This window comes from Nocardia sp. NPDC088792 (assembly GCF_044750615.1).
Taxonomy (GTDB): domain Bacteria; phylum Actinomycetota; class Actinomycetes; order Mycobacteriales; family Mycobacteriaceae; genus Nocardia.
Window position 1 is genome coordinate 687395 of sequence record NZ_JBIVKC010000002.1, and the last position, 114340, is coordinate 801734.

Below are 114340 nucleotides of genomic sequence, written 5' to 3' on the forward strand. Positions count from 1 at the left end.
TACGCGGATATCGTGCTCCCGGCCACCATGCAGCCCGAGCATCTGGATGTGATCGCCGCCTACGGGAACATGTACCTGGTCTGGAACGAGCCCGCCGTGCCGCCGCCCGGCGAATGCCTGTCCACCACCGAGACTTTCCGCCGCCTGGCCGGTCGCATGGGCCTGACCGAACCGGCGCTGTTCGACTCCGACGAGGAGCTGGCCCGGCAACTGCTGAAGGGCTACGACGTGGAACGCCTGCGGGCCGAAGGCTTCCTGAAGGTCCCGGTCAAATCGGTCCCCGTGGGCAAGCTGCAGTTCATCTCACGCCGCGCCGCCCAGGCCGGGCACGATCCACTGGCGGGCTACAACCCGCCCGCCGATCCGGGCGACGGCCTGGTGCTGATCTCGGCCGCCTCGCACTACTTCCTGAACACGACCTTCGGCGCCAACCCCGAACTACGCCGCCGCGCAGGCGATCCGCGTGTCACCCTGCACCCGGACGACGCGGCCGCGCGCAGCATCGAGACGGGAGACCCGATCACCGTCTCGAACGAACGCGGCTCGTTCACCGCCATCGCCGAGGTCTCGGATATGGTCCGCCCCGGCGTGGCCGCGACCCCGAAGGGCCGCTGGGCCAAGCTATCCGGCGGCGCCACCGTGAATGCCACCATCGCCGAACGGGATTCGGACTTCGGCGGCGGTGCCGTCTTCCACGACAACCGTGTGCAGATCACCCGGACGCCGGCGGCCGGCTGACCCCGCTCAGCCGGCGGCTTGGACCGGGCGGCGATTCTTGGTGCCGTACCGGGCTCGTCCCTGGGTGGGAGTGACGGTTTCGAGCAGCGCCGGAGGCTCGTTCTTCAGGTGCTGCTGCAGGATCTGACCGGCCATCGGGGCGATGATCGGCGCTGCCATGATCAGGCCGCGCTTGTCGAACAGCGTGAAAAGCCAGACCAGGATGCGGCCGGCCGGGCGGACCAGCAGGTCGACAATGCCGGGGCGGTCGAAGTGACCGAGCTTGCGCATCCATTTCGGCAGGGTCGCAATGGAAGCGAAGGACAGGATGCGGGCGCCGAGGGCGTAGGTCACGCCCGCGCCGTGCTTGGGGGAGGTGAACAGCATCTGCCGCATACCCGCTTCGGCGCGTTCCGAGGTGCACAGGCGCGCACGGACATTCGCGTAGTACTCGCGTACGCCCTCGCGGGTGAGCGGCACCTCCTCCGGCTTGCAGGTCTGCAGTTCGGCGGCGATGCGGCACTCCTGCCAGTAGCGCGTCTCCTCCTCCGGGGTCAGGCCCGGCCCGAACATCTCGTAGGCCTTGAGCACGGACTGCCAGCCGGTGATGTGGATCCAGAGCTGGGTCTCGGGGCTGTTGGCGCTGTAGCGCTGACCGCTGATGGGTTCGATGCCGGTGGACTTGGCATGAATCGCCATCAGGTGTTCGGAGGCTTCGATCGCCGTCTTGCTGTCGCCGATCGCGACGATCAGGAAGTACGCGAAGGTCATGTCCAGCCGGTCCCGGGGATCGGTGTGGATCTTGCCGGTGTCGGCGACCGCCGCGGTCAGGAACGGGTCGAAGAACTCCAGGGCGACCGCGCGCTGGAATCCGATCACGGCGGTGGGTGAGGTCCAGACCTTCCAACTCGGCGAGTCCGGGCCGAAGAAGCCCAGATCGGTGCGTCGAAGCGTGGTCGGATCGAAGCTCATGTGCGCTCCTTCAGCGGGCTGCCCTGCGAATACAACGCAACCGTAGCAATTACTGCGGGCTAATACAACGGTGCCGTAGGATTTGTTCGGACAGGATCCCGACCACGCCGTCACGAATGACAGAATGAGGTCGATGAAGGTGAGCAAACCCGGCACCGACCGGCCACGCAGGCGCTACGCCCCACGCCTGCCACCCGAGCAACGCCGGGCGCAATTGCTCGACGCCGCCTTCACCGTGCTGGAGCGCGCGGAACTGCACGAACTCAGTATGGAAGCCGTCGCCGCCGAGGCGGGCGTCGGCAAGCCCGTGCTCTACACCGTCTTCAAGACCCGCGCCGAACTGGTCGAAGCCCTGCTCGAACGGGAACGCGAACGCGCCCTCGATCAGGTCGCCGACACCCTCCCCACCGATCTGCTCGGCGCGGACCCGGTGGTCGCCGCCTCCGCGACGGTGAAGGCGTTCGTCGATGTGGCCCTGCGCGATCCGACCCGCTGGCGCCTCATCCTCGCCGGCCCGGGCAGCGCACCCGACGAATACCGCGAAGCCATCCGCAGCTCCCGCGCCGGCGTCTTCGACCAGGCCGAAGCGCTGGTCCGCGTCGGCCTGATCGCCGACCCCCGCTGGTCCGCAATGGATTCCGCCCTCCTCACCAACTCCCTGCTGACCATCGCCGAAATGCTCGGCCGCCTCGCCGTCAGCGACCCGGACACCTATCCGCGCGAACGCATCGAGGGTTTCGTGCAGTCCATCGTCCAGCTGCTCGTCGGTCAGCCGGCGAGCTAGCTCGCACCTCGATCCCGGTACGCGGCGACCCGGCTGCGGGTGGCGCAGCGCGGACCGCAAAAGCGTTGCGGCTGACGGCGGCCGGTATCGATGAAGAAACGCTCGCAATCCGGTGCGTCGCATTGCCCCCAGGCGCAGCGGCCACTCAGCCAGAGGCCGAAGGCGAGAGCCGCGGTGGACAGTAGCCAGTAGGTGCGATCGGCGTCCGGCGGCGGCTCGGAGTGCATGGACCATGGGCGGCCCGGCAGCTGTACGAGCAGCGGGTACGCAGGGTAGCGCCGCAGCAATGTATCGACAATCTGGTCATCGAGGCGCGCGCCGAGGTTTCCCGCCATCCGAAGGCTCGCGGGATCGCGGCGCGGTCGATGGAAATCTTCCGGCGCTGCGATCTGGAAAAGGAGATCCGTGCGGCCGGGCTGCCTCCTGAGCACGTCGCGTTCTTCCGCGGGCGGACACTCGATGATCCGGATTATGTCCGGACGCAACCCGCTTCGCCGGACGAGGCCGAATACACGCCCTCCCCCGGCTTGATCTGCTCGCAGGACGCCCTCGAACGAGTGCTCTCCGAACGGGTCGGGACGCACTTGCGGCGCGGGGTGCGGCTGCTGTCGTTCCGGCCGGAAGGCCCGGACATCGTTGCGACGCTGTCGGATACACACGCCGGCACCGAGTTCGAATTGCGGGCGCGGTGGCTGGTCGGGTGCGACGGTGCGCGCAGTACCGTGCGCGCGGGCAGCGGGATCGGGATGAGCGGGCCGGTCGCGCTCGGGGAGTTTCTCAGCGTGCGCTTCGAGGCGCCGCTGGGGCCGGTGGTCGCGGATCGGGCCAGTGCCTCGTATTTCCTGGTGCGCGGCGGCGGATTCATGGCCGTCGACAATGACCGGTGGTGGATTTATCAACATCCGCTGGGGTCCGGGGACCGGGCCGCGGAACTCGATGCGGTACAGCTCATCCGGTCCGGTGCCGGGATCGCCGAGCTCGAGGTCACCGTGCACGACACCCTCACCTGGCGGATGGACGCGCAACTCGCGGACGCCTACCGCCGCGGCCGGGTGCTGCTGGCCGGGGATGCGGCGCATACCGTGCCGCCGACCGGTGGGCACGGCATGAATGTCGGGATCGGTGATGCCGACAATCTGGCGTGGAAACTGGCCGCCGTACTGAGCGGCCGGGCGGGCGAATCACTGCTCGACAGCTACGAATCCGAGCGCCGGCCGCTCGCGCGGCAGGTCATCGATATCGCGAGCGACAATGCCCGGCGGGACTACCGGATCGACGATCAGCTCCTGCTCAGTGCGAACTATGCCGCCACGCCGCCGCTCACGCCCGATGGTTACCGGCCGTCGTTCGCAGTGGGTGCGCGGCTGCCGCATGCCTGGTCGGCCGACGGCAACTCGACTCTCGACCTGGTCGGCGTGCGGCCTGCCGCGCTCGCCGCATCACGATTGCCGCGCGAGCTCGCTGCCGCCTGTGGGTCGTCGCCGGACGCCGTTGTGGTGGTGCGACCGGACGGCCATATCGATTCGGTCGAGGATCCGGCCTCGGCCTGACCGGCGGGTCGTTGCCCGTTTCCCACCTGTTGGATGATCGTTTGACCTGGTGGTCAGCTGTTTCGTATCGTCATGTGATCGGCGATTCGTTGGAATCCGGTGTAATTCCGGAACGGTCGCGCCACTGTGAGCATCCGCGTGGATGTGAGTCAGACACCGGGCCGCCGTGTTGATACCGGCTCTGGGGACGCGAAATCCCCTGAAAGCAAGGAGTTCTCGTGGCCACTTCCTACGTTCCTCGTTCCGGCCTCGGCGCGGGCGCGCTGTCCCTGCCGACCACGGCCATGTGGTTGATCGGCACCACTGTGCTGGCACTGCTCGCCATCTACTTCATCGGCATCGATCAGGGCGCCGTCTCGGTGTTCGGCAGTGATATGCACGTGCACGAGTTCGTCCATGACGGACGGCATTTCCTCGGATTCCCCTGCCACTAGTCACGGGAATCGAGTACCCACAATGGAAAAACGGATCATCGGCCGGGGCGTCCTGCTGGGCGCGCTCGGCGGACTCTTCGCGTTCATCTTCGCCCGGATCATGGCCGAGCCCATCATCGATCGGGCCATCGACTACGAATCCGGCCGCGACGACGCCCAGATGGCGCTGGACAAGGCCGCCGGGCTGCCCATGCCCGATATGGGACCCGACATCTTCACCCGCGGCCAGCAGCAGAACATCGGTCTCGGGTTCGGTGTGATCGTGTTCGGCATGGCCATGGGCGCGCTGTTCGCGGTCGTCTACTACCTGGCCATGACCCGCTCGGGCAGGACCACCCCGCGCAATCTCGCGCTGCTGGTGTCGGGCGGCATGTTCCTGGCGTTCTATGCGGTGCCGTTCCTGAAGTACCCGGCCAACCCGCCGTCGATCGGGCATCCGGACACCATCAAGGAACGCACCGGGCTGTACGTGCTCATGATCGTGATCAGCACGGTGGCGCTGTTCGCGGCCATCTGGCTGGGCCGCAGACTGGCCGCGCGACTGGGCAATTGGACCGCGACCATCGCTTCGGGCCTGTCCTTCGTGGTGGTCATGAGCATTGTGATGCTGGTGCTACCGTCGCTCGGACATCTGTCGGCGAACAAGTCGTTCGGCGACTTCGACACGGAAACGCCGCAGCCGCTGAAGGATGCGGCGGGGACCATCGTCTACCCGGGCTTCCCGGCGGACGATCTGTTCCACTTCCGGCTGTACTCCTTCATCGCGCAGGCGATTCTCTGGGCCGTCATCGGCGTCGGGTTCGCCTGGCTCGCACCACGATTGCTCGGTGAGCGCGCCGTCACCGCCCCGGAACAGTCCACCGCGGCGGCATGAGCGCGGTCACCCGCCTCACCCTGGTGACGCATGCGTTCACCGATGCCGTGCAGGCCGCCCGCTTCCCGGCCGATGAACCGCTGAACCCGCTGGGGTTGCGGTCGGTCGAGACGTCGGGCGGACTGTCCGGCGAGGCTGCCGGCGTGTGCTACGCGCCGGAGGCCCGCACCGCGCAGACCGCCGACGCGCTCGGGCTCTCCGGCACCGCCGAGGAAGCCTTGCGCGACTTGGATTGTGGCAGCTGGGCGGGGCGGTCGATGGATGCCATCGCACCCGATCAGCTGATGGCCTGGCTCACCGATCCGGGCTTCCGCGGGCACGGCGGCGAGGCCATCACCGATCTCATCGAACGAGTGAGCTTGTGGCTCAACGGTGTAGCGGGTCAGGGTGACCGCGTCATCGCAATCACCCATCCAGCGATCGTGCGTGCGGCGATTCTGTGCACCTTGCAGGCTCCCGCGGAATCGTTCTGGCGCATCGATATTCCACCGTTGACTGCGACGACGCTGCATCACCGGCAGCCCGCTTGGACGCTGCGTTCCACCGCGCACGCACTGACCGAATGAGTCAGGCCAGAACCTGGTCATGGGCGGCAATGAAGTTCAGGAAGCGCGGAATCACCTGATCCGGATTCGCCCACAGCACATCGTGTCCGATGCCCGGGTAGATCTCGATATCCACGGCCGGAATGTGCTTCCGGATCTTGTCCGGCACCACCGCGAGGTCATTGGCCACGGTTTCGGCGCCGAAGAGCACCAGCATCGGCGCGGTGATGGTGGCCAGTTGTTCGTCGGTGAGCGGCTTCTCCCACGGCATGCCCGGCCGGAACTTCAAGCACGCCATGACCATTTCGAACTCCTCGTCGCTGAGTTCGATACTGGGGTTCAGCCACTTGTTGAACTTCCGCATCCGGTCCGGAGTGGGCCGGAGACCCGCGGCCAGGAACTTGATCAGTAGGCTCCACCGCGGTTTGGCGAAAGTGCCTCCGCCCGGCTCGAACATGGTCAGGCTCGCCAGCCGCTCCGGATACGTGGCCGCGGTCATGATGGAGATCCAGGAGCCGACCGAGTTTCCGGCCAGATGGACACGCTCGAGGCCGAGCCCATCCAGCACTTCGACCAGCCATTTCGCCACATCCAGCCCGTCACGCAGCGGTGCCGTCTGCTCGCAGCGCCCCGGCCAGCCCATGACATCCGGTGTGTAGACCACGCGGTCGCGGGCCAGGTCTGCGATGAATCGCAGCCAGATCTGGCCATTGCCGGGCATACCCGGCAGCAGCACGATCGGCGTGCCCTCCCCCGTTCCCGATTTGCGCACCGGTGTTGTCCCGTAGGAGGTTTCGACAACGGTCCGAGTCGACGGGATCGGCCATTCCGCGGCCGCGCCGTCGTAACGACGCAGGAAGGTTTCCTTCGCTTGGTCACTGGTGAATCGCCCGATCTTCGGCATGGGCCTCCCCTTCATCAGTTTTTACGGTATGCCCGTATCACTTATCGCGGTACGAACATATCACGTATGCGGTACGCACGTACCATCTACGCTGAAGCGTTCGCGAACCGAAGGGAAAGGCGGCAACACCCGTGCCGAAGCTGGTCGACCACGAAGTGCGGCGACGCGAGATCACCGCGGCCGTGCGCCGCGTCATCGTCGGCGGTGGGCTGGAGGCCGTCACCTTCCAGTCGGTGGCTGCCGAGGCCGGGATCTCGGTTCGGCTGGTGCAGTACTACTTCGGCACGAAGAAGGAGTTCCTGCTCGCCACCCACCGCTCGGTCATGGATGCTGCCGGGGTGCGCTTCCTGCAGCGCTGGACGTCGCTGGGCGAGAATCCCGAGCCGCGCGCGGCCATCCGCGCCGTCCTGAACGAAGTCCTCCCCCTCGACGACCGACGCACCGAGGAAGCCGTTGTGCTCGGCGCATTCAATACCGCGGCCATCACCGGACTGGGGATCACGTCCGAGGAAACCCTCGCGGCGCCACGCGCTCTCGTCATGCTGGTGGCCCAGCAGCTGAAGCGGACGCCCGAGGCCACCGCGACGCCGGACCTGGATGCCGAACTCATCGGCGCCGCGGTCGGTGGCATAGCCCAGGGCACACTCGCCGGCTACTGCACTCGCGAGGGGGCGGTCGAATTGCTCGACCACCTCCTCGACCGGGTCATGGGGACTCAGCCCTCCGGGTAGAACAGGAAAAGCGTGCAGCCCGTAGCGGATTGGGGAATGTGCGAGGACCCCGCGGATCGTTCGGGCTATTCCGTGACCGGGCGGTCCAGGCGGAAGAAGTGACTGCGCCGGGTGGTGCCGTCCCGGCGGACCAGGGTGTCCTGCCGGACACCGAGATCCGTGGCGCCGAGCTTCCGGATGGCCGCGGCCGAACGGGCATTGCGCTCATCGGTGCGGAGCTGAACCCACTGCACTCCCTGCGCGAACAGCTCGCGCAGGAGTACCTTCTTCGCCCGCGCATTGACGCCCGTCCCCCACACCGCCGGATCGAACTGTGTGGCGCCGATTTCCACGCCGTCGGGTGCGGATCGGTCGTACATGATCGACGTGGTGCCGACGATGCGCTCGCCGCTGCGGACGGTGAACGTCAGCCGCTGAAGGTCGCCCAGTTTGGCCCTTATCCCCGCATCCAATTCCTCGGCGTCGCGGGGAATCTCGCGTGGAATGTGTTCCCACACGCGCTCATCGCGGATCGCTTCGAACAGTCCCTGCGCATCGGCGGAGCTGTACTCGCGCAGGGACACCGCGCCGTCCTCGAGACGGGCCGCGGGTAGGGAGATAGGCCAGATCACAAGCGACATCATGGCACCCGAGCGCTGATCGGGCGGTAGCCGGAGAGTTCGGATTGCCAGCCGCCCTCGCCGTGGGTGAGGTTCGTCAGTTGCTGCTGGGCGGTGTGGACGTGTCGTACGGGGATGGCGCCGAGGAGCAGGCCGGTGGCGGAGTCCGTCGTGGTGTTCCGGATGTCGGCGCCCAGGGCCGCCAAGGCGGCGGCGACCTGGGCGAGTGCCGCTGTAGGCGTGGAGATTTCGAAGTCATGGCAGGGTTCTAGCAGCTGGGTTCCGGCCGCTCGCAGGGCGCGGTCGAGCACCAGCGGGGTGAGGGTGCGGAAGTCCGCCGCCGTGCTGAGGGGGCCGACGAATCCGCTATGGGTGAGGGTGACGGCGCAGTCGGTGATCTCCCAGCCGCGCGGGCCGTGCCGGAGCCGGGCGCGGACCGACTGCTCGATGGCGTCGTGGAAGGCGCGCGGCAGGGCGCCGAGTTCGGTCTCGTAGTGGAAGCGCACGCCCGCACCGGCGGGGAGGGCGCGACGCGCAGGCCGATGGTGGCCCAGTAGCCGTTCGGGCTCGGCGCGCGGAAGCCCATTTCCTCGACGGCCGTGCCGGTTCCGCTGACGCGTTCGAGGCAGATCGGTTCGCTGTCCCGGAATTCGGCGTCGATGCCGAACTCCTCGCCGAGGGTGGCGGCGATGATCTGCTTCTGCACCTCGCCGTAGAGCAGGATCGAGGTGGCGCCGCCGGGTTCGGTGCGCACGTGCAGCAGCGGGTCCTGCTCGGTCAGCAATTGCAGCGCTCGATGCAGATCGGCGTCGCGCCCGGTGCGGGCCCGGACCTCGGTGCGCAGGATGGGTGGCGAAAAGTGCTCGGGTGCAGTGGAATCGGTGCCGGCGAGCCGGTCGCCGACCCGGATGTCCGCAGGACCGGTGATCATCCCGATATTGCCGGCGGTCAGCTCCTCGGCATCTGTGCCGCCGATGACCCGCAGCGAGGTGATCCGTCCTCGGTAGCGGTGTGGCGTCCCATCGTGCTCGCGACGTTCCAGAGTCACCTGCCCACGGGCGGCGAGGCTGCCGGAAAACAGCCGCAGATAAGCCGTTTTCGCCCCGGACGGCGAGCGTTCGAGCGCGAACACGGTGCCGTGCGGTGACTCCGGATCGGCGGCGTCCGGATCCGGGGGCAGCAGTTCGGTGATCCCGTCCAGCAGTGCGGCAATGCCTTCGCCGGACCGGGCCGAGCCGAAGTAGACCGGGCACAGCTGCGCGTCGGCGGTCTGCTCGGCCAGCATGCGCGCGAGTTCGCCGTCGGTGAGCGGGGGCCCGTCCACCACCCGGCTCAGTACCCGGTCATCGACTTCGGCGAGCCGTTCGGCGATGGCGTCGCCGAAGCCCGGGGTCCGCAGGGTGCGCGGAACAGCTTGCGCCGCAGGCGTTCCGATCCCGTGCACGTCCGTCATGGCGAGCACGTTCGGCGTGAGCCGCCGCCGGATATCGGCGAGCAGCTCCTCGGTGCGCGCACCCCGCCGATCGATCTTGTTGACGAAGATCAGGGTCGGCACACGCATGGCGCGCAAGGTCCGCGACAGCAACCGGGTGTGTGGTTGCACGCCTTCGACGGCAGATATCACCAGCACCGCGGCATCGAGCACGCCGAGCGCGCGTTCGACCTCGGCCACGAAATCGGCGTGACCGGGCGTATCGATGACATTGACCTGCCGGCCTCGGTGCGTGAACGAGACGACAGCGGAGCGCACGGTGATACCGCGCCGGCGTTCGATGGCCGAGGTATCGGTGCGGATGGTCCCGGCGTCGACGCTGCCGAGCGTGTGAATGACGCCGGTATCGAACAGCAGACGCTCGGTCAGGCTGGTTTTACCTGCGTCGACATGGGCGAGAATCCCGATATTGAGGGTGCGGAGCGGGTGCATGGATGCCGAAGTCCTCGAAAGTCACAGTCCGGTGGGAGGGCTGAGGTGTTTCGAAGAATCGGCGCATCGCAACTCCTGGTCGGCATCGGCACGGTCCTCGGCAGCATGGTTTCCCGGCCGCCGAGGCGCAACCGATTTTCGGCGCCGGGCCGCTACCGCGGGGAGTCGATGGCTTCGAGGAGGCGGCGGGCCTGGTAGTCGGCGCCGAGCTGATTGGGGTGGAAGGGGACGGCGAGGCCGACCGGGTCGCCGGAGTACGGGACCAGGCCCTCCACCCAGCGGGTGCCGACCGGCCGGCAGGCGTCGTGGCCGGCGCTGCCGTCGTAGGTGTCGACCAGCTGGATGCCGGTTCGGGCGGCGACGCGGGTGAGCATGTGGTCGATTTCGAGAAGCTTCTGCCCCAGCCAGATTGCGTCGGCCTCGGAGATGGGGATCTGCGGGAAGCAGCCGCCGTCGGTGCCGATGCCCTCGAAGTAGTCGAGCAGCAGGATGCGGGCGTGCGGCGCCCGTTCGCGAATGCCGGCGATGGTGGCGGCGACCTTGGGTGCGGCGGCGGCGATCTTCTGCGACATGAGGTCGACGCCGTGCACGACGTTCTTCTCCAGGCAGGGGCTGACGGCCGGATCGATGGTGAGGCAGTCGGTGACGGTGGCGGCCAGATCGGCGTCATTGCCGCCGATTCCGAGGGTGACCAGATCGGTCGACGGGGTGAGCCGGTCGAACTGCGGCGGATTGACGCCGACCGGGCTGGACTGCGGGTTCAGCATGTTCACCGTGGTGGCGCCGCCGCAGGTGGCGTCGCGGAAGACCGGGACGGACAGGGCCGCCGCGACCTGTTTGGCGTAGTCGTGGCTGCTCTGCACGCAGCCGAACGGGGTGGAGGCGGTGGTGATCTGGCTCAGGGTGGCGTCGGCGGCCCACGAATCGCCCAGGGCGACATACTCGTTCACCGTGGGCGGGGTGTCGGCCGGATCGGCCTGAGCGGCTCCGGCGGGTACGGCCGCGGCCAGCGCGGCGGTCAAGAGTGCGCGTGCGATCTTCATGCGTGGTCTCCCCGGGATCGGCCCGGCATTCCGCGCCGGGCCGTGTTCAGCGCCGAAAACCTAACAGGTAGTAGGTGAATTTGCGCGCCGAACCGGGAAACAGCTACCGACCATTAACTTTGCTCGGCCGACGCCAGACCCTGGATCGACTCGACCCGCTCGTAACCGAGCAGCACATCGTGCGCGACCTCGCCGTCGGCTACTGAGACCCGGCTGAAAACCGGCGGATAACCGCGCGCCATGATCGTGTACCTGCCTTCGACCAGATCGGGCACGCTGTAGCGGCCCGCATGGTCGGTGCGGGTGGTGGCGACCAGATCGCCGCCCTCGTCCAGCACGGTGATCTGGGCGTCGGGGATCGCGAGACCGTCCTCGTTGCAGGCCACCCCGGCCAGCACCGCGCGCTGGCTCAATTCGATGTCGTGGCGCAGCATTCCGCTGTCGGGCACGGTAAGGGTGATGGCGCTCGGCCGCATGTGCGCGGCGGTCGCGACCAGCGTGTAGGTGCCCGCCAGCACGCCGCGGCAGGAGAACACGCCGTCGGCGGTGGTGACCGCCGACCCGACCACATCGCCGTAGGCATCGGTCAGGGTGACCGTCGCATCCCCCAGCGGCACACCACGTCCCGCCGAGCGCACCACCCCCGACACCTCGCCGGAACCCGACAGCGCGACATCCAGCTCCTGCGGGCGACGGCCGACCGCGAGGCTGACGGCCGCGGGCTGATAGCCGTGTGCCGACACGATGAGCACATACCCGCCCGCGCGCGGCACGCCGATGATGTAGCCGCCGTCGGGTTCGGCGATCGCGCGCGAAACCTGGCGTCCGCGTTGATCGATGAGGGTCAGCACCGCATCGGGCACCGACTGGCCGTCCTCACGGTGAATGAGACCGGACACGAACAATCCGGGCGGCTCGATGATCCGCAGCTCCTCGGCGTCCGCCACCGGTTCCGGCTCGGCCTCCTCGATCGCCTCTTCGGGGGCGGACGGCGGACCGTCCTGCAGCGGAATCTCTTTCATGAACATGAGCACCACGGCGGCCAGCACCGACACTCCCGCGGCCACCGCGAACACGATGCTCATGGAATGCGTGAAGCCGGTCAGGATGGGTTCGCGCAGCTGCTCGGGGAGCGAGGAGATCACGCTGGTATTGCTCTGGATCAGCCCCAGCTGCGCGGGCGAGAGACCCGGCGGCAACTGCCCGCCGAAGGCGTCGAGGATCTTGTGCGGCAGCAGGTTGAACAGAATGGTCAGGAAGATCGCGACGCCGAGCGTGCCGCCCATCTGCCGGAAGAACGTTGCCGCCGCGGTTGACACGCCCATATCGGCGCGCGGTCCGGCGTTCTGCGCCGCGATGATCAGCGTCTGCATGCATCCGCCGAGCCCCAAACCGATGACGCCGCAGTACAACAGCGGCTGCCACAGCGGAGTCTCCAAGCGCACCAGCGCGAACAGCAACGCACCCGCGGCGATGATGGCCGAGCCGAGCACCGGGAATACCTTGTACCGCCCGGTGGACTTGGTGATCCAGCCCGCGACCTGCGCACCCACCATGATGCCCAGCACCAGCGGCAGCATGAAAAGCCCGGCCTTGGTGGGCGAATACCCGCGTATCACCTGGAAGTACAGCGGCACCAGCACGATTGCGCCGAACATGGCGACACCGACGATGAAGCCGCCCAGAATCGAGATGCTGAAGGTGCCACTCCGGAACAGCCGCAGCGGAATCAGCGCGGAGTCCTTCATGAGGAACTCGACAATGAGGAACAGCACCATTCCGGCCGCGGCAATGCCGTAACAGAGCAGCGCGCGATGCGACTGCCAACCCCATTCCCGGCCCTGCTGGGCAATGACGAGCAGCGGCACGGTCGCAATGGTGAGCGCGAGTGCGCCGGGCCAATCGGTGCGGTGCGGCTGTCTTTGGAAGGGCACGTTCAGGACTCGGGCCACCACGATCAGTGCGAGCACGCCGATGGGCACGTTCACCAGGAATACCCAGCGCCAGCCGGCCAGATGGAAGATGTGGTCGGCATTGGAGAAGAAGCCGCCCAGCACCGGCCCGAGCACGGTGGCAATGCCGAACACCATCATGAAATAGCCCTGGTATCTGACTCTTTCACGGGGCGGCACGATATCGCCGATAATGGTGAAGGCCAGCGACATGAGCCCGCCCGCGCCGATGCCCTGGAAGGCCCGGAATCCCGCGAGCTGGTACATGGAGGTGGCGAAGGTGCAGGCCACCGAGCCGATCACGAAGATGCCGATGGCAATGAGATAAAAGGGTTTTCGGCCGTAGATGTCGGCGAGCTTGCCGTACAGCGGCGTGCTGATGGTGGCGGTGATCAGATACGCGGTGGTGGCCCAGGCCTGCTTGTCGAAGCCGTGCAGGCTGTTGGCGATGCGCACGATCGCGACGCTCACGATGTTCTGGTCCAGTGCGGCCAGGAATACGCCGAGCAGTAGACCGGACAGCACCGTCATGATCTGCCGGTGCGACAGTGTCGTTTCCGTCGCGGGAGCCGGCGCGGGCGGAACCCGCACCGGTTGAGCGATCGGCGCATGAGTGGTGGTATTCGTCATGTTTGGGGCCCTTGTCGGAATTCGGCTGTCCGTAGGTGCGGTGCTACTCGAAAAGACCTCGCCATGAAGCAATTCGGGCAGCTTACCCCCGCCTATCCAGGACCCCTGCGGCAGGTGGTGGTTACGCCTCCACTTGTGCGTAGAGCGGAATACCGGTGTGGAAGAAGCGAATGAGCCGGCCGATACGCACGCAATGGTCGGCACAGCGCTCGTAGTGATGCGCGAGCAGCGCGATATCGATGGCCATGGCGGGCCCGTGATCCCAGCCGTCATCGGCCGCTATCTCGAGCAATTGCACCCGCAGCCGGTCCAGGTTCTCGTCGCGCGGGATCAGCACCCGGTCGCGCGGCGGATTCTGTGCGGCAATGACTCTCACCGAATGGTCGACCAGATGTATCACGGCATCCGCGATCTCCGACAGCAGTGCGATGACATGCTGCGGCGCAACCGGATTCGGGTAGCGGCGCACCACGACATCGGCGACGCGGCTGAGCGCGCCGCTCACCGCGAGCAGATCGTCGGCAATCTGCATGGCGGTGACCACGTGCCGTAGGTCCCGGGCCACCGGCGCTTCCAGGGCGAGCAGAATGACCGAGCGGTCCTCACACTTGGCGTGCTCGACCTGAACCTGCTCCTCGAGCGCGAACACCTCGTAGGCAGCGGTGAGATCGGCGCCTGTCAGCGCCGCCGCGCCGCGCTCGGCCGCCTCCTGCGTCAGGCGCGCCATATGCGCCAACTCATCGGTCAACGCCATGAGCTCGATGGAGAATTTCGTCCGCACTCGCATATCTTGGCCGCCCGCCCGCATACCTGCACAATATCGTGGGAAAACCTTTCGGCCCGAAAGGCTCTCGGTTATTTTCGGTAAATACAAACCAACCGGCACGATAATTGCGGTGGAGCGCCCGGTGCGTCGCCCCGGCAAACACTTCGCGGTAACCGACACTGGGGCGGTGGCAGACTCCGAATCCCCTGCCGAGCAGCCCGGGCAGCAACCGGACAACAGCGGCGCGACCACCGCCGATACCGCGCCATCCGATAGCGGAACCACAGCACCGGGTACTCACATGCCCGCGTGGCTACCGCGCGCCATGGTGCTGGCGCTCGCCCTGGTCGGCGTGTTCGAGCTGGCGAATTGGGCCGCGTCGCGGCTGATCGGCATCGCCGTGATGATGACCGTCGCCTTCTTCGTCTCCCTCGCCATGGAGCCGGCCGTCGACGTATTGGCCGCAAGGGGACTGAACCGCGGGCTCGCCGTCACCTTCGTCTTCGTGCTCGTGTTCGCCTGCACGGCAGGGTTCATCGCCACCCTCGGCGTGCTGCTGGTGGAGACCGTGTCCAATGTGGTCGGCGAACTCCCCCGGCTGCTGGACGAACTCATCAGCTGGATCAACCACACCTTCCACAAGGACCTCACCCTGGATCAGCTGCGCGACAGGCTGTTCAAGGATTCCGACATCATCAACTCGTACGCCGGGAAGGCGGCCGGCAATGTGTGGGGACTGTCCAGCACCGTGCTCGGCGGGCTCGCCAAGTTCGTCACCATCGCGCTGTTCAGCGTGTACATGACCGCCGACGGGCCGAAACTGCGGCGCGCCCTGTGCTCGGTACTGCCACCCGCCAAACAGGGCGCGGTGCTGCACGCCTGGGACCTGGCCATCGAGAAGACCGGCGGATATCTGTACTCACGGGCGCTGCTGGCGGTCATCTCCTCCGTCGCGCACTGGGCTTTCCTTGCGCTGCTGGGCATTCCGAACGCGCTCGCGCTGGGCGTCTGGTTCGGCGTGGTGGCGAGCTTCGTGCCGACCATCGGAACCTATATAGCCGGCATCCTGCCGATCCTGGTGGCGCTCACCGTCCGGCCCATCGACGCGGTCTGGATCATCATCTTCGTGGTGGTCTACCAGTGGATCCAGGACTACGTCCTGCAACCGCGCATCACCGCCCGCACCGTGGACGTGAACCCCGCGGTGGCCCTGCTCTCCGTCATCGTGGGCGGCGCGCTGCTCGGCGCGGTGGGCGCGCTGCTGGCCATCCCGGCCACCGCCACCGTGCAGGCCTTCCTCGGCGAGTACGTGAAGCGGTACCGGGTGGCCGAGGACCCGCGCATCGAGCGCGCGGGAACCCGCAAGAAGGACAAGAAGACTCCCGCCGCGAAGCCCTGACCCCGCTCAGGCCGGCGCCGGCTCCTTCACCTCCGGCCGGGCCCGCACCGTGCCCAGGATCGAACCCAGAATGACCAGCGGGAAGCCGATCGCCATGCCCGCGCTCAGCGGCTCGTGTAGCAGGGTGACGCCGATCAGCAGCGCCACAGCGGGATTGATGTAGGTGAACACGGTGGCGCGGGACGGGCCGACCTCGCTGATGAGCGCGAAGAACACCACGAAGGCCAGCGCCGTGCACACCAGACCGAGGCCAACCACCGACCAGGTCGGCGCGGCGGGATAGTGAGCCGGCATGCGCCACAGCGTGAACGGCGCGTAGATGACCGCCGCGAAGATGAGCGAAGCGGCCGCCACACCGATCGGCGGCAGATCACCGAGCTTGCGGCCGATCAGGATCGCGCCCACGGCGTACCCGAGCACGCTGACGCCGATGGCCGCCAGCGCTCCGACATCCGACATGTCGACGTCCAGGCCGACCAGCGCGGCCACCCCGCCGAAACCCACCAGCAGCCCGAGGATCCGGCGGCGGTCCAGGCGCTCGTGCCCGAGGCGGGTGACGATGAGGATGGTGACCAGCGGTACCGCCGCGATGAGCAGGCCGACGGTGGAGCTCGTCAGCTTGGTCTCCGCGTGCCCGATGAGCAGCCACGGACCCGTGACCTCGACGAGGGTATAGAGCAGTACCCAGCGCCAGCGGCGCAGCGCGGGTAGCAGGCCCTTGGTGTACAAGGCGACCGGCAGCAGCACCAGCGCACCGAGGAAGGTGCGGCCGAAGGCCACCACCACCGGATCGAAGTCCCGCACCGCGACCCGGATCATGGCGTACGGGATACCCCAGATGACGCCCATGGCCAGGAACAACAGCCAGCCACGCTTACTCACAGCCCACTCCCGATCGCTCCGGGTAATTCATCCCAGCATTCATTCCGACGCTTCGGAGGATAAGCCACGGCACCGACACGGCGGCATGGGCAAAAACGGACAGAACTGCCCGGTCGGGCATCCGAACCCCGCGCGTCCCCGAAGAACTGTCCGACGCCCCCGGAGCACCCGTCCGGTGCGTTCGATCGACCCGATGAAGGAGACAGTCCTTGCGCGAGTTGCGTATTCACGCGTGCGCCCTGCTGGCCGCGGTCCTGCTCCCGCTCTGCGCCGCCCCGGCGGCGGCCGCACCCGGATCGGCAGCGGGCACCCTCGAACCCGCGATCGACTGCGCGGCGGGACCGGACCGGCCGAATCCGGTTGTGCTGCTGGGCGGTTTCGGCGGGGTCGGGGATATCGGCGCGACGCTGGAGAAACAGCTGGCCGGCATCACCGCGGGCATTCGCGCGGCGGGCGGGTGCCCGCTCATCTTCGGGTACGGGATCATCGGGCCGGTGCACGCGGCGGCGCCCGTGCCGGAATCGGCGCGGCAGGTGGGGGCATTCGTCGACAAGGTGCTGGCGGCTACCGGCGCGGCCCGGGTCGATATCGTCGCGCACTCGTCGGGGGCGCTGGTGGCCGACTATTACGTCAAACTGCTGCACGGGGATTCGCAGGTGCGGCGCATGGTGCAGCTCGCGCCGGTCACCCGGGGGACCACCGGGGCGACGCTGGTCGCGGGGCTGGATATCCCGGGTGTACCGGGCGGCCCGGCCGAGCTCATTCAGGATGTGGCGAACCCCTTGCGCGACACGGTTTTCGCGGGAATGCGGGGTGCGCTGGACTGCCTGGCCGGATCCGAGGTGACGCGCGAGGTGCTCGCGGGCGGGGTCACGCGGCCCGGTGTGCGGTACGCGGTGCTCGCGACCCGGGGCGATCAGGTGCTCACACCGCCCGGAACGGCGTCGTTCATCGAGGAGCCGGGCGTGCTGAACGAGTTCTTCGAGGACAGGTATCCGGCGGCGGGCGTGGCGGGTCACGCCACCTTGCCGATGCAACCCGATGCCGACCACTGGGTGCTCGACCAGCTGTTTTCCAAGTAATTTCCCGTCGGGCAATTTTTCCTACCGGGAAATCTTGCCCACTGGGCACGTTTCACGCATACTTGAGCCATGCCGGACGAACAATCACTCAGCCTCCGCGAACGCAAGAAGCTCGACACCCGTCGCGCCCTCAGCGACGCGGCGCTGGAGCTGATGTTCGAACGCGGGCTGGAGAACGTGGTCCGCGAGGACATCGCGGCCCGCGCCGGGGTCTCGGTCCGCACCTTCAACAACTACTTCTCCAGCAAGTACGAGGCCCTCGTCTACCGGCAGGTGGAGCGCTTCCACACCAGCAGCCGACTGCTGCGTGAGCGGCCGGCCGGCGAGCCGCTGTGGACGGCGCTCACCGCGGCTGTTCTCCGCCCCCTCGAAGACGACGGTGCGGGCGGGCCCCTACCGACACCCGAACAGCTCGTCGAGGTGCGCAAACTGCTTGCCTCACAGGACATTCCACTCTTGCTCCTGCGCGGCGTCATGGACGAACTGATCGCCGCCATCGCCGAACGCACCGGCACCGATCCCGAACACGACCTGTACCCACGGCTGGCGGCGGGAGCGGTCGTCGCCGCTTTCCAGGCCGCCGTCGATACCTATGTCCGGACGGATCCGGCCATCACAGTCGTCTCCCTGCTTCGGGAAGCCCTGACCGCCTTGGCGGCCGGGCTGCCCGATCCCTCGGCACAGCACCGACGCTAAGGCCGATCACCGCATAACCCTCGCTCCCGAGAGGTGTATTTGTCATGCCCGAAAACATCTATGACGTAGTCATTTCCGGCGCCGGACCCAATGGGCTCATGCTCGCCTGCGAACTGAAACTAGCCGGAATTCGGCCGGTGGTGCTGGACGCTCTCCCGGAACCCAGCCGCGAACCCAAGGCCAACGGCCTGCTCGGCGAGGTGGTCCGGCTGCTCGACATGCGCGGTCTCTACACCGAACTCACCGGGAACACCGGCGCGCCGGAACCCATACCGATGTACATCTTCGGCGCATTTCCACTGAAACTCACTGCTGTGCAACCGAATCCGATTCGCATACTGCCGATTCCACAACCCGATCTGGTGCGGCGCATGGTGCAGCACGCGATGAACCTCGGAGTCGAGATCCGATGGGGCAACGCCCTCACCGATTTTCAGCACACTCCCGACGGGGTGACCATCCGAGTGGCAGGACCCGACGGACCGTATGCCCTGGATGCCCGCTACCTGGTCGGCGCGGACGGTGGAAAGAGCGTGGTCCGCAAGCAAACCGGCATCGACTTCCCCGGCTACACCAGCACCGCGCACATCACCCGTGTCGGACACGCCGAGATCCCCGACCACATGCGCACTCCCGACGGCGGCATCGATATCCCCGGAGTCGGGAGGTTCCCCCTGGGGCATACCCGGCTCGAGAACGGCCTGTTCGTCTATGCCGCAATCCATCCCGGACAACCGCCCCTGATCGGCGTCAGTGAACACGACGGCGGCGACACCATCGACGACGACGCACCGATGAGCTTCGAGGAACTGCGCTCGGCCGTCGAACGCGTGCTCGGCACCACGCTCCCGATGAAACCCCCCACCGGCCCCGGCCCGTTCGCCCTGCGCCGCACCGTCGGCCAGAACACCCGGGTGGCCGAGCACTACCGGTCGGGCAATGTGCTACTGCTCGGCGACGCCGCGCACGTGCACTCCGCCATGGGCGGGCCCGGACTCAACCTGGGCCTGCAGGACGCGGTCAACCTCGGCTGGAAACTCGCCGCGACCCTGAACGGCTGGGCGCCCGAAGGCCTGCTCGACACCTACGAATCCGAACGGCACCCCCTCGCCGAACGGGTTGTCATGCATTCACTCGGCCAGTCGGCGCTCGTCGGCCCCGGACCGGAAATCACCGCACTACGAGCGCTTTTCGGTGAGCTTCTCGAACTCCCGGCCGTCCAATCCCACATCGCAAACCTGATGGCCGGCTCCGATACTCGCTACGACATCGGCGACAGCCACCCACTCTCGGGCCACCTGATGCCGGAGCTGTCCGCCGGAATCGACGGCAGCACAGTACGAATCGCCGAGCTCATGCACCAGGCGCGCCCGCTGCTCATCGACTACGGCATGAACCCGAAGATCGCCGAAACCGCCGCGGGCTGGTCCGACCGCGTCCGCCTCGTCACGGCGACCTCCTCCACTCCCCCGGCGGCCGCCCTGCTGATCCGGCCGGACGGCTACATCGCCTGGGCCGCGGACGATTTCACCGAAACCACCGCGATCGGCCTGCATACGGCCCTGACCCGCTGGTTCGGTCAGTCGAACCATTCGGGATCACCGGCCGCGATGAGCCTGCGCAGCACCGTCGGATCCTGAAGCGCCTCCTGCAATACGATCCCGAGCCGCCGTAGCGCTTCCGCGTCCTCCCCATACGCGACGAACGTTCCGGCCTCGGGATCGAATTTCACCACCTCGGCCGCCGCGGGCCCCTCCGTGCTCACCGCTGCCCGGGCCACCCCGGCCCACCCGTAACCATTGCCGTCATAACCGAATTCGGCGAAGACGGCCTCGGTCGCGAGCATGTGATTATCCGAGAGCAGCAGACAGAAGTGTCCCGGTTTGTGGTCGTATTCGAAGAACACCAACGGGGCGAAGGTCTCGCGATCAGTCACAAGCCGAACTTACAAGCCGGCACCGACAGGCCGCGGCGAAGAAACCGGGATCGAGCGGTTCAGCAACTAGAGTCCCGCAGCATGTCGACTTCGGATGCTGAAGCTGTTGCCGGGGCTGTCGATGAGTCGTCGGCCGAGGTAGGGCGGGCTGCACGGAAACTGGCGCCCCGGTCTGCGCTGGGACAGTGGGAGGCCGGGGCGGACCGGGAAGATCCCATCTCGATTCTGGAGCGACAGGCGAGCACACGCGTGCCGGAGTTGGTTCCCATCCGGTACGCGCGGATGGCGGCGGGACGGTTTCCGTTCTATCGCGGGGCGCCGGCCATCATGGCGGCGGACCTTGCCGCCGGGGCGAATACCGGGCTGACGGTGCAGCTGTGCGGGGATGCGCATCTGTCGAACTTCGGGCTGTTCGCTTCGCCGGAGCGGGCGCTGGTGTTCGATGTGAACGACTTCGACGAGACATTGCCTGGGCCGTTCGAGTGGGATGTGAAGCGGCTGGCCGCGAGTGTGGCGGTGGCGGCGCAGGCCAATGGGTTCACCGACGAGGAGGCGCGGCAGGCGGCGGTCGCTTCGGCGACCGCGTATCGGGAGTCCATGACGCGGCTGGCCGAGCTCGGCGAGACCGATGTCTGGTACGAGATGGTCGATGCCACGCAGGTGGAACAGTTGCTGCGGCCGGAGGATCGGAAGCTGGCGACCAAGGTCATCACCAAGGCGCGGAATCGCACCAGCATGCAGGCACTGGACAAGCTGACCGAACCCGGGCCCGGTGGCGAGCCGCGCATCAAACAAGATCCGCCGCTGGTGCTTCCGGTGCCGGACTGGGAGCAGTTCTCGCTGGACTCGGTGCTCTCCGACTATCGGGCCACGCTGCCCGAGGAACGGCGGGTGCTGCTCGATCGGTACCGGCTGCGCGATCTGGCCATGAAGGTCGTCGGCGTGGGGAGTGTGGGGACGCGGTGCTTCATTGCGCTGCTGTCCGGGCGTACTACCGGCGATCCACTGTTCCTCCAGGTCAAGCAGGCCGAGAATTCGGTGCTGGCGCAACATCTCCGGTCCAGCGTGTTCAAGCATCAAGGGCATCGGGTGGTGCACGGGCAGCGGCTCACGCAGTCCGCGGGCGATATCTTCCTGGGCTGGGCGACCGGGCCGGACGGGCTGTTCTACTACTGGCGGCAGCTGCGAGATATGAAGGGCTCCTTGACGATCGAGGACATGACGGCGGCACAGCTGCAGCAGTACGCGGGACTGTGCGGGCTCACGCTGGCGCGCGGGCACGCGCGGTCGGGTGATCGGGTCGCCATTGCCGCGTATCTGGGCAGCGGTGACGTATTCGACAAGGCCATGGGTGAATTCGCGCTCGCCTACGCCGCGCAGACGGTGGCGGATCACGAACGACTGCTGGAGGCCATCGATCTGGGGCGCGTGCAGGCCGGTGAAGCAGACGGAAAGGGTCAGGACAACTGACAAATGTCCCGATCCGGACGTGTTTTAACCGAATAGCAACTTCTCAGCATTCTCTTAAGCTCGAGGCTTAGCGTCCCCTCACATGCGCTCAGTGCTGGATGGCAAACCAGGAGAGAACTTTCGGGTCGAGCAGATAGGACTCCTGGGCCGGCAGCGGCGGCGACTGCTCGAAATGGGACTGATCCCCGGCGCGCCGATCACCGTCGCCGCCATCGGCGCCTTCGGCGGGCGCATCGTGCGACTCGGCGAGGCCCGCATCGCCCTCGACGCGGCCACGGCCCGCGCCATCACCGTCGCCGCGGAGTCGGCGCATGAGTGAAGCCTGCTGCGGCACTCCGGGTTCCGGCGCCGCGAACTCCGGCGCCGACCTACTGCACACGAGCGGCACCGTGGTGCTGGTCGGCAATCCGAACGTCGGTAAATCCACGCTGTTCAACGCCGCCACCGGAGCGCGACAGCGGGTCGGCAACTGGCCCGGGACCACCGTCGAAGTCTCCGACGGCCCCTGGCGGCTCGGCCCCGGCCGCACCGTGCGGGTACTCGACCTGCCCGGCACCCAGAGCCTGCTGCCCGCCGCACCCGACGAGGCCGTCACCCGCGACGCCCTGCTCACCGCGGACACCGCGGACCGCCCGGACGTGGTGGTCGCCGTCGTCGATGCGGCCAATCTCGCGCGCAGCCTCTACCTGCTGTCACAGGTGCTGGAAACCGGTCTGCCCATCGTGGTCGCCATGACCATGACCGATGTCGCGGCCGGGCGCGGCACCGCCATCGACACCGACCGGCTCGCCGCGGCCCTGGGGGTACCCGTGGTGCCGGTGGTCGCGCGGGGCGGCACGGGCCTACCGGCCCTGGCGCGGGCCGTGGACTCCGCGCTCACCGAGCGGTCGGCCTCGGAACCACCATGTCTGGGCGTGGACATCGACGCAGCCGTTGCCGCCCTCACGCCGCAGCTACCGGACCGCTACCCGACCCGCTGGCTCGCAACCGCGCTCCTCGCGGGCGAGGTGCCGCCCGAGATACCGGACGAACTATCGACTGCCGCGCGGAAGGCCTTGCAACAGGCCGTCTCCCACGCGGACGGCAACGCCGCTGCCGGTTCGCTGTCGGATACCGAGGACGCGGAGCTGCTCATCGCGGAGCGGCGGTATGCGTGGGCACACGAAATGCTCGAGGCAGCGGTCGAGGGCGGCCCCGCGCGAATCACGCTGAGCGACAGGGTGGATCGAGTCGTGACGCACCGATGGCTCGGGGTGCCGATCTTCCTCGCGGTCATGTGGCTGGTGTTCCAGCTGACCACCACGGTGGCCAAACCGCTGCAGGATGCGCTGGGCGGCTTCATCACCGGACCGGTCGCCGACGGGGCGGCCAACTTCCTGAACGATATCGGCGCACCCGAACCACTGGTCGGGCTCGTGCACGACGGGCTGATCAACGGCGTCGGCCAGGTGCTGAGCTTCGTACCGCTCATGCTCATCATGTTCATACTGCTTGCGCTGCTGGAGGATTCGGGTTACATGGCGCGCGCCGCCTTCGTGGCCGATCGGCTCATGCGCGCCATGGGACTACCCGGACGTGCGGTACTGCCGCTCATCGTGGGCTTCGGCTGCAATGTGCCCGCCATCTCCGGCACCCGCATCCTGTCCAACCCCCGGCACCGCATACTCACCGCCCTGCTCATCCCGTTCACCAGCTGCAATGCCCGCCTCGTGGTCTACGTGCTGCTCGCCGGGGTGTTCTTCGGCAGCGGCGCCGGCACCGTCGTCTTCGCCATGTACCTGTCGTCGATCCTGCTGGTCATGGGACTGGGATTCCTGTTGCGCCGCAGCGTGTTCCGGGATATGGCCACCGAACCCCTGGTGCTGGACCTGCCGCCCTACCGCCGGCCGAGCCTGCGGGTGCTGGGCATGCACACCTGGCAGAAGATGCGCGGGTTCCTGACCACCGCGAGCGGCATCATCGTCGCCACCGTCACCGCCGTATGGCTGCTGTCCTCGATTCCGCTGGGCGGCGGGACCTTCGGGCACGTGGAACCGGGCAACAGCGCGCTCGGCGCGGCCTCCTCCGCGGTCGCGCCGATCTTCGCTCCCGCCGGATTCGACGACTGGCATGCGGGGGCGGCCCTCATCAGCGGCTTCGTAGCGAAAGAGGCTGTGGTTGCCACCATTTCGCAGTCCTACAGCATGGATGATCCCGGCGGCGGTGCGGCCTCACCCTCGCTCTCGGAGGCCCTGCATGCCACCTTCGAACACTCCTCGGGCGGACATCCGATCCCGGCCGTCCTCGCCTTCATGATGTTCCTGCTCGCCTACACACCGTGCATGACGACCCTTGCGGTACTGCGCACCACGGTCGGCACCCGGATCACCCTGTGGAGCGTGGCGCTGCAATTGAGCGTCGCCTGGGTCCTCGCCGTCGCCGTCTTCCAGATCGGCAGGATCTTCTGGTGAGCGCCCCGCAGAGCCCGCTGCGCCGCATCCTCGCCGAGATCACCGCCGCCCAGGGCAACCTCAATCTGGACGAGATCGCCCGCCGCATCGGAATCTCCCGCGACGAAGCCGACGCCATGATCGATTACTGGGTCCGCAAGGGCCGGCTGTCCATCGAACAGATCACCTCCGGCTGCCCCACCGGAGGCTGCGGCAGCTGCGCCGACAGCCAGTGCGGAACCAAGTCCACCGGACCGGTATTACTGGCCATCGGGTTGACAAAACAACAGATACGGGCATAAAACAACATAAGTCAACATTGGAGTTGGAGGTTCGGATGTACGCCGAGGAGCGGCAGCAGGCCATCGCCGCACTGATCGCGCACCGTGGACGGGTATCGGTCGCGGAAGTGTCCGAACAGTTCGACGTGACCACCGAGACCGTGCGCCGCGACCTCGCCGTACTCGACCGCATGGGGCTGGTCCGGCGCGTACACGGCGGCGCGGTACCGGCCGCCGCGCTCACCGCCATCGAACTCGGCACCAGCGAACGCGAGCACAGCCGCGCGGCGGAGAAGGACCGCATCGCCAAGGCGGCCCTGGCCTTCCTGCCACCCGCCGGCGGCAGCGTCCTCTTCGACGCGGGCACCACCACCGCACGGATCGCCGCACAACTGCCCGCGGACCGGGAACTCGTCGCCATCACCAATTCCATGCCCATCGCGGTGCGGCTCAGCGGATACGCGGGGGTGCGGCTGCATCTGCTGGGCGGGCGGGTACGCGGGGTCACCCAGGCGGCGGTCGGCGCGGATACCCTGCGCACACTCGGCGATCTGCGGGTGGATGTCGCGTTCATCGGAACCAATGCGCTCACCGTCGGGCACGGGCTTTCCACCCCCGATCCGGATGAGGCAGCGGTCAAACGGGCCATGGTGGCCAGCGCGCATCGGGTGGTCGTGGTCGCCGATTCCAGCAAGGTCGGGCGCGAGGATCTGGTGCGGTTCGCGGCCATCGCCGATATCGATGTGCTGGTCAGCGATGACGAGCTGCTGCCCGCCGTGCGAAACGAACTGTCCGAGTTCGGGATCGAAGTGGTGACGGCATGATCGTCACGCTCACCGCCAATCCGAGCATCGATCACACGGTGTCGCTAGCGGAACCGCTGCGGCGCGGAGACTTGCAGCGGGCGCGGGCGGCCACCTCGTATCCCGGCGGTAAGGGCGTCAACGTATCGCGGGTGATCGCCGCGGCCGGGGCCGAGACCGTCGCGGTCCTGCCGGGCAGCGCGGGCGATCCGTTGCTGCGCGCGCTCACCGGCACCGGGCTCGACTATCGCGCCGTGCCGTGCGGCGGCCCGGCCCGCACCAATCTGACCCTCACCGAATCCGACGGCACCACAACGAAAATCAACGAGCCGGGCACGCCGCTCACCGAAGCCGAGCGAAACGACCTGGCCGACACGCTCATCGAGCTCGCGGGCGCTGCGGCGGACTGGGTGGTGCTCTCCGGGTCGCTGCCGCCGCTGGTGCCCGTCGACTGGTATGTGGAGCTGCTGCGGCGGCTGCGTGGGACGCGGGTCGCCGTCGATACCTCCGACGCACCGCTGGCGGCGGTGGCGGCGCAGCTGGATTCCATTGCACCGCAATTGCTCAAGCCGAATGCCGAGGAGCTGGCGCAGCTCACCGGGGGCGACCCGGCGGAACTGCATGATCCGACCGCCGCGGCGCGGGCCGGCGCGGCCTTGGTGGAGCGCGGCGTCGACGCGGTGCTCGCCACGCTCGGCGCGGCGGGCGCGGTGCTGGTCACCGCCGAAGGAGCCTGGCACGCCACCGCACCCGCCATTACCGCGCGAAGCACCGTCGGCGCGGGCGATTCCGCCCTGGCGGGATACCTGCTCGCCGATTCGACCGGCGCCGCACCGGAAGACCGCTTGCGGCGGGCCGTCGCCTACGGCAGTGCCGCCGCCGCGCTGCCCGGGACCGGGCTGCCCGGTCCGCACCACACCGACCCGGGCGCCGTGACCGTCACGGCCCTCGACTTCCAGCCCCACCACTGAAGGACCCGCGATGACCGACCGGATCATCATCACCGACCTCGTCACCCTCGACGCCGACCTGGGCGCCGACAGCACGGAAGTGATCGCGGCCCTCGCCCAGCGCCTCGCCCGCACCGGCCGCGCCACCGACCCCACCGCCGTGCGGGACGCCGCCCTGGCCCGCGAATCCCAGTCGGCCACCGGCCTACCCGGCGGCATCGCCATCCCGCACTGCCGGGCCGCAGCCATCACCACTCCCTCCCTGGTCTTCGCCCGCCTCTCCCCCAAAGTCGCCTTCGGCGCACCCGACGGCCCCGCCGATCTCGTGTTCCTGATCGCCGCCCCCGAAGGTGCGGGCGCCGAACACATGAAGCTCCTCTCGTCCCTGGCCCGCGCTCTCGTCAAACCCGAATTCCTCGCCACCCTCCGCGCGGCCGCGACCCCGGACGAGATCGTCACGCTGGTCGACGGTGTGATCAACCCCGAGCCCGAGCCGGCCGTCTCCACCGAACAGGCCGCACAGCAGGCGAATTCACCCGCCACCCCCGACTCTCGTTCGAACGCGGCATCGACAGAATCCGCTGCCGGAACGACGGCGGCTTCTTCGACAGGCACGATCCGCTCGACACCACCACCGGATGCCGGTGCCACAGCGACCGACCCGGCGGGCGGCGGCGCGGCGCAACGCAGCATCGTGGCGGTGACCGCTTGCCCGACCGGGATTGCGCACACCTATATGGCGGCGGATTCGCTGGTCGCGGCGGGGGAACGGGCCGGGGTGCGGGTTCAGGTGGAGACACAAGGGTCCAGTGGGAGTGCGCCTTTAGGGGCGAGCGATATTGCCGAGGCTGTTGCGGTCATCTTCGCTACCGATGTCGGGGTGAAGGGGCGGGAGCGGTTCGCGGGGAAGCCGGTCATCGAGTCCGGGGTGAAGCGGGCCATCAATGAGCCCGATGTCATGGTTCGGGAGGCGCTGGCGGCCGGCACTGATCCGCACGCCGCGGTGGTGTCCGGTGCGGCGCGGAGCGAAAGTGGCGCTGCGGCAGCGGATTCCGGGGCGCTCGGGTGGGGGACGCGATTGCGGCAGATTCTGCTGACCGGCGTGAGCTACATGATTCCGTTCGTGGCGGCGGGCGGGTTGCTCATTGCGCTCGGGTTCCTGCTGGGCGGGTATCAGATCTCCGGTAATGCCAAGAACATCGTGCTCGACAACTCGCTGACCGATCTGCCGGCGGGCGGACTGGGCACCTATCTGGGCGCGGTGTTGTTCCAGATCGGTTCGCTGGCCTTCAGTTTCCTGGTTCCGGCCTTGGCCGGGTACATCGCTTACGCGATTGCCGATCGGCCGGGCCTGGCGCCCGGCTTCACCGCCGGTGCGGTGGCGGTCTTCGTCGGCGCGGGCTTCCTCGGAGGTCTGGTGGGCGGTCTGATCGCCGGGTTCGCGGCGCTGTGGATCGCGAAACTGTCCATCCCGCAATGGGCTCGGGGACTCATGCCGGTGGTGGTGATTCCGCTGTTCGCCTCGCTGGTGGTCGGCGCGATCATGTTCATCGTGCTGGGGAAGCCGCTGGCGGCGGTCACCAGCGGGCTCACGCACTGGCTCAACAGCCTGTCCGGCACCTCCGCCATCGCGCTCGGCATCATCCTCGGCCTCATGATGTGCTTCGACCTGGGCGGGCCGGTCAACAAGGCCGCCTACTCGTTCGCGGTCGCGGGCCTCGATGTGAACGATGCCGCATCGCTGAAGATCATGGCGGCGGTGATGGCGGCCGGTATGGTGCCGCCGCTGGCCATGGCGCTCTCGACCGCCCTGCGGCCCAAGCTCTTCACCACCGCCGAACGCGAGAACGGCAAGGCCGCATGGCTGCTCGGCGCCTCCTTCATCTCCGAGGGCGCGATCCCGTTCGCGGCGGCCGACCCACTGCGGGTGATCCCATCCATGATGGCGGGCGGCGCGGTGACCGGCGCACTGGTCATGGCCACCGGCACCACCCTGAGCGCACCGCACGGCGGCATCTTCGTCTTCTTCGCCGTCGGCGGCCTGGCCGGGTTCCTGCTCGCACTGGCCGCGGGCACCGTGGTCGGCGCGGCCTGCGTCACCGCCGCCAAACAACTCCGCAAACCCCGCGCCGGCGCCGCCTCCCCCGCGGCCCTGGCCACCGTGTAATCGCCCTGGCCACCGTGTAATCGCCCGTCCCACAAAAGGAGTCAGCATCATGCCCAGCACCACCGTCGAAGTCGGTTCGGCCGTCGGCCTGCACGCCCGCCCCGCGGCCCTCATCGCCGAAACCGCCAAGGCCGCAGGCGTTCCCGTCACCCTCGCCCTGGTCGGCGGCGCACCGGTGGACGCCGGCTCCGCACTCATGATCATGACCCTGGGCGCGGCAAAGGGCGCCGCGGTCGTCGTCAGCAGCGATGATCAGCCCACCGTCGACAAGATCGCCGCACTGGTCGCCGCAGACCTCGACGCCTGATCCGAACCCCGCACTCCGCCGACGCCGAATCCGCCGGCGGAGCGAACAGCTCGCGCGGCGCGAAGATTACGGCTGGGTGCGCAGAATGACGCCGCGCAGGTAGGCCGCCTGCCCGGCGTGCTGTAGGTCGTCGGAGATCACGCTGACCAGCCGCACCCCCAGCGTGACCGGCGGATCCCAGCGGGTATCGACGATCCGCGTCAGATCCTGATCGGCCAGCGTCTCGATATACCGCAGCGACTGCTCGTGAACCGCGTCGTAATAGCCGGTCAGCAGTTCCGCGGACGCCTGCACCACCGCCACGTCATCGGCGCTGTCCCCATACCCGGTGGCCCGCTTGCCGACCGGCAGCCCGAACCGCTCGTACCAGCCGTCCGCCGTCCACACCTGTTCCAGCCCCGCCACATCGGCCACATGATCGTCCTGCACCCGCGTCAGATGCCAGACCAGCCAGGAAATCGAGTTGGCCCCCGGATCCACCCGGAACCCCAGCTCCTTCTCCCCCAGACCGTCGACCGCCTCGTGCACGACCTCCCGGATCCGCCCGAACGCATCCAGCAGCACACCGGCACTACTCATCGTCGAATCTCCGTTCCCACGTAGGTATCTCGCACCGTACTCCGCTCCCCCGACAGCGTTCACGCGGCGCGGATCTCCGGCGCCCCCGCCGCGCGCCGCCGTAGACTCGGCGCATGCGGATCGCGATCATCGGAGGACACGGGCAGATCGCCTTGCAGCTCACCCGGCTGCTCAGCGCACACGGGGATGCGGTGCAGGCCGTCATCCGGAACCCGGCGCATGCCGGGGATGTCGAGGCGGCGGGCGGGCAACCGGTCGTGCTGGACCTCGAACGGCAGGGCGCCGACGCGCTCACGCCCGTACTGGCCGGGGTCGACGCGGTGGTGTTCGCCGCGGGCGCGGGGCCGGGCAGCGGGCCCGAGCGGAAGTACAGCGTCGACCGGGACGGGTCGGTACTGCTCGCGGATGCGGCGGAGAAGGCCGGGGTCCGGCGGTTCCTGCAGATCTCGACCATGGGCGCGGGCAAACCGGCGGCCGGCGGGGACGAATCGTGGATCGCCTACATCGATGCGAAGACGCAGGCGGAGAACGATCTCCGGGCCCGCGACCTGGACTGGACCATCCTGCGGCCGGGCAGTCTCAGCAATGAGCCCGCGGGCGGGCTGGTCCGGCTGGCGACGAGCGTTCCGGGCGGCAGCATCCCCCGCGCCGATGTGGCTGCGGTCCTGGCCGAACTGCTCATTACCGGCAGTGCCGCGCGGCAGGTGCTCGAACTCATCCGCGGCGATACGCCTGTCGCGGAGGCCGTTCGGGCCCTCGCAAGCTGAGCGGTCACTGCCCAGCGAGTGAGTCGGTCGCCTCGCGACCGGCTCGGCCGACCCGATCCAGGAAGTCGGCCAGCAGGTCCAGTTCCTCGGGCGTGTAATCGGCGCACAGCTCGTCCACGGCGGTGTTCATGACCGACAACAGGCCGTACATCTCGCCGAGGCGGTTCGGCAGCGAGCGGATGGTGACCGCGCGGCGGTCGACGCCGTCACGTTCGCGCACGATCCAGCCCGCGCGTTCCAATCGATCCAGTACCCCGGTCAGGGTGGCGGGATGCAGGCCGGCGCGGCGGGCCAGCGTCGTGGTGCCGATCGGGCCTTCGCTGTCGATCACATCCAGGCAGTCCAGATCCACGTCCTTGAGGGCGAGACGGGTGCCCACCTGCCGGTTGAGCAGGGCGAGTTGGCTGCGGACATCGCGGAGTGACCCCTTGACGCGCGTCACCTTCCGGCGATGGTGACCGGGATCACCATCATTTACTACGGAACTCATATCATCTCCAACTCGAAACAAATAATATGACTCTCATATCTTATGAGAGGTTGACTATGTTCGTAATCATCGGAGCCACCGGAATCGTCGGACGTACCACTGTTTCCCTGCTGCACGCCGCCGGCGCGGACGTCACCGCCGTCACCCGCACTCCCGCAACAGCACAACTGCCCGCCGGAGTCCGGGTGGTCGAGGGCGACCCGGCTGCACCCCGTATCCCGGACCAGATCTGGCGCAATGCCGAAGCAGTCCTGCTCAGTTCACGTGGAATCACGGCCTCGGCGGGCGAAATCCTCACTGCCGCAGCCGAACACGGGGTGCAGCGCGTGGTGGTGGTCTCCGCGGCCACCGTGGCCCATCCGGTCGGCGAACCCCGCTTCATCGAAGGCTTCGCGCGACTCGAGGCCGCCGCCGAATCCTCCGGACTGGCGTGGACCGCCTTGCGCTGCGCGGACTTCGACGCCAACAACCTCGCCTGGATCCCACAGCTGCGCGCGGGAGATGTGGTGCGCGGCGCATACGGCACAGCCGCCACCTCCCCTATCCACGAGCGCGATATCGCCGAGGTCGCCGTGCGCGCACTCACCGGCGACGAGCACGAGGGCAGGCGGTACGTCCTCACCGGGCCGGAGTCCCTCACTCAATACGACAAGGTCCGCATCCTCGGCGAGACCCTCGGCCGGACCCTGACCTTCGCCGAGGTCGCGCCCGAGCAGGTCCGGGCGGCCATGCTCGTCCAGGGCCTGCCCGAGGAAGTTCCGGCGCGGCTGCTCGGCTCGCTCACCGACTACGCGCGCACCCCCGGCCCGACCACGGACACCGTGCGACAGCTGCTCGGCCGCCCGGCGCTCGACTTCGCGACATGGGCCGCCGAGCGCGCCGCGGCGTTCGGGTAACCGCAACCCCTCCCCGCGTGCAAGCATGAATGCTTGCTGCGACGGAAGGACGCAAAGGTGCGGGTGCTTGTCACGGGGGCGGGCGGATACCTCGGACGGGCTGTGGTGTCCGAACTCGCGGCGGCCGGCCACGAACCGGTCGCCATGACCCATACGCCGGGCCGCGAGGTCCCCGGCGCGACGGAAACCCGGATCGCCGAACTGACCGACGCCGACGCGGTACGACAGGCCGTCGCGGGCGCCGATACGGTGATCCACCTCGCGGGACTCACCCGCGTCCGCGAATCGCTCACCGACCCGATGCGGTTCTTCCGCGTCAATACGGGCGGCACCATCACCCTCCTCGACGCCATGGCCGCCGCCGGAGTGCCGCGAATGGTGTTCTCCTCCACGTGTTCCGTGTACGGCTCACCGGAACGGCAACCCATGACCGAGGACCTGCCGGACGCCCCACCGCACCCGTACGCGAGCAGCAAACTCGCCGCCGAACTGGCGGTCGCCGCGCAGGCGCAGAGCGGGGCGCTCGGCGCCATCGTGCTGCGCCTGCCGAATCTCGCCGGCGGCGACGACCGCGACCCGACCCGGCTCATCCCCCGCGCGCTGGACGCCGCCGTCCACCAGACCGACCTCGGCGTCCACGGCGACGGCACCGCGGTGCGCGACTACCTGCACCTGCGCGACGCCGCCACGGCCTTCGTCGCCTGCGTCGACTACGAACCCGCCGTCGGCACCTGCACCCGCTACAACATCGGAAGCGGCCGCGGCACCAGCGTTCTCGACGTGGTCGCGGCCGTCGAACGGGTTACCGGCCTGCGCGTCTCCGTGGAACACAAACCGGCCGTCACCGAATCCCCCAGCCTCATCAACGATTCCACCCGATTCCGCACCGAACTCGGCTGGATCCCCCGTCGCTCCGATATCGCCACCATTATTCGCGACACCTGGGCCGCCGCCGCGGCCGAGCACCGGAGGCAGCACTGACCATGCGGTCGGCCGGGCCGGTCGGAGGTGCGCCCCGGCCCGTCGCGATCCGCCCGGCCGGGCGCTGGCCTCAGCTAGTCGCGGCGTGCGTTGCGGGCTGTACCACGGTGGGCCACAACGGTTGTGGGGTCCTCCGGCCAGGCGTGTTTGGGATAGCGACCACGGAGGTCGGCGCGAACCTGAGGCCAGCCATTACGCCAGAAGGAGGCGAGGTCGGCCGTTACCGCCACCGGGCGCCGTGCGGGTGAGAGCAGGTGCAGCAGCAGGGAGACGCGACCGTCGGCCAGCCGGGGCGGGTCGATCCAGCCGAAGATCTCCTGCACCTTGACCGCGAGGACCGGTGGGTCGGCGGCGTAGTCGATACGAATCCTGCTGCCGGAGGGGACTTCCAGGCGTTCCGGGGCGAGGTCGTCGAAGCGGGCGGCCGCCGGCCACGGGAGCAGGCGGCGTAACGCCTGGCCGGCGTCGATCCGCTCGAGGTCGGCGCGGCGGCGGGCGGTCGCCAGCTCCGGACCCAGCCAGGCGTCGGCCGTGTCGAGCAGCGTCTCGTCATCGACCGCGGGCCAGGGCGCACCGAGAGTGCGATGCAGGAAATCGAGGCGCTGCCGGAGTGACACGGCATCCTCGTTCCAGCGCAGGATGCCGAGACCGCTCTCCCGCAGTCCGCGGCGCAGCGCGGCCGCCAGCAGTTCCGTATCCGGTTCCCGCAGCGGCTTTTCCGATAGGACGATCGCGCCGAGCCGCTCCACGCGGCGCGCGATCACCTCGCCATCGACCCAGTCCACCTCGTCGGCCACCCGCACCAGGCTCGGCGCCGCTCGCCGCGCCAACTCCTCATCCGCTATGGCGGCCAATCGAATTCGCCCCTCCGAACGGCCCGGATCCCGGCCCGCCACCGCGACCGCCAGCCACTCGGCATCCCCGAGACCGGACCCGGGCTGCAAGGTCACCGCCGTCCCGCCCGCCATCAGATAACTGGCCGACCCCACCGCCCGCCGCCTCGCGAGCCGCTCCGGATAGGCCAGCGCCGCAATCAGTGCCGGATCATCGCCACGCGAAGATGCCGGATCATCGCCACGCGAAACAGACTTCGCACCGGCGTTTCCCGCAGCCGGACGACCGCCTTCGCGCAACACACTCTCGACCAGGCGGGTGAGGCGGTCGGATTCGCGCTTCCAGCGGGCGGGGCGATCATTGCGGAGCATGCGGAGGGCGACGACGAGATCGGTGCCGGGAGCAAGGGTGTCGTCGTCGAGCAGGGCGACCGTTTCGGCGGCGGCGCGCGGGCTGATGGCGGCAGCACCGTCGAGCAGGGCGCGGGCCAGACGTGGGTGCAGGCCGAGGGTGGCCATGTGGCGGCCACGGTCGGTGATCGCGCCGGAGGCGTCGAGAGCCCCCAGCGCACGGAGGACTTCCAGGCCCGCGGCCAGGCCGCCCGCCGGTGGGGCGTCCCACCAACTGAGGCCGGAACCGTCAGCGGTTCCCCAACAGGCGAGTTCGAGCGCCAGGCGGGTCAGATCGGCCGTGCGGATCTCCGGCTCCGGATAGGCGGGCAAGGTCGCCTGCTCGTACTCGGGCCAGCACCGCCAGGCCCGGCCGGGCGCCTCGCGGCCCGCACGACCGGCGCGCTGCTCGGCCACCGCCTGCGAAACCCGCACGGTGGCAAGGCCGGACAGGCCACGACGATGATCGATCCGCGGCACCCGAGACAAACCCGAATCCACCACCGACCGCACACCGGGCACGGTCAAACTGGATTCGGCCACGGCCGTGGACAACACCACGCGCCGCCGGGCCCCCGGCCGCAGCGCCGCGTCCTGAGCGGCGGCGGCCAAGCGCCCGTGCAGCGGCAGCACATCCACCCCATCCAGGCCGGACAGCAGATCCGCGGTCCGCCGGATCTCGGCGGCGCCCGGCAGGAAGACGAGAATGTCACCATCACTGTCCGCCAAGGCCATTCGCGTGGTCCGCGCCACCTGCGCCTCGATCCGCTCGCGCGGCAAGGGCGGAACATAGGACATGGCAACGGGATACGCCCGCCCCTCGACGGTCAGCACCGGCGCGGCAGGGCCGCCACCCGGCCTGCCCGCAGCAACGCCACCCCGCACCTCGGACAAGTCACCGCCCGGCAACGCGGAAGGATCACCTGGAAGCGCAGAGGAATCACCGGCCGACAGCGAAGCAGAATCGCCGCCGAGCAGCGCTGAAAGGCGGTCTGCCGCAACAGTTGCCGAGGTGGCCAGTACGCGTAGCTCCGGGCGCAGTCCTGCCCGTGCGTCCAGTAGGAGCGCGAGCAGCAGGTCGGCGTCGAGGTGGCGCTCGTGGCATTCGTCGAGGACGACCACGTCGACTCCGGATAGCTCCGGGTCCTGTTGCAGGCGCCGCACCAGCAGGCCCGAGGTGACGACCTCGATGCGGGTATCGGCGCCGACCTTGCGATCGCCGCGTACCGAATAGCCGACGGTGGCGCCGACCTGCTCGCCGAGCAGTGCCGCCATGCGCGCGGCCGCAGCCCGCGCCGCCAATCGCCGCGGTTCCGCGACCACCACCCGGCCCGGAGTGCTCGCGGCCAGGGCCAGCGGGACCAGTGTCGTCTTACCGGTTCCCGGGGGCGCGACGAGCACGGCGGTACCCCGCGCGGACAGGGTCCCGACGATTTCGCCGAGCGCCGCACGCACGGGGAGGTCGGGCAACTCGGGCAGCTTCATTGCCGACCAGTGTTCCATTGCCGGCCGACGCGTCATGCGCCCACTCCGCGGCGCCGGCGCGCACTGTCAGAGCAGCGTGATCGGGTCCGCCGCATCGCCGACCGTGGCGATCAGGGCCGGACGGTTGCCGGCCCGCACCGTCAGCTGGGCGCCGACGGCCTTCAGTCGTTCCACTACCGAGGCCGGGTCCGGGTGTACCGCTTCGAGCGAAAGCAGTGGCACGACGGGAAGTTCGCCGGAGGGATGGTCGGTGTCGCCCCAGTCGATGATCGCGGGGACCACCCGGGTCCGCTCCGCACCGACCGGGAAGGTCAACCGCCACTCCAGGATTCGCCCATCCGGTGTGGTCCGGGACAGATCCGAGACAGCACCGGGGTCGTATCCGGCTGCCCGCGACTCCGCCACCGCGGCATCGATATCCGTGACACGGACCAGCCAGGCCACCAGCCGGGCCTCGGTCAGATCGTCGATCCCGAACGGGCGCGGCAGTTCCGGCTCGGGCTGCTCCGGATCGGGTCCGATGATCTCCAGGTACGCGCCGTTTCCGAGGCCCAGCAGATAGTTCCGGGTCCCGCGGCCGGTATGCCGACCACCGGCGACCGGCTCGACCCCCACCAGGCGCGCAACCTCCGCGACGGTGCCCGCCAGATCCGGTGTCGCCAAAACCACATGATCGAGTTCGCTCACACCACAGCACAGTAGGGACGGCAACGCTGTCGCAGAACCGTTCCGCTCACAACGATCCGGACGGGACCACCCGCTCGCCCGTGGGAGCCAAGTCCGTTCGCACCTTGTGCAACAGCTGTCCGGCGCGTGCCCGGTGCACCACCGCCTGCCGGGTGTCGCCGAGTTCCTCCGCGAGATCGGCCAGGATGGCATCCATCGGACCCAGGGTGAGCAGGCCGGTTTCCAGGCCGACAATCGTCCCGCGGTGCGGTGACAGCAGCCGGTACAGCCGCTGCATCTCGGGCAGATCACCCAATTCGATTGCGGCCGCGGCCCGGAACACCGACATGGTCGTCTGGAAGAACAGCGGGTTCACCGGGTTGCCGCGGTCGAAGACGATGCGGGCCCGCTCCCGATCCCCCGCGTGCAGTAGCGCCAGCGCGTACGGCTGCACGGCCAGCTCCGGTCGCACGCGGTAGAGCAGGCCGAGCGATTCGACGATGCCGGACAGGTCGCCGGCGGCCCAGCCGAGCGTCAGCGGACCGGCGATCCGGCTCACCGGATCTGTTCCGATCGCCGAATGCTGGGAACGCTCGTAGAGCTGGTTGTAGGCCCGGTCCGCCGCCGCCAGATCACCGCGCAACACCGCCACGATGGCGCCGAAGGTCTCGGCGAGCACGAGCAGTTGCGGCAGCTGTGCGTCGGTGGCGGATTCGATGGCGAGACGGGCGTGTTCATCGGCGGTGGCCAGATCGCTGGCATCCAGCGCATAGCGGTACAGCATGAGATGCGCCGCCGACCGATGCTCGGCCGATGCGGTCCGGCGCGCCAGTTCCCGGCAGTCCTCCGCCAGTCTCGGATCGGGTTTGCGATCGTCCCTGATGAATACGGCGGCATTCAGTGCGATGCAGAACAATTCGGGGTCGTCGAGTGTGCGGGCGAGCGCGAGCGCCCGCTCGCCGTACTCGTGCCCGAGCGCCATGCTCTCCGGATCCATCGAGAAGTCGAACACCGCGGCGGCGAGCAAGCGGATCCGGTCCTCGACCGGTAACTCTTCGTTCAGGCAGGTGGTGACGAGGTCCATGGTGCGGCGATCGCGATCGAGGTGTCCCTGCACCGCCCAGCCGACCGGCCCGCGCCAGCTGGTCAGCGCGCGGACCAGCAGCTCGGTGCCGCCCAGATCCCGGGCCAGGGCGACGGCCCGGTTCCGCACCACGCGGGCTTCGAGCGGCCGCCCCTGGTAGGCGAGGGCGCCGACCAGCTCGCAGCAGGCATCGAACAGGGCGAGACGGTCGGCGCGGTCGGCGCGATCATTGTCGTGCCCGGCCATTTCGTGCAGTTCGATGGCCGACCGCCACAGGTGCACGGTATCGGCGCGCATGCCTCGTTCGGCGCTGCCGGTGGCGGCGATGCGGACGTATTCGAGTGCCCGCCCGGCGGTTTCGGGCCGGGCGCCGAGGATCGCATTGTGCGCCAGCATGTCCGGGTCGCGTGCGAGTCCCGGGAAGTCTCGAGCGTGCTTCTCCAGCAATTCCACTGCCGCCCAATGCATCCGGACCCTGCGCAACATGGGAATGCTCAGATACACCGTTTCGTGAATGAGGGCGTGGTCGAAGGTGATACGGCCGGTGCGGTCGGTGCGGATCAGGCCGTGCGCTTCGGCGGTGGCGATGAGGTCGATGAGCGCGTCCTCGCCCAGGTCGGCGGCGAGGCCGAGAATGCGCAGGTCCACGCCGTCGCGCCAGATGGCCAGCTGTTGCAGGGCAGCGATCACCGCGGCGGACAATCCCGCGATCCGGTGACCGATCAGTTCCCGGATGGAGTCCGGCACCTCGGCCAGCGCATCGAGAGAGCCCTGTGCGGCAACGAGTTTCGTCATCTCCCGGATGAAGAGCGGGTTGCCGCCGGTGCGTTCGTGCAGTTGCACCAGCTGGCCGTCCGACAGCGATTCGATGCCGGCGGCCGCCGCCGCGGCGCGGGTGGCATCGAGGTCCAGACCGGCCAGTTCCAGCCAGGCCGCGGTGGAATGCGCGAGCGCGCCCGCGGTGGCATGCAATCTCGGCTCGGCCTTGGAGCCGCGCAGGGTGATCACGATGAGGACCGGCTGATCCCGCAGCCAATTCACCACCTGACGCAGCACCTGCAGGGTCGCGGTATCGGCGCGGTGCGCATCCTCCAGCAGGATGACCAGCGGCGCGGCCGCCGTAACCCGCCTACAGTGCTCGGAAACCGCACGCGCGAGCGCGAAAGCGTCACCGCCGGTGACCGATTCGGGTGACGCCTGCGGATCGAGTTCGAGCAGGATCTCCGACCACGCCCACGCCGGAGGCGCGCCGTCGACCTCCGGGCAGCCGCCGCGCAACACCTTCCAGCCCTCGTCGCCGAGACCGCCCAGCACCGATTCGGTGAGCGTCGTCTTCCCCGCCCCGGGAGCGCCTGCCACCCACACCAATTGGAGTCGGCCACCGCGGCAACCGTCGGCCGTCTCCCGCAGGGCGGTGCGCTCGCTCGCATAACCCGGGGCGAGCGGCAGCCGGCGCACCGGCCGCGGCGTGGCGAGCACGAGCGGTGGCGGCGGGGCGGATACCAGTGCCGCGGAGTGGCTGAGGATGGCGGCCTCGAGGTCGCGCGACGCCGGACCGGGGTCGACACCGAATTCGGCGCCGAGGAATTCACGAGAACGCCGCAGCGTGGCGAGTGCCTGCGCCTGCTGCCCGATCCGGTATTGCGCGGTGGCGAGCAGCCGCGCGCATTCCTCGCGCTCGGGATGCTCATCGAACACCGAGCGCAATTCGATGGCGACCTCGGTGGGCCGATGCAGTTCGAGCTCGATCTGCGCGCGCAATTCCACTGCGGTGAGCCGCAATTCGGTGAGCCGCGCGGCTTCCTGTGCGGCCCAGGCGTAATCGGTCAGCGCCTCGAAGGCCGACCCGTTCCAGCACGCCAGCACGGCATCGAGGGCATACCGCCGCTTCTGTAGTTCGAGCGGGCCGACCGGCTGTTGTCCGTAGCGCCGCAGCAGGGCTTCGAAATGCCAGGCGTCCACCGCCTCGGCCACGAGCTCCAGTGCGTAACCGGCGGATTCCGAGACGATGACCTGCGCCTGCGCCCGGCGCGGCCGCTCGGGTTCCATGAGCCGGCGCAGATTGTGGATGTGCACCTGCAGTACCGAGGCGGCGGATGCGGGTGGCTGCCCCTCCCAGAGGTCCTCGATCAGGCGGTCGGCGGTTACCGCCCGGCCACCGGCGATGACCAGCCGGGCCAGCAGCGCGCGGAGCATCGAGGTGCCCAGATTGACCGGCTTGCCGTCCACGCACAACTGGATCGGCCCTAGCACCTGCACTTGCGGTTTCGCCATGCCCTGCAACTGCCTCCGGAGCACTCCGAGTCCTTTGGGTGACCACGAATTATTCCACCGTGCCGGACCCCAGCGATCCGGAATCAGACCGGGAAAAGCGACACGGAAGTTTTCCAGAAGTGGGAGCGCGGAGGATCGTCGTCGCCGCCGGGTAGGTGCGCCCATCCACCCGGCGGCGCCCTGTTCCCGGGACGCGACGTTAGAGCTACGACATGTAACAGATACCATTTGGTTTGTGGCAAAGCTCAACGTCTCCGTAGACGTCCCGATCCCGCCCGACCAGGCGTGGGCGCACGCCTCCGACCTGCCCGAGCTCGACAAATGGCTCACCCTCCACGAGGGCTGGCGCGGACCCGTCCCCGAAGGACTGACCCCCGGCACCCGGCTCATCGGTGTGGCCACCGTCAAGGGCTTCCGCAATCGCGTCACCTGGACCGTGAAAACCGCCGAACCCCCGAATCGCCTGGTGCTCACGGGATCCGGCATCGGCGGCACCAAATTCGGCATCGAACTCCGGGTCGCGCCGAGCCCTGCCGGTTCGAAGGTCACCGCCGACTTCACCCTCGGCGGTGCACCCTTGTTCGGGCCCATCGGCTCGGTGGTGGCCCGCGCCCTCCGCGGCGATGTCGAGGACTCCCTGAACAACTTCGTGAAGCTCTACGGCTGACGCCTCGCGCATCGAAAAACGGCCCGGAACCGAGAGTTCCGGGCCGTTTTCGCTACTGATCACATCGGGTAGATCGGGTGCTTGCGCGGGTTGAACTCCGGCTTGACCTTCGACTTGCCGCGCAGCAGGCGCAGCGCCTGCCGGATCTCCAGCCGGCTGCGCGAGGGTTCGATGACCGCGTCGATGTAACCGCGTTCGGCGGCGATCCACGGGGTGGCGACGGTCTCGTTGTACGTGTTGACCATGAACTCGCGGGCCGCCGCGCGGTGCTCCTCGGGGACCGCCGCCAACTGACGCTTGCCGAGCAGGTCGACCGCGCTCTCGGCGCCGATCACCGCGATGCGGGCGGTCGGCCAGGCGAAGCTGACGTCGGCGCCGACCTGCCGGGCCGCCATCATGCCGTAGGCGCCGCCGTAGGACTTGCGCACCACCAGGTTGATGATCGGCACCGTCGCTTCGATGATGGCGCGGGGGACGCGGCCACCGCGGATGATCACGCCGGCCGCCTCCTCCGAGAGACCCGGCAGCACCCCCGGGGTGTCGGCGACGAACACCAGCGGAATATTGAAGGCGTCGCACAGCCGGATGAAGTAGGTCGACTTGTCCGAGCAGGCGGCATCGATAGAACCGCCCAGCACCAGTGGCTGATTGGCGATCACACCGACCGGGTAGCCGTCGACGCGGGCGAATCCGGTGATCAGGTTCGGGGCGAAAGCGGCACGGATCTCGTGGAATTCACCGTCGTCGAAGAGCCGCAGCAGGATCTCGTGCATGTCGTAGCCGGCGCGATCGGAGTCCGGGATGATCTTGTCGAGCTCGAGATCATGCGCGGTGAGCTCCGGTTCCAGGCCGGGATTCACGATCGGCGGCTGCTCGACGCAACTGGTCGGCATGTAGCTCAGGTAGTTGCGGGCCCACTCGTAAGCATCCTGCTCGGTCTCCGCGACGTGATGCAGGGTGCCGCGCTCGGCCTGCACCTTGGCGCCGCCGAGCTCCTCGGCCGTGACATCCTCGCCATTGACCGCCTTGATCACGTCCGGCCCGGTGACGAACATGTACGAATCCTTGGTCCCGATCAGCACATCCGTGTTGATCGGGCCGTACACCGAACCCGCGGCGCACTTGCCGAGAATGATCGACACCTGCGGCACATACCCGGACAGCTTCTCCAGCACCCGCGAGATATCGCCGAACGAGGCGATGGAACCCACCGCGTCCTGGATCCGGGCGCCACCCGAATCATTGATCGTCACCACCGGGCACGCATTGTCGAACGCGAACTTCAAGGCCCGCATGAACTTCTGCGCGGAGGTGACGCCGACGGATCCGCCGTACACGGTCTGATCGTGGGAGATCACCACCACCGGGCGTCCCCCGATCAGCCCGCGACCGGTGACCAGTCCATCACCGTAGAGCGCATCCTGCTGGCCGGGCTGGCGAGCCAGCGCGCCGGTCTCGATGAACGTCCCGGGGTCGAGCAGCATGTGCACACGCTGCCGAACACTCGGAATACCCTTCTTCTCCCGCTTGGCGACACCGGCTTCACCCGCCGGTTCTGCGGCCATCTCCAGAATCTTGGCGAGTTCATCGAGCTTCGCCCGCGTACCGATCACGCTTACTGCACCTTCCAACCAACGGTTCTGTCCCCGCGACGTTATGCGCTACAAGCACAGAACGGGGCACCGAGTCGGATATAAGGGATGAATCACAGTCGAGACCACCCGAACCTCGACAAAAACGAGGGTGGCCCTGACCTAATCGGTCAGGGCCACCCTCTTCAGTAGCGGGGACAGGATTTGAACCTGCGACCTCTGGGTTATGAGCCCAGCGAGCTACCGAGCTGCTCCACCCCGCGTCGTATGCACAACCTTACACACATGGGTGAGCGAGATGCAAAACGGTTTCGGTGTCATGAGATTTCGCAGGTCGGAACGGATCTGACGAGTCGGCGCAACCTTCGGGCACGCGACCTCGGCGGAAGATACGTAGATAGGCGTAGCCGCGATGACTCCCCGGTACGGATGCCGCAGGTACCCCGAAACGCGTTCACTCGGTCGTATGAACGTGATTCGACATCGGACCGTCTCCGTCAATGGGCTGAACATGCACCTGGCCGAAGCCGGTAGCGGTCCACTTGTGTTGCTACTGCACGGCTTTCCCGAACTCTGGTACTCGTGGCGGCATCAGCTGCCGGCCCTGGCCGCGGCCGGCTACCATGCCGTCGCACCTGACCTGCGCGGGCACGGCCGCACCGACGGACCGCCGGAGGTCGAGGACTATGGGATGTCGGACCACGTCGCCGACGCCGTAGCCCTACTGGACGCACTGGGCGCGCGGACCGCCGTGCTGGTCGGCCACGACTGGGGTGCGAACACCGTCTGGGCTGCCGCCGAGCTGCACCCGGAACGCTTCACGGCCCTCGCCGCCCTGAGCGTGCCCCACCGCCCCCGCTCCCCTCGCCCCCCGATCGAAATGCTGCGCACCTTCACAGGCGACCGCTTCAACTGGATGCTCCACTTCCAGGAGCCGGGCACAGCCGAGGCCGAATTCTCGGCCGACGTCCCCCGCGCCGTGCGCCTGATGCTGTACGGCCTCTCCGGCGACGCCGGCGATCTCGGCGTCCACCTACTGACCCAACTCCCTCGAACCACGGTGCTACTCAACGAAATCCCCGAACCACCGAGCCCACTCCCCTGGCTCACCGCCGCCGACCTCTCGTACTACTCCACCGAATATGAACGCACCGGCTTCACCGGCGGCCTCAACCGTTACCGCAACGCCGACCGCGACTGGCACCACCTCCCGACCCTCGCCACCCGCCCCCTCGACCAACCGGCCCTCTTCCTCGCCGGCGCCCTCGACACCGCAGTCCGCTACGGAAACCTCTCGGCGATGCGCGACCTCGTCCCCAACCTCGCCGACCCGATAGTCCTCCGCGGCGCCGGTCACTGGATCCAGCAGGAACGCCCCGACGAGGTCAACGCCGCACTGATCAAATTCCTGCAAGCTGTCAGCTGACTACCGAGAGTTGTCAGGCTCTGGACACCGCACGGGCGGCCGCGTCGTCCAGCTTGCGGACGGCGGTGGCGGGCAGCAGCCGGTCGACGAGTCCGACCAGCGAATCGATATCCATCATGCGAGCGGCCAGTCGCGCGCCCGCCGGGGAGATTCGCGCGCTGGTGCAGGCGATCCGGGATTCGAACGGGGTCGGTGCGATGGCCGGATTGTGCCCGGCGATGCGAACGATATTGCGCGCCACGGTTTCCGGGCTGCGCGCGACCAACTGAGCGGCGAGCACCGAGATGTTCTTGCCGCGGCCGACCGACTTGCTCTCGCTCTCCACGACCTGGGCGTTGGGGTAGAAGCCGGTATTGATGAAGGCGGGCAGGATCGCGGTGACCCCGACGCCGGTGCCCGCGAATTCCAGCCGCAGGCATTCCGTGAACATCTGCGCCGCTGCCTTACTGGTGCAGTACGCGGTCGACAGCGGGATCGGCAGCACCGCCGCCGGCGAGGTGACGTTCAGGATGCGACCGCCCCGACCCGCCTCGATCATCTGCCGGCCGAACAGCCGGCTGCCGTGCACGACGCCCCAGAAATTGACGCCCATGATCCGATCCCAGTCCGCCACAGTGTGATTGAGGAACGGACCGGCGGTGGTGTATCCGGCATTGTTGACCACCACGGCGGGTGCGCCGTGCGCGTCGTGGACGCTCGCGGCGAAGTTCTCCATGGCCTGCACGTCGGAGACGTTCACGGCGTACGGGAAGGCCTGGCCGCCCAGGGCGGTGATCCGGTCGACGGTGTCCTTCGCGGTATCGCCGTTGAGGTCGCTCACGATCACCCGGGCGCCCTGTACCGCGAAGCGCGCCGCGGTCGCCCGGCCGATGCCGCTGCCCGCCCCCGTCACGATAACCAGCTTGTTCTCGAATTTGGCCATGATCTACCTCAGTTCGAATTCGCACGTCGTCGTGCCACTGTCTCAGTCACGTTACACTGTGCAACACAGTGCGGACAACAGCTGCGGGAGCGCTGATTTTCAAGTCAGCCACCCGCGGAATGCGGCACTGAAGCACGCCAAACGGGTCCCGATCGAAGAATCACTTGATGTCGTCCCAGACAGTGGTTACTGTGTAACACAGCGTAGACGGCAAGGTCGCCGTCGAGAAGGAGACGCATCATGCCAACCGTCACCATCGAATATCCACGCCGCGCCGGCTGGGCGCTCCGGGCAGCGCATCCGCTCTCCTACGCCGTGCTCCGGCAGGGCATGAACGCGATCGTCGGCCTGGCCTGGCGCGGAATTCCGGTTCGCGGGGTCCGGATCTTCCATATCAGCAGGGCCCTCGATCCGCTGGCCGGGTTCCTGGTACCGATTCGCGGAACCAGCCTGCAGCCCATCGGTTTTCCGAGATTCCGCGCCGAATGGGTCTGGCACCGCGGCACTTCCGATCCGTCCCGGGTCCAGGACTCCGCGATCCTCTACTTCCACGGCGGCGGGCTGGTCTCGTGCGGACTGAACACCCACCGCCGCATCGTGTCCCGCATCGCCGAGGCGAGTGGCGCGCCGGTCTTCCAAGTCGACTACCGGCAGTTGCCGCAGGCGCATGTCGTGGACACCATCGAGGACTGCGTCGAAGCCTACGAATACCTGCTCGCACAGGGCTTTCCGGGCGAACGGATCATCATGGCTGGTGACTCCGCCGGCGGTGGCCTGGCCTTCCGCACCGCCATCGCGGTCCGGGACCGCGGACTGCCGATGCCGGGCGGCCTCGTCGGCATAGCGCCGTGGGCGAACTACGACTCGACCCTGCGCTACGCCCACCCCAACGACCCGCTCGACCCGCTGCTGGGCGCCAAGGCCCTCGACACTCCGGTACAGCTCGGACTGCTCCGCGACGGCAAGCTCGACCCGTCCTGGTCGGCGGTCAATCACGATTTCGCGGGCCTGCCGCCGGTACTGCTCCAGGTCGGCTCCACCGAGGTCCTGCTGGCCGACGCCTACCAACTGGCCGAACGCTGCGAGCAGGCCGGGGTCCCGTGCCGGATGCAGGTGTGGGACAGGGCCATTCACGTCTTCCACGCCGGCGCGGACCTGCTGCCCGACGCCCGGCAGGCGATCGGCGTCATCGGCGCGTTCGTCTCCGGACGCCTCGCCGGCACCGCGGCGCAACAGCCACGATCCACCGCTGCCTGATCGGACACGGAGCACACATGTCGAAGAAACCCTTCTATCCGAGCCTGGCCGTCGTCACCGGCGCAGGCAGCGGCATCGGCCGCGGCACCGCCAAGGCGTTCGCCGCGATCGGCACGAAAGTCATTGTCGCCGATATCAATCGGACACACGCGGACGAGACCGTCGCGATCATCGAGGCGGCAGGCGGCGAGGCCGTCGCCTATACCGTCGACGTCTCCGACACCGCGGCGCTGGAGGATTTCGGCGCCCGCGTCAAGACCGAGCACGGCGTCCCCGACGCGGTGCTCAACAATGCGGGCATCTTCGTGGGCGGGCCGTTCCTGGACACTCCGGACGCGGACTTCAAACGCATCATCGACATCAATATGATGGCGATGATCCACGGCTGCAGGATCTTCGGCGCACAGATGGTGGAACGAGGGCGCGGCGGGCAACTCGCCAATGTCGCCTCCCTGGCGGCCTTCGGACCGGCCCGCTTCACCAGCGGTTACAGCATCGGCAAGTACGCCGTGAAGCACTTCGGGGACTGCCTCCGCGCCGAACTCGCACAGCGCGATATCGGCGTCACCACCATCTGCCCCGGCCTGATCGCCACCAACCTGGCCGATACCGCGACCGTCGCGAGCATCGACGACGCACAGGCCGGACTCGCTAAGGTCGCGACGCGGCGGCTCATGGCGCAACTCGGCATGCATCCCGACAAGGCGGGCCGGATCGTCGTCGATGCCATGAGCCGGAACCTGCCCGTTCGGCCGATCCGTCCGGAGGCGTATGCCTTTCAGGCCGTCGGCCGGGTCGCGCCGGGCCTGTGGCGCGGCATCGCCCGGGTGACCATGGGACCCGAACTGGAAGGCGTGGGCCGCGGCTTCCTGGCGCGGCCGGACAGCACCGAGCGGGTCGCCGCTCTCGTCGGTCGCATACACCCCAAAGATGTCGGCAATCCCGCCGAAACCCCGGATGTCCGCCGCTGACCGCGAAAGCGACGGAGCGCACCATGACCTGCTGCGGCCGGACGGACGTGGCGGTAGCCGGCGTCCGTGCGGCGACCGGTCGCGATACCGGCATGTGGAACGGCGCCTGGGACAATCGTGCCGTGTCGAAGCCGACGGTCGTGGACGCGATCACCGAACAACTGGCCTACCGCATCGCGACGGGCAGCTATCAGCCCGGTGAGCTGCTGCCCTCGGTTCGCCAGCTGGCCACCGAATTCGCCGCCAGCACGCCCACCGCCAACAGCGCGCTCGGGCGGCTGGCCGCGCTCGGTTTCGCCGAAGCCCGCCGCGGCCTCGGCTACACGGTCCGCGATATCCGGGTGTACGGCGGTATCGACACCTGGCGTTACCTGTTCCGCTTCGCGCACCGCGTACCCGACCAGGCGGCCGAACTCTTCGCCGACATCATCGATATCGACCACATGCTTCTCATGGAGACGCTGCGCACCTTCGCCGCCGATCCCCGGCGCTATGACATCACCCAGGCCGTGCACGCCGCCGATCGGCTGGAACTCCTGATCGCCGACGAGAAGTCGACCCTCGACGAGATCATGGCGGCGGAACTGCACCTGCTGCGCTGCACCTTCGCGGCCGCCGGCAAGCCCGGCGTGCTCAGTCTGTTCAATACCGTCGGCGAGATCCTGCTCTCCATTCCCGAAGCGGCCCAGGCCTTCTACGCGCCGGTGGAGCCGGCCGGCCATCTGGTGCTCGCGCGCAAGGTGCAGGAGATGCGTGACATGGACGCCGGCTTCGAGGCGACCGACCTCTCGGTGATCGAAGTCCTGATCCGCGAATACCACAACCAGGTCATCCAGGCCTTCCGCGAGCTGATCACCGCGCGGGCGGCCGCCCCCGGCTGACCGCCGTACCGAAAGGCCCATCACCCCATGGTTTTCCATCCCGAAATCGTCGAGGCCTCCTTGGAGGACTACGACGCGCAGCGCGGTCACGTACACCATCGCCATCGCGCCGGCCGGATTCCCCGGCGTCCGTCTCGCGCCGCTCACCGTCCTTGCCCGCCCTTTGTTCTCGCGCGTGCTGCGGGTCCTGATCGGCCGTTCGCTCGGCACCGCTGACTGAGGGAGCGGCGAGAGTGCACTGGTGGTTCCCTGCGGTCGGTGGTCAACCGGCAGGGAACCACCAGCGCCCGGATCGTCTGCGGCGCATGAGGGGGCGCGCCGCAGACGAAGTCGAATTCGCCGAGTCTCATTCATCGGACAGGTGCGAGGAATTCGGATCATTCGCGGCCACACTCGCCGCGACGCTCCTCCGAAGACTACAAGGCGCTCGCGGATAAGTCCTGCCGTGGACGTAACAAACATTTAATCATGTCCGTTTTGCCGCTTCCCGTGAAGCATTGCGGGGCACTATGTTTCGCGCTGATATCCGATATGTTTCGCACCGATATCCGCAGGTCAGCAGTGTGTATCCGCTCTCGACTGCGGCGCACGTCACTCTTTCCGACCCCGGATTGACAACCCCGGATCATCCCCACATGATTGGCAGCGCCCGACAAGAACATTCGTCGAACATCATTGGAAAAGCCCTCGCAGAGCGAGTATTTCGGGCAAATACCAGACCGTTTGCGGCCAATTCCTGAGTTCGCCCGCAATTCCGAAGTACCGAAGAAAGATCCCAGATGAAGTTCCGCAATATCGCCGCGACCGCCACCATTGCCATCGCGGCCCTGTCGATCACCGCTGTCACCGCGAACACCGCCTCCGCGGACACCGGCAACCCCTCGGTCACCACGGATATCGCTCCCGGCATCCACTATCAGGCGAACGTCGTCGACCACTCGGTAGTCCTGACCACCGACGCCGGCTCGATGACGGTGAAGGACAACCAGTTCCAGATCGTCGACAACTCCGGCGCAACCGTCGCCACCCTGCCGATGAGCTACCAGAACGACGGCAAGACCTACCCGATCGCCGCGCAGATCGACGGTAATACCGCCACCTTGACGCCGAACGTCGATCCAGCCGCCGGCCAGCCGATCACTCCGGATACGCCGACCATCAAGGACATCGACGCCACCGCGAACCCGAACTTCAACCAGGCGCTGAGCAACCTGTCCAGCGCGGTCTCCGTCGGCGTGGCGGTCGGCACCCTGGTCGGCACCGCGATCGGCGCGACCATCGGCTGCATCGCGGGCGGCGCCATCCTCGGCGCCGGCGCCACCGTCGCCACCATCGGCACCCTGACCGTTCCGGGCGCCATCGGCGGCTGCTTGGTCACCGGTGCTGCCGCGGGCGCCATCGGCGCCGTGGCCGGCACCATCTTCGTCGGCGGCCCGGTCGTCGCCGCGGCCCTCTTCCAGTTCGCCAGCGACCTCGCCACCCCGCCCGCCCCCACCACCCCGGCTCCCGCCCCGGCCGGCTAAACAGCCCGAACAGTCAAGTGGGGGTGGCCCTTACAGGCCACCCCCACTTGTCGTGTTGGATACAGAGTTCGCTGGATATGCGAAAGGCCCGGAACCTGGTGGTTCCGGGCCTTTCGCATTAGTAGCGGGGACAGGATTTGAACCTGCGACCTCTGGGTTATGAGCCAACGGGACGCCGTCCCGAACGCATCATCACGTATCGCCACGTCCCGTCCGTCCAGGTCAGCGGAATTTCAATCGTTCACGGTGTCCGCCTGATCCCACCCTGACCGGTGGGTTCCGTGCTGTCATGATGCCAAATCTGATGCCAAATCGGGCCGTCCGACCAGCGATTTCGTCACCGGCGGGACGCCTGTCCGACCACATATGAAAAGCGCACCCTCTCTTCGGCGTCGCCGTTGCATCCGAATGCACCGACTGCGGCGACCCGGGGTCGAGTACCCCATCGTTCGACGCTACCCTGCCGACACGTTGCCTAGGAATCCGGTTCGTGGCCAGGGTCCCGTCCTACCCCTGGCTAGCACCTGGCTGAAGATTGATCCCGGCTTGCTCCCGCGGGCATCTGGATATTGGCAGTTAGCGCGCTTATCCCCGCGCGTGCGGGGAGCACCTGGCAGTCGCCGAACTCGCCGGCGGCCATCTGGGCTCATCCCCGCGCGTGCGGGGAGCACGTCGCCCTGGTCCTGTACAAGCTCATGGCCGCGGGCTCATCCCCGCGCGTGCGGGGAGCGCTTTGATAGGCTCGAACTTCGCTCCGGTCCACAGGGCTCATCCCCGCGCGTGCGGGGAGCACTCCACGGCATCGGCCACCGGCTCGACGGCCATGGGCTCATCCCCGCGCGTGCGGGGAGCACGGGACGATGGCGATTTCGATGATCTCGGGCGGGGGCTCATCCCCGCGCATGCGAGGAGCACGCCACGAGCGGTTCCCAGACATCTGCCTTGCGGGGCTCATCCCCGCGCGTGCGGGGAGCACAGTATTCGCGTGAGGTCGGGTTCGGTGTCCTTGGGCTCATCCCCGCGCGTGCGGGGAGCACGCGGACCGCGATGCTGGCGTCGGTGACGTTGAGGGCTCATCCCCGCGCGTTCGGGGAGCACCTCCTCCGGCGCCCTCACACAGCTGATCGGCACGGGCTCATCCCCGCGCGTGCGGGGAGCACGCCAAGGACGGCGACATGATGAACGGCGTCACCGGCTCATCCCCGCGCGTGCGGGGAGCACCCGCCGACCAGGCGCAAGGCTGGCTCGTGTGGGGGCTCATCCCCGCGCGTGCGGGGAGCACACTTCCTGACCTGCGCTTGAATGACGTGTAGGGGTGTTTTTCATTCACTTTTGCTCGTCATTCTCGCGCTTGGCGCTCTGTTTTGCGGCCTTGCGGTATCGGCTGGCCTTGCTCCAACCGGCCCGCGGCCGGCCTGCTGCTGGGCTGTTGGTGTGGGGTCGGTGCATCAGGTGGATGCCGTCGATGTCGACGGGTTCCCATTCGTGCCGATGCACTTTGAAGGCGAGGCGTTGTTCTGATCGCGTCGAGTAGATCATGATGGCGCGGCCGTCTTTCGACAGTTCCACGACCCGCTGCCAGGCCAGGTCTCGTACGCGTGTGGGGAGCACGCCGACGAAGACGCCTGGGCTGATCTCGAGTAGCCAGCGGGTCATGTGTCCGCGAAGGCCCGCGGGACAGGCACTGAGTACCAGCACTACCACGGCACTTCCTCGTCGGTGTAGGAGGTGCCGCCGTCCACGGTGCCGTGCCGGTCCCACAAGTAGACGACGTCGGTGTCCCAGTTGTCGCCGGCATCGGGTTCATCCGGTAGCAGCAGTGTGTGTATGTCTTTGCAGCAGCGCCCGAGCAGTCCGCCGGCGTGGATTGCGTCTCGGACTGCGCGCCGGGTCGTGGCACCGATGTCTTCCACGTCGGTGGCGGCGGCGATATCGAAGGCTATCGGGATCGCGAATTCTGCCTTGTAGAGGTCAGCGATGTCGAAGACGAACGAGCGTTCGTGGCCGGTGTGCACGAATCCGAGTCCTGGTGCTGTTCCCAGCGCCACGATCACTGCGTGCGCGAGGCCGTACAGGCAGGTTGTCGCCGCGGATAAGGCTTGGTTCACCGGGTCGCCGCCGGCGAAGTTGTCAGGGTCGAATTTCCTTTTCTCCCAGTCGATCCCGGTTCTTTCGGCGTGTTCGCGGTAGATTCGGCGGACTCGGGCGCCCTCTCGACCGCGAAGCTGCTGCATTGTGAGATTGTCGATCGAGTCGCCCGGAAAACGCATCGTGTACATTGCGCGTGCGACACGCAGTCGCGCGGATTGGTTGGCGAACGCGATCGCTTGTGCCTCCAGCAGCCGTGAGCTGCGTGCCAGCGACCGTCCGTGCGCGTAGTAACGCACGCCGTGCTCGCCGACCCATACTGCGGTGGAACCGCTTTCGGCAAGCAGCATCATCGCTTGATGGGTCACGCGTGTGCCGGGCCCCAGAATCAGCGCACCCAATGTTGCCGCCCGGCGGATAACCCACACATAGGGCGGTCTCATTACGAGCTCGGCTCAGGAAAGAAGAATAGAACTCGAATGTCTGAAACCACTGCTGAAAACAAGCCTGTCTGCGACACCATCGAGCCGGTCCTTACGGGTAGTTTGTTGACTTCGATCTCTGTTGGGCGTAGTCGTTGACGGGCAAGGTTTTTCGTTGTGGTCGGGGTGTGTGATGACTGCGCGGTGCGAGTGTCCGCAGGCGGTGGGTCCACTGGAGGAGTACGCGGCCTGTTTCGATGATCTGTTCACCAGGCTGGCCCAGCGCAGAGAGTTCCGTGGGTATCTGACCGGGTTACTGGCCGCGCGGGATCGCAACAAGACCCTGACCTGTTTGGCCGGGGCGGAGCCGGTGGTCGGGGCTCAGCATCCGGCGGTGCAGCGGTTGCAGTGGTTCCTCTCGGAGTCTCGATGGGATCCGGAGAAGGTCAATGACCGGCGGCTGGCGTTGCTGCTGACCGATCCGGTGACCGCGCCGCATGCCGGGGGTGTGCTGGTCGTCGACTCCGGCGACCGCAAGGACGGCACCGCGACCACGCACGTGGGCCGTCAATGGCTGGGCCGGATCGGCAAGACCGACAACGGTATCGTCACGGTGAGCACGCTGTAGGCCGACGAGCGGATCTACTATCCGCTGAATGCCCGGCCCTACACCCCGGCGCATCATTTCCCGAAAGGCAAGACCGACCCCGCTTTTCGCATCAAACCGAGGATCGCGGCCGAATTGCCCCGCCGTGCGGTGGCGGCCGCGGTGAGGTGTCGGGCGGCCGTGGCCGACGCTGCTTACGGCGACATCGACGACTTCCGCGCCGCGGGGATCGCGTTCGTGATGGCACTGCGACGACGGCACAGGACCTGGGCCTACGGGCCGGTCGCGCGCACCCCGGTCGCCGCAGCCCGGGAGCTGGCCTGGCATGGTCCCCGTCGGCCCGGTGACCGGACCCTGGTACGGCGGGTCTTCCGCGACGGGCACACCGAAACCTGGTGGGCCGCCGACGCCCACCTAGGCTGGTGGGGACCCGACGGGTCGACGCGGCTGGTGGTGGTCACCATCGCCCCGGCCCGCCTGCCGGAGGAGACCACCTGATACCTGGCCACCGACCTGGCACGCCCCGGCACACGCCGAGCCGAGGAAAGCCCGTATCCGGAGAATTCCGGCCGCCCTGCTGGAGTGGGCTCATTCCCGCGCGTGCGGGGAGCGCGAATCCTTCACTGGGCCCGACGATTCCGGCTTGGGCTCATCCCCGCGCGTGCGGGGAGCACATCGAGTGGATACCGGGGGTGGGTGTGTAGCTGGGCTCATCCCCGCGCGTGCGGGGGAGCACGAAGTTCCGGTTCGGAAGACTTCGCCCGCCGAGGGCTCATCCCCGCGCGTGCGGGGAGCACCAGTTCCTCGGCGGCGGTGACCTTCTCGTCGCGGGCTCATCCCCGCGCGTGCGGGGAGCACTCTTCGGCGATCTCGTGTGCGAGCCAGTGGGCGGGCTCATCCCCGCGCGTGCGGGGAGCACGACGCCTCACGCAGCGCGTCGGTGTTGCCGGAGGGCTCATCCCCGCGCGTGCGGGGAGCACTTGGTCTGGCTGAGCCGGTCCACGCGGGTGAGGGGCTCATCCCCGCGCGTGCGGAGAGCGCTGCTCGTCGTGGTACCGAATCGGGATGTCCGCGGGCTTATCCCCGCGCGCGTGGGGAGCACCACTATTGATTTTTCAATGTGCATATTGGGAGGCCAGCTCCCCACCCGTCAAGGAGCGCAAACCGCTGTCCTCAGTGTCCTACCAGGACCGGGGTCAAATCCGAAACGTGACCGGCACAATGGGAAAATCGCCGCCTCTGGTAGACATCGGGCGCGACACCCCCTACAGGCAGCGCTGACAATGGGTGCATCTCGATGCTTAAGGGGTTACTCGATTCTGTGGAAGGGTGCAACCGAGAGCATTCCGCATCCGTATGCTCTCCCGCGGCCTATGCCTGCCAGTAGCGCTGTAGATACTTCCGAGGGGTCGACGACAGTGGCTGTACCTTCGAACGTGACAGCCACGATGGTGAGCCGAGATCGGTGGCCGTCCTTCGCGCGACTGCCAGTGAGGCGGTCGGTTGCGGTAAGGGTGGTGTCGGCGAGTTCGAGGCCGGATTGGTTTGCCTTGCGTGACCACCATTCGATTGCTTCGTCTCCCGTTACAGGCTGGACCTTGCCGCGCTTGTTCGGGCCCTGGACAACGCTTTTGGTCGGGTTGGCGGTGATGCGGTAGCGCACTCTTGTTCCGATTTGCAATTGGTTGAGCAGTGGCGCCAGGTCGGTGGTTCCGATGATGTCATAGCCCGGCGATAGGCGTTTCGGGTCAGGCCGGGTGATAGATTGCATCAGGATCTGAACTCCCCTGGCGGTGTGTTCGACTCGGTAGAGCAGCCCGGCCGCAAGACGGCTCGAAGGGCCGAAATCGGGTCGGCAGGCGAGGGTGGTGAGGACGTGGTGCATTCGCTGGATGTCTCGAAGATCCTGGCGTACTTGCGTTTGTGCCATGTTGGCCACGATCTTGGTCAGTGCCGCGGTTTCTGTGAAAACAGTCATCTAGGTCTCCCAGTCAGCGCGCCGCATCCTCGCAGGTAAGCATGTCGGCAGGGTGCTCACGATGTTAAGTAGCGGTAGTCGATCAGGGCGTCGACGTAGCTCGACCCGATACCCCCGCAGAGTTCGATTGGTATCAAATGAGTGGTGCGCCAGGTGGTGTGGGGTTCATGGGCGCGCGGTCCCGCGAAGCTGATCGGGCGAGTGGTCGCGGTTTCGGAGCGGGACGGGCCACCGCCAGGGGGCGGTCTCTCGGCCACTAGTTCGACGGCCACGTGGTCGTCACCGTGGGGCTTTTCTCTGGCGATGGGGACGCGGTACAGCAGTTCGGCGACTGGGTCGTCAGAGCGGCCGACAACAAGCGGCGCTGCCGGTGGGCACGATCGCCGGCCAAGGTGCACACCGTATTTCGGTGCACTCAACGCTGTCTCGAGCTCATCGATCAGTTCCTCGGAGTCGTGCATGACTGCGACCGTGAATGCCGCGTCGGAAAGGTAGTAGCGCTCGGAAACGATGGTTCCTTTGCCCGCCGGGCGATGTTGCCCGTTGGCAAGTAGCGGGCTCTCCTCACGCGGACGGCCTCCACCGACAGTCTGGAAATCGACGATGATCTGGCCGGGTCGGTCGATTCTGATGGCGAACTCCAGTGCGGCATACCGCGTGAGGGGCTCATGACGCTTATGTCCCAGGGCGGCCGCGAGCATGCCGACCAGGCCGGAGCGACTCGGGTAGGACAAGGTATCCCGGACGTTCCAATCTGAGCGGGTTCCCCATGACTGCAAAGGGCCCGACAGATGCAGGAGCAATCCGCTCATGAGCTGGCCTCTACCGGCAGTGTGCCGAAGACAGCGTCGCAGGAATGCTGGACCAGCTTGTCGAGGGATTCGTGCGGGTCACCCAACGCCGGCAGCTTTGTGTCGATGGTCCCGGCGTAGCCCGACCACAGGCCGTCGTCGCCGAGGAATCGGTGCAGGCGGGTGGTGTAGTCGTTCAACACGTCCACAGCGCGATCGAGGTAGCCGAATCCACTTGTCGAGATGGGCTTTTCGAATCCGGCAGCCAACGACAAAGGCGAGTTGCGGACCGCGATGTACACGAGGTCGGGGGCGGTGTTGGCCGCGGTGGAGTTCTTCTTCCCCGACGGCACCACTGTCAGGAACGTTCGCACCCAGGCCGCTATGACCTGCCGCGCGGTCTCGTGGTCGGCCAGTTGCTCATCGAATTGAGTGACGTTGATGGTGGAGTAGCGGTAGAAGGTGCCGGTCGCGAACTCTGCGGTCGCGAGGTGCCCGGCACCGGAGTTGGGCGCGAGATCGTCGACGGCGGTGAAGTAGTCGAAATCGGGCGCTGCCTCGTGGACGGTGAAAGCGTGCGCCACTTCGGTCGCGCCGTCGACGGTGTGGTCAGGAGTGTCGGCCAGCATTCGGCCGAGCAGTGCGATAGTCGCGTTTCTCTCGTTGAGGATCCTGGTCACCGGTTCCTTGAGCAAGGCGACTGCGGCTCGTGCGGCCTCGTCTCGCTTGTCCTTCTCATCTTTGGACAGCCGTTTCGACTTGCCCTTCTCGTCCAGTTCAGGAAGCGACAAAGTGCGGATCAGGTCACGGTGTTCGATGGCAAGTGTCGCGAGTTCGTCCAACACCGTATACGGCAGCCACAGAAGAACTTTGGTGATGTCGTCGGCGTCTTCGGGTGTAAGGCCATACGCCTGGACAATGGCGCGACCGGCCCGACGCGCGTCGTCGGTTCCCCAGTTTTCTTGTTCGACGAGCTGCTTGGCCACCGTCGCGGCGATCTGCCGAGTTCGTAGTGTCGGCGAACCGATCTGGCTTTCCACCTGCAGGCGCGCCGCGCGCTTCCAGCTTTGGCTGGAGACCCGGATTCGTTGAACGCCACCGTAAATGCAGCTCTTCGGACTTCCGAGGCCGTCTCTGTTCACGTTCGAATAGGGCAAGGTGTGCAAAGCATGGATATCGAGAAACACGCGAATCCTTCCTCTGGTACTGGGAATGGTTCGATCAAGTTCGACTCGCCGGGCGAGCCGCGTCACCGATGCGATGACGCTGTGTTGCTTTACGATTCGATGGCGTCGGCTCGGTAGTACGCCTGTAGCCAGTGGCGGGCGATGGTGGTGTGCTGCCAGGGCCACGCGGATGCGTCGTGAACCAGAGCCGCGAAGTCGACGGCTACGCTGTCGGAGCGCAGGGGAACGACGATGCGGGTGAGCATCCGACAGAGTTGGTTCGCTGGTTGGCGAGCCAGCAGATGGACCGACGATTCGCGGGTTGCCGGGGCAAGCGTGCGGTACTGGGCGATGCTCGCGCCGACATTGCCCGGCGATTTCTCTGGATTCGCTCCTACGGGATTGTGAGCGATCAAGGCCGCGACGGTGTAGCGCACCGCTTCTTGGTGAGGTTTTCCGCTGTCGGTCCATCTCGATAGGTAGGCGTGCATTCGCATGGATTGGTCCACCGAGCGGCCCAGCCCGGATCGAAGCGCTACACGAATTCCGGTGTCCTGTACGAGATCCAGAATGTAATCCACGAACCGAACCTCGGTTTCGGTGGGCATCAGTCTTCTTCTTTCTTGACTCGGGGATTCTTCTTCGCGACGAATCGACGGAGAAACCGGACAGCTTCCGCGACCTCACGAGCCACCGGCGGATGGTGAGCGACGTGTCGTGTGACAGCGTCGACGGCCTCGAGTGCGAGCGGTAGATAGTCTCGATACGATTGGTCGAACTGTCGTTGTTCGAGCCGCTGCCAAAACAAGGTTTCCGCTGCCGACCAGTAGTAGGTCTCGGCTGGTGCCACCCATGGCACTTCCTTGCCGGGCTTACCGGCTGATCCGGTACCCAGTTTGCGGTAGGCCGTGCGCAGCGCTGAGCACATCACCCCGTGGATATCTTCGGCCGCGGTGTGCAGGCCGGCGGCGCCGTCGGCTGCTTCGGGGTCGTTCTCGTAGGACCATTGCAGCAGCTCTGGTGTGGTGGCGGTGAACATCATCCGATCGACGGATTGTCGGTCTTGATCCCATCCGTGCACGCGAAGTCGAAGGGTGCTCTGCCAGCTGTCCGGCAGAGTCTGGGTATCGGTCCAGACTTGCGGTCGCCGGTGATCTGCTTCATCGGCGAGCAGCGCGTCCACGTCGCGCCAGACTGCGCGGCTCGCATCGGCTGATCGAGGCTGCCACAAGTCTTTTCGCCTGTCCTGGATGGTGTAGGGATCCTTGAGTGGAGGGTGTTTTCGCTTCAGCGCCCAGGTCAGATAGCAACCTTCGACCCTGGAGCCGGTGAGGTCGGGAACTAGGAGCATGGCGTGGCGCGACTGACCGGTCAGCAGTCCGGCGGGCCAGGTTGCTTCGTCGGGTTGAGACAGCGGGTCGAGGTGGTCGCCGGCCTCCCAGGGAGCAGCATCCGGGCCGGTACGATGTGCTGTCGCTGGGGATGGAACGCCAGCGATGAGCGTCTGGAAGAGGTTGTCGCCCAGCGGGTAGAAGCTCAGCGCGCCGCGCAGCGGGCCCGCGGACATGTATTGGTCGCCTTTTCCGCAGACCCGGCGGGTACCGCCGGAACCGCCCGAGCCGTACCAGTGATGTGCGAGCAACCAGTACATCGCTTCCTGTGGTGACAAAGGCGGGGCATTGTCTTTCCAGGTGTGCTGCCACCAGATCGGCGAGTTGTCCCCCGGCCTGGTGGGGTCGAGCGCGTTGACCGATTTGCGATCTGCTTGCTCGGCTAGCCGGGGATCTTGCAACCATGGCCACGCGGAATCGAAGAGATTCCAGCGGTTATCGAGATCGGTGCGCCAGAAGTACTCGTCCACGTTCGTGGGCGCGAACATCCCTTCCTTGGCCACGGCCAAGCGGAGGGCCTCGAACTCGGTTCTGCTGTGCGCCTTGTCTATTCCGGTGATGCGCGCAGCGATCGTATACAGCACGCGGAGCATGCCCGCGGCAGTCGGCGGGATCGCGATCGCTAGATCGCGGTATTCGTGTGCGGAGACGAACAACTCACGAAAGCCGATCGTCTTGATATCCGCTCCACGTCCAGGGCCGTTGCCTGGGACAAACACTGGAATCGCCGGCTCGACGCGAAGGTCAAAGGTCATCGTGCAAGCCTTCTTTCACGAGGCCGAGTACAGGATCGAGCCGTAGTCCCCCATATGCAGGAGCAGGAAAAGACAGTGCGTCGCGGCCGAGAGGTGTGCGTTTCCATTGCTCGGCAAGCGGATTTTCCCATCCCTGGGTCCACGCTGCAGGGCATCGGACCGAGGCGTTCATCATGGCCATGATCTCGGTGTGTACCGGCCTGCCGATCGGAAATGGTTGGGTACGTTCGGGATCGAGCCACGTGCGGCCATCCGGGCCGATGTACTGCGGAATCAGCCATAGATTGTCGACTCCGAGGCGAGCCGTCGCGTCCTTGTCGGTGATGTTCGGGTCGCTGAGCTCGCGCAGCCAACCGAGCATGTGCGGCACCGGGATCGCCCGGTTGCGAGCCGAGGCTCCGTCCCGAATCTTCGTCGCACGACGATCAGCCCACAACCACGCCACCGCATCGTCGATCGTCGGCAGCCCTTGGTCGTGGACAGCCTGGACCAGGTCGTCGACATCATCGGGGACGACGAGCGTCCCATCATGGCCTTCCAACAGCCGGCGTGTTGCCGCCAGCTCATACTCGGAATAGATGCTGGTCCACTCCGCAGGGAAGCGTTCGAGCAGTGGATCCAGCACGACGAGAGCCGGTTCCGGGATCCAGCCGGGCCGGTTGTCGCGGTGGTGCCGCCACGCTCGCCCCAGGCGTTGGATCAATTGCGCGATGGGCACCAGATCGCTGATCACCAGGTCGAAGTCGACGTCGAGGGATTGTTCGAGGATCGAGGTCGTGACCACGATCCCTGTGCGTGGCCGCGGCAGATCATCGGTCGGGTTGTTACCGAACCGGGTGATGATCTCGTTTTCGATCCCGAGCCGCCGGTGATAGGGAAGCCGCGCGTGCAGTAACCAGGTCTGCACCGCATCCGGTGAGGGCGGTAGTCGTCGCAATGCCGCGGCCATTGTGGCGTAGGTGTTCTGTGCGGAGGCCACCGTGGAGCACACCACCGCCACACAGCCACCTTCTGCAACAGCCGAGTTCACATACCGGGCTATTCTGGCCAAACGTGTCCCGCGCTCATACCGGAGGTATTTGACTCGGGCACTACGCTTCCCGTACTCCCGCATGGCCTGCAACGATCCCTGTGTGGGCCGATGCACGCCACCATCGGCCGCAGTGAACAGCCAACCCGGATACGACGGCGTTTCGATGGCGAGATCAGCGGAACTCGGCCCCGTATCCCCCACTCCGCTCAGGTATGCGATGGTCAACTCCCGACTGATATGTCGCGGCAACGTCGCCGACAGCAGGACAACCGAAATACCGAAGTGCCCGCACCAGCTCAGCAATCGCGCCAGCAGGGCGAGCATGTAGGGATCGGCTGCATGAACCTCGTCGACTACCAGGGTCTTTCCGAGGATCGCCCACAGGCGCAGCATGTTGAACGTGATAGGCAGCGCCGCGATGAGGATCTGATCGATCGTCACCACCGACATTCCGGCCAACAGCGGCTTGTGTCGACCGTTGAGCCAGTCCATGACAGGGTCGTCGGCGCAGTAGACCCGATAAGGTTCAAAGAACGCACTCATCGTATGCGCCAGTGTCACAGGCCGATCCGATGCAGCCACCTGACCAGCGAACCCGGTACCACGAATCCACATCGCATTAGTCGTCGCCTGCGTCGGCAAGGACATCACCATGCCAGGACGCCCCGTGACCGCCCCCAGCCTGTGCACCGCAAGGAAAGCCGCCTCCGTCTTACCCGAGGCCGTGCTCGACGTGATCACCAGCAGCCCCGGCCCGGCCGGATGAAAATCCTCTTCGATGGAGGCCTGAAGCGGATTGGGCGGATGCCCGATCAGGCGCTCCGTACTCACAGTCTCAGCGAGGACCGGGACGGATACACCCAAACCGGACAGGCGATTTCGGATCGATGACACTGTCTGAGACCACCTGATCCTCGGATCCGTACTCGCTTTCATTTGCGAGGTCTCAATCCATTTCGTATCGCTCGCAGTCCAGTCCGCGAGAATCACGAGCCCGGCCAACACAGCCGCAACCGGACCGGGGATCTCGTCGGGGATTCTCGGCTGGCCCAACAACATCCGGAGCATCTCTACCTGTCGGCGGCGTTCATCCTGCCAGGGTGCGCCCCCGAGACGATCCTCAAAGCGCGGGGTACCCGACCGGCCGAGTCGGCGGTCCGTCTCCTGAAAGAAGCCATGATGACCACCAAGAAGCTCAGCCATCCGGTAGGGACTCGAACGCGCGAACGGCTCATACTCACGCCCCGGCCCCCTCAACAACTGCGACAAGGTCAAATACGTCACGTTCGCGTGATGAATCCATCCGACCGTTCCCCGGGCCGGCGTCTGATCCTGAAAACACGGACAAGCCTTCCCGACATCGTGCAACCCGGCCAGAAATGCTACAAACCAACGGGTTTCATCGCCAGGAAGTCCAAGCTGCCCACCGATCCACCCTCGCAGCCCTTCCGGTAGGTGCATCTCCCACAACACATACGCAGCAGCAGCGGTATCCATCAGATGCCACTTCAGCGCATACGGCTCCGGTAGGCCCCACCACTTCCCCCACGGCTCACGCACGAGCACCAGACTAAAGTTGAAATGCTCTGGCATGCACGAACTCTCCGAAACATACCGCCGCACCAGCTTCGTTACCACGCCGCGGCCAGATCGCCGGTTCTATGATCTGGCCATATCCCTGCGTCGCCGGGATGAACCGATTTCGACTTTGCTGGAACCACCCACAACCACTACGCCCCGCACGGGCGTGGAACCGATGAGGTCCGAACACGCCAGCGGGGATCGGCCACACCACAAGCTGCTACCTTGCCCATGCGACCAACATTCCCTGATGTCAGGAAGCTTGAAAACTCCAGAAGACCTTCGCCGGAAGCGTTTCGGCAACCGCGAGGCAAGCCTGATCGCCACGCATGCGAGGATCGGACTTGCCGCCATGCAGCCGTTGGGTGAGCCGGCCGAGTGCTCCCCGCGTGCGGGGATGAGCCCTGCCGTCACCGGCTCGCCCTGTGGCTGCCTGGTGCTCCCTGCGCGTGCGGGGATGAGCCCATGGGCGACGGCGGCCTCCCGGTGATTTGCCCGTGCTCCCCGCGCCTGCGGGGATGAGCCCGGCGACCGCGCCGCGGCCCCATAGCGGGTGTTGTGCTCCCCGCGCGTGCGGGGATGAGCCCGTGTGGCTGACAGACACGATCCCGCGTGAGCACGCATGTACGAGGAGCACGCCTTCGTTTTACGCGGTGTTTTAGTGCGGGACTGTCTGCGCTCTGCACGAGGATCCATCGCTTTCATTAGAGCGCTCGCCTCCGTCGCGCTGCCGTTGTTGCCACGCGCTTCGAAGGGCGCAGAAGGGAGACATCCCCGCGATCGAGGGGGCGGACGGCACGGGGGAGTTTACTGTCCGCCCCCGCTGTCTGCCCCTGTTATCCCGCCGACCTGCGGCTTTCGCGGTTTCGCTCCCGTCGAATCTGGCCATGACCGGCATGGGCTCATCCCCGCGCGTGCGGGGAGCACGTCAACCTCAATGCTTCGCTCACGGTGGAGGTGGGCTCATCCCCGCGCGTGCGGGGAGCACTGTGGTGTGGGCGGCCAACGGGTCCGGGGCGGGGGCTCATCCCCGCGCATGCGGGGAGCACCACGCGTCAGTGATCTTGGGCGGCTTGCAGTCGGGCTCATCCCCGCGCGTGCGGGGAGCACCGGATCATGTCTTCCCGCGAAACCGGTTGGCCGGGCTCATCCCCGCGCGTGCGGGGAGCACCATCCCCGAGGCCGGTTCCACCCAGATATCGCGGGCTCATCCCCGCGCGTGCGGGGAGCACACTTCCTGACCAGCATCTTAGAAACACCGACGGCCAATTTTCATTCACTTTTATTCTCGTCCGTACCTCATACCGACCGCGCCGGTCACATCCGTAGATCAATGGACATCAGTCGGCGGCGATGGGAGATCTGCTGCCATAGTGTCTGAAGTCGTCATCCCATGAATCGTCACCAGTGGTCAGCGATTGCGGTGGTGCGGTGGTGGTGCGCGCGAGAGCATCCCGCGCAACGTCGTGAACGGCTCGCACGTCCTCGCGATCGGCGATCGCGTCGAGTTCGGCGCGGATGGCGTGCTTCGCGGCGGTGTGCGCTTGTCCGATCAGGTCGAGGACATTGGCCACGATCCGGTTCGTGTGTTCATCCGCGCCCGCGATCCGCCAGTTGTGTACTGTCCCGTCGGCGCTCACCTCGACGGTGACACTCCCATCCGCCGAACTGGCAGCGACGGTACGCGTTGCGATCGCCGCCTGCAGCCGTTCGGTGTCGTCTGCGACCGAGTCCAACAATGACCTGGTGCGCGGATAACCCTGATCAGCCATGGTGAGTGGCCCCTTGCTCGCTCGGCTCAGGTGCCACGGCCCTTGTAAGGGTCCGGGTCTGGGCTGGATTGGGTTGTAAAGTACCCAAAACTAGTTTGTATCATCGCAGGCGTCTATCACGCGTCGCCAGCGAAAGGGGACCATCGGGTATGGGTGGGCGTGTAGAGGTTGATCCAGAACGTGTGCGCTCGTTGGCATCCGGGTTCAAGGATGCGTCACGAACAGTCGGGGGGATGAGTGGCCACGACTCTGCAGAACAGATCTCCACGGGCTTGACCGACACCTCGGTAGGAGGTGCGTGCGCGGCTGCAGCATCCACCGCGGGTGCGGCGTTGACCGCCATTTCCGGCCACTACGGCAATCTGCACACCCATACCCACAACGGTGCCGGCGAGTACGTCGAGACCGAGACCGTGTCGGTCGACAAGTTCACCACTTTGGGGGACTCGATCTGATGGGCACACCGACCATCCCTCAGGTGAAGGCGTGGGATCCGGAAGTTCTCAATACCCAAGCCGGTGAATGGGACCAGAAAGCACAGACCCTCGGCGACACACTGGACGCTGCAGCGCGGTCGGTCGATGGTTCCTACCACTATTGGATCGGGACGGCCGGCGACTCGATGCGTGACCGTCACGACGAAATCCACGGCGACGCAACCACAGTCAAGACAGCACTCGAAAACGGCGTCACCGCCGCGCGTAACGGCGCCATCGCGATCCAGGCCGCCAAGACAACGCTGCTGAACCAGGTCACCACCGCCGAAAGCGCGCACTTCACCGTCAGCGACACCGGCGAGGTGAAGGTCAGCACCGACATGCTCATGTTGCTCAGGTTTACCGATAAGGACTCCGCGGCCAAACTGCAGGCTGGCCTGGATCACCGAGCAGAGGAGTATCAGAAGGCGATTCAGGGCGCGCTCGTCGATTGCGGTACCGCCGACGACGAGGCGATGACCGCAGTCAACAACGCCTTCGCCAATCTGGCCACCACCCAGGTGGCACCCCCGGATCCGAAGAGCGCGGTCGACCACGCCGGTGACCAGGACGGCACCGATCTGGCCAACGCGCTGAAGAACCACGACAACGCCAAGGTCGACGAGATTCTCTCCCACATGCCTCCGAACGTGTTGTCGCAGGCCGATATTCAAGATCTCGATGACGGTCGTGATGTGGTCGTCCCTGCCGATGTGCAGGACTACTACAAGAAGTTCTACAACAACCTAGGCAAAGACGGGCTGATCTCCCTCGACGACTACCTCAACAGCCAAAACCAGCCCGGAAACCCCAACGCCCCCATCGCCGCCAAGGACCAGACCACCATCTCCGACAGCATCCTGATGCTGTCCAACGAAAAGATCGGCACCGGCTTCGACGGTGATGGAAAGCTGAAGTCTCCGGGCGACTACACCCAACTCCCTTCCGATATCCGCAAACTCGTATCCGGTCGGCTGGAGGATGCCAACTTGGGCTCGGTCGCACCGGACGGGCCGAATGCGTTCCAGAACCACCTCACCGACGAAGTGAAATTCGCCGACTTGCTATCCCATGCCGACAAGGGCATGCAACCGGGCACCACCTTCGGCACCGAGCTCGGGCGCCAAGGTGCCAGCCTCGCCGCTTACATCGACGGCAAGGATGCCAACAATGATGTCGGCAAGTGGATCAACCAGAACTGGAAACCCATCACCCCCGACGGGTTCTTCAGCCCGAGCAAGGCCCTCGAGAACGCCGCCAGCCAGTATGTGAACATCGGTGCCAGCAACCACCAGTCCGCGTACCAGTTGCTGACAGGCTTGGATGTCCACACCGGCACCAAACTCCCGTCAGACCTGTCCTTCGGGGCCCTCGGTAGCGACTACAAGCCGAGCGGCGACTACGACCCGTCGAAATTCGCCGCAGACACGTTCCAGCACACCTGGGACGACAAGGGCAAATCTGCTGCGGGACTGGTGGATTGGATCGGCGAGCACACTCACGACCAAGGCCCCACCGGTGATCTGGCTCGTAACGCCTACACCAAGCTGCCCGACGTGTTCGCACCGCACGACAGCACCGGCAAGCTACTCAGCCAGGGTGACGACACAGTGTTCAAACTCAACACCGACGCATTCATCAAGAATCCCGAGCTGGCGACAGGGCTGGCGAAAGTCCTTGCACCGAATATCGACTCGTTCGTTGGCTACAACCCGAACTCCAGCGGCATCGACAACGGTGTCGCGCACCTGGCCACCCGAGACGCCGAACGGCTGTTGTTCCTGAGCGCTCAATCTGATCAAGGGAAGATCTACCTGGAGACTTCCCGGCAGGTCTACGACCACGCTGTGATCGACCAGATCGTGCATGGTCAGGACCCCAGTAAGGTAGACACGACTCGCGCCCTCGCCGGTGTGGACGCCAGGATCGACACTGCGATCCTCAACGCTGCCACCTACCAAGACGCGCACGACACGATGAACGGACTGACGCACCAGCAGGAAGTGCAAGACACGAAGTCGAAGGCCGCCGACATCGCCAAATCCGTGTTTCAGACGGTCACCAAAGAGGCAGTCGACAAACTGCCCGGCGGCGATATCGTCCACGGGGTCGTCAGCACCATGCGAGACCAACAATGGGACTCCCAGATCGAAGCCTGGAATCCCAAACCCAACCCCGTCGTCGTCCAGTTCCCTGGCCCCAGCGACGTCCATGCCACAGGCGATTTCGACTTCGACCACCACATCGAAGACGCCAACTCGAATGGAGGAAACCAAAGCAAGGACCAGATCGACGACTATCGCACGCGATACGGCACCGGCTACAACGAACTCGTCACCGACCTGCTCGCTGATAGCCCTGACAAAATCAACGCCTTCGTCGATGGAGGCTCTAAGGTCCAGGCATCATCGAAATGACCCAACACCGCACCCATACCCTCACATGGCTCATCCTGCTGCCGGTACTTCTTGTCGCCGCGCTCACCTCATGCAGCAAGACAACCACCACCACCGGCCCTGCTGAACCCTTGTCCGCAAGCCTGAGCCACCAACCGCTCAGGTTCGACCCCTGCACTGCGGTTCCGCAGGACCAGTTGTCTGCCTTGGGACTCGAGGTGCGCATACCGAACCACTACATCGGTCCATTCAGTGAACCGAACCTGCAGTTCTCCGGCTGCTTGGTGAGGTATCAATCCAATCCGGATGTGGAGTTCTATCTGCAGGCCACCAACATAACCGGTGACTACCTGCACTCTGTCCTGGCGCAGTCCAGATCATTCCAGCAGGTGAAGGTCGCCAGCCACGACGCGACCTTGGCGACTATCCAGAGCTCGCCCGGAGAGTGCATGCTGCTGACACCAATGAGTGATTACCGTCTTCTGCTCGACGGGAACTTCCCCAACAAGTCCTGTGACCTCGCGATCGACCTCGCCACCAAACTCGTTGTGCTACCGCAACTCCAGTAACCTCGCACCTATCGGGGCCCAGTCACCGAGTCCTAAGCTGTTTCGTGAGATCTCTCGCGACACCATGACCTGGGTTTCAGCGATCCGCCACGGGGCTCGGTTTGCTCAGCCCGGTTACAGCTTTACACGCGCCACATGCAGTTAGGCCGCTAGAATTTCCTGGTCAAACTCCCCGTCGGCCGCACCGGCAACGAAAGCCGCCCATTCTTGAGGAGTGAACGAAAGCGTTAGCGCGTTGGCTGACCGGAAGACGGCGCAACCCGCGTCATCGATCTCGATAGCCGGCTCAGTCGCGGCTTTCGACGCGTTGACAGCCGCTTCGACCAGATTCGCCCACTCCGTCAGCGTGACAGCGATGATCGGCTCTCGCAGAAGGTCGTTCGATGCATCGCGTCGATACTTACTGTCGCGTATGAAGACCTGAGCGCCGTCGCTGGCCACCTCGACACAGTTGCCACCGGTGTTTCCGCTGTAGCTGGATGTCCGCCAAGCGAGCGGGCGCGAGATCATGGTGTGCTCCGTTAGTTGTTATCGATCGCTGCGATACGTGTAGCAAGCATATCGGCTGATTCGGCTGGCGAAAGTGCTGCGGCGCAAAGCCGTTCGGCTGCGAGCTTGTACCAGCGCAACTGATCTTCGTCTTGGACGTAGAGGGCACCGGTGGAGTGTTCGACGTATCCGATGCTTCGGTCGCCCGGTAGGTCGAGCAGGACGAAGTCTCCGTTGATTCCATCGTGCACGGGGACCGAGAACGGCATGACATGGAGTTCGACGTTATCGCGCTTCATCAGATCCAGCAGATGTTCGAGTTGCTGGCGCATGACCGCCGGGCCACCGACGAGACGGTGCAGGACCGCCTCGTCGATGACGGCCCGGAAGTTCAACGGCGCGGTCTCGGTCTCCAGCCTTTGGCGGGCCATCCGAGCCTTGACGACCTGATCGATCTCCAGCGGTGCGATCTCGATACTGTCGGCGAATAGCGCGCGGGCGTACTCCGGTGTCTGAACCTGGCCAGGGAGTTTCATCGATTCGAAGGCGAAGAGCCCCTCGCACATGCCTTCGAGTCCGACGAAGGTCTTGAACCAGTCCGGCAGGACCTCACCGAACGGTGTCCACCAAGGGTTCTGGTCGGCGCGGGCGGCCAGGGACACCACACGGTCGATGTGCTTCTCGTCTACGCCGTAGAGCGCGAGCAGCTTCCGTATGTCGGCCGGCTGCTGTTGGGTGCGGCCGGTCTCCAGGTAGTTGATCTTCGCTGTGCTGGAGCCGATTTCCTTGGAGGCTTCGACCTGGGAGACACGGGCGCGTTCACGTGCGACGCGCAGCTCGTATCCGATCAGGAAGCTCACGGCCGTGGGGTCGGCACGACGTTCGGACATCGGAACATACCTCCTCAACTTGGCAGCGAGAGATTACCGGACGCTCCTCTGTCACCACCGTACGGAACGTTCGTGAATCTATTGCCAGATGTAGATCTACATCCTAATCTACATGTGATCCATCTATGACTGATTTGGCAGCACCACGACGACTCCGAGGTAGGTCGAGATGATGGGTACGACTGCTGTCGAGGATTCACAGTTACCGCTGGCATACGGGTATCTGCGCATCGATCTGCTCAGCGGTGAAGTAGCCGACTGGGAACACCGATTGGTAGAGGTCTCCCGCGGACTGGGCGTCGAGGTCGCGGCCGTCTTCCGAGAGTCCTCGCCCCAAGGGACCGTCCCGCCGGCGTACCTCGAACTCGTGCACGAATGCTGCCGCACGGGTGCCCACATCGTCATCACCGCGCCTGGTCACTTGTCGGGAATGGCCATTCCGCATACGTGCCTGCTCGACATCCTGGCCATTCGAGCCGGTGCACGAGTTTGCGAGGTGTCACTGTGAATGGGACCGGATCCGCGGAAAGACTCGCGTACGGATTCGTACGGCGCGACCGTTCCGGCGAAAGCACGGACGATCACGTAGATCAGATCCGCGCGCTGGCCAGTCGACTTCCGCTCCAACTGCGCGGTGTCCTGGTCTCCGGTACTGACGCCGAATTCGCCCGCCTGCTGGCCAGTTTCGTACCCTCAGGGATCGCGATCCTGCTGGTTCCCCATGTGGTTCATCTCGCTGGCTGGATGGACGCCACACGGCGCGACGTCGACATCTGGTCGCTGAACCCGCTCGGCCGCTGGCCCCGCCTCGTCAGCGCACATCACGAAGTGTTCGTACCTGGCGCGGACGGTGGCTGGTGAGCGCCCGGGTCGCCGTGCACCGTCGGGCACTTGGCCATTGCCACGCAATCGATCGACCCGAAGCTAAGGCTTGTTGATTTAAATACCCAGCGCTGCAACAGCATCCGATCTCCCTTATGCCCTGCCTGTGAGCGCGACCTGGGCGCCAGCCACAGATTTCTGATTGTCCGACAACAAGTTTCATTCGATGAGAAGGGCTTGCCGATGTCTGTAATCGTGGTGTTCTTGGCCGGTTTCGGTGTGGGTTGCATGGCAATGTGGCTACTCCAGACGTTGCATGCCGCAGACGATGATTCTGTCCATTCCTCGCGTGAGAACGATCTGGAGTATTGGTCAGTGCGCAGCATCAGGGCCCGCATTGCCGAGGAGAATCCGAGCACGGCGCGCTCCGGGCATCGTTCCCGTGCAGCCGGCCCTTCCAGCGGTGCTCGGACGGCCGGGGGCTGGCCGACAACCGCTTCGGCGCGCTGAAGCTGGTGGCCAATGCCCGTCTGGATCAAAGCTTTCGATGCTGATCTCAGTAGTGCAGTGCGAATGGTTGAGCAGCACTGCGATGTGTACCGGCGGCAGTTCGCGTTGGAGGCGTTCCGCGATCCGATTGGCGGCCATATCGTCGCGGTGACCGGCCCTCATACGGCGGGAGTGATCGTACCGCGGCTGCTCGCGGCGGCGGCCTGTCACCTGCTGGATATGGCCCCGGTGCCGGTTTTCGCGGTCGGCGGTGACCTGCGGGTTTTCCTGACCGAAGGTGTGCCGGATTCGTCTGCGACCCTGCGGTTGTCGTGGTCGCTGTTCCGGTACCCGATCGTGCCGACTCTCACGCCGACACCGTTGGCGCTGCCGACCCCTGGTTCCGGCTTGCGCAGCTGGTTGTGGCCCCCGGAAGGCCCCGCTCGGCCACCGATCGCCACCGTAGTGGCCGCGCTTCAGGCGGCCACCCGACTCGGTTCCTGACCCACTCAGGAGAAGGCGATGCCGGAGTTCTCACATACCAATTTGTTTGTACATGCCGACGGTGTGCTCGCTGAGTACGTGTGCCAGGCCGAGCCGTTGGGCATGACTGCCCACCGCGCCCAGCAGCCTCTTTCGAGGGTGCCATTGATCCAGGCTGTTCCGGCAGCTAGGGCGGCGGCGGTAGCCTTCGGAATCGGACATCAGGATCGCATACCCCTCTCCGATCAGACCCCGAGAGTGCCGCTCGCCCAATCGAACTCAGCGAACTCCAGATCAGCAAACCTCTCGCAATACATCGACGCCTCCCGTAATACGCTGTGCTCTAACCCATTTCATATGCCGACCGGTCTCGCTCTAATCGATGTGCAGCTGCCGATACAGGCCATCGACGGCAGTGGAGCGGGTATAGTCGCCTGGTCCACAGGCGGACAAAAACGGCGCTGTGGACACCTCACTTGGTGAGGTGCGGCGAGGGGGCCGACATCGCCACGCGACTTCGTACCACGATTACGCAACGCGGTGCACACCCGCCGAGTCATGGCACCGAACGGCTGACGACAGGTTCCGAAGGGGACGGAGAAATGGACCCAATCGCTTTTCCAGTACTGGCAGGAGCGCTGCTCAACGAGGCGATCCGGTTCCTCTTCAACCGGGCTAATGCCGTTCTGGACAGACGTGCCGGTCGCATGCCCGTAGAAGAGCCGGAACAGATTGCTGGACAACCGCATCCGCTACTGGTGCATGCCGAGGCGCTGGCCGATGACGACCGGATCGAACGGGTGGCTCAGGCTCGCGATGTCCTTGAGCAGTACCTTGCCGATCCCGATCGCGCACGCGAAGGCGACGAAGACCTTCGACAGGTTCTCGCGGCGCTCAAACGAGACCTCGAGGCGATCTACGGGCAGGAATTTGTGTTCGCTGAGCAGCGTCCAGGACCCACGGTAGATGTCAGCCAGAACGTCGACTCGATCGCTGACACCGTGACGGGGGTAAAGGCTACCCGCGTCGGCGGGCAAGCCAAGGTCCACGTGGATCAGAAGTCCACGCGTGTCGAGTCCGGCGGTTCCATGACCGGAGCCGATCTCGGGTCCATCGGTTGAGGGACGCAGCGGCACAATGAATCCCAGCCCCGACGAATACCGGCAACACACCCCTCCCCTTGTCGAGCCCGAAACACCTGAGTTCATCGGGCAGAACAAGCCGTCACTCAGAGCGCCCTTCCTCCGTCCTCCGGGCCATGGCACCGAGAACCCTGAAATCGATCAACCTCAGGGCCGAGAAGATCACGCGCACCCGGCGGACCGAGGCACGAGCGAACCTACGCCAGATATATTGCGGCCCAGCATCTCCCACTCTGATTCCCCTCAATACTCGGAGCCGCCCGCGGTATCCGACCCGGCGATGCCTCTCTCGCAACCTCAAGCGACCCCCTCGTCTCCCGAGGCCGACGATTACGAGCTTGCCAGTCCGACCGCTCATGTTGGGCACACTGACCATCATCAGGACAGTCTCTCGGAGCACCCGCACAGCATCGAACCGACGTATGCATCTCCGACGAACACCGAAGCGATGCAGCCGGATTCGGTGGCTGAAGAGCCAACGATAGCTGCGCCCCTGGACGTGGACCATTTCGATCAGAAGCCAAAGACACCCGCAGCTACGTCGACCGTGGACGCATCCGCCGACAGCAGCGAATCCAAGGTAAAGATCCAGCAGGGTGTTGCCGTCAATCTCGGCTCGATAGTCGGCCTTGTCCAGCACTTCGAAGAAACCCTCGATCTCCACGCGCCTAGCGATCCCGGGTACTTGCAAGACAAGCGCCGAGAGTTCGCGCGACCGACCCCCGAGGAACCCTTCGTAGAAGCTTTGCAGAGACTGCGGTTGCCCGGTGGTGTCCTGGTGGTCAATCGACCTCCCGATCAGGGCCGACGCATCATGGCACTCGCACTGATGAGCGAGTTACTGCGCGAGCATGCCATTACGGAGGTTCGGCCCATACCGATCGGACAAAGCGGGTATTTTGCCCCCCGTCGACTACCCCACGACCGCCAGTGTGGATTTCTTCTCGAATTACCGCCAGACGACGAACTACGTGTCCACGACTCATTCGGCGCTACCTTGCATGAGGCCGCCGTGGTCCTCGCCAAGCGCCATAATCGACTCATCATCCTCACTCGACCCGCACAATGGCTGCGCATTGGATCAGGCGCGCCCCGCGGCGTTGCACCTGACCTCGGGGTTGCCCAGCCGAGGGACATCGCCCATCGACGATTACTCGCCTGCGAGCCCGACATCGCGGCATCCGAATGGGTCGACCACCACGACATCGCGCCGCTGCTCACAGGTCGCCCTCCCGCAGAAGCCCGCCGCGTCGCCGACATCATTATCAAAGAACACCGGCATTACGTCGCTACCCGCTCCGGCAATGTGCCCGTCACAGACCCCGACGAGGCGGCCATCGAATTCGACAAGCTCGTCGCCGGCGTTGTTAAGGCGTGCAAGAACTGGCACGACGAGCTCCTGGAGTGGCACTCGAAACCGTCCCGGACCGCGCTCGACCGCAATTTCTTGCTTGCGGCTGCAGTCCTACGCGGTGGCTCTGTCAGCCATATCTACGCCACCGCTGCCGATCTATGCCGAACGCTCGATAAGCAAAAGATCCGTCTCACGGGCCAGCAAGCACCCGGCGCGTACGCATTGATAGCCGAGATCGACGCCCGTCGCGACGACAACGACGTCCTCGTGTTCAGCAAAGCCGACTGGGACGACGCAGCGCTCGAATACTTCTGGAGCGACCGACCACTGGCGCGTTCGGCCTTCTGCGAGTGGCTCGCCCAAGTCCCTTCCCGCGGTGGCGTGATCAACGCCGCCTTCGAAAACTTCTCCACGAGCGACAAGCACGACCTCGCGCGCAGAATCGGCGCATTCGCCGTCCGTTGGGCAGTCCGTCACCGCCGCCAAGAGCCGCTCAAGAGACTCGTCACCGCTTGGCACAAAGACACCGGCTTATGGGCACTGGCCATAGAAATCGTCGACACAGCCGCTATCGACGAGCTCAGCGCCTCCTACATTCATCAGATGCTGCTCAGCTGGTCCAGCAGGGACAACCCTGTACTGCAGGAGGCGGTCGTGGCAGTCTGCCAAGGCAGATTCGGTCGCCAATACGCTGACAAAGCTCTTCGCCGACTGAAAAAGGTCACCGAAACCATCAGCGAACCCGAGACCACGGCACTGGTTTCGAACGCTGTCACCACTCTCTTCCGCGACCCCGCGATGCGCACCATCCTATTCGAATACGTCGTGAAGTGGTGCGATCACGGTCTCCGTCGAGGAACTGTCGGACGGTACGCCTTTGGCGCGCTGGCCGTCGTGACCCTGCCTGACGAGCTGGATACTCCCGCCTTGCTGGCACACCATCTAGTGCCGATTGACCTTCTGGAAGAAATCGACTTCCAACCCTCCATCGAGGAACTGGCAAGAGGTTGGCGAACGCTGCTTTCGGCACCTGCTGACGCCTCGGGACCGAATGTCCAAGCTGCGCTGGATATCTGGCTTGAGGCCGCCCACAAACAACCCACGTTGCGCCCAATCATCCTCGATGTACTGCGCCATGCCGTCGCGATCGACAACCGACTATCCATACGAGATATTCTCCGTCTAGGTGCCGATACCTGGGCCCGGGAGCGTCATCCAGACCGTCCAATACGCAACGGCGTTCGATTGGACCTGCACGAACTTCTCGACAACGATCTGCAAGAATTCGGCGCCCGACGAGCCCGCACCAACGACGTGAGCGCACATCACAACATCTCAGATATTCTGGCAACGCGAACACCGGATGCCGATAGGGCGTGAGAGACCCATTCCGCCGCAAGGCAGCCCACTACAACGCACCGTCCCCGGACGATCTCGCTCTCACCGACAATCCGTTCTCCTTCGTCGACCGCGTCACCAGCATCGACAAGCTGCTGCCCTTCTCCATACAGGTGACATTTGCGTGGCAGCCCATCGCCGCGGACGGACACGCTGCCGATCCCTACGGCGCTGCCTCTGCCCTCCAAACCGACATCGAGAGCATCGCGAGGCATCACAACGTCCTGCGATGTGATAGGGCCCGTCAGGACATCATGACCAACCTACGGGCCTTACCGCGGCACAGCGACGGCATCGTAATCTCCGCAATCAACGTAGCCGTAGAAGCCGATGAAGAAACCTGCCGTGCCGCTCGCCAGATCGAGGCCCAGCGACAAGCACAACGCTTGGAACGCGAGGCGCTGGAACACGACTGCCATCTCGATGCTCTCGCACAACGCCAAACACGGGCCCGAGTCGAATTTCTACGGGGACAGATCCTCGAATCCCCTGCGACGGTCGAGCTGTACAAGACCGTCGATCGGCACAGCGAGTTCGCCACACGGCTCGGTATACGCCCTGATACCGATCTCGACCATCTCGCGCGCCAGCTCCACATGTGGGACTCGAGCAGTCGATGGGTCTCCACAGCGACGTTGTTGCACAACCTACTGACCGACCTATCCGACTCGGGTCGAATCGAATTGCTGATATTGCTATCCAATACAATCCGTGATCTCGGTGTCGACGAGCTAGCCGACAAGCTCGCGGCGCTTGCCAAGGAAGCGCGAACCCCGCCATCCTGACCAACTACCTATCGTGAACGCCGACGGACGGGTGATCGGAGCCAATCTGTCCTGACCTCGCGGCAGCCTTGGATTGCCCTACGCCGCTTCAATTTCCGCTCGGAGCTCTCGCAGAAGTATCGCCGCGTATCGTCCAGCCGGAGCAGAGAGGCCGGCGGGTGGTGGTGGCATTCCACCACCACCCCTTTACGGACCGTCTTACCGAGTTCCGCCCACATTGTCATCCCCATTCCGTCAATCGTGACTGCAGTGAGCGGACGACGATTCGGTTACTGGCTCCCGCTCGGTCTCACTGCACCACAGCGGAATTTGCAGCACCCTGTTCTGCGGTGTACTGCGGGTGATTGCCGGATCCTGCAGAGGACTGCGGCGATGTGGCGGGACAGCATGCCACGTATGGGGTGGTCAGGATGCGGCCCACGTAGTCGACGCCCGGCTTCGGGAACCTCCACGGAGGAAGGGTGTGGGGGTCAAACAGAAAATCCGTCTGGGAGCTGCTCATCATTCATCCTCGGTGGATTGGCTGATCGTCAACGCTGAAGGCCAGCTTGGCCCAGGATGCTCCGAGATGCAGTCGGATCCGGCCGTGTGTATTGATCTCGGCACCTGTGTAGGCCGGACACGCGCACCGCCCATTCGCTGCGGCCACTTCGAGCAGCCGCGCTCCGGATTCTCCAACTGTGACCACCCCCGGGAGGGATTTTCGGGAGCTTTGTCGCGAGTACAGGGTGCCCACGTTCAAGAACCCATTCCGTGCACGAGGCACTTGACCCAACGAACGCACCGGAGGGTCCATATCCCGTCGTACCGCACCGGTACCTAGCCGATCCGGCACCCGACCAAAGGATGCGACCATGCCCGAACCCGACCCGGATCCCAGCCACCGCAATCACTGGGACACGCTTCCGCTACTGCTGTCCGTGCCCAGAACCGCAGCGCTGCTCGGGATCAGCCGCTCCGCGGCATACCGGCTCGCCGAGTCCGGCGACCTACCGACCAAGCGCATGGGCGGACGCGTCTACATCGTCACAGCCCGACTGCGGGCAATGCTCGAACAGGACGACCTCGGGCAGGCCGCCGCATGAAGCAGGGGCACGTCCGCAAGCGCGGCAACATCTGGTACTACCAGTTCCGACTCCCGGAGAAGGGCCCCGACGGCAAACCCGAATACGACTCCAAAGGCGGCTTCGCCACTGAGAAGGAAGCCTGGGTGGCCTGCCGGGAAGCGATCAAAGCGGTCGAGCAGAACAAGCGGGTGAAGCACTCGAAGCTCACCGTGCGCGCGTTCTTCGTCGACGAATGGCTGCCCGCGATCAAGATGGTCGTCGACGCCACCACCTACGACAACTGGCAGGCGTTCGTCCACGCCTACGTCGTACCCCGCCTCGGCGCCGGCGATCTACAGAAACTGACCGCTCCGATGCTGGTGAAGTTCTACACCCAACTCCTCACCGACGGACGCATCAAGCCCGACAACAACATTCGCATGTACCAGTACTGGCTCAAGGCGACCGACCGCGGCCAGCAGCCCACACCCCGCCAGATCGAGCAAGCCCGCGGAGTCACCATCCACGCCGCCCGAGCCGCCGTGCGCCGCTTCAAATCCGGGCGGATACCGAAACCGAAACCAGCTGGGCTGGAACCGAAAACCGTCCGCAACATCCACCTCGCCATCCACCGCGCCCTCGTCGACGCCGTCGCCTGGAAACACCTCGTCGACAACCCCGCCGACAACGCGAGACCACCTCGCGTCCCCCGCGCACGGCGACCGGTGTGGACGCCCGAGCAGGCCACCCAGTTCATGGACAGCATCTGCTTCGACCGCTTCTACGCGCTGTTCCGGTTGGAATTGACCACCGGACTGCGACGCGCGGAAATCTGCGGAATCCGCTGGCCCTCCCTGGATCTCGACGCTGGAGTGCTGTCGGTGTACCAGGGCCGGGTCGTCGTGGCCGGACGCGCTCAGGACGCCGAGGTCAAATCCGAAGACTCGGTCCGCCTGATCGCTCTCGACACCGAAACCGTGTACGCGCTGCGCACCTGGAAGGCCATCCAGGATGCCGAACGCGCGCTCTACGGTGACGACTTCCGCGACACCGACCTGGTCTTCACCTATGAAGACGGCCGCCCCGTGCACCCTGATTCCATCCGGGAACGATTCAAGCGCCTCGGCGCACGCGCCGGGCTGCCCGAGATCCGCTTCTACGACCTGCGCCACACCTACATCACCGCGTCCCTGATGGCCGGAGTCAGCCCGAAGGTGGTCAGCCAACGCGCCGGGCACGCCGACGTCGCCTTCACTATGAAGACCTATCAACACGTCCTGCCCGGCATGGACGAGGACGCTGCCGCTCGCGCCGCCAGCTACATGCTGGGACGCCGCGAAACCCCTGCGACGGCACCGCACCCATGAAACTGAGTTTGGCTAATGATGCCAACCGTGATGCCAAATGAATGCGAAAACGGCCCGGAACCTGTTGGTTCCGGGCCGTTTTCCCTAGTAGCGGGGACAGGATTTGAACCTGCGACCTCTGGGTTATGAGCCCAGCGAGCTACCGAGCTGCTCCACCCCGCGTCGGTGAACACAACATTACACACGGGCTTGCCGTAGTACCAAATCGGCTGGTCAGGTGGCGTTTCGAGGGTGAACGGCGCGATCTTGAACGAGGGTGGCGGGGGTTCAGGGGGTTCGGAACGGCTGAAAATCTTGGTTCAGATGGCGGGTTCGCGTGCGCGTCTCCACGAAATCCGTCGAAAAACGTGACCGGCATCACATTTCGGTCGTGAGTAAAGTCACATCACGGGTAGATAACAGACCGATCGGAATATGCAAATACAGCATAGCCAGCCTGCATCAACGGGGTTTTCGCGGTCATTCGCTTCATGCAATTCTGGAGTTATCAAGACGTGATCTGTCGAGATTTCCTCGTTATCGTCTGTTTCGGCCTGGATCAAACCCGTGATGGGCCTCGACCCGAACCGCCGCACGCCGGAAACCCTGTCCCGCGGTTGGGTGCCCCGACCTCCTGGGGACAGGGACATGACGGAGCTCATGCGTCGGAAGCCGGCGAGCGCAGGGAAGGAAACGACCATGAAACAGAACCGGAAGATCAACACCCGCGTCCTCGGCCTGGCGGCCGTGACCAGCGCACTTGTTGCCGTCCCGTTCGGCTTCTCAGCAACCGCTTCCGCCGCTCCGGCACACGACTGGGACGGTGTCGCCCAGTGTGAGTCGGGCGGCAACTGGGGCATCAACACCGGCAACGGCTACTACGGCGGTCTGCAGTTCACGCAGAGCACCTGGGCCGCCAACGGCGGCTACGGCTCACCGTCCAGCGCGAGCAAGGACGAGCAGATCCGCGTGGCCGAGAACGTGCTCAACTCCCAGGGCCGCGGCGCCTGGCCGGTCTGCGGCCAGTACCTGCGCCAGGGCTCCTCCGAGCCCGAGGTCGCCGCCGCCCCGGAACCCGCGCCCGCTCCTGCCCCCGCGCCCGCCCCCACCGATCGCCAGGCCCTGATCAATCAGGCCGAGAGCGTCGCCGGCGGGCTGGCTCAGCAGTTCGGTGTCCAGGACCAGTACAACCAGGTCCTGCAGCAGAACACCGGACTCATCGATTCCCTGGGCCGCTGAACCCACCGATTCCTTCCCTACGCAGGAAGAAAGCGACTGGCGCTGCCGCCAACGAGGACGGCAGCGCCTATCGTCATCATGAGCCCCGCACGGCAGCGTCGTGAGCCTCAGGCGGCGAACTCGGCCCGATGCTCGACCGCCCACTCCCGGAACGACCGCGGCGGGCGACCGGTGACCGCCTCGACCGCCGGATGCACCACCGAGGTGAACGACTCCAGCGCGGTGGCCCGCAAAGCCATGATGGCATCGGCCATTTCGGGTTCCACGCCGAAGGACAGCAGCGCCGCCCGCGCCTCCGCCGGCGCGGTCTCCACATAGCGCAGCGGCCGGCCCAGCACCTCGGCCAGGATCTCGGTCTGCTCACCCGGCGACAGCGCCTGCGGACCGCTGAGCGTGTACGACCGCCCCTCATGCCCGGCCCCGATCAGGGATTCCGTTGCGACAGCGGCGATATCACCGGCGTCGACCACCGCGATCCGGCCCTGGCCGAACGGCGCAAGCACGGTGTCCTGAGCACGCACGGCCCCCGCCCAGTGCAGCGCGTTCGACATGAAGCCCAAGGGCCGCAACATCGTCCACGGGATCCCGCTCTCGCGCACCGCCGCTTCGCCCGCCCGATGCCAGGCCGGAATCGGATCGGTGGCGGTCGCGTCGTCGACCCGGCCGGAGGACAGCTTCACGATGCGCCGCACTCCGGAGGCCGCCGCGGCCGCCGCGAGATTTGCGTCGTGGCCGGGGATCTCGGGGCCTGCCGTGAGCAGGAAGACGCGATCGACATCGGTCAGTGCCGCCGAAATATCCTCGGGCACACCGAGATCACCGCGCACCACCTCGATATCGCCTGGCAGGCCCGCGGTTTCGGGCCGCCGGGTGAGCGCACGCACCGGCTGGCCGAGCGCACGCAGCCGATCGACCACGGCCCGGCCGACGGTGCCGGTGGCTCCGGTTACGAGAATCATGGGGAACTCCTTCATCGACTGATTTGCTGCCATCAGCGTCGTCCCGGAGCATGATTCGATCCATCCACAGCGCTCATCTGCCGGTAATCCTCCAACTACCTACCGATGATCAATGACTTCCGCTACAGATCAGGCAGATGGCTGGAGAATTCACCATCGCACGGATTCACCCCGGACAACAGAAAGGCGCTGCCACCCAAGGGGTGACAGCGCCTCGGCCGCAGCCGGACCCGGCTAGTTGCCGGCCTTCTGATAGTTGTTCACCGCGGTCTGGAGCTGCTCCAGCGCCTTGCCGAGCGTCCCCAGATCACCCGACTTCTGCGCATCCTGAACCGCCTTGAGCGCATCGTTGATCTGCGCCACCGCCGCGTCCTTGGCCGCGGAACCGGACGGCGCCGGTATCGGGACGGTGGGCGCCGGGTTGCTCTGGTTCGGCGGCGGGTTGCCCTGGTTCTGATTCGGCGGTGTCACCGTCGAATTCGGTTGCACGGTGGCCGCACCGGCCAGATCCGACAAGCCGACCTGACTCAGCGCGTCCTGGACCGTCGCACCGAAGCCGATCTTGTCCTGGTAACTGACCAGCACCTTCACCAGCTGCGGGTAGGACGGGGCGTTGGACCCGGCCGAATTGCGTTCCAGATACCACGGTTCCACGTACAGGATGCCGCCGTTGCCGACCGGCAGGGTCAGCAGATTCCCGTACTTGATCTTGTTCTGGTTGCTCGCGGTGAGCAGGTTCCGCTGCTGCGCCACCGGACCGTAGTTGGTCATCGACGTCTGCACCTGCCCCGGACCCGCCGGGGCATCGGCAGGCAAGCGCAGCACCGTCAGCTTCCCGTAGTTACCCGGATCCGAATGCGCTTGCAGATAGGCCGTCAGGAAGTTCCGCTTGTAGCCCACCATCACACCGGTCAGGTTGAACTCCGGCTTACCGGTCTTGGGATCACCGATCAGCACGTAGTAGGGCGGCTGATGCGAACCGCTGGCCGCACCCTCCTGGGTCGGATCGTTGGGCACCGACCAGAAGGCGTTGTTGGTGAAGAACTCTCGCGGATCGTCCACGTGGTAGTTCGCCAGCATCTCCCGCTGCACCTTGAAAAGATCCTCGGGATAACGGAAGTGCGCCCGCAACTCCGGCGTGATCGCGCTCTCCGGCTTCACCGTGCCCGGGAAGACCGAACTCCACGCCTTCAGCACCGGATCGGTGGGATCCACCGTGTACAGCTTCACCGTGCCGTCGTAGGCGTCGACGGTGGCCTTCACCGAGTTACGGATGTAGGACACCTCCTTGCGCGGCAGCAACCGGCCGGTGGTCTGGTCGATGCTGTCCTCCACCGCGCCGTCCAGCGAGGTGCGCTGGGCGTACGGGTAGTTGTCGAGCGTGGTGTACGCGTCGACGATCCAGACGATGCGCTTGTCCACCACCGCCGGGTAGGCGCTGCCGTCGGTGGTCAGCCACGGCGCCACCTTCTCGACCCGGTCCCGCGGATTACGGTTGAAGATGATCTTCGAATCCGACCCGATGGCGCTCGAGAACAAGATATTGCGCTCGGCATACTTGGCCGCGAAAGCCAGCCGGTTGAACCAGTTTCCGATCGACACACCGCCCGCACCGTTGTAGGTGTACTGCGAATCATTGGTGTCGTACTCACGCGCCGGCTGACCGTTGCTGCCGACGATGGCGTAGTCGGAATCGGTCTTCGAGATCAGCTCGCCGTAGTAGATGCGCGGCTGATCGACCGGAATGGCCTCCTGGTCCTGCGGCGTGAAAAGGTCACTGACCGTCTTCAATTCGGTGCCGTTCGGCCCGGGCACCGCGAACACCGGATAGCCGTAGCCACCGGCATTAACGTCATTACCCGCGGCCTGCTGCACCTGCGAGGGATCCGCCGGCGGCGCCGCGTTCACCTTGTTGGCCGGCGAGGCGACGAAACCGTTGCCGTGCGTGTAAACGGTGTGCCGGTTGATCCAATCCTTCTGGTTGTCGGCCAGATTCTGCGGCTGCAGCTCACGCGCCGCCACAATGTAATCGCCGGCCTGGTTGTTGATGGTGTAGCGATCGACCGCCAGCGTGTCCGGGAAGCCGTAGAAGTTCTGCAGCTGCTGGTTGCGCTGAATGAAGGTCGGCGTCAGCAGGCTCGGATCGAGCAGCCGGATATTGGCGGCCGTCTGCTGATCGGCCTGCGTCTTCGCCGCGGCCTCCGGACTGGAATCGGACTTGTAATCGGTGTACTGCACCTTGTCCGGAGTCAGCCCGTACGCCTCCCGGGTGGCCTCGATATTGCGGGAGATATAGGCCGCTTCCTTGGTGGCCGCGTTCGGGCGCACCGAGAACTGCTCCACCAGCAGCGGCCACACCGCGCCGACCAGGATCGAGGACAGCACCAGCAGCGCCGCCGCCATCGCCGGAATCCGCAAGTCGCGCAGCACGATCCCACCGAAGAAGGCGAGCGCGCAGATCACCGCGATGGACAACAGGATCAGCTTGGCCGGCAACACCGCATTGATATCGGTATAGGAGGCGCCACTGAATGTCGGCTCCTTCCGCGTACTGGACAACAGCGCATACCGGTCGAACCAGTACGCAATCGCCTTGAGCAGCACGAAGAGTCCCGCCAGCACGGCCAGCTGGATGCGCGCCGCATTGCTCAGCGTGCCCTCCCGGCCGGCCAGCCGCAGCCCGCCGAACACGTAGTGCGTCACCAGGTTCGCGAAGAACGCGATCACCACGGAGACGAACAGCCAGTTCAGCACCATGCGATAGAACGGCAGATCGAAGGCGTAGAAACCCACGTCCAGATGGAACTGCGGATCCTTCACCCCGAACGAGCCACCGTGCAGGAACAACTGCACCGTCACCCAACTCGACTGTGCCACCAGGCCCGACAGCACGCCGATGATCAGCGGGATGCCGATGCCGAACAAGCGCAGCCGGCTCATGACGGTGGTGCGATACCGCGCGATCGGATCCCCCGGCCCCGAAACCGGCACGAACACCGGCCGGGACCGATACGCCACCAGCAGCGACAGCCAGATGATCGCGGCCACCACCAGCGCGACTACCAGGAACAACAGAATCCGGGTCAGCAGCACCTTGTGGTAGACGCTCCGGAAACCCACCTCCCCGAACCACAACCAGTTCGTATAGGCGTCGGTGAGGCGCGGCCCGATCAATAACAGGGCCGCCAGCACCAAGGCCGTCACCAGCAGTATGCGGCTGCGTCGGGACAGCGAAGGTAAGCCAGTCGGGGGGCGCATGCCCACGATGCCACTCTCCCAGGGTCCGGCGGCGCCCATGCCGGGGTGACCGGCCCGGTGCGCCGCAGTCCGATGATGCGAGGTGGTCCCGGGGGACCATTCGCGCCCCACTCTACGTAAAACGACCTCGGTCCGGCCGTCGGGAGGTCGAAGTCGGGCCCGTCGGCTTTCGATCGGGCAAGCCCGGTGCCCCTCGATCGGGACAAAGTAGCCGCGATGCGAGGATTGCGGGGTGAATCCAGAGCAGTGGGCAGCGTCGGCCCTGTACCGGTGCATCCGCGAAGTCGCTGAATACGTCGACGGCGAGGGCTGGGACCGCCCGCCGCAGATGTTCGCGCTGGTACCGACCGTGGACCTGGTCGCCGCCGAGCCCTCGCTACTGGATCAGCTGGACCAGGAGAACGCGCTCACTCCCATTGCGCAGGAACCGTTTCCGGAAGACATCATGGGCGAGGCCGACGCCATGGCCCTCGACGAATTCCTCGGCACCACCAGCTGGCCGTCCGCGGTCGAGGGATGCGTTCTCGTACAGCAGATCGTGGTGCTGCCGCCCGATGCCGAACAGACCCTCGACGAGGCCATCGCTCCCCTGCTCGCCGATCGCGACGCCGCCGACCGCGCGGGCCGCCGCGCCGCGGTCTCGCATCCGGAGCGGCGCGAGGCCCGCCTGTTCGTCGGCGTGCTCCGCGACGGCACCTCGCTATCGCTGATCCAGGTCCGCCCGTCCGCGGACGACGAAGATCCCTTCGCCGACCTCGAACTGCGCACCGCGCCCGACCTCGCCACCAACCTGGTCGAGGCCCTGCGGAACACCCTCGAGAACGAAACCGACTGAGTCTCGAAATCGACTGAGCCCACCACACACTCGCGCCCACTGTCTCGAAGACAGTGGGCGCGAATGTGAATCGGGTCAGCTGCAGCTCGGGGCGGACTTACCGGCCTTGAGATCCTGCAGCGCCTGCACCGCGCCGGCCAGGTTCTCGACCTTCACCAGGCGCAGGCCCGACGGGGTGCGCTGGGCGGCCTCGTTGCAGTTGTCGGCGGGGACCAGGAAGGTCTCCGCGCCCGCGTCCCGGGCGGCGATCATCTTGTACTGGATGCCGCCGATCGGGCCGACCTTGCCGTCCGGATCGATGGTGCCGGTACCGGCCACGAACTTGCCGTTGCTCAGATCGTCGGGGGTGACCTTGTCGATCACGGCCAGCGTGAACATCAGGCCCGCCGACGGACCGCCGATACGGGCCAGATTGAAATCGACCTTGATGGGCCCGGCCGCGACCTCACCCGGCGTGATGCCCAGATAACCCTTGTTCGAATCATCGGGTCGCGCGCCGAGGGTGATCTCCGCGGTCTGCTCGGCATTGTCGCGTTTGAAGACCACCGGAATCGGCGAGCCCGGCTTGGCCGAGGACACCGCATTCACCACATCCTGAGCCGTGGTGATGGGTTTGCCGGCGACGTCGAGCAATACATCGCCCTTGTGCAGCACATCTTTCGACGGCCCGTTGTCGGAGACATCGGCGAGCCGGACCACGGTCGGCAGCTTCAGATAATGCAGCGCCGCCAATTCCGCGTCGTCCTCGGAATCCTTGAACTGCTGCTGGTTGGATTTGTCTACTTCGTCACGTGAGACGCCCGGCGGATACACCTCGGCGCGCGGCACCAAACCGTGTTGGCCGTCTATCCACAGGCCGAGCGCCTCGAAAATGTTCAGCTGATCGCGAACCGACACCGTCGTCATATTGAGATTGCCGGTGGTCGGATCGACGGGCACGCCCTGTACATCGACCACCTGCTGACCGTCCACCTGCCCCAGCGTATTGAACGTCGGCCCAGGTCCGAGCGCCACGAAGGGGACGGTGACGACGCTACCCACGACCCCCAGCACCAGAATGGGAACGAGCGCGGCGAGCAGGGTGAATATCCGACGGTTCACGCGGCCAAGGGTACTGGTCACCGTGGCCATTGCCGCGCTCCGCTCGCCGGTTCGCGGCGTTCGCGGCTCAAGTACCGTAGTTGTATGACTGACTTCCCGTTCGGATTCTCGAATCGCGATGACGACCCGGAGCGCAAGCCCGGGGACGAATCCAGCGGTTCTGGTGCGAACAACCCGTTCGGGCTCGGCGGTCCGGGCGGCGGATTCGATCCGTCCCAGCTCGGTCAGATGCTGACCCAGCTGGGCGCCATGTTCTCCAGCATCGGACAGCCGGGCACGCAATCCGGACCTGTCAATTACGACATCGCCAAGCGACTGGCCCGCCAGCAACTCGGGGCCGGCGTCACGCCGGTGTCCTCCGGTGCGCACCGCGCGGTCGCCGATTCGGCGCACCTGGCGGAACTGTGGCTGGACGAGGCCACCACCTTCCCGGCCGGCGCCACCAAGACCACGGCGTGGACCGCCAACGACTGGATCGAGGAGACGCTGCCGACCTGGAAGCGGCTGTGTGATCCGGTGGCCGAACAGGTTTCGGGCATGTGGACCGCGACCCTGCCCGCCGAGGCGCGCGAATTCGCCGCACCCATGATGGGCATGCTCGGCCAGATGGGCGGCCTCGCCTTCGGCTCGCAGCTCGGGCAGGCGCTGGGGCAGCTCGCCAAGGAGGTGCTGACCTCCACCGATATCGGCCTGCCGCTGGGTCCGGCCGGGACCGCGGCGCTGCTGCCGGCCGCCATCTCGGAATTCAGTGCCGGGCTCGAACAGCCGGAAAGCGAGATCCTGGTCTACCTGGCCGCGCGTGAGGCCGCGCATCAGCGGCTGTTCGCGCACGTGCCGTGGCTGCGTCAGCAGGTGCTGGGCGCGGTCGAGGATTACGCGCGCGGGATCAAGATGGATTTCTCGGCCATCGAGGAGGCCGCGCAGAACCTCGACCCGATGCAGCTGGCCTCCGATCCGTCGAAGCTGGAAGAGCTGCTCTCGCAGGGCACCTTCGAACCGCAGACCACGCCGGAGCAGCAGGCCGCGCTGGACCGGCTGGAAACCCTGCTCGCGCTGATCGAGGGCTGGGTGGAGACCGTGGTGACCGATGCGGTGGGCGACCGCCTGCCGGGTGCGGGCGCACTGGCCGAGACACTGCGCCGGCGCCGGGCCACCGGCGGCCCGGCCGAGCAGACCTTCGCGACCCTGGTCGGCCTGGAACTGCGGCCGCGCAAGGTGCGTGAGGCGGCGGCGCTGTGGCGGCGGCTCACCACCGATGTGGGCGTGGAACGGCGCGACGGCGTATGGGCGCACCCGGACCTGCTGCCCGACTCCGCCGATCTGGACTCCCCGGCCGGCTTCATCGATTCGGTGATCGGCGGCGGCACAGCGGTTTTCGACGACCCGCTGCAGCAGCTGGCCGATACCGTGGCGCGGGAGCAGGCCGAGAAGGAAGCTCAGCAGGGCGGCCCGGCCGCACCGAGCGGCGAGGACAAGGGCGAAGGCAACGACAAGGGCGAGGGCAACCCGTCGGCCTGATCCCGGAATTCGGGGCCGAAAGTCCGGGCGGCGCCCCGACTTTCGAGCCGGATCCGGCAGGCCCCACCGATCCCGGCCTTTTCCACAGGCCCACGCAGTGGGCAAGACCCTTTCGCCGACTTGTGGATAACCCGCGAAAGCGCTGATCATCATGCGTTTCCGCGGGTTTTCGCTGCTTCGGTGGCGCGCACACTGGCGGCATGACCACGCTCACGCGTACCCACGGACCTCTGCTGCATCCCCGCATCACCGTACTGATCCGGCCGAACGGCGCCGTACAGCTCGGCTGGGATCCCGAGCGCGCGGTGCTGGTGCAACCGCCCGGGCCGGTGGAGGCGGTGCCGGCGCTACTGCGGCTGCTCGACGGTGTTCGTACCCGGCAGCAGATCGTCTGTCAGGCCAGGGAACTCGGCTTCGCCGCCGATACCACGGAGTCGCTGCTGCGGCAGATGGCGGCAGCCGGGCTGCTGCTGGCCGAGCAGCCGCGCTCGCGACTGCGCACGGTGCGGGTACACGGGCGGGGACCGCTCTCGGACGCGCTGCTGGCGGGGGTACGGCGGATCGGGTTGCGGCCCAGTCATTCCCGCGAGCGGGACCTCGCCGAGGTCGATCGCATCGGCTCACCGTCGGAGGAGACCGAGCGGCCCGATCTGCTGGTCCTCTCGGACACTCTGGTGCCCGATCCCGGGCTGGTGGCCGATCTCATGCGCCGGCGCATTCCGCATCTGCAGGTGCGGATGCGTGATGGGCGCGGCATCGTCGGGCCGCTGGTGCTCCCCGGCGAGTCCAGTTGCCTGCACTGCGCCGACCTGCACCGGCTGGACCGCGACCCGGAGTGGACGCATCTCGCGGCGCAACTGCTGGGCCGGGTGGGCTATGCCTCGCCGGCGGGCATCGCGGGGGCAGCGGCCTTGGCGCTCAAGGAAATCGAGATCATTTCCCGCGGCGAGCCCGGTAATCCACCGGCCACGCTGAATGCCACGCTGGAGGTGGATTTCGAATCCCCGCACATCGATCGGCGACGGTGGCTGCCGCATCCGGATTGCGGTTGCCGCGCAGGTGGCGGCGCCGATGACGCCGAAAAGGAATGACTGTGATGGAAACCACTATCCTTCGCGACCCGAAAGAACGGGCAATTCCCATGGCGCACCGTCTGGGACATCGGCATGATGGGAACGTGTCAGAGATTGTGAGCAAGCGCTCTTCCCGCAATGCCAAGCTGGCCAAGATCCCACTCGGCATCGCAGGGCGGGCGGCCGTGGGATTCGGCCGCAAACTTGCCGGGGGAGACAAACAGGAAATCAACGCCGAACTGAACCAGAAGGCCGCCGAGCAGCTCTTCGCCGTCCTCGGCGAACTCAAGGGCGGCGCCATGAAATTCGGTCAGGCGCTGTCCGTGATGGAAGCCGCGGTGCCCGAGGAATTCGGCGAGCACTACCGCGAGGCCCTCACCAAATTGCAGGCCGCGGCGCCGCCCATGCCGGCCGCCGCCGTCCACCGCCAGCTCGACCAGCAACTGGGAACCGCATGGCGCCAGCGCTTCCAGGAGTTCGACGACACTCCCACCGCCTCGGCCAGCATCGGTCAGGTGCACAAGGCGGTATGGGCCGATGGCCGCGTGGTCGCGGTGAAGGTGCAGTACCCGGGCGCCGATGAGGCGCTGCGCGCGGATCTGAAGACCCTCAACCGCATGGCGAGCATGATCGGCGCGCTGATTCCGGGCGCCGACGTCAAACCCGTCCTGGCCGAGATCTCCGAGCGCACCGAGGAAGAACTCGACTACCGGATCGAGGCCGGCTACCAGCGCCAGTTCGCGAAGGCGTTCGACGGTCACCCGCGGTTCGTGGTGCCCAAGGTGGTGGCCAGCGCGCCCAAGGTGATCGTCACCGAATGGCTGGACAGCGCCAGCTCGGTCGCGCAGATCATCCAGCGCGGCAACGAGGATCCGGAGGGCACCCGCGAACTGCGCAACCGGGTCGCCGGGCTGCTGGGTGAATTCCATTTCAGCTCACCATCGATCGCCGGTCTGCTGCACGCCGATCCGCATCCGGGCAACTTCATGATGCTGGCGGACGGCCGTCTCGCCGTCATCGACTACGGCGCGTGCGCACCGCTGCCCAATGGTTTTCCGCCCATCCTCGGGGAGATGGTGGCGCTGGAGGTCGACGGCCGCTACGACGAGCTGACCCAGCTGCTGCACGACAATGGCTGGGTGATTCCCGGGAAGATCCTGACCCATCAGGAGATTCAGGACTACCTGCGGCCGTTCACCGACCCCATCAAGACCGAGACCTTCCACTTCACCCGCAAGTGGATGCAGCGGGTCGCGGGCAAGGCCACCGACATCACCAACCAGGACATGATGAAAACCGCTCGGGCCATGCAACTTCCGGCCGAGCACGTCATGATCTTCCGCGTGCTCGGCGGTTCCGTGGGCATCTGCGCGCAGCTCGATGCCGAGGTCCCCTTCATGAAACTGATGAACGACTGGGTCCCCGGTTACGCCGAAACCCGCCGCGCCGCAAGCTGACTGCACCACCGGCTCACTCCCCAGACGCAAAACGACCCGCTTACCATCCGGTAAGCGGGTCGTATGCGTTCAACTCCCCCGTCGATGAGGGTGGTCATGCCTCCGCCTCGCTAGCGCTCGACTCCGGCATAACCACCCTGGTGGCTGTGCCCTTTGTCCGCTCGCTGCGCTCGCTCATGCCACCGCGACCTTGCGCGGGCGGCCACGAGGCCGCTTGCGGGCGATCACGACACCCTGGTCGAAGATCTCCCCGCCCCAGACACCCCAGGGCTCACCACGATCCAGCGCGGCCGTCAAGCACCCCTTCCGGATCGGGCAGGAGGCGCACAGCGTCTTCGCCTCTTCCAGCTGGGCGGGGTTCTCGGCGAACCACAGGTCGGGGTTACCGGCCCGGCAGGGCAGGGTCATCGTGACACCCCGGCGCACCCGGGTAGTCGTGGCCACGGTATTGCGGCATGTCACTCGTTCACGGATAACCGTGGTGGACACGTCGTTCTCCTTCAGCTCGTGCAGCGGTTGTTCGTTCTTCCGCGAAACCGGTGCCGGTGGCTGGAGGCCGATAAAACTATGGCCACGGTTTCGCGTCTGTCGCGATCCGTGGCCAGGAGGCTGGGATTGAGTCCCTACCTGAGTCGACTTCGGTGTCGACTCCTGATCACGGTCGCTGGGTGGGTGTTCGGGCGGAGGCGGAAGGCCTGCGTATCGGCCGGGTTGACACCGGCTTCGATGACGACGGCGCCGGTGGCCGCATACACGGCTGCCGGGTGCCACGCGCCCATGGGCTTGTCCTGCTTGATCACGATCTGCTCGACCGCTTGGGCTTTGGTTGCAAAACCCTGAAGACCGAGATCGCTTCCACTGGACACACGAATCCCCTGCGCGAGGATCCCCCGGGAGGCCGAAATGACGGACACAACAGATGCCATCGCCAGATCGCCGGCATGCATGCCGGTTGCGTTGACGTTCAAGATGTTGTTCATCGAAATCTGCCTCCCTTCCATCACTCGTTGCTATCAGTTACCGTGCGCGCCGGGACGAACTCCCGGGTGCATGCGAACCACACTAGGTATATATACGGATGCGCACAACTATTTTTTGACCTGCGCTTTTGGGGGCTTGCACACACCCGAACTCTCGTGAACTCTCGAGTCCCGCCGCCTTCGGCGGCGAGACTCGAACGGGGGCAGAAGGACGATTCATCCCTCGGCCCGCGCCCGGGAGCGGACGATCGCCAGGACGTCGGCGCCGTAGGTTTGGAGCTTCTTCGCACCGATGCCCGGAATGGCGACCAAGGCGCGATCATCGGACGGGCGTTGCTCGGCGATGGCCGTCAGGGTGGTGTCGCTGAAGATCACGAAGTGCGGGAGCGAGAGCGCCTCCGACTTCTCCTTGCGCCAATCCTTGAGAGCAGTCAGGAGTTCCTGATCGATGTCCGCGGGGCAGCGGGAGCAGCGGCCGAGCATGGTCGCGGTGGTGTTCAGCAGCGGGCGGCCGCAGACGCGGCAGGTGGGGTGCACGCGTTTGGGGCCGCGCGTGGCGGTGGTGTGCGGCGCTATGCGCGAGGCGGGCGAATCGTCCGGGACCAGGCCGACCAGGAATCGGGAGCGGCGGCGCACTTTGCGCCCGCCCTCGGAACGGGCCAGGGCCCAGGACAATTGGAGGTGTTCGCGGGGGCGGGTGACGCCGACGTAGAGGAGGCGGCGTTCCTCTTCCAGGGCGGCCTCGTCGGAGACCGTGGAGTCGGGGCCGAGGACGTGCTGGATGGGGAGGGTGCCGTCGGCCAGGCCGACCAGGAATACGGCGTCCCATTCCAGGCCCTTGGCGGCGTGCAGGGAGGCGAGGGTGACGCCCTGCACGGTGGGTGGGTGCCGGGCCTCGGAGCGGGCGGCCAGTTCGCGCAGCAGGCCGCTCAGGTCGAGCTCCTCGTCGTGCGCGGTGAGTTCCTCGGTGAGCTGGACCAGCGCCATGAGCGAGGACCAGCGCTCGCGGGCCTGCGCGCCGACCGGTTCCTCCTTGGTCAGGCCGACCTTGGCCAGCGCGGCGCGCACCAGCGTCACCAGATCCGCGCCGCGGGCATCGGGCAGGTCGTCGCGATTGGCGGCCTGCCGCAGCGCCTGTACCGCCTGCCGCACCTCGGGACGGTTGAAGAAGCCTTCACCGCCGCGCACCTGGTACGGGATGCCGGCCTCGGTCAAAGCCTGTTCGTAGACCTCGGATTGGGCGTTGATGCGGTAGAGGATCGCGATTTCCGCTGCGGGAACGCCCTTTTCGAGCAGTTTCGCGATCTTGCGCGCGGTGGCGGCGGCCTCGGCGGGTTCGTCGTCGTATTCGGCGAAGCCGGGTTCGGGGCCGTCGGGGCGCTGGCCGATCAGTTGCAGGCGGGTGCCCGCGATGCGGCCGCGGGCCGCGCCGATCACCCGGTTGGCCAGGGAGACCACCTGCGGGCTGGAGCGGTAGTCGCGTTCCAGCCGGATCACCGTGGCCTCGGGGAAGCGGCGGGAGAAGTCGAGCAGGGCGGCCGGGCTGGCGCCGGTGAACGAGTAGATGGTCTGGTTGGCGTCGCCGACCACGGTGAGATCGTCCCGATCGCCGAGCCAGGCATCCAGCACGCGCTGCTGCAGCGGCGTGACGTCCTGGTATTCGTCGACCACGAAGCTGCGGTAGCGGCCGCGGAATTCCTCGGCGACGGACGGATAGTCCTCCAGCGCGGCGGCGGTGTGCAGCAGCAGATCGTCGAAGTCGAGCAGCAGGCCGTCGGGGGTGTTCTTGAGCGCCTCGTAATAGGTGTAGACGGTGGCGACCTTCTTCGCGTCGTACGGGGCGTCACGATGCAGGCGGGCCACCTCGCCCGCATAGTCCTCGGGGGCGATGAGCGAGGCCTTGGCCCACTCGATTTCGCTGGACAGGTCGCGCAGGCTGTCGGTGTCGGTGGACAGGCCCGCGCGGCCGGCGGCCTGGGCCACGATGGGGAACTTGCTGTCCAGCAGCTTCCACGGCACATCGCCCACGACCTGCGGCCAGAAATAGCGCAGCTGCCGCAGCGCCGCCGCGTGGAAGGTGCGGGCCTGCACCTGACCCGCCTCACCCCCGAGCCCGAGCGCCCGCAACCGGTTCCGCAGCTCCCCCGCCGCTCGCGCGGTGAAGGTCACCGCCAGCACCTGATCCGCCCGCACATGCCCCGACGCCACCAGATGCGCGATCCGATGCGTAATGGTCCGCGTCTTCCCGGTCCCGGCCCCCGCCAGCACACAGACCGGTCCCCGCGGTGCGCGCACGGCCGCGGCCTGCTCGGCATCGAGTTCGTCGAGCGCGAGCTTCGGCTGTGTCGGCGCGGCAGTCACGCGCTCCATCATGACAGCGCCGTCCGACACATCCCCCGCGCATCACGCGATCCACCGCCGAATTCACCCGATCCCGGCCGGGTCGGCCCGCTCACCGCCCGCATGATCGCCGGATCTCGCTCACACGATCGCCGGGTATCACCCGCGTGATCGCCGGATGTACCCCGCGGATCACCGGGATCCGGCCGGCGCGCAGACGATGCGTGCACGCGGAAAGAAGGGCCGGGGCGCGGGGTCCGCGCATTCCGCACCGGGGCGGGTTAGCGTGCCGTCGTGGCGAAGGAGATGGACGCGGTCGGTGCGGCGGATGATGCGGCGTTCGGCGGGACGGGCAGGACCGCGCCGGGCGAGGTCGGCGGTGCTGCCGCGGCAGGCGAGAGCGATAACGCGGCGCCCGGGGAACGGCATGCCAGCTGGATGGAGTTGTTCTTCGATCTGGTGGCGGTCGCGGGTATCGGGCAACTGACGCATTTGCTGCACCGTGGGCCCTCGCTGGGGGATTTCGGGTTGTATGTGGTGCTCTACCTGGCGTTCTGGATGGTGTGGGCGTGTATCACGATGTACGGCAATATCGCCCGCGATCACACGCGGGTGTGGCTGATGATGGCCGCCATGCTGGGGCTGGGGTTGATGGTGGCGGCGGTGGCGGGGCTACCGGATCGGCATGCGACCACGTTCGCGGCCGTGTATGTGATCGTGCGGATGGGGTCGGCGCAGGTGTGGGGGCGCGGGCGGGTGGTGGTGGATTGGCCGACCGCGCAGCTGTCGATCGGGGTGACTCCGTGGGTGGTCTCGTTGTGGGTGGCGGAACCGGCGAAGTACTGGTGGTGGGCTGCGGGTCTGGTGATCGATCTGTGGGCCATGTTCGCGGTCAGCGGCGAGAAGATGTTCGCGACCATCCGGCGCGAATACGATCGGCGCCTGCGGAAGATGGCCGCCGCACCCGGGTTCGACGGCGACCGCATGCCGGAACTCGTTGCCCTGCATGCCGATCCGGCGCATCTCGGGGAACGGCTGGGGCTCTACGTGATCATCGTGCTCGGTGAGGGCGTCATCACGGTCGTCGACGAGGTGGGTGGGGTGAAATGGAATGTCACGGTGCTGAGCCTCGGCTTCGCGGCCTTCGTGATCCTCGCCGGGTTGTGGGCGCTCACCCTGCTCTACGGCACCATCCCACGCCTGACCACCGCGCCTGAGCTGAGTGAACCGTGGCAGCACATCATGCTCGGGCACTGCGCCGTCACCGGTGCGCTGGCCACGCTCGCCGCCGGGCTGGGCCTGGCCATCGATCACGCGGGCACCCATCTGACCACCGGTATCGGCTGGGCGTTGTGTGGTGGCGCCGCAGCCTATTTCACGACGGTCGCGATCACCGGCGCGCGCAGCGGATCCGGCCGGCGGGGCATGCTGGCCTGGCCGATCCCGTGCGCCATCGTCTCGATCCTGCTCGGCGCCTTCGCCGCCCACCTCACCGCGCTGCCGCTGATCTGCGCGATCGCGGTCCTGGTGGTCTGGTCCCTGCTCTGGGAAACCTGGAAGGCGGGCAAGTGGCGCACCGGTTCCGGCCCCGCCCGCCCCCGCCGCCGTCGTCGTCGTCGGGCCGACACTGCCACGACCTGAAATAACCTGCCCTGGAATCGAATCCGGGACCGCTCAGGTGCCGTCCCGGAGGCGGCGCAATGCCGCGGTGAACTGCGGGGTGCGGTCGGCCAGCGGGGCGAAGAAGTCGTTATCGCAGGCTTCGACGGCGACAATGGCGCGATTGACCAGGGCCGCACCGGATTCGGTGGGTACCAGGGATTTGGCGCGGCGGTCGGTCGGGTGGTCGCGGCGTTCGATGAGGCCCTTCTGTTCGAGGGCGCGCAGGACCTGGGAGGTCATCATGGGATCGGTGGCGGCGTGGGTGGCGAGGTCGCGCTGCATGACCGGGTCGCCGCCGGAGCCTGCGGTGAGCCAGGTGAGCGAGGCCAGCAGCACGAACTGGACGTGGGTGAGGTCGAAGGGTGCGAGGGCCGCCCGCTGGGCGGCCTGCCATCGGTTGGTCACCTGCCAGAGCACGAGTCCCGGACTTTCGTCGGCGTCACCGAATTCGGTGTGCAGGCCGTTGGTTCCGGCCTGCGAGTCCGCGAGCTTGCTGGGCGTGCTGCCACCGTGCGCCGTCACCGCCCGACCATAGCGCGGGAGATGAGGTCGAAATCGTGGGCGGTGAGTTCGACCAGACCCCGGCGGAGGACGATGCCCCAGTTCGGTGTGCTGGTCAGGTCGAGTTCGGTCTGCAGTTCCGCGATGGGGGTCTGGCGTGCGGTCTTGTCGTAGCTGACCCGGCGCCGCCAGGGGCGGAAGCAGCCGCCCTGGTCTTCGGCCTGCCAGACCGGGACGTCGTCGATGGTGCCGAGGGCGGTGAAGGCCCGCACGGGTTCGCCTTCGCGCATGCCGGTGCGGGGTGAGTAGTAGACGAATCCGTCGCCGGGACTCATGCGTTCGACGGGTGCGCGTTTGCCGTGGTTGGCCTGGGCGATGCCTTGTTCGACACCGCGTTGTACGTGGTCGCGGGAGACGACGGCCAGCCAGTACCGGGTCATGCCCGCGCCCCCTCGGCGGCGGCGACGAGCGCGTTCAGGTCGGCGCCGACGGATTTGGCGAGGTCGCCGCCGAGCACCTTGGTCCAGAACCAGCCGAGCGGGCCGTCGATGGTGATGCGGACGGTGACGGTGGTGCGGTCGGCGGCTTCGGCGATCTGCGTCATGCAGAATAGTATGCGCGCATACTAAATCTTCGTCAATCCCCCGCCCGCTATGACCGGGCTCACTCCCAGGGAACAGGAGTCATGGGGCCGGCGTTGCACGATCCGTGACTGCAACGGACCTGACCATGTACTCGACGACCTGGTGCGGCTACTGCCGTCGGCTGAAGAAGCAGCTGGACGAAGCCGGTATCACCTACGAGATCATCGATATCGAGGACCATCCCGACGCCGCAGAGTTCGTCGGCAGCGTGAACAACGGCAACCATGTCGTTCCGACGGTCAAGTACCGCGACGGTTCCACCGCCACCAACCCCACCCTCGTCCAGGTCAAGGAAGCGCTCGCTGCCATCAGCTGAGCCTCCGTAATAAAAAGGCCGCACACCCGGGCTTCTCTTCACCGGATGTGCGGCTTTTTGCTGTGCGGGCCGGATCAGCTTGCGGCAGCCCAGGATTCGACGATGGTGCGGGCAATCGAGATGGAACCCGGCAGCAGCAGGCGCGAGGCCGCCGCGTCACCGGTCCCCCACGCGCCCGCCGCCAGCGCCTGCCGCACCTCGGCGCGGGTGAACCACTCCGCCTCGGCGATCTCGCCGTCGTGGAAGGTCAGCGGCTGCTCCGGATCGGCGACCGCGGTGAAGCCGAGCATGAGCGAACGCGGGAACGGCCAGGGCTGGCTGCCCAGGTAGCGGATATCGCGGACCTCGACACCGACCTCCTCGGCCATTTCACGTTCGACGCAGCGTTCCAGCGATTCACCCGCCTCCACGAAACCGGCCAGGATCGAGAACAGGCCCTGCGGCCAGGTGTGCTGGCGAGCGAGCAGGACGCGGTCGCCGCCGTCGTGGATGAGGACGATGACGGCCGGGTCGATGCGCGGGAATTCCTCGTGCCCGGATTCACTGGTGCGTGACCAGCCGCCGTTGGTGATCGTGGTGGGGGTGCCGTCACCGGCGCTGAAGTGGGCCTTGTCGTGCCAGTTCAGCAGGGCGATGGCGGTGGACAGCAGGCCGGTGCCGAAGTCGTCGAGGTCCAGGGTGCTGCCGTAGGCGCGCAGATCGGTCAGCGTGCCTTCGATGTCGTTGTCGCGCACCGCCCACAGGTGGGTGTCGCCGTCGACGCCGAGGAAGACGGTCTCCGGCGCGGGCGCGGAACCCAGGGCCACGGCCTCGTCGAGCACCACCTTGCCGTCCTCGATACGGACCTGGCCGCGCTTGTTCATCCGTAGCAGTTTGGCTTGGGCCCAGCCCTCTTTGAGGGCCTGTTCGTCACTGCGGAGGTCTTCCGCGCGGTCGAGAGTGGAACGGGACAAGACCGGGACAGCATTCAGCTGAAACTCTGACACAAGGTCGAGACTAACCGTCAGCTTTGAACGCGCCTCAGGTAGAGGAGTTTGTCGCCGGTTTCGAGCGCGTCGGTTTCGGGGTCGCCGACCCGGATCAGGACCTTGTCGCGGACCACACCGAGGACGATATCGCGCAGGTGGCGGGGTGAGCCGCCGACTTCCTCCGGTTCGACGTCACGTTCCGAGATGGCGAAACCGGCCTCGGGCGTGAGCAGGTCCTCGATCATGTCGACGACGGCGGGGGTGGTGGTGGCGATGCCGAGCAGGCGGCCCGCGGTTTCGGAGGAGACCACCACCGAGTCGGCGCCGGACTGCCGCAGCAGGTGGGTGTTCTCGGCCTCGCGGACGGACGCGGAAATCCTTGCCTTGGGGTTGATTTCGCGTGCGGTGAGGGTGACCAGGACGGCGGTGTCGTCGCGGTTGGGGGCCACCACGACGGCGGCGGCGTGCTGAACTCCGGCCAGCCGCAGCACATCCGAGCGGGTGGCCGAGCCGTGCACGGTGACCAGGCCGGCATTGGCGGCGGTTTCCAGGACCACGGGATCGGTGTCGACCACCACGATGTCGGCGGGTTGCACGCCGTCGCCGAGCAGGGCGTCGACGGCGGTGCGGCCCTTGGTGCCGTAGCCGACGACCACGGTGTGATTACGCACGGAACGCCTCCATCGCTGAATCTTGAATGCCTGCCGGGATCGTTCGGTGAGCACCGCCAGGGTGGTGCCGACCAACACGATGAGGAAGAGGATGCGCAGCGGGGTGACGACCAGGATATTGATGAGCCGAGCGCTGGCGGTGACGGGCGTGATGTCACCGTAGCCGGTGGTGGAGAGCGACACCGTGGCGTAATAGGCGGCGTCGAGCAGGCCCATTTTCTCGCGCGCATTGTCGTGGTAGCCGTCGCGGCCGATGTAGACGACCAGGGTGGCGAAGGCCAGCAGGAACACCGCCAGGCCGAGCCGCCGGGCCAGGGCCCACCAGGGGCTGGATTGCGCGGTCGGGACGCGCAGAATGCCGACGAGCGCGAAGTCGGGGCGTTCGGTGAGCCGGCCCAGAGCCCGCGAGGCGTCACCGAACATGGGGATCACCGGCCCGTTTCGGGTTCATCAGCTGCGGCACAGGACCGGAGCGTACCGGGCGAATCACCGATTCAGGAGTTCGACCGGGGCGCGTCGCGGCTATGGGATGGGCTCCGGGGGCAGAGATTCCGGATCGGGCGGGGGCTCCAGGTCGAAGAGGGGGTCGCTGTCCGGCGGGGGTTCGTGCTCCGGCGGCGGCACGTCCTCGTAGGGCGACTCGTAGCGCAGCGATTCCACGTCGGTCGGGGGTACGGCGCCGTCGTCCGGATCAAGTTGCGGTGGTGTGGGTTCGGCGCGTGCGGGGGCATTGGTGCGGATGAGGTGCTCGAGTTCGGCGGGACCGGGGACGTGGTCGGGGGCGATGGTGCGGCCGGTGCGGACGTAGTGGAAGGCGGCGGTGACGCGGTCGAGCATGTCGGCCTCGGGGACACCCGTGCGGGCGGCTTCCAGGCGCGCCCAGGCGAGCCGGTAGACGGCGAGCTGGACGGCGACGGAATCCTCTTCGGCGGCGGTGGGTTCGGCGCCGGTCTTCCAGTCGACGACGACCCAGCCGCCGTCGGGGCGGCGGAAGACGGCGTCCATGCGGCCGCGGATCACGGTGCCCGCGAGGGAGGTTTCGAAGGAGACCTCGACTTCGACCGGATTGCGGTCGGCCCACGGGGAGGCCAGGAAGGACTCCTGCAGGCGGACGAGTTCCGCGTCACGGTCGCCGGCATCCTCGGCGCCGGGAAGTTCGTCGAAGCCGAGCAGTCGGGTGCCGGCGAACCAGCGTTGCAGCCAGGCATGGAAGGCGGTGCCGCGGCGGGTGTACGCGCTGGGCGGGTAGGGCAGCGGGCGGCGCAGGCGCGCAGCGAGTTTCGCCGGATCGGCGCGCAGGTCGACCAGGGCGGTGGCGGCCAATTGGCCGGGGAGCTCCACCTCGCGCACGGCTTGCTCGGCGGCGAGGTGTTCGGCGATGAGGGCGTCGACGTCCTGGGCCCAGCCCTCGGGGTCGTCGTCGACTTCGGGGTCGTCCTCGGGTTCCGGGTCGCCGAGTCCGAGGTCGAATTCGATCTGCTGGGGCCGGGATTCGGCGTGCAGGGTGACGAGCGCCGAATTCACCAGGGCGGCGCCCTCTTCCACGAATTCGCGACGGGCGCCGAGCGGGTCGCGGGGCCAGGTGGCGGTTTGCGGGTTGTCGGTGAAGGGGTTCGGGGTTTCGGGCGGGGGCGGATCGTCCCAGCGGTCGATGCGGACGCCGCGGGACAGGGCGGAGCCCGGGATTTCGGCGGCCTGTTTCAGGTCGAGCAGGAAATCGGAGGGGCCCTTGGGTTTCGAGCCGGTCTCCGCCCACCAGTGTGCGGAGACGAACAGGGCGCGTTCGGTGCGGGTGAGGGCCACGTAGAAAAGGCGGCGTTCCTCGTCGATGCGGCGGGCGGCGAGGGCCTTCTTGTGCTCATCGAGAGCACGCTCCAGATCGGAGCGGTCGTAGACGTTTTCGAGGTCGAGGACGGGGACGCCGTCGGTGGCGTCGTCCTGCTGACGGTCGCCGCGCAGGGTGGTCGGGAGTTCGGCGAGGGCGCCCATCCAGGTGGTGGTGCCGGTGCCGGAGGGGAAGGTGCCGTCGACGACGTGCGGGACGGCGACCACCTCCCATTCCAGGCCCTTGGCGGCGTGCACGGTGAGGACCTGCACGCGGTCGTGCGCCACCTCCACCTCGCCGGGTTCCAGGCCGTTCTCGACTTCCTCTGCGGCGGACAGGAAATCGAGCAGACCGGTGAGGGAGGAACGGTGGTCGGCGCTGTAGCCGGCGACCACGTCGGCGAAGGCGTCCAGGTGTTCGCGACCCGCGGCGGCGAGGGCGCGGCGGGCCTGGGTCTCCACGCCGACGCCGATGGTGCGTTCCACATCGGCGACGAGTTCCGGGAGAAGTTGACCGCTGCGCTCACGCAGGGCGGACAGTTCGCGGCCGAGGGCGACTATGCGGGTGTAACCCGGTTCGGAGTACGAATATTGGTCCGGCTTACCGGGGTCGGCGATGGCGTCGCCCAGGCCCGCCCGTTCGGCGGGTTCGGGGGCGACCTCGCGCAAAGCCTCGTCCAGGGTTGCGGTGTCGGTGATGGCGGCGGTCTGCCCGGTGGGCCGCGAGATCGACAGGTCGCGAGCGCGGCGGGACAACGCGGCGATATCGGCGACGCCGAGCCGCCAGCGCGCGCCGGTGAGCAGTCGCACGGCGGCGCTGCCCGCGGACGGGTCGGCGATCAATCGCAGGGTGGCAACGATATCCGCGACTTCGGGGGTGTGCAGCAGTCCGCCGAGGCCGACGATCTCCACCGGCAGTCCGTGCTCGCGCAGGGCCTCCGCCAGCGGCGCGGCGTCCGCATTGCGGCGCACAAGTACCGCCGAGGTGGGTGGCGGATCTCCCTCGTCGGCCGCCGCTTCCCATTCGGCGGCGATTCGTTCGGCTATCCAATCCCGTTCCTCGGCAACGGTTTCCGCGAGTGCCAGGGCGACCACACCTGGCGTGGCATCCGGCCGTGGCCGCAGGGCGTCCACCGTCACCCCACCGCCCTGTGCCGCCCGCAGCCGCAGTGGATCCGCGACCAGGTTCGCCAGATCCAAGGCTTCCGGCGGGTTCCGCCAGCTGGTGAGCAGCGGCAGGATCGGGGCGGGAATCCCTGGCGCACTGGGGAAATCGGTGGCGAATCGCGGCAGGTTCGCCGCCGATGCTCCGCGCCAGCCGTAGATCGATTGCATGGGATCGCCCACCGCGGTCACCGCAAGCTGTTGACCATCAACGCTTTCCGCCGGTTCTGCTGTTGCCGGCGCCGCCGCGCCGAAGAGGGAGGAGAGGAGGATGCGCTGGGAGTGGCCGGTGTCCTGATATTCGTCGAGGAGGACGAGGCGGAAGCGGGTGCGTTCCGCCGTGCCGACTTCGGGGTGCAGGGCGGCGAGGCGGGCGGAGAGGGACATCTGGGCGCCGAAGTCGAGGGCGCCGCGGCGGCGGAGTTCCTCGGCGAGGCGATTCACCAAGGGCAGCAGGGAGACTCGCTCGTGCTGGGTTTCGAGAATGTCCAGGAGGGCTTTCTTGGGGCCGCCGCGCTGTTTCGGACCGGCGGGGAGGGTGTGCACGAGGCGGTCGAGTTCGCGGTGCGCGGCGGTGAGGTCGCGGGGTTCGACGAGGTGTTCGGCGAGCTGGCCGGAGAGGGCGAGGACGGCCTCGGTGACGGAGACGGGGGTGCGGTCGGTCTCGAGGTCGCCGTCCCAGGTGGAGACGACGCGGTAGGCGAGCTGCCACAGCTGGGTCTGGGTGAGCAGGGTCGCGGTCGGCTCGACGGGCAGCAGCAGGCCGTATTCGCCCAGCAGGCGACCGGCATACGAGTGATAGGTACTGATCTCAGGTTCCGACGAGCTGAGGATCCCGCGCAACCGCCCGGTCGGATCGATATCCCGCACGATCGGCGCACCCGCCAGCCGTGCCAGCCGCGTCCGGATACGAGTCGTCAACTGCTGCGCCGCTTTCCGCGTGAACGTCAGCCCCAGCACCTGCTCCGGCTCGACCAGACCGTTGGCCACCATCCACACCACCCGCGCGGCCATGGTCTCCGTCTTCCCCGCCCCCGCGCCCGCCACCACCAGGGTGGGCCCCGGCGGTGCGGCAATGACCGCGGCCTGCTCCTCCGTCGGAGTCGGCAGACCGAGCGCCTCCGCCAGCTGCTGCGGGGTGATCCGTGTGCTCATCGTCGCAACACCGGGTCAGCGGATGACACCCCGGCGCTCGGTGCGATGTCCCCGCGCAGCCCTTCGCCCACGCGCGGCGGCGTGGGCGAAGGGTGTTGTGCGAGTGGGGTGGACGAGGTCACTCGTCCGTCACCTGGCGTCCGGTGTCCTGGACGGGGCAGCTGCCGGCGACCTTGCAGTGGCGGCAGCCGTCGTTGCGCATGGCGAGGTAGCTGGGGCCCTTGGAGGCGTCGGCGGCGTCGTGGATGATGCCGCGCCAGGTGTCGATGCCGTCGGCGTCGAGTGGGGGCTGGAGGCGTTGGGTGGCGCCTTCTTTGGTGCTGGGTTTGGCTACGTAGACGAGGCGGGCGCCGCCGGGCTCGCCGTCGCCGAGGGCGCCGGAGGCGGCGGCTACCTGGTAGGTGGCGAGCTGGGCGTGGTCTTCGGCGGCCTGTTTGGAGATGGGGGTCTTGCCGGTCTTCACGTCGACGATGACGAAGCGGCCCAAGGGGTCTCGTTCGACGCGGTCGACGCGGCCGCTGATGCGGACGGGGCGTTCGTCGGGGGTGCGGGCGGGGAGGATGCAGTCGACGGGGACTTCGACGCCGATGGCGGTGAGTTCGTCGCGGGTATTGCGCAGCCAGGCCAGGAAGGTGTCGACCATGGTTTCGGTGCGGCGCAGTTCGGCTCGGGAATGCCAGTTCTCGCCGTCGCGGGAGCTGGGGTCGACCTTCTTCCACGCCTTGGCGAGCGCTTGTTTGACCTGGGCTTCGTCGACCTGGCCGGCAAGGGCCTGGACGAGGGTGTGGACCAGGTTTCCCTTGAGCGCGTGCGGGTTCTCGCCGTCGCCGCCGCCGTGGCGTTCCAGCGCCCAGCGCAGCGGGCAGGTCTTCAGCTGGTCGACCGTGGAGGGGGAGAGGGCGATGGCGCTGTCCTCGTCGCCCCACAGGGAATCGGCGGTGGAGAGGGTGGCGGTGCCGTACCAGTCGTCGGGGTGGGCGCCGCGCACGCCGGCGCGGGCGAGGCGCGCGAGTTGGCGGGCGGCGCGGGCGCGGCGTTCCGGGAGGGCTTCGGGATCGCAGGCGGCGGCGCGCAATTCGGCGATGAGGGCGTGCATGGCGAGGGCGCGGCCCGGATCGACCGGCGGCGGGATGCGGCCGGGTTGCCCGTCGGCGGCGTCGGCGTCGAGTTCGGCGAGGAAGCGGGACGGGACCAGGTCCTGGTCGCCGGTCACCGATTCCACCGCGGTCACCAGCAGCGAGCGCCGCGCGCGACTGCAGGCGACGAGCAGCAGCCGTCGCTCCTCGGCCAGTAGTGGCGCGGCGCGGCTCACCCGCTCCCCCGAACCGCCCACGCCCGCAAGCACATCCACCAGATCCTCGACGCCAAGCAGGGTGCCGCGCGGCCGCAGGTTGGGCCAGATCCCCTCCTGTACGGCGGCGACCGCGACGGTGTCCCACTCGCGGCCGGCGGCCGCGTGCGCGCTGCAGATGGTGACGGCCTCGCCCGGATCGGTGTGCGGGGCATTGTCCTGCGGAATCTCCTGCTGCTCCAGGTATTCCACGAATCCTTCGACGGTGGCGCGCGGCAGCCGATCCACATACGCGGCAGCGGCCTCGAACAACCCGACCACCGCATCCAGATCCCGGTCCGCCTGCATCCCGACCGCTCCCCCGCGCTCGGACTGCCCCACCCAGCGCCGCTCCAGCGTGGACCCGGTCCACAAGGCCCACAACACATCTTCGAGCCCCGCCCCGCCCCGCCGCACCTTCCCCGCCCGCCCGAGCGCCTTCAGCACCCGCCGCAACGGCGCCGCCTCCACCTCGGTGAGCCGCTCCAGAATCACCCGATTTCCCATGCCCACCAGCAGATCCCGCAAGATCTCCGCCGACGATCGATCCAAATCCGCGAACCGATCGACGGATTCGAGGTCGGGATCCGGCTCCCGCCGCACCGCAGCCGGATCACCCTCTCCGGCAGGTGCATCCGTCGCACCGTCGGATTCGGCGTCGCGTTCGGGATAGCCGAGTTCGATCACGGTGCGGCGAATACCTCGACGCAGGCGGCGCAGGCTGATCTGGTCGGCGCCGCCGAGCGGACCGGCCAGCAGGTCGAGGGCATCATCCGCGCTGAACGGGATCGGACGCGGGAAGCGCACCTGGGTGGGATCACCCGCGGTGACAGCGCGGAGAGCGAGCAGCATCCAGGCCGCGCCACGGCGGCGGGCGAGCGGAACATCGGCGGGCGGCTGGCGGACCGGCACACCGGCAGCCAGCAGGGCGCGGCGCAGCGGAGCCAGGGAGAGCGGCACCGAACGGACGATCACAGCCATCCGTGACCAGGGCACGCCGTGTGTGAGGTGGGCTCGGCGCAGGTGATCGGCGATCAACGCTGCCTCTTTGGCCGGAGTGGTGAGCACCTGCACCCGCACCTCGCCCTCGGATTGCGCACTGCCCTCGCCGATTTCGCGGAGGAAGTCCGCGGAGTCGGGATCGGTGTCCGAGTCGGCAACGGCGAGTCGAGTCGGTGGGATCCGGTGGGCGGAGGAGCCGGGGAGGCGGGAGGTTATGCGGGTGGCTACTTCTCGGATGGGTGGGGCGGAGCGGTGGTTGGCGGGGAGGGTTATGCGGCGGTCGGTGGGGGCGTCGGGGTCGAGGGAGAAGCGGGGGTCGGCGCCCCGGAAGGTGAAGATGGATTGGTCGGGGTCGGCGGCGAGGATGGTGGTGGCGGGGCCGCTGCCGATGCCGCGGATGAGCTGGGCGGCGTGCGGGTCGAGGTGCTGGGCGTCGTCGACGAGCAGGCAGTGCAGGCGATTGCGTTCGGCGGCAAGGAGTTCCGGGTCGAGCAGGAAGGCGTCGATGGCGGCGCCGACGAGTTCGGCGGCGTCCAGGGCGGGGGCGCTGGCTTCGGGTACGTCCATGCCGACGGACCAGCGGAGCAGTTGGATCTGTTCGTAGCGTTCGGCGAAGTGGCCGGCGGCGACCCATTCCGGATGCCGGTGGGTGTGGCCCAGTTCGATGAGGTCTTCGGGGCCGAGGCCGCGTTCGGTGGCGCGCAACATGAGGTCGCGCAACTGTTCGGCGAACCCGGTGGTGGGCAGTGCGGCGTGCAGGCGTTCGGGCCAGCCGGGGGCGCCGTCGGCGAGTTCGCCGCGCAGCAGTTCGCGAATGGCGATGTCCTGTTCGGAGCCGGTGAGCAGCCGCGGCGGTGGATTGCCGTGGGTCGCGGCGAAGGTGCGCAACACCCCGAAGGCGTAGGAGTGCACGGTCCGGACCAGTGGTCCGCGGGTGGCGCCGGGCACGCCGCCGAGTTCGGGATCGGCCTCGGCGATGCGGGCGCTGATGGCGGTGCGGACGGCGGTGGCGGCACGCTTGGAGTAGGTGAGCACGAGCACCGAGTCCGGATCGGCGCCGGCCGCGATGCGGGCGGCGGCCGCGTCCACCAGCAGTGCGGTCTTGCCCGTCCCCGGCCCGCCGAGCACCTGCCAGGGCCGCCAGCCGGGGTCGATGCCGAGGTCGTCGAGCAGCGGCCGGATAGCGGCGTCCCACTCGCGAGAGCGAGATTCTGCCGCGACCCGGCGCACCAACTGCACCGAGCTATCCGATCGCATCACGTCGGCTATTTCAACAGACCGCCCCGACAGATTTTGTTTGCCATCGGTTGGCCGTGCCGCCGGTCACAGTGTGCGGGCCGTTCATGTCGCGGTACGCGCGCCGCCGGTGTCCCCCTCGAACAGCGACATGTCCCCCTCGAACAGCGGAGTGTCGGCCACGGGCAGCAGAATGGGCGGGGTGTCGGATCTTCATGTTCATCGTTTCGGTCCCTCGACCGGTCCGGTCGTACTGGCTCTGCACGGGTTGACGGGTCACGGCCGGCGCTGGGCAGCCCTGGCCGTCGAACAGTTGCCCGATGTGCGGATTATTGCTCCGGATCTACGCGGGCACGGGAGGTCGCCCGGCGTGCCGCCGTGGGATTTCGAGACCCTGGTTTCCGATCTCGTGGAGCTGCTGCGGGCCGAGACCGGCGAACCCGTGGTTGTGCTCGGGCATTCGTTCGGCGCGGCCACGGCGGTGCATCTCGCGCATCGGCATCCGGAACTGGTGCGCGGGCTGGTGCTGCTGGATCCGGCCATCGGGCTGGATCCGGATTTCATGCTGCAGATCGCGAATTCGGTGCTCGCCAACCCGGATTACCCGAGTGTCGAGGCGGCCCGTTCCGACAAGCTGGAAACCGCGTGGGCCGAGCTGGATCCGGCGATATTGGACGCGGAACTGGCCGAGCATCTGATCCCCACGGCCGCGGGCCGCTTCGAATGGCGGCTGACCATGCCGGCGATCATCGCGTATTGGGGTCAGCTGGCCCGGGATTTCGTGCTGCCGCCGCAACAGCTGCCGACGGTGCTGGTGCAGGCCATGAAGGTGGATCCGCCGTTCGTCACGCCGGCCTTCCGGTCCGCGCTCGCCGCGCGGCTGGGTGACCGGCTGGCGGTGCACGAATTCGATTGCAATCACATGGTTGCGCAGGCGCGGCCCGCCGAAACCGCGGCGTTGTTGCGCTCGCTGCTCTGAGAGGATCGCGGGATGTCCACTTCCGACGCCGAAATCGAGCAGGTCCGGGAATTGGTGGCGGCCATTCCGCCCGGCCGGGTGTCCACGTACGGCGATATCGCGGCCGCGGTGGGGCTTTCCACGCCGCGGACGGTCGCGTGGATCATGCGGACCGATTCGGCGGATCTACCGTGGCATCGGGTATTGCGCGCAAACGGCACACCCGCACCGCATTTGGCGCACCGGCAGCTGGCGGAATTGCGTGCCGAGGGCTGCCCGATGGTGGACGGCCGGATAGATATGCGCCGCGCCCGGCACACCTTCGATCTGCGTGACGCCCAGCGCCGCTTCGGCGAAACCTGACCCACGCCGGCCGAGACCGCGGTTACCGTGGAGGCATGTCCACCCGGCTGGCGTGCGTGGTGTTCGATGCGGAGCAGCCTCGGGCCGTGGCCCGGTTCTGGTCCGAGCTGCTGGGCTGGGAGGTGACCGTGGACCGGCCGGGTGCGGTGGAGGTGGCCGCGCCGGATCCGGACGGGCCGGATGTGGCGCTGACCTTCCTGCCGGAGCGGCGGCCCAAGTCGGCGAAGAACCGGATCCATCTGGATCTGTCCGCGCGTTCGCTGGATCATCAGCAGATTCAGGTGGACCGGGCCTTGTCGCTGGGCGCGCGGCGGGTGGATCTGGGGCAGGGCGCGGTGCCGTGGGTGGTGCTGGCCGATCCCGAGGGCAACGAGTTCTGTGTGCTGGAGCCGCGTGAGGAGTACGTGGATACCGGCGCGGTGGCGGCGATCGTGGTGGATACCCGGAATCCGTTGCGCCTGGCCGAGTTCTGGTCCGCCGCCGCGGGCTGGCCGATCACGCACGATCGCGGCGATTACGCCGGCATCCGTTCCGCCACCGGGCAGGGCCCGTGGCTGGAGTTCCTGCGGGTGCACGATGCGGCCGACGCCCATACCCGGCTGCATCTGGATCTGATCGCCTTCCCGGCCGAGGAGGCGGCGCGCCTGCGGGCCGCGGGCGCGCTGCCGATCGGTCCGGGCCTGCCGCCGGCTAACGCGTCCGCGGTGCTGCTGGCCGATCCGGAAACCAATGAATTCTGCCTACTACCAGCGATTTCCGACTGATCGGCGCACTTCCCCTGCACCGATCGGCCGCTCCGATCAGGTAGTCGTAAGCTGCGCTTCCACAGCCGCTTTCGCGGTCAGGCCGCCCCGCGTTCACGGCGGCGCCGTTCCCGCGGCGAGAGTCCGCCCCAGATGCCGAAGCGCTGATCGTGGGCCATCGCGTAGTCCAAGCATTCCCGGCGCACCTCGCAGCCGGCGCAGATGCGCTTGGCCTCGCGGGTGGAGCCGCCCTTGTCCGGGAAGAACGCCTCCGGATCGGTCTGGGTACACAGCGCGCGCTGATGCCAGGATTCGGGTTCGAATCCGTCCCGGCGCGCAAGGGATTCGAACATGGCGTCGAAATTCGTGAAAAGCATTCTCACCGTCGTGCCCCTTCGAAATGTTCGATTCGGATTACGCGATCCGGATTTACGCGCGGACCGTTCCGCAGTCGCCGACGGCGGCCAGGCGGGCCTGTTCGCCGGGGCCGAAGATGCGGCGGTTGTGTACCGCGGCGGGGGTGGTCGACCAGGGTGCGAGTGCGGTGGTGAACATGAGTTCGCACCAGCTCAGGGCCGGTACCGCGCCGCCGGAGAGGGTATTGAGCAGCGACAGTTCGGTATCGGAGTGATTCCAGGCGGCGAAGAGCCAGGAGGCGTCGAGGCGGCCGAGGAATTCCTCGGCGTCCTCGGGAATCCCGAGCGGAGCGTCGACCGCGAGGTGTACGACCGCGGCGATCGCATGCCGCATGCGCGCATCCAGACCCACTCCGTCGTGCAGCAGGAGCCCTTCGAGCGATTCACGCAGTCCCGCACCGCGATCGACCCGGAAGTCATTGCGGCGGGTTGCGGTGGTGGCGTCGAACATTGTTTCCTCCCTGAGAAATTGCACTTGAACCGAAAGCGCGACGGCATGATTCAAATCGAAATCCGATCTTGTTGTCCAGTTGTAAGTGAATATGGGGCAAACCCCTAGCAGTAGTGACACTGGCCAGTGTGGGTACCCGTCGGGAACATCACGGAAGGGTGCCTGGCACCACACTGGCAAACATGAGGTTCCGGCCGGTTCCAGCATCTACGGTCTGACCATGCCTTATGTGCGATCAGGCGCCGCCACGGTCCATTTCGTGACCAGCGACGTTCCCGGACCGACCCTCCTGCTTGCCCACGGGTTTCTCATGGACGAATCCATGTTCGAACCCATGCGCGAATCTCTGGCAGCGTGCGGAATCAATCTCGTGACAATTGACGCCAGGTGTCATGGACGCACCCAGTCACCCGATGGCGAACCCTTCAGTTATTGGGATCTCGCGGCCGACGGATTGGCGGTCCTGGATGAACTCGGGATCGGCAGCGCCGTGATCGGCGGGATGAGCCAGGGCGGCTACTCCGCGCTGCGCATGGCGCTGCTCGCGCCGGAACGGGTGCTGGGGCTGGCGCTCATCGATACCGAGGCCGGCGCCTGCAGCCCGGCCGAACTGGCCTTCCACCGCACCTTCTTCCAGCGCTGGGCGGGTCCGGAACCGATCGCGCCACTGGTGGCCGAGCTGGCGCCGCAACTCATCGGCGGTACCGATCCGCGCTTGTGGCGGACCTGGACCAGCCGCTGGTATTCCTCCGACCGCCGCGCCATCCTGCCCGCGGCGCGCTGCCTGATGGACCGCCGCTCGGTGCTGCATCGGCTACCCGAGATCACCGCCCCGGCCCTGGTGCTGCGCGGTGGTCACGACGGCGCCAGCACCGCACAGAAATCGGAGGCGCTGGCCGCCGGTCTGGTGGGCGCGGACGGCGTGGTCACCGTGCCGGGCGCGGGGCACGGTGCGGTGTGGACGCATCCGGAGGTGGTGGCGCCGTTGCTGATCCGCTTGGTGCGGCAGGCCACCGCCTCGCGGCCGGATCTACTCGTCCAGATGTGAAGGATCCAGCGCCGCACCGGTTTCCGAACACCAGGTGGGGATGCCGAGGTAGATCTGGATCTGATTGGGATAGGCCGCGCTGAAGACGCTGAAGAGCTGGACCGAGATGGCCCGGCAGCGGTCGGTCTCGAGATCGTGGAGGTGCATGGTGGGGCGGGGCCGGCCGTAGAGCGCGATGCCCTCGTCCCACATTTCCCGGAAGAGCCCGAAACGTCCCAGCTCCGCGAGGAATTCGGCGGACCAGGCGGTATCGCCGGAGCCGGCGATGAGCCCGCGCAGCCAGTGCACGGTGAGCCGGACCTCCTCCTCCCAGTCCAGCACCACCCGGCGGGCGTGCTCGTTGGCGAGGTACCAGCGCAGGATATTGACGTCTTCCTCGATCCCGGGGAAGGCGCGGCGGTAACTGTCGTTGCAGGCCAGTACATTCCAGCGGCTGTCGACGTAGGCGGCCAGATTCGGCTCGTGCAATTCGAGCGCGCGGCGCATGTCGTCGTTGATTTCGGCGCGCAGTTGTTCGACACTCGGGAATTCGGCGACGCCGAGTCCGGCCAGATCGAGCAGATGCCGGCGCTCGACGACGGACAGCGGATCTATTCGATCCAGATAGCGCATGAGCGCATCGACCACTTCGCGGGTCGGATGGCCGCGATCGCCCTTCTCCAAATGGCTGATGTAGCTGGCGCTCACGCCCGCATTGAACGCGAGTCTTTCTCGCGATACGGCGCGCGCATCCCGCAGCTTGCGCAGCAGCAGCCCGAAAGTCGGCGGTTTCAGCTCGTCGGAGTCCCTAGTGGGTTTCACGCCCAGCACCACGCCGATCCCTCTCCCACAAACATTCAGCAAACCAACCTTCATCGCTTTGGGCCCTGCCGGTACCGGACGGCCGAACCCACTCTGACGCCTGCTGGGAACCTCCACGGAGGCCGCGAACTCCGCCAGTTCTCGCTCCGGATACTGCCATACGTGATGGTGCCGAAGTTCAAAACATGATCATTTCTACTATGTCCCGGCGCGTAATGGGTAACGACACAGCCTCGAGCAATTACATGGCTAGCTTACGATTCGGCGTATGCGAGGGTTGGGAAGAATGGCGCAGCCACTACCATCATCGATCATGATCAGCAGCGCGCCGGATTCCGCCTCGTGACAACCGCCGACGCCATCGTGCTCGCCGGTGGCCGCGCGAGCCGGATGGGCGGCGTGGACAAGCCCGCGATCGTGGTGGGCGGGCAATCCATGCTGGATGCGGCGCTCACGGCGGTCGCCGGCTGCGCCCGGACCGTGGTGGTGGGGCCGCATCGCCCGGAGCTGCCGCCGGAAATCCTGCAGGCACAGGAGATCCCGGCGGGCGGCGGGCCGGTGGCGGCCATCGCGGCCGGTATGGGAATGCTGGCGGGTTGCGAATTCCCGGCCGGGCATATTGTGGTGCTGGCGGCGGATATGCCGTTTCTCACAATGCAGGCCGTGGACGAATTACTCATGCACGCAAGGGAATCCGGCGCTGACGCGGTCTTCGCCGCGGATGCTTCGGGGCGGCCGCAGTATCTGGTCGGCGTGTGGCGGCGGACCGCGCTGTGCGATGCGCTCAACGGCCTGGATTCCCTGGTGAATCGGCCGATGAAGGCCCTGGTGCCGGTGGATACCGCGCTGGTGCCGCTGCCCGGCGTGGACGACTGCGACACCCCCGAGGATGTGCGGCGGGCGCGCACCGCCGCCGCCCGGGCCGCCGCACCGCTCTCGCTCGACGAGGCGCGGGATGTGCTGCGGCGGAAGACGACCCGGCTGCCGGTGCGCCGGTCGGCGGTGCGGGCCGCGCGCGGCGCCGCGCTGGCCGAACCCATGCTCGCGGTGGCGGCGCTGCCGCGCTTCGACGTGTCGGCCATGGACGGGTACGCGGTCAGCGGCGACGGGCCGTGGCGGCTGCGCCGCGATATCGGTTTCGCCGGCGGGCAGCGGCCGGTGGGGCTGCTCGACGGTGAGGCGGTGCGCATCGCCACCGGCGCGCATCTGCCCGACGGCACCGGCAGCGTGGTGCGCGACGAATGGGTGCGGGCCGGGGACGACGGCTTCCTGTATCGCCTGCCGGACACGCCGATTCGCGATGATGTCCGCCGGCGCGGCGAGGATTGGCAGGCCGGGGACGAGGTGGCGGCCACGGGCACGCCGGTGACGGCGGCGCTGATCTCGCTGGCGGCCAGCGCGGAGGTGAGCTCCGTCGCGGTGCGCGGGCCGGTGCGCGCGCGAATCGTCATGACCGGGGACGAGATTCGCGGCGAGGGGCCCTTGCACACCGGGCAGACCCGCGACTCCATCGGGCCGGTACTGCCGGACATGCTGGCCTGGTACGGCATTGTCACGGTGGATCGGGTGCATCTGCGCGATACCGCGAACGCGTTCGACGAAGTGCTCGCCGCCACCACGGATTGCGATCTGCTGATCATCGTGGGAGCGACCGGCGGCGGTGCCGCCGATCAGCTGCGTGACGCCCTGGATCGCACCGAGGCGCGAATGCTGTTGCGCCGCCTGCGACTACGACCGGGTGGTTCCACCGTGGCGGCGCAATTGGAGTCCGGGCCGATCGTGATCGGACTGCCCGGCAATCCGTACGCCGCGGTGGCCACCCTGCTCGCGCTCATCGATGCGGTGCTGGCCGGTCTCACCGGCGCGCCGCCCGCGCATCGGATCGCCGGTCCGCTCGCCAATGCCACCGAACTCGCGGGCCGGGTCGCCCGCATCGTTCCCGCACACGCGCTTCCGGAGGGCGGCTGGCGCGGCGATCTCCGGCTCCGCACCGCGCATCTCGCCAATCTGCTCGGCCGCGACGGCCTGGTCGTCGTCCCCGCCGACGCCGAAGACGGCGACCTCGTCGAATTCATCCCGCTGCGCGGCTGATTCGAGGTCTCACGCCGCCGGCCGTATCCGCCCCTCGCCGCCGCACCCGCATCCTGTGACTGGCTGCCTCGAATTCTTCGCGCCGTCGGCCGCGTCTGCGTCGCGCTGCGGGCTTGCGTCTACATCGCGCTGCCGGCTGCCGTCCGCTCCGCTGCCGGGGTGCGCTTCCCCTGCACCCCGGTAGGAGCGCTTCAGGTCAGCCCGGTAGTGCGATGACCATGACCAGGTGGCCGGGGTAGGCGGTGCCGGCGACACTGCCGGTTTGGGTGTAGTAGCGGCGGCGGACGCCGGTGAGGGGATTGCGGAGTTCGAGGGCCCAGATGTGGGGGGCGAAATCCACGCCGCCGTCGGCCCAGACCTTACGGAAGTGGGGGTAGACGGCGAGTTCGTCGATCAGGGAGATGAAGCCGCTGCTACCTATTCGGCCCATGGTGCCGCGTAGCCAGCGGACGGATTCGTTGACGTCGCTCTCCCAGTTGACCAGGACGCGGCGGGACATGTCGTTGCCGAAGTACCAGCGGAAGACATTGCCGTCGCGGGACATGCCGGGGTAGGTGACGTCCCAGCCGGCGTTGCAGGCCAGCACATTGCCGCGGACGTCGAGGTAGCCGGCCGGGTTGGGGCGGTGCAGGTCCAGGGCGGCGCGCATATCGGGGGTGACGGCGGCGCGCAGCAGGGCGGCGTCGGGGATCTCGTTGTTCTCCAGTCCGGCCAGGTCGGCCAGCTGGCGGCGGTCGGAGAGGGTCAGGGGATTCAGCCGGTCCAGGTAACGCATCAATGCGGTGACGACTTCGCGGGTCGGGTTTCCGCGATCGCCTTTCTCCAAATGCGTTATGTAACTTGCGCTTACGCCCGCATTGAAGGCCAGGCGTTCGCGCGAAATTCCGCGCGCGTCACGCAGCCGGCGGAGTAAGTTGCCGAAAGTGGGGGCCTCCAGCTCCGGAAAATCATTTCCCCATGCCGCATCGGCGGTCAACACCGTCCTCCTTCATCAGTTTGCACTCATGACGGATGGTTACATGGACGGTGTCAGGAACCGTTCTTCCGGGCAAATCCAATCAGTATCACCGGATACTCCTGTCGGTATATGTGTCTCTGGAATGCTGACACAAAACCGACCGGTACGACTTAATATTGCGCGTAATTCCCGGGGATACGTGAACGACTCACGCCCCCAATGCCAGCGGACGCGGATCGCGCGCACGGGCCCGTTCCGGATCAGGTACAGGTACCGCGGCGAGCAGCCCACGGGTGTATTCCGCCCGCGGATTTCCGAAAACCTCTGCCGCCGAACCCGTCTCGACCACCGTACCGTCCCGCAGCACCACCACCCGATCCGCGACCCGATGCACCACCGCCAGATCGTGACTGATGAAAAGGCACGCGAATCCGTATTCCGCACGCAGATCCGTGAACAGGTCGAGCACCTGCGCCTGCACCGAGACATCCAGCGCGCTGGTCGGCTCGTCCGCCACCAGCAGCCGCGGCGCCAGCGCCAGCGCCCGCGCCAAGGCCACCCGCTGCCGCTGCCCACCGGACAACTCGCCGGGCCGGCGCGCCCCGTACTCCCGCGGCAACCGCACGGACTCGAGCAGCTCTCCGACCTTCGCCCGCAACAGCGCGCCGGAAGCCGCCCGATGCACCACCAGCGGCTCCCCGATCGAATCCGCCACGCTCCGGCGCGGATCCAGCGAAGCCGCCACATCCTGATGCACCAGCGCCACATTCTTCCGCAGCCCACGCAACTCCCGCCGCGACCGCCCCCGCAGCGAAATCCCCTGCAACACCACCTCCCCCGAGCTCGCCGGCACCAACCCCAGCGCCGCCCGCCCCAATGTGCTCTTCCCCGACCCGGACTCCCCCACCAGCCCGATCACCTCCCGCGCCGCCACCTCCAGCGACACCTCCGCCAAAGCCTGGAATCGCTGGCTGCCACGCCGATACACCACCGACAACCCCTCGACCCGAAGCACCGGCTCGACAGCCGGCGATGCCGGAGGTTCGGACGGTTCACTCGGCGCCGTGTCCGAGGCGGGCACGGCATCCAGGGCCGGCACAACTCGCACCGCGGGCACGGAGGCCGCCCGCGCCGAAGACGCGGACGCCGCACCTCGCCGTGGTGTGGCGGACGGGCCACCTACCGTCGGGACCGGGTTCGCCGGAACGGTATTCGGTGTAGCGGCACCCTGCGCCGAGGAGACGGCGACCGGTGCCGCGAGGGCCGATGTGGCCCGCGCCGAATGCGATTCGGCCGCGGCCGCGGGGCCCGGCAGGGTGGGGACGGCGGCGAGGAGGGCGCGGGTATAGGCGTCGCGGGGGTGGGCGAACAGGTCGTGGACGGGGCGAGTTTCGATCACCCGGCCGGCGCGCATGACCACGACCCGGTCCGCGATGGCCGCGACCACGCCCAGATTGTGGGTGATGAACAGGACAGCGGTGTGGTTGCGCTGCTGGATGTTCCGCAGCAGGGCGAGGATCTCGGCCTGGACGGTGACGTCGAGGGCGGTGGTCGGCTCGTCGGCGATCAGGAGATCCGGGTCGCCGGAGAGGGCCAGGGCGATGACGACCCGCTGCTTCTGGCCGCCGGAGAGCTGATGCGGGTACCAGTCGATGCGTTTCTCCGGCTCCGGAAGGTCCACCTGGGCGAGCAGGTCGATGGCGCGGGCCCGGGCCTCGGACTTGGAGATCTCGCGATGGGCGCGCAGGGCCTGCGCGATCTGGGTGCCGATGCGCTGCACGGGGTTCAGCGCCGTCTGCGGTTCCTGGAAGACCATGGCGGCGCGGGTGCCGCGCAGCGGGCGCAGGTCGTCCTCGGCGGCGCCGACGATCTCGGTGCCGTCCAGGCGGATCGAGCCCGCGGCCGTCGCGCCGCCGGGCAGCAGGCCGAGCACGGCGCGGGCGGTGAGCGATTTGCCGGAGCCGGATTCGCCCACCAGCGCGACGGTTTCACCGCGCGCCACCTGCACCGTCACGCCGTCGACCACGGTCCGGGCGCCGAAACGCACTGTCAGGTCTGCGATGTCGAGCAGCGGCGGCGCGTCCTCGTGACCGCTGCGCCGACCGGCTGCCTCGCCGGGAGTGGACGACTCGCGGGCGGCGGGCGCCTCGTGTGGGGCTGATGCGGTGCTCACAGGGTCCTCCGGGCGCGGCCCAGGGCCTGGGCGATCAACAGGAATCCGAGGGTGAGGGCGGAGACCACGAGCAGTGGCCCGATCGCCATGGCCGGGTTGACATCCAGGTTGCGGGTGGATTCGGCGACGATCGAGCCCAGCGACGGGTCCGGCGGGCGGACGCCGATGCCGATGAAGCTCATGGCGCTCTCGACGAAGACGGCCAGCGACAGGGACAGCGACAGCTGCACCGACAGCGGCTCGATCACCTGCGGGAGAATGTGTTTGCGCAATGTCCACCAGGTGCCGGCGCCGATGACCTCGGCCGCCTCCACATACGGCTGCTCGCGCACGGCGAGCACGGCGGTGCGGATCTGGCGGCCGAAGACGGGGATCTCGGCGGCCACGATCACAATGATCACGGCGTGCGCGCCGGGGCCGGTGACGGCGGTCAGCGCGATGGCGAAGATCAGCGCGGGGAAGGCCAGGACCAGATCGAACAGTCGCTGCGCCAGCACATCCGCGACGGCGTTCACGCTGGCGGCGAGCCCGATCAGGGAACCGAGCAGGGCGCCGAGCGGGACGGCGGTGAACGCGATCAGCAGGTCCACGCGTACGCCGTACAGCACGCGGGAGAACACGTCCCGATTCAGCTGATCGGTCCCGAGCCAGTGCGCGCCGCTCGCGCCGAGCAAGTTGGCATTCGGAAGCTGTTCCAGCGGACCGTATTTCGCCAGCAGTGGCGCGAGCAGTCCGGCGGCCGCGACGACGGCGATCAGAATCAGCCCGGCCAAGCCCTGCCCCCGCCGCAGGGCCTGCAGCAGGGGGCGGGCCGGAACCGGTTCGCGCTCGGTGCTTCCGGGGCCACGCTCGGCGGCTGCGAGGCCAGGCTCGACGCCTCCGAGGCCACGCTCGGGACTTCCGGGGCTACGCTCGGCGGCCGCGAGGCCGGGCTCGACGCTACCGGGGCCAGGCTCGACGCTACCGGGGCCGCGCTCGGGGCTTTCCGGAGCGTGGTGAATACCGTCGGCGGCGTCGACTTCGATTGTCCCGGTGTCGGTGTCGCTCATACTTGCCCGCCGATCCGGATGCGTGGATCCAGGTACGCGTGCACGATATCGGTGACGAGCTGGATGGCGATGAATACCGCCACCGAGACCAGCAGCAGCGCCTGCACCACGGGATAGTCGCGCTGGTTGATGCCCTGTTCGATGAGTTGCCCGATGCCGGGCCAGGCGAAGGCGGCCTCGACCAGCACCGCGCCGCCGAGCAGCTGACCGGTCTGGATGCCGAGCACGGTCAGCAGGGTGGGCAGCGCGTTGCGCAGCGCGCCGCGAGTGATGATC

100 protein-coding genes, 2 tRNA genes, 3 pseudogenes, 3 CRISPR repeat arrays and 1 riboswitch (2 of these 109 cut by a window edge) are annotated in these 114340 nt (G+C 67.1%); of the genes and pseudogenes, 53 read left to right on the plus strand and 52 right to left on the minus strand.

Annotated features, from left to right (window positions below):
- Positions 1 to 738, plus strand: the end of a protein-coding gene (locus ACIP5Y_RS12410; protein WP_400349861.1) for a molybdopterin-dependent oxidoreductase. It extends 1236 nt beyond the left edge of the window; 738 of the gene's 1974 nt are visible here — the last part of the coding sequence; its start codon lies beyond the left edge, outside the window; it ends in the stop codon at positions 736 to 738.
- Between the two features lie 6 nt (positions 739 to 744).
- Here the strand turns inward: ACIP5Y_RS12410 and ACIP5Y_RS12415 are convergent, their stop codons facing one another.
- Entirely contained in the window at positions 745 to 1689 is a 945-nt protein-coding gene (locus ACIP5Y_RS12415) for an oxygenase MpaB family protein (protein ID WP_400349862.1), read from the minus strand.
- Between the two features lie 133 nt (positions 1690 to 1822).
- Here ACIP5Y_RS12415 and ACIP5Y_RS12420 point away from each other — a divergent pair, with 133 nt between their 5' ends.
- Positions 1823 to 2473: a TetR/AcrR family transcriptional regulator gene (locus ACIP5Y_RS12420; RefSeq protein WP_400349863.1), complete on the plus strand. Its 651-nt coding sequence runs from the start codon at positions 1823 to 1825 to the stop codon at positions 2471 to 2473.
- On the opposite strand, the gene ACIP5Y_RS12425 is transcribed toward ACIP5Y_RS12420, so the two are convergent.
- On the minus strand, positions 2470 to 2808 hold the full coding sequence (locus ACIP5Y_RS12425) for a CGNR zinc finger domain-containing protein (RefSeq protein ID WP_400349864.1): 339 nt from the start codon (positions 2806 to 2808) through the stop codon (positions 2470 to 2472). The genes ACIP5Y_RS12420 and ACIP5Y_RS12425 overlap by 4 nt on opposite strands.
- Here ACIP5Y_RS12425 and ACIP5Y_RS12430 point away from each other — a divergent pair.
- The 4 genes from ACIP5Y_RS12430 (at position 2695) to ACIP5Y_RS12445 (ending at position 5897) form a co-directional block, all read left to right on the plus strand.
- Positions 2695 to 4023, plus strand: a complete 1329-nt coding sequence (locus tag ACIP5Y_RS12430) for an FAD-dependent monooxygenase (protein WP_400349865.1) — start codon at positions 2695 to 2697, stop codon at positions 4021 to 4023. The two genes, ACIP5Y_RS12425 and ACIP5Y_RS12430, sit on opposite strands and share 114 nt — an antisense overlap.
- A 41-nt stretch (positions 4024 to 4064) precedes the next feature.
- A riboswitch (cobalamin riboswitch) is annotated at positions 4065 to 4203 on the plus strand.
- Between the two features lie 104 nt (positions 4204 to 4307).
- The gene (locus tag ACIP5Y_RS12435; RefSeq protein ID WP_255664241.1) at positions 4308 to 4457 is read left to right on the plus strand and encodes a CbtB-domain containing protein; all 150 of its coding nucleotides are present in this window, start codon (positions 4308 to 4310) and stop codon (positions 4455 to 4457) included.
- A gap of 22 nt (positions 4458 to 4479) precedes the next feature.
- Entirely contained in the window at positions 4480 to 5331 is an 852-nt protein-coding gene (locus tag ACIP5Y_RS12440; protein ID WP_400349866.1) for a CbtA family protein, read from the plus strand.
- The gene (locus tag ACIP5Y_RS12445; RefSeq protein ID WP_400349867.1) at positions 5328 to 5897 is read left to right on the plus strand and encodes a histidine phosphatase family protein; all 570 of its coding nucleotides are present in this window, start codon (positions 5328 to 5330) and stop codon (positions 5895 to 5897) included. The genes ACIP5Y_RS12440 and ACIP5Y_RS12445 overlap by 4 nt, the downstream gene beginning before the upstream one ends.
- A gap of 1 nt (position 5898) precedes the next feature.
- Here ACIP5Y_RS12445 and ACIP5Y_RS12450 read toward each other — a convergent pair whose 3' ends face one another.
- Complete coding sequence (locus ACIP5Y_RS12450; RefSeq protein ID WP_400349868.1) at positions 5899 to 6780, minus strand: alpha/beta fold hydrolase; 882 nt, start codon at positions 6778 to 6780, stop codon at positions 5899 to 5901.
- 131 nt (positions 6781 to 6911) lie between these two features.
- Between ACIP5Y_RS12450 and ACIP5Y_RS12455 the strand changes: the two genes are divergently transcribed.
- Positions 6912 to 7511, plus strand: coding sequence for a TetR/AcrR family transcriptional regulator (locus ACIP5Y_RS12455; protein WP_400349869.1), 600 nt, complete (start codon positions 6912 to 6914; stop codon positions 7509 to 7511).
- A gap of 65 nt (positions 7512 to 7576) precedes the next feature.
- On the opposite strand, the gene ACIP5Y_RS12460 is transcribed toward ACIP5Y_RS12455, so the two are convergent.
- The 7 genes and pseudogenes from ACIP5Y_RS12460 to ACIP5Y_RS12490 all read right to left on the minus strand — a co-directional run bounded on the left by ACIP5Y_RS12460 (position 7577) and on the right by ACIP5Y_RS12490 (position 14440).
- The gene (locus ACIP5Y_RS12460) at positions 7577 to 8122 is read right to left on the minus strand and encodes a GNAT family N-acetyltransferase (protein ID WP_400349870.1); all 546 of its coding nucleotides are present in this window, start codon (positions 8120 to 8122) and stop codon (positions 7577 to 7579) included.
- An 8-nt stretch (positions 8123 to 8130) separates the two neighbouring features.
- A complete protein-coding gene (locus ACIP5Y_RS12465) occupies positions 8131 to 8421 on the minus strand; it encodes a hypothetical protein (protein WP_400351246.1) in 291 nt (96 codons plus the stop codon).
- A 33-nt stretch (positions 8422 to 8454) separates the two neighbouring features.
- Positions 8455 to 9363: pseudogene (locus tag ACIP5Y_RS12470) on the minus strand (hypothetical protein); the annotation flags it as partial.
- Positions 9294 to 10034 (minus strand): annotated as a pseudogene (locus ACIP5Y_RS12475) (GTP-binding protein); the annotation flags it as partial. The pseudogenes ACIP5Y_RS12475 and ACIP5Y_RS12470, both read right to left, overlap by 70 nt.
- A 152-nt stretch (positions 10035 to 10186) precedes the next feature.
- Positions 10187 to 11077 carry an SGNH/GDSL hydrolase family protein gene (locus tag ACIP5Y_RS12480; protein WP_400349871.1) on the minus strand — a complete coding sequence of 297 codons (891 nt, stop codon included), beginning with the start codon at positions 11075 to 11077 and terminating at the stop codon, positions 10187 to 10189.
- Between the two features lie 113 nt (positions 11078 to 11190).
- The gene (locus ACIP5Y_RS12485) at positions 11191 to 13659 is read right to left on the minus strand and encodes an MFS transporter (protein WP_400349872.1); all 2469 of its coding nucleotides are present in this window, start codon (positions 13657 to 13659) and stop codon (positions 11191 to 11193) included.
- Positions 13660 to 13780: 121 nt separating this feature from the next.
- Positions 13781 to 14440, minus strand: coding sequence for a phosphate signaling complex PhoU family protein (locus tag ACIP5Y_RS12490; protein WP_400349873.1), 660 nt, complete (start codon positions 14438 to 14440; stop codon positions 13781 to 13783).
- Positions 14441 to 14612: 172 nt separating this feature from the next.
- Between ACIP5Y_RS12490 and ACIP5Y_RS12495 the strand changes: the two genes are divergently transcribed.
- A complete protein-coding gene (locus tag ACIP5Y_RS12495; protein WP_400349874.1) occupies positions 14613 to 15824 on the plus strand; it encodes an AI-2E family transporter in 1212 nt (403 codons plus the stop codon).
- A 6-nt stretch (positions 15825 to 15830) separates the two neighbouring features.
- Here the strand turns inward: ACIP5Y_RS12495 and ACIP5Y_RS12500 are convergent, their stop codons facing one another.
- Positions 15831 to 16706, minus strand: a complete 876-nt coding sequence (locus tag ACIP5Y_RS12500) for a DMT family transporter (protein WP_400349875.1) — start codon at positions 16704 to 16706, stop codon at positions 15831 to 15833.
- Between the two features lie 209 nt (positions 16707 to 16915).
- On the opposite strand from ACIP5Y_RS12500, the gene ACIP5Y_RS12505 reads away from it, so the two are divergent.
- From ACIP5Y_RS12505 to ACIP5Y_RS12515, 3 genes are all read left to right on the plus strand, one after another.
- Positions 16916 to 17788 carry an esterase/lipase family protein gene (locus ACIP5Y_RS12505; RefSeq protein ID WP_400349876.1) on the plus strand — a complete coding sequence of 291 codons (873 nt, stop codon included), beginning with the start codon at positions 16916 to 16918 and terminating at the stop codon, positions 17786 to 17788.
- Positions 17789 to 17857: 69 nt separating this feature from the next.
- Positions 17858 to 18484: a TetR/AcrR family transcriptional regulator gene (locus tag ACIP5Y_RS12510; RefSeq protein ID WP_400349877.1), complete on the plus strand. Its 627-nt coding sequence runs from the start codon at positions 17858 to 17860 to the stop codon at positions 18482 to 18484.
- 44 nt (positions 18485 to 18528) lie between these two features.
- Positions 18529 to 20124 (plus strand): FAD-dependent monooxygenase, encoded by a 1596-nt coding sequence (locus tag ACIP5Y_RS12515; protein ID WP_400349878.1) that lies wholly within the window; start codon positions 18529 to 18531, stop codon positions 20122 to 20124.
- Here the strand turns inward: ACIP5Y_RS12515 and ACIP5Y_RS12520 are convergent.
- Positions 20064 to 20420 carry an immunity 51 family protein gene (locus ACIP5Y_RS12520; RefSeq protein WP_400349879.1) on the minus strand — a complete coding sequence of 119 codons (357 nt, stop codon included), beginning with the start codon at positions 20418 to 20420 and terminating at the stop codon, positions 20064 to 20066. The genes ACIP5Y_RS12515 and ACIP5Y_RS12520 overlap by 61 nt on opposite strands.
- 81 nt (positions 20421 to 20501) lie before the next feature.
- On the opposite strand from ACIP5Y_RS12520, the gene ACIP5Y_RS12525 reads away from it, so the two are divergent.
- From ACIP5Y_RS12525 to ACIP5Y_RS12560, 8 genes are all read left to right on the plus strand, one after another.
- On the plus strand, positions 20502 to 21890 hold the full coding sequence (locus tag ACIP5Y_RS12525) for a DUF2252 domain-containing protein (protein WP_400349880.1): 1389 nt from the start codon (positions 20502 to 20504) through the stop codon (positions 21888 to 21890).
- Between the two features lie 82 nt (positions 21891 to 21972).
- Complete coding sequence (locus ACIP5Y_RS12530) at positions 21973 to 22209, plus strand: ferrous iron transport protein A (protein WP_400349881.1); 237 nt, start codon at positions 21973 to 21975, stop codon at positions 22207 to 22209.
- Complete coding sequence (gene feoB, locus ACIP5Y_RS12535) at positions 22202 to 24340, plus strand: ferrous iron transport protein B (RefSeq protein ID WP_400349882.1); 2139 nt, start codon at positions 22202 to 22204, stop codon at positions 24338 to 24340. The genes ACIP5Y_RS12530 and feoB overlap by 8 nt, the downstream gene beginning before the upstream one ends.
- Positions 24337 to 24621: a FeoC-like transcriptional regulator gene (locus tag ACIP5Y_RS12540; protein ID WP_400349883.1), complete on the plus strand. Its 285-nt coding sequence runs from the start codon at positions 24337 to 24339 to the stop codon at positions 24619 to 24621. The genes feoB and ACIP5Y_RS12540 overlap by 4 nt, the downstream gene beginning before the upstream one ends.
- A gap of 35 nt (positions 24622 to 24656) precedes the next feature.
- On the plus strand, positions 24657 to 25424 hold the full coding sequence (locus ACIP5Y_RS12545; protein ID WP_400349884.1) for a DeoR/GlpR family DNA-binding transcription regulator: 768 nt from the start codon (positions 24657 to 24659) through the stop codon (positions 25422 to 25424).
- Positions 25421 to 26374: a 1-phosphofructokinase family hexose kinase gene (locus tag ACIP5Y_RS12550; RefSeq protein ID WP_400349885.1), complete on the plus strand. Its 954-nt coding sequence runs from the start codon at positions 25421 to 25423 to the stop codon at positions 26372 to 26374. The genes ACIP5Y_RS12545 and ACIP5Y_RS12550 overlap by 4 nt, the downstream gene beginning before the upstream one ends.
- 10 nt (positions 26375 to 26384) lie before the next feature.
- Positions 26385 to 28520, plus strand: coding sequence for a fructose-specific PTS transporter subunit EIIC (locus tag ACIP5Y_RS12555; RefSeq protein ID WP_400349886.1), 2136 nt, complete (start codon positions 26385 to 26387; stop codon positions 28518 to 28520).
- A gap of 49 nt (positions 28521 to 28569) precedes the next feature.
- Complete coding sequence (locus ACIP5Y_RS12560; protein ID WP_400349887.1) at positions 28570 to 28827, plus strand: HPr family phosphocarrier protein; 258 nt, start codon at positions 28570 to 28572, stop codon at positions 28825 to 28827.
- Positions 28828 to 28893: 66 nt separating this feature from the next.
- Here ACIP5Y_RS12560 and ACIP5Y_RS12565 read toward each other — a convergent pair whose 3' ends face one another.
- Positions 28894 to 29406, minus strand: coding sequence for a DUF664 domain-containing protein (locus tag ACIP5Y_RS12565; protein ID WP_400349888.1), 513 nt, complete (start codon positions 29404 to 29406; stop codon positions 28894 to 28896).
- Positions 29407 to 29519: 113 nt separating this feature from the next.
- Between ACIP5Y_RS12565 and ACIP5Y_RS12570 the strand changes: the two genes are divergently transcribed.
- A complete protein-coding gene (locus tag ACIP5Y_RS12570) occupies positions 29520 to 30173 on the plus strand; it encodes an SDR family oxidoreductase (protein ID WP_400349889.1) in 654 nt (217 codons plus the stop codon).
- A gap of 4 nt (positions 30174 to 30177) precedes the next feature.
- Here the strand turns inward: ACIP5Y_RS12570 and ACIP5Y_RS12575 are convergent, their stop codons facing one another.
- Positions 30178 to 30663 (minus strand): MarR family winged helix-turn-helix transcriptional regulator, encoded by a 486-nt coding sequence (locus ACIP5Y_RS12575; RefSeq protein ID WP_400349890.1) that lies wholly within the window; start codon positions 30661 to 30663, stop codon positions 30178 to 30180.
- A 56-nt stretch (positions 30664 to 30719) separates the two neighbouring features.
- Between ACIP5Y_RS12575 and ACIP5Y_RS12580 the strand changes: the two genes are divergently transcribed.
- Together ACIP5Y_RS12580 and ACIP5Y_RS12585 are read left to right on the plus strand one after the other, a co-directional pair.
- Positions 30720 to 31559 (plus strand): NAD(P)H-binding protein, encoded by an 840-nt coding sequence (locus ACIP5Y_RS12580; RefSeq protein ID WP_400349891.1) that lies wholly within the window; start codon positions 30720 to 30722, stop codon positions 31557 to 31559.
- Between the two features lie 57 nt (positions 31560 to 31616).
- Positions 31617 to 32540 carry an NAD-dependent epimerase/dehydratase family protein gene (locus tag ACIP5Y_RS12585; protein WP_400349892.1) on the plus strand — a complete coding sequence of 308 codons (924 nt, stop codon included), beginning with the start codon at positions 31617 to 31619 and terminating at the stop codon, positions 32538 to 32540.
- 74 nt (positions 32541 to 32614) lie between these two features.
- Here the strand turns inward: ACIP5Y_RS12585 and hrpB are convergent, their stop codons facing one another.
- From hrpB to ACIP5Y_RS12600, 3 genes are all read right to left on the minus strand, one after another.
- Positions 32615 to 35248, minus strand: coding sequence for an ATP-dependent helicase HrpB (gene hrpB / locus ACIP5Y_RS12590; protein WP_400351247.1), 2634 nt, complete (start codon positions 35246 to 35248; stop codon positions 32615 to 32617).
- Positions 35249 to 35314: 66 nt separating this feature from the next.
- The gene (locus ACIP5Y_RS12595) at positions 35315 to 35935 is read right to left on the minus strand and encodes a VOC family protein (protein ID WP_400349893.1); all 621 of its coding nucleotides are present in this window, start codon (positions 35933 to 35935) and stop codon (positions 35315 to 35317) included.
- 46 nt (positions 35936 to 35981) lie between these two features.
- The gene (locus ACIP5Y_RS12600; RefSeq protein ID WP_400349894.1) at positions 35982 to 39272 is read right to left on the minus strand and encodes a BTAD domain-containing putative transcriptional regulator; all 3291 of its coding nucleotides are present in this window, start codon (positions 39270 to 39272) and stop codon (positions 35982 to 35984) included.
- Between the two features lie 235 nt (positions 39273 to 39507).
- Here ACIP5Y_RS12600 and ACIP5Y_RS12605 point away from each other — a divergent pair, with 235 nt between their 5' ends.
- Positions 39508 to 39939: an SRPBCC family protein gene (locus ACIP5Y_RS12605; RefSeq protein ID WP_400349895.1), complete on the plus strand. Its 432-nt coding sequence runs from the start codon at positions 39508 to 39510 to the stop codon at positions 39937 to 39939.
- Positions 39940 to 39998: 59 nt separating this feature from the next.
- On the opposite strand, the gene ACIP5Y_RS12610 is transcribed toward ACIP5Y_RS12605, so the two are convergent.
- Together ACIP5Y_RS12610 and ACIP5Y_RS12615 are read right to left on the minus strand one after the other, a co-directional pair.
- A complete protein-coding gene (locus ACIP5Y_RS12610) occupies positions 39999 to 41552 on the minus strand; it encodes an acyl-CoA carboxylase subunit beta (protein ID WP_400349896.1) in 1554 nt (517 codons plus the stop codon).
- Positions 41553 to 41720: 168 nt separating this feature from the next.
- Positions 41721 to 41794 (minus strand) — tRNA-Met (locus ACIP5Y_RS12615).
- A 203-nt stretch (positions 41795 to 41997) separates the two neighbouring features.
- Between ACIP5Y_RS12615 and ACIP5Y_RS12620 the strand changes: the two genes are divergently transcribed.
- Positions 41998 to 42957 carry an alpha/beta fold hydrolase gene (locus tag ACIP5Y_RS12620; RefSeq protein ID WP_400349897.1) on the plus strand — a complete coding sequence of 320 codons (960 nt, stop codon included), beginning with the start codon at positions 41998 to 42000 and terminating at the stop codon, positions 42955 to 42957.
- A 13-nt stretch (positions 42958 to 42970) separates the two neighbouring features.
- Here the strand turns inward: ACIP5Y_RS12620 and ACIP5Y_RS12625 are convergent, their stop codons facing one another.
- Positions 42971 to 43879, minus strand: a complete 909-nt coding sequence (locus ACIP5Y_RS12625) for an SDR family NAD(P)-dependent oxidoreductase (RefSeq protein WP_400349898.1) — start codon at positions 43877 to 43879, stop codon at positions 42971 to 42973.
- A gap of 240 nt (positions 43880 to 44119) precedes the next feature.
- On the opposite strand from ACIP5Y_RS12625, the gene ACIP5Y_RS12630 reads away from it, so the two are divergent.
- The 4 genes from ACIP5Y_RS12630 to ACIP5Y_RS12645 all read left to right on the plus strand — a co-directional run bounded on the left by ACIP5Y_RS12630 (position 44120) and on the right by ACIP5Y_RS12645 (position 48511).
- Positions 44120 to 45136, plus strand: a complete 1017-nt coding sequence (locus tag ACIP5Y_RS12630; RefSeq protein WP_400349899.1) for an alpha/beta hydrolase — start codon at positions 44120 to 44122, stop codon at positions 45134 to 45136.
- 17 nt (positions 45137 to 45153) lie between these two features.
- On the plus strand, positions 45154 to 46107 hold the full coding sequence (locus tag ACIP5Y_RS12635; RefSeq protein ID WP_400349900.1) for an SDR family NAD(P)-dependent oxidoreductase: 954 nt from the start codon (positions 45154 to 45156) through the stop codon (positions 46105 to 46107).
- Between the two features lie 23 nt (positions 46108 to 46130).
- A complete protein-coding gene (locus tag ACIP5Y_RS12640) occupies positions 46131 to 46988 on the plus strand; it encodes a GntR family transcriptional regulator (RefSeq protein WP_400349901.1) in 858 nt (285 codons plus the stop codon).
- Positions 46989 to 47767: 779 nt separating this feature from the next.
- Complete coding sequence (locus ACIP5Y_RS12645) at positions 47768 to 48511, plus strand: hypothetical protein (protein WP_400349902.1); 744 nt, start codon at positions 47768 to 47770, stop codon at positions 48509 to 48511.
- A 581-nt stretch (positions 48512 to 49092) separates the two neighbouring features.
- Positions 49093 to 49793: direct repeats of the CRISPR family, unit length 29 nt; unit sequence GGGCTCATCCCCGCGCGTGCGGGGAGCAC.
- Positions 49794 to 49837: 44 nt separating this feature from the next.
- On the opposite strand, the gene cas2e is transcribed toward ACIP5Y_RS12645, so the two are convergent.
- Positions 49838 to 50215, minus strand: a complete 378-nt coding sequence (gene cas2e, locus ACIP5Y_RS12650) for a type I-E CRISPR-associated endoribonuclease Cas2e (RefSeq protein WP_400349903.1) — start codon at positions 50213 to 50215, stop codon at positions 49838 to 49840.
- Positions 50209 to 51042: a type I-E CRISPR-associated endonuclease Cas1e gene (gene cas1e, locus ACIP5Y_RS12655; protein WP_400349904.1), complete on the minus strand. Its 834-nt coding sequence runs from the start codon at positions 51040 to 51042 to the stop codon at positions 50209 to 50211. The genes cas2e and cas1e overlap by 7 nt, the downstream gene beginning before the upstream one ends.
- A 172-nt stretch (positions 51043 to 51214) precedes the next feature.
- On the opposite strand from cas1e, the pseudogene ACIP5Y_RS12660 reads away from it, so the two are divergent.
- Positions 51215 to 52126, plus strand: a pseudogene (locus ACIP5Y_RS12660) (transposase).
- An 86-nt stretch (positions 52127 to 52212) separates the two neighbouring features.
- Positions 52213 to 52728: a CRISPR direct-repeat array (repeat unit 27 nt; unit sequence GGGCTCATCCCCGCGCGTGCGGGGAGC).
- A 209-nt stretch (positions 52729 to 52937) separates the two neighbouring features.
- Here the strand turns inward: ACIP5Y_RS12660 and cas6e are convergent.
- The 7 genes from cas6e to ACIP5Y_RS12695 form a co-directional block, all read right to left on the minus strand.
- On the minus strand, positions 52938 to 53606 hold the full coding sequence (gene cas6e, locus ACIP5Y_RS12665) for a type I-E CRISPR-associated protein Cas6/Cse3/CasE (RefSeq protein ID WP_400349905.1): 669 nt from the start codon (positions 53604 to 53606) through the stop codon (positions 52938 to 52940).
- 56 nt (positions 53607 to 53662) lie between these two features.
- Positions 53663 to 54418, minus strand: coding sequence for a type I-E CRISPR-associated protein Cas5/CasD (cas5e, locus tag ACIP5Y_RS12670; protein WP_400349906.1), 756 nt, complete (start codon positions 54416 to 54418; stop codon positions 53663 to 53665).
- Entirely contained in the window at positions 54415 to 55584 is a 1170-nt protein-coding gene (cas7e, locus tag ACIP5Y_RS12675; RefSeq protein ID WP_400349907.1) for a type I-E CRISPR-associated protein Cas7/Cse4/CasC, read from the minus strand. Before cas7e ends, cas5e begins: the two co-directional genes overlap by 4 nt.
- 89 nt (positions 55585 to 55673) lie before the next feature.
- Complete coding sequence (gene casB, locus ACIP5Y_RS12680) at positions 55674 to 56171, minus strand: type I-E CRISPR-associated protein Cse2/CasB (RefSeq protein ID WP_400349908.1); 498 nt, start codon at positions 56169 to 56171, stop codon at positions 55674 to 55676.
- Entirely contained in the window at positions 56171 to 57709 is a 1539-nt protein-coding gene (casA, locus tag ACIP5Y_RS12685) for a type I-E CRISPR-associated protein Cse1/CasA (RefSeq protein ID WP_400349909.1), read from the minus strand. The genes casB and casA overlap by 1 nt, the downstream gene beginning before the upstream one ends.
- Entirely contained in the window at positions 57699 to 60335 is a 2637-nt protein-coding gene (gene cas3, locus ACIP5Y_RS12690; protein WP_400349910.1) for a CRISPR-associated helicase Cas3', read from the minus strand. Before cas3 ends, casA begins: the two co-directional genes overlap by 11 nt.
- A gap of 886 nt (positions 60336 to 61221) precedes the next feature.
- Positions 61222 to 61555: direct repeats of the CRISPR family, unit length 29 nt; unit sequence GGGCTCATCCCCGCGCGTGCGGGGAGCAC.
- A gap of 108 nt (positions 61556 to 61663) precedes the next feature.
- Positions 61664 to 62095 carry a YbaB/EbfC family nucleoid-associated protein gene (locus ACIP5Y_RS12695; protein ID WP_400349911.1) on the minus strand — a complete coding sequence of 144 codons (432 nt, stop codon included), beginning with the start codon at positions 62093 to 62095 and terminating at the stop codon, positions 61664 to 61666.
- A 233-nt stretch (positions 62096 to 62328) separates the two neighbouring features.
- Here ACIP5Y_RS12695 and ACIP5Y_RS12700 point away from each other — a divergent pair, with 233 nt between their 5' ends.
- The 3 genes from ACIP5Y_RS12700 to ACIP5Y_RS12710 are packed head-to-tail and all read left to right on the plus strand — an operon-like array spanning position 62329 to position 65536.
- Positions 62329 to 62550, plus strand: coding sequence for a hypothetical protein (locus tag ACIP5Y_RS12700; protein WP_400349912.1), 222 nt, complete (start codon positions 62329 to 62331; stop codon positions 62548 to 62550).
- On the plus strand, positions 62550 to 64988 hold the full coding sequence (locus ACIP5Y_RS12705) for a WXG100 family type VII secretion target (protein ID WP_400349913.1): 2439 nt from the start codon (positions 62550 to 62552) through the stop codon (positions 64986 to 64988). The genes ACIP5Y_RS12700 and ACIP5Y_RS12705 overlap by 1 nt, the downstream gene beginning before the upstream one ends.
- A complete protein-coding gene (locus ACIP5Y_RS12710; protein ID WP_400349914.1) occupies positions 64985 to 65536 on the plus strand; it encodes a DUF3558 family protein in 552 nt (183 codons plus the stop codon). Before ACIP5Y_RS12705 ends, ACIP5Y_RS12710 begins: the two co-directional genes overlap by 4 nt.
- Positions 65537 to 65677: 141 nt before the next feature.
- On the opposite strand, the gene ACIP5Y_RS12715 is transcribed toward ACIP5Y_RS12710, so the two are convergent.
- Together ACIP5Y_RS12715 and ACIP5Y_RS12720 are read right to left on the minus strand one after the other, a co-directional pair.
- On the minus strand, positions 65678 to 66046 hold the full coding sequence (locus ACIP5Y_RS12715; protein WP_400349915.1) for a DUF397 domain-containing protein: 369 nt from the start codon (positions 66044 to 66046) through the stop codon (positions 65678 to 65680).
- Between the two features lie 11 nt (positions 66047 to 66057).
- A complete protein-coding gene (locus ACIP5Y_RS12720; RefSeq protein ID WP_400349916.1) occupies positions 66058 to 66915 on the minus strand; it encodes a helix-turn-helix domain-containing protein in 858 nt (285 codons plus the stop codon).
- Positions 66916 to 67084: 169 nt separating this feature from the next.
- Between ACIP5Y_RS12720 and ACIP5Y_RS12725 the strand changes: the two genes are divergently transcribed.
- The 9 genes from ACIP5Y_RS12725 to ACIP5Y_RS12765 all read left to right on the plus strand — a co-directional run bounded on the left by ACIP5Y_RS12725 (position 67085) and on the right by ACIP5Y_RS12765 (position 75801).
- On the plus strand, positions 67085 to 67423 hold the full coding sequence (locus ACIP5Y_RS12725; protein WP_400349917.1) for a hypothetical protein: 339 nt from the start codon (positions 67085 to 67087) through the stop codon (positions 67421 to 67423).
- Entirely contained in the window at positions 67420 to 67776 is a 357-nt protein-coding gene (locus tag ACIP5Y_RS12730; protein WP_400349918.1) for a hypothetical protein, read from the plus strand. The genes ACIP5Y_RS12725 and ACIP5Y_RS12730 overlap by 4 nt, the downstream gene beginning before the upstream one ends.
- Positions 67777 to 67806: 30 nt before the next feature.
- Positions 67807 to 68247: a hypothetical protein gene (locus ACIP5Y_RS12735; protein WP_400349919.1), complete on the plus strand. Its 441-nt coding sequence runs from the start codon at positions 67807 to 67809 to the stop codon at positions 68245 to 68247.
- Between the two features lie 63 nt (positions 68248 to 68310).
- Positions 68311 to 68730 carry a hypothetical protein gene (locus ACIP5Y_RS12740; protein ID WP_400349920.1) on the plus strand — a complete coding sequence of 140 codons (420 nt, stop codon included), beginning with the start codon at positions 68311 to 68313 and terminating at the stop codon, positions 68728 to 68730.
- Positions 68731 to 69311: 581 nt separating this feature from the next.
- Entirely contained in the window at positions 69312 to 69830 is a 519-nt protein-coding gene (locus ACIP5Y_RS12745) for a hypothetical protein (RefSeq protein WP_400349921.1), read from the plus strand.
- A 301-nt stretch (positions 69831 to 70131) separates the two neighbouring features.
- Entirely contained in the window at positions 70132 to 72585 is a 2454-nt protein-coding gene (locus tag ACIP5Y_RS12750) for a hypothetical protein (RefSeq protein ID WP_400349922.1), read from the plus strand.
- Positions 72582 to 73388 carry a hypothetical protein gene (locus tag ACIP5Y_RS12755; protein ID WP_400349923.1) on the plus strand — a complete coding sequence of 269 codons (807 nt, stop codon included), beginning with the start codon at positions 72582 to 72584 and terminating at the stop codon, positions 73386 to 73388. Before ACIP5Y_RS12750 ends, ACIP5Y_RS12755 begins: the two co-directional genes overlap by 4 nt.
- Positions 73389 to 74242: 854 nt before the next feature.
- Positions 74243 to 74473, plus strand: a complete 231-nt coding sequence (locus ACIP5Y_RS12760) for a helix-turn-helix domain-containing protein (protein ID WP_400349924.1) — start codon at positions 74243 to 74245, stop codon at positions 74471 to 74473.
- Positions 74470 to 75801 (plus strand): tyrosine-type recombinase/integrase, encoded by a 1332-nt coding sequence (locus ACIP5Y_RS12765; RefSeq protein WP_400349925.1) that lies wholly within the window; start codon positions 74470 to 74472, stop codon positions 75799 to 75801. Before ACIP5Y_RS12760 ends, ACIP5Y_RS12765 begins: the two co-directional genes overlap by 4 nt.
- A gap of 88 nt (positions 75802 to 75889) precedes the next feature.
- Here ACIP5Y_RS12765 and ACIP5Y_RS12770 read toward each other — a convergent pair.
- A tRNA-Met gene (locus ACIP5Y_RS12770) sits at positions 75890 to 75963 on the minus strand.
- Positions 75964 to 76479: 516 nt separating this feature from the next.
- Here ACIP5Y_RS12770 and ACIP5Y_RS12775 point away from each other — a divergent pair.
- Complete coding sequence (locus ACIP5Y_RS12775; RefSeq protein ID WP_400349926.1) at positions 76480 to 77019, plus strand: transglycosylase family protein; 540 nt, start codon at positions 76480 to 76482, stop codon at positions 77017 to 77019.
- Between the two features lie 107 nt (positions 77020 to 77126).
- On the opposite strand, the gene ACIP5Y_RS12780 is transcribed toward ACIP5Y_RS12775, so the two are convergent.
- A complete protein-coding gene (locus ACIP5Y_RS12780) occupies positions 77127 to 77978 on the minus strand; it encodes an NAD(P)H-binding protein (protein ID WP_400349927.1) in 852 nt (283 codons plus the stop codon).
- A gap of 234 nt (positions 77979 to 78212) precedes the next feature.
- Positions 78213 to 81242, minus strand: a complete 3030-nt coding sequence (locus ACIP5Y_RS12785) for a UPF0182 family protein (protein WP_400349928.1) — start codon at positions 81240 to 81242, stop codon at positions 78213 to 78215.
- Positions 81243 to 81468: 226 nt separating this feature from the next.
- On the opposite strand from ACIP5Y_RS12785, the gene ACIP5Y_RS12790 reads away from it, so the two are divergent.
- Entirely contained in the window at positions 81469 to 82071 is a 603-nt protein-coding gene (locus ACIP5Y_RS12790) for a PPA1309 family protein (RefSeq protein WP_400349929.1), read from the plus strand.
- A gap of 75 nt (positions 82072 to 82146) precedes the next feature.
- On the opposite strand, the gene ACIP5Y_RS12795 is transcribed toward ACIP5Y_RS12790, so the two are convergent.
- Entirely contained in the window at positions 82147 to 83172 is a 1026-nt protein-coding gene (locus ACIP5Y_RS12795) for a PDZ domain-containing protein (protein WP_400349930.1), read from the minus strand.
- Between the two features lie 84 nt (positions 83173 to 83256).
- On the opposite strand from ACIP5Y_RS12795, the gene ACIP5Y_RS12800 reads away from it, so the two are divergent.
- From ACIP5Y_RS12800 to ACIP5Y_RS12810, 3 genes are all read left to right on the plus strand, one after another.
- Positions 83257 to 84690: a zinc-dependent metalloprotease gene (locus ACIP5Y_RS12800; RefSeq protein WP_400349931.1), complete on the plus strand. Its 1434-nt coding sequence runs from the start codon at positions 83257 to 83259 to the stop codon at positions 84688 to 84690.
- Between the two features lie 200 nt (positions 84691 to 84890).
- Positions 84891 to 85781, plus strand: a complete 891-nt coding sequence (locus ACIP5Y_RS12805; protein WP_400349932.1) for a TOMM precursor leader peptide-binding protein — start codon at positions 84891 to 84893, stop codon at positions 85779 to 85781.
- A 50-nt stretch (positions 85782 to 85831) separates the two neighbouring features.
- Positions 85832 to 87220: an ABC1 kinase family protein gene (locus tag ACIP5Y_RS12810; protein WP_400351248.1), complete on the plus strand. Its 1389-nt coding sequence runs from the start codon at positions 85832 to 85834 to the stop codon at positions 87218 to 87220.
- Positions 87221 to 87394: 174 nt separating this feature from the next.
- Here ACIP5Y_RS12810 and ACIP5Y_RS12815 read toward each other — a convergent pair whose 3' ends face one another.
- The 3 genes from ACIP5Y_RS12815 to ACIP5Y_RS12825 form a co-directional block, all read right to left on the minus strand.
- A complete protein-coding gene (locus ACIP5Y_RS12815; RefSeq protein WP_397009142.1) occupies positions 87395 to 87628 on the minus strand; it encodes a WhiB family transcriptional regulator in 234 nt (77 codons plus the stop codon).
- Positions 87629 to 87843: 215 nt separating this feature from the next.
- A complete protein-coding gene (locus ACIP5Y_RS12820; protein WP_400349933.1) occupies positions 87844 to 88200 on the minus strand; it encodes a hypothetical protein in 357 nt (118 codons plus the stop codon).
- A 216-nt stretch (positions 88201 to 88416) separates the two neighbouring features.
- Positions 88417 to 90570, minus strand: coding sequence for an ATP-dependent DNA helicase UvrD2 (locus ACIP5Y_RS12825; protein ID WP_400351249.1), 2154 nt, complete (start codon positions 90568 to 90570; stop codon positions 88417 to 88419).
- Positions 90571 to 90834: 264 nt separating this feature from the next.
- Between ACIP5Y_RS12825 and ACIP5Y_RS12830 the strand changes: the two genes are divergently transcribed.
- The gene (locus ACIP5Y_RS12830) at positions 90835 to 92181 is read left to right on the plus strand and encodes a low temperature requirement protein A (protein WP_400349934.1); all 1347 of its coding nucleotides are present in this window, start codon (positions 90835 to 90837) and stop codon (positions 92179 to 92181) included.
- A gap of 33 nt (positions 92182 to 92214) precedes the next feature.
- Here ACIP5Y_RS12830 and ACIP5Y_RS12835 read toward each other — a convergent pair whose 3' ends face one another.
- The 3 genes from ACIP5Y_RS12835 to ACIP5Y_RS12845 are packed head-to-tail and all read right to left on the minus strand — an operon-like array spanning position 92215 to position 93307.
- A complete protein-coding gene (locus ACIP5Y_RS12835; RefSeq protein WP_400349935.1) occupies positions 92215 to 92724 on the minus strand; it encodes a MarR family winged helix-turn-helix transcriptional regulator in 510 nt (169 codons plus the stop codon).
- Positions 92721 to 93143, minus strand: coding sequence for an EVE domain-containing protein (locus ACIP5Y_RS12840; RefSeq protein WP_400349936.1), 423 nt, complete (start codon positions 93141 to 93143; stop codon positions 92721 to 92723). The genes ACIP5Y_RS12835 and ACIP5Y_RS12840 overlap by 4 nt, the downstream gene beginning before the upstream one ends.
- Positions 93140 to 93307 (minus strand): hypothetical protein, encoded by a 168-nt coding sequence (locus ACIP5Y_RS12845; protein WP_400349937.1) that lies wholly within the window; start codon positions 93305 to 93307, stop codon positions 93140 to 93142. Before ACIP5Y_RS12845 ends, ACIP5Y_RS12840 begins: the two co-directional genes overlap by 4 nt.
- Before the next feature lie 104 nt (positions 93308 to 93411).
- Between ACIP5Y_RS12845 and ACIP5Y_RS12850 the strand changes: the two genes are divergently transcribed.
- The gene (locus ACIP5Y_RS12850; RefSeq protein ID WP_400349938.1) at positions 93412 to 93663 is read left to right on the plus strand and encodes a mycoredoxin; all 252 of its coding nucleotides are present in this window, start codon (positions 93412 to 93414) and stop codon (positions 93661 to 93663) included.
- A 74-nt stretch (positions 93664 to 93737) separates the two neighbouring features.
- On the opposite strand, the gene nudC is transcribed toward ACIP5Y_RS12850, so the two are convergent.
- The 4 genes from nudC to ACIP5Y_RS12870 form a co-directional block, all read right to left on the minus strand.
- Positions 93738 to 94649 carry an NAD(+) diphosphatase gene (gene nudC / locus ACIP5Y_RS12855; protein ID WP_400349939.1) on the minus strand — a complete coding sequence of 304 codons (912 nt, stop codon included), beginning with the start codon at positions 94647 to 94649 and terminating at the stop codon, positions 93738 to 93740.
- 17 nt (positions 94650 to 94666) lie between these two features.
- A complete protein-coding gene (locus tag ACIP5Y_RS12860) occupies positions 94667 to 95725 on the minus strand; it encodes a potassium channel family protein (RefSeq protein ID WP_397008298.1) in 1059 nt (352 codons plus the stop codon).
- Positions 95726 to 95824: 99 nt separating this feature from the next.
- Entirely contained in the window at positions 95825 to 99445 is a 3621-nt protein-coding gene (locus ACIP5Y_RS12865; protein WP_400349940.1) for an ATP-dependent helicase, read from the minus strand.
- Between the two features lie 118 nt (positions 99446 to 99563).
- Entirely contained in the window at positions 99564 to 103034 is a 3471-nt protein-coding gene (locus ACIP5Y_RS12870; protein ID WP_400351250.1) for an ATP-dependent helicase, read from the minus strand.
- A gap of 172 nt (positions 103035 to 103206) precedes the next feature.
- Here ACIP5Y_RS12870 and ACIP5Y_RS12875 point away from each other — a divergent pair, with 172 nt between their 5' ends.
- The 3 genes from ACIP5Y_RS12875 to ACIP5Y_RS12885 are packed head-to-tail and all read left to right on the plus strand — an operon-like array spanning position 103207 to position 105098.
- A complete protein-coding gene (locus tag ACIP5Y_RS12875; RefSeq protein ID WP_400351251.1) occupies positions 103207 to 103992 on the plus strand; it encodes an alpha/beta fold hydrolase in 786 nt (261 codons plus the stop codon).
- Positions 103993 to 104004: 12 nt separating this feature from the next.
- A complete protein-coding gene (locus tag ACIP5Y_RS12880) occupies positions 104005 to 104334 on the plus strand; it encodes an MGMT family protein (protein WP_400349941.1) in 330 nt (109 codons plus the stop codon).
- A 35-nt stretch (positions 104335 to 104369) separates the two neighbouring features.
- Complete coding sequence (locus ACIP5Y_RS12885) at positions 104370 to 105098, plus strand: VOC family protein (RefSeq protein ID WP_400349942.1); 729 nt, start codon at positions 104370 to 104372, stop codon at positions 105096 to 105098.
- Between the two features lie 77 nt (positions 105099 to 105175).
- On the opposite strand, the gene ACIP5Y_RS12890 is transcribed toward ACIP5Y_RS12885, so the two are convergent.
- Positions 105176 to 105454 (minus strand): WhiB family transcriptional regulator, encoded by a 279-nt coding sequence (locus ACIP5Y_RS12890; RefSeq protein ID WP_400351252.1) that lies wholly within the window; start codon positions 105452 to 105454, stop codon positions 105176 to 105178.
- Positions 105455 to 105506: 52 nt separating this feature from the next.
- A complete protein-coding gene (locus tag ACIP5Y_RS12895; protein WP_400349943.1) occupies positions 105507 to 105944 on the minus strand; it encodes a hypothetical protein in 438 nt (145 codons plus the stop codon).
- Between the two features lie 259 nt (positions 105945 to 106203).
- Between ACIP5Y_RS12895 and ACIP5Y_RS12900 the strand changes: the two genes are divergently transcribed.
- Positions 106204 to 106992 carry an alpha/beta fold hydrolase gene (locus ACIP5Y_RS12900; RefSeq protein ID WP_400349944.1) on the plus strand — a complete coding sequence of 263 codons (789 nt, stop codon included), beginning with the start codon at positions 106204 to 106206 and terminating at the stop codon, positions 106990 to 106992.
- On the opposite strand, the gene ACIP5Y_RS12905 is transcribed toward ACIP5Y_RS12900, so the two are convergent.
- Entirely contained in the window at positions 106975 to 107793 is an 819-nt protein-coding gene (locus ACIP5Y_RS12905; protein WP_400349945.1) for a helix-turn-helix transcriptional regulator, read from the minus strand. The two genes, ACIP5Y_RS12900 and ACIP5Y_RS12905, sit on opposite strands and share 18 nt — an antisense overlap.
- 342 nt (positions 107794 to 108135) lie before the next feature.
- Between ACIP5Y_RS12905 and ACIP5Y_RS12910 the strand changes: the two genes are divergently transcribed.
- A complete protein-coding gene (locus ACIP5Y_RS12910; protein WP_400349946.1) occupies positions 108136 to 109884 on the plus strand; it encodes an NTP transferase domain-containing protein in 1749 nt (582 codons plus the stop codon).
- A 196-nt stretch (positions 109885 to 110080) separates the two neighbouring features.
- Here the strand turns inward: ACIP5Y_RS12910 and ACIP5Y_RS12915 are convergent, their stop codons facing one another.
- The 4 genes from ACIP5Y_RS12915 to ACIP5Y_RS12930 form a co-directional block, all read right to left on the minus strand.
- A complete protein-coding gene (locus ACIP5Y_RS12915) occupies positions 110081 to 110863 on the minus strand; it encodes a helix-turn-helix domain-containing protein (protein WP_400349947.1) in 783 nt (260 codons plus the stop codon).
- Positions 110864 to 111050: 187 nt separating this feature from the next.
- Positions 111051 to 112889, minus strand: a complete 1839-nt coding sequence (locus ACIP5Y_RS12920; protein WP_400351253.1) for a dipeptide ABC transporter ATP-binding protein — start codon at positions 112887 to 112889, stop codon at positions 111051 to 111053.
- 122 nt (positions 112890 to 113011) lie between these two features.
- Positions 113012 to 114064 (minus strand): ABC transporter permease, encoded by a 1053-nt coding sequence (locus tag ACIP5Y_RS12925; RefSeq protein ID WP_400349948.1) that lies wholly within the window; start codon positions 114062 to 114064, stop codon positions 113012 to 113014.
- Positions 114061 to 114340: the 3' portion of an ABC transporter permease gene (locus tag ACIP5Y_RS12930; RefSeq protein WP_400349949.1), read on the minus strand. Its footprint extends 680 nt past the window's final position; the window shows 280 of its 960 coding nt (coding positions 681-960); the start codon falls outside the window, past its right edge; its stop codon occupies positions 114061 to 114063. The genes ACIP5Y_RS12925 and ACIP5Y_RS12930 overlap by 4 nt, the downstream gene beginning before the upstream one ends.

Excerpts from the sequence above, each read along its gene's own strand:
- ACIP5Y_RS12815 (WP_397009142.1), bottom strand. The coding sequence starts at position 87,628 with ATGACCCTGCCCTGCCGGGCCGGTAACCCCGACCTGTGGTTCGCCGAG.
- ACIP5Y_RS12845 (WP_400349937.1), bottom strand. The coding sequence starts at position 93,307 with ATGACGCAGATCGCCGAAGCCGCCGACCGCACCACCGTCACCGTCCGC.
- ACIP5Y_RS12800 (WP_400349931.1), top strand. The coding sequence starts at position 83,257 with ATGACTGACTTCCCGTTCGGATTCTCGAATCGCGATGACGACCCGGAG.
- ACIP5Y_RS12810 (WP_400351248.1), top strand. The coding sequence starts at position 85,832 with ATGGCGCACCGTCTGGGACATCGGCATGATGGGAACGTGTCAGAGATT.
- ACIP5Y_RS12740 (WP_400349920.1), top strand. The coding sequence starts at position 68,311 with ATGGTTGAGCAGCACTGCGATGTGTACCGGCGGCAGTTCGCGTTGGAG.
- ACIP5Y_RS12705 (WP_400349913.1), top strand. The coding sequence starts at position 62,550 with ATGGGCACACCGACCATCCCTCAGGTGAAGGCGTGGGATCCGGAAGTT.
- ACIP5Y_RS12745 (WP_400349921.1), top strand. The coding sequence starts at position 69,312 with ATGGACCCAATCGCTTTTCCAGTACTGGCAGGAGCGCTGCTCAACGAG.
- feoB (WP_400349882.1), top strand. The coding sequence starts at position 22,202 with ATGAGTGAAGCCTGCTGCGGCACTCCGGGTTCCGGCGCCGCGAACTCC.
- ACIP5Y_RS12515 (WP_400349878.1), top strand. The coding sequence starts at position 18,529 with ATGCCCGAAAACATCTATGACGTAGTCATTTCCGGCGCCGGACCCAAT.
- ACIP5Y_RS12875 (WP_400351251.1), top strand. The coding sequence starts at position 103,207 with ATGGGCGGGGTGTCGGATCTTCATGTTCATCGTTTCGGTCCCTCGACC.
- ACIP5Y_RS12530 (WP_400349881.1), top strand. The coding sequence starts at position 21,973 with ATGCGCTCAGTGCTGGATGGCAAACCAGGAGAGAACTTTCGGGTCGAG.
- cas3 (WP_400349910.1), bottom strand. The coding sequence starts at position 60,335 with ATGCCAGAGCATTTCAACTTTAGTCTGGTGCTCGTGCGTGAGCCGTGG.
- ACIP5Y_RS12570 (WP_400349889.1), top strand. The coding sequence starts at position 29,520 with ATGCGGATCGCGATCATCGGAGGACACGGGCAGATCGCCTTGCAGCTC.
- ACIP5Y_RS12715 (WP_400349915.1), bottom strand. The coding sequence starts at position 66,046 with ATGATCTCGCGCCCGCTCGCTTGGCGGACATCCAGCTACAGCGGAAAC.
- cas6e (WP_400349905.1), bottom strand. The coding sequence starts at position 53,606 with ATGACTGTTTTCACAGAAACCGCGGCACTGACCAAGATCGTGGCCAAC.
- ACIP5Y_RS12555 (WP_400349886.1), top strand. The coding sequence starts at position 26,385 with ATGACCGACCGGATCATCATCACCGACCTCGTCACCCTCGACGCCGAC.
- ACIP5Y_RS12580 (WP_400349891.1), top strand. The coding sequence starts at position 30,720 with ATGTTCGTAATCATCGGAGCCACCGGAATCGTCGGACGTACCACTGTT.
- ACIP5Y_RS12720 (WP_400349916.1), bottom strand. The coding sequence starts at position 66,915 with ATGTCCGAACGTCGTGCCGACCCCACGGCCGTGAGCTTCCTGATCGGA.
- ACIP5Y_RS12825 (WP_400351249.1), bottom strand. The coding sequence starts at position 90,570 with ATGGAGCGCGTGACTGCCGCGCCGACACAGCCGAAGCTCGCGCTCGAC.
- ACIP5Y_RS12420 (WP_400349863.1), top strand. The coding sequence starts at position 1,823 with ATGAAGGTGAGCAAACCCGGCACCGACCGGCCACGCAGGCGCTACGCC.
- ACIP5Y_RS12925 (WP_400349948.1), bottom strand. The coding sequence starts at position 114,064 with ATGAGCGACACCGACACCGGGACAATCGAAGTCGACGCCGCCGACGGT.
- ACIP5Y_RS12865 (WP_400349940.1), bottom strand. The coding sequence starts at position 99,445 with ATGAGCACACGGATCACCCCGCAGCAGCTGGCGGAGGCGCTCGGTCTG.
- ACIP5Y_RS12415 (WP_400349862.1), bottom strand. The coding sequence starts at position 1,689 with ATGAGCTTCGATCCGACCACGCTTCGACGCACCGATCTGGGCTTCTTC.
- ACIP5Y_RS12440 (WP_400349866.1), top strand. The coding sequence starts at position 4,480 with ATGGAAAAACGGATCATCGGCCGGGGCGTCCTGCTGGGCGCGCTCGGC.
- ACIP5Y_RS12575 (WP_400349890.1), bottom strand. The coding sequence starts at position 30,663 with ATGAGTTCCGTAGTAAATGATGGTGATCCCGGTCACCATCGCCGGAAG.
- ACIP5Y_RS12805 (WP_400349932.1), top strand. The coding sequence starts at position 84,891 with ATGACCACGCTCACGCGTACCCACGGACCTCTGCTGCATCCCCGCATC.
- ACIP5Y_RS12625 (WP_400349898.1), bottom strand. The coding sequence starts at position 43,879 with ATGGCCAAATTCGAGAACAAGCTGGTTATCGTGACGGGGGCGGGCAGC.
- ACIP5Y_RS12860 (WP_397008298.1), bottom strand. The coding sequence starts at position 95,725 with ATGTTCGGTGACGCCTCGCGGGCTCTGGGCCGGCTCACCGAACGCCCC.
- ACIP5Y_RS12565 (WP_400349888.1), bottom strand. The coding sequence starts at position 29,406 with ATGAGTAGTGCCGGTGTGCTGCTGGATGCGTTCGGGCGGATCCGGGAG.
- casB (WP_400349908.1), bottom strand. The coding sequence starts at position 56,171 with ATGCCCACCGAAACCGAGGTTCGGTTCGTGGATTACATTCTGGATCTC.
- casA (WP_400349909.1), bottom strand. The coding sequence starts at position 57,709 with ATGACCTTTGACCTTCGCGTCGAGCCGGCGATTCCAGTGTTTGTCCCA.
- cas1e (WP_400349904.1), bottom strand. The coding sequence starts at position 51,042 with ATGAGACCGCCCTATGTGTGGGTTATCCGCCGGGCGGCAACATTGGGT.
- ACIP5Y_RS12510 (WP_400349877.1), top strand. The coding sequence starts at position 17,858 with ATGCCGGACGAACAATCACTCAGCCTCCGCGAACGCAAGAAGCTCGAC.
- ACIP5Y_RS12600 (WP_400349894.1), bottom strand. The coding sequence starts at position 39,272 with ATGGCGAAACCGCAAGTGCAGGTGCTAGGGCCGATCCAGTTGTGCGTG.
- ACIP5Y_RS12760 (WP_400349924.1), top strand. The coding sequence starts at position 74,243 with ATGCCCGAACCCGACCCGGATCCCAGCCACCGCAATCACTGGGACACG.
- ACIP5Y_RS12820 (WP_400349933.1), bottom strand. The coding sequence starts at position 88,200 with ATGAACAACATCTTGAACGTCAACGCAACCGGCATGCATGCCGGCGAT.
- ACIP5Y_RS12550 (WP_400349885.1), top strand. The coding sequence starts at position 25,421 with ATGATCGTCACGCTCACCGCCAATCCGAGCATCGATCACACGGTGTCG.
- ACIP5Y_RS12725 (WP_400349917.1), top strand. The coding sequence starts at position 67,085 with ATGATGGGTACGACTGCTGTCGAGGATTCACAGTTACCGCTGGCATAC.
- ACIP5Y_RS12545 (WP_400349884.1), top strand. The coding sequence starts at position 24,657 with ATGTACGCCGAGGAGCGGCAGCAGGCCATCGCCGCACTGATCGCGCAC.
- ACIP5Y_RS12450 (WP_400349868.1), bottom strand. The coding sequence starts at position 6,780 with ATGCCGAAGATCGGGCGATTCACCAGTGACCAAGCGAAGGAAACCTTC.
- ACIP5Y_RS12710 (WP_400349914.1), top strand. The coding sequence starts at position 64,985 with ATGACCCAACACCGCACCCATACCCTCACATGGCTCATCCTGCTGCCG.
- ACIP5Y_RS12780 (WP_400349927.1), bottom strand. The coding sequence starts at position 77,978 with ATGATTCTCGTAACCGGAGCCACCGGCACCGTCGGCCGGGCCGTGGTC.
- ACIP5Y_RS12885 (WP_400349942.1), top strand. The coding sequence starts at position 104,370 with ATGTCCACCCGGCTGGCGTGCGTGGTGTTCGATGCGGAGCAGCCTCGG.
- ACIP5Y_RS12630 (WP_400349899.1), top strand. The coding sequence starts at position 44,120 with ATGCCAACCGTCACCATCGAATATCCACGCCGCGCCGGCTGGGCGCTC.
- cas5e (WP_400349906.1), bottom strand. The coding sequence starts at position 54,418 with ATGAGCGGATTGCTCCTGCATCTGTCGGGCCCTTTGCAGTCATGGGGA.
- ACIP5Y_RS12880 (WP_400349941.1), top strand. The coding sequence starts at position 104,005 with ATGTCCACTTCCGACGCCGAAATCGAGCAGGTCCGGGAATTGGTGGCG.
- ACIP5Y_RS12695 (WP_400349911.1), bottom strand. The coding sequence starts at position 62,095 with ATGGCTGATCAGGGTTATCCGCGCACCAGGTCATTGTTGGACTCGGTC.
- ACIP5Y_RS12640 (WP_400349901.1), top strand. The coding sequence starts at position 46,131 with ATGACCTGCTGCGGCCGGACGGACGTGGCGGTAGCCGGCGTCCGTGCG.
- hrpB (WP_400351247.1), bottom strand. The coding sequence starts at position 35,248 with ATGAAGCTGCCCGAGTTGCCCGACCTCCCCGTGCGTGCGGCGCTCGGC.
- ACIP5Y_RS12635 (WP_400349900.1), top strand. The coding sequence starts at position 45,154 with ATGTCGAAGAAACCCTTCTATCCGAGCCTGGCCGTCGTCACCGGCGCA.
- ACIP5Y_RS12750 (WP_400349922.1), top strand. The coding sequence starts at position 70,132 with ATGCCTCTCTCGCAACCTCAAGCGACCCCCTCGTCTCCCGAGGCCGAC.
- ACIP5Y_RS12765 (WP_400349925.1), top strand. The coding sequence starts at position 74,470 with ATGAAGCAGGGGCACGTCCGCAAGCGCGGCAACATCTGGTACTACCAG.
- ACIP5Y_RS12620 (WP_400349897.1), top strand. The coding sequence starts at position 41,998 with ATGAACGTGATTCGACATCGGACCGTCTCCGTCAATGGGCTGAACATG.
- ACIP5Y_RS12870 (WP_400351250.1), bottom strand. The coding sequence starts at position 103,034 with ATGCGATCGGATAGCTCGGTGCAGTTGGTGCGCCGGGTCGCGGCAGAA.
- ACIP5Y_RS12485 (WP_400349872.1), bottom strand. The coding sequence starts at position 13,659 with ATGACGAATACCACCACTCATGCGCCGATCGCTCAACCGGTGCGGGTT.
- ACIP5Y_RS12445 (WP_400349867.1), top strand. The coding sequence starts at position 5,328 with ATGAGCGCGGTCACCCGCCTCACCCTGGTGACGCATGCGTTCACCGAT.
- ACIP5Y_RS12435 (WP_255664241.1), top strand. The coding sequence starts at position 4,308 with ATGTGGTTGATCGGCACCACTGTGCTGGCACTGCTCGCCATCTACTTC.
- ACIP5Y_RS12895 (WP_400349943.1), bottom strand. The coding sequence starts at position 105,944 with ATGTTCGACGCCACCACCGCAACCCGCCGCAATGACTTCCGGGTCGAT.
- ACIP5Y_RS12525 (WP_400349880.1), top strand. The coding sequence starts at position 20,502 with ATGTCGACTTCGGATGCTGAAGCTGTTGCCGGGGCTGTCGATGAGTCG.
- ACIP5Y_RS12700 (WP_400349912.1), top strand. The coding sequence starts at position 62,329 with ATGAGTGGCCACGACTCTGCAGAACAGATCTCCACGGGCTTGACCGAC.
- ACIP5Y_RS12560 (WP_400349887.1), top strand. The coding sequence starts at position 28,570 with ATGCCCAGCACCACCGTCGAAGTCGGTTCGGCCGTCGGCCTGCACGCC.
- ACIP5Y_RS12645 (WP_400349902.1), top strand. The coding sequence starts at position 47,768 with ATGAAGTTCCGCAATATCGCCGCGACCGCCACCATTGCCATCGCGGCC.
- ACIP5Y_RS12775 (WP_400349926.1), top strand. The coding sequence starts at position 76,480 with ATGAAACAGAACCGGAAGATCAACACCCGCGTCCTCGGCCTGGCGGCC.
- ACIP5Y_RS12890 (WP_400351252.1), bottom strand. The coding sequence starts at position 105,454 with ATGCTTTTCACGAATTTCGACGCCATGTTCGAATCCCTTGCGCGCCGG.
- ACIP5Y_RS12425 (WP_400349864.1), bottom strand. The coding sequence starts at position 2,808 with ATGGCGGGAAACCTCGGCGCGCGCCTCGATGACCAGATTGTCGATACA.
- ACIP5Y_RS12480 (WP_400349871.1), bottom strand. The coding sequence starts at position 11,077 with ATGAAGATCGCACGCGCACTCTTGACCGCCGCGCTGGCCGCGGCCGTA.
- ACIP5Y_RS12840 (WP_400349936.1), bottom strand. The coding sequence starts at position 93,143 with ATGACCCGGTACTGGCTGGCCGTCGTCTCCCGCGACCACGTACAACGC.